The sequence below is a fragment of the Peteryoungia ipomoeae genome, assembly GCF_004912165.1.
In the GTDB taxonomy this organism is placed as follows: Bacteria; Pseudomonadota; Alphaproteobacteria; order Rhizobiales; family Rhizobiaceae; genus Allorhizobium; species Allorhizobium ipomoeae.
The window spans coordinates 1134272-1247316 of record NZ_STGV01000001.1 but is presented as its reverse complement, the minus strand read 5'-3'; the positions used below and the strand labels follow the sequence as shown (position 1 = coordinate 1247316).

Below are 113045 nucleotides of genomic sequence, written 5' to 3'. Positions count from 1 at the left end.
CCGACGAGACGCTGTCGCCTGACGATCTCAAGGAAGATCTGATCCATTCGCTGCAGAAGCATGTGGAAGTGGATGAGCCTGAGCAGGAGCCGAGCTCGATGCTCTCCAATACCGGCACTGCCGGCAAGGGCGACGAAGAGAACGAACTGCCGGAAACGCTCACCTTCGACCAGATGTCGGAAGAAGAGCTGCTTGCCGGTATCGAAGGACTTGTTCCGCCGGAAAAGAGCGACGATTACTAATCGTCAACTGTCGCGCTATAAGTCTACGACCCTAGTTGGATTGTGTGCGCCAGCCGTGACGGCTGGCGCGCTTTTTTCGTTTCGGGAGATGCCTGGATGATGCGGCAATACGAGCTCGTGGAGCGGGTGCAGAAATACAAGCCCGACGCCAACGAAGCTCTGCTCAACAAGGCCTATGTCTATGCCATGCAGAAGCACGGCAAGCAGACGCGCGCCAGCGGAGACCCCTATATCTCCCACCCGCTTGAGGTTGCCGCCATCCTCACCGACATGCATCTCGATGAGCCGACGATTGCGGTCGCCCTTCTGCATGACACGATCGAGGACACGTCGGCGACACGCGCCGAAATCGATGAGCTCTTCGGCGAAGACATTGGTCGGCTGGTCGAGGGTCTGACCAAGATCAAGAAGCTCGACCTCGTCACCAAGAAGGCCAAGCAGGCGGAAAACCTGCGCAAGCTGCTGCTCGCCATCTCAGACGATGTGCGCGTGCTTCTCGTCAAGCTCGCCGACCGCCTGCACAACATGCGCACGCTCGAACATATGCGCGATGACAAGCGCGCCCGCATTTCCGAAGAGACGATGGAAATCTATGCGCCGCTTGCCGGCCGCATGGGTATGCAGGACATGCGCGACGAGTTGGAGGATCTCTCCTTCCGCTACATGAACCCGGAAGCCTACGAGACGGTCACCAATCGCCTTGCAGAGCTTTCGACCCGCAATGAAGGCCTCATCACTAAGATCGAGGATGAGTTGCGCGAGCTTCTGGTGGCGAACGGCCTTCTCAACGCCTCGGTCAAGGGTCGGCAGAAGAAGCCGTACTCCGTTTTCCGCAAGATGCAGTCGAAGTCGCTCTCCTTCGAGCAGCTTTCCGATGTCTATGGTTTCCGCATCCTGGTCGATGACATCCCGGGCTGCTACCGCGCGCTCGGCATCGTCCACACCCGCTGGCGCGTGGTGCCGGGCCGCTTCAAGGATTATATCTCGACGCCCAAGCAGAACGATTACCGCTCGATCCACACCACCATTGTCGGTCCGTCACGCCAGCGTATCGAGCTGCAGATCCGCACCCGGCGCATGCATGACATCGCCGAATACGGGATCGCGGCCCACAGCCTCTACAAGGATGGCGAGGGTGGCGAACAGGGCGAATTGCTTTCGCGCGAGAGCAATGCCTATTCCTGGCTGCGCCACACCATCGAGGCGCTGGCAGAAGGGGACAATCCGGAAGAGTTCCTCGAGCACACCAAGCTCGAACTGTTCCAGGACCAGGTGTTCTGCTTCACCCCGAAGGGCAAGCTGATCGCACTGCCGCGTGGTGCAACGCCTATCGATTTTGCCTATGCCGTGCACACCAATGTCGGCGACACCTGCGTTGGCGCCAAGATCAACGGCTCCATCATGCCGCTTGTCACCCGCCTGTCGAATGGTGACGAAGTCGAGATCATCCGCTCCGGCGTCCAGGTGCCGCCGGCGGCCTGGGAAGAAATCGTGGTGACGGGCAAGGCCCGCGCTGCCATTCGCCGCGCCACCCGCATGGCGATCCGCAAGCAATATGCGGGCCTTGGTCAGCGCATTCTCGAGCGCACCTTCGAGCGCGCCGGGAAGATCTTCTCCAAGGATGTGCTGAAACCGGTGCTGCATCGCCTCGGCCAGCGCGAAGTGGAAGACGCCATCGCCTCCGTCGGTCGCGGCGAAACCTCCTCGCTCGACGTCCTGCGCGCCGTCTATCCAGACTATCAGGACGAGCGCGTGACGGTGAAGCCGGCCTCGGACGAGGGCTGGTTTGCCGTCAACAGCGCCAGCGGCATGGTCTTCAAGATTCCGGGTGCTGCAAACCCCAAGGATGGCACGGCAGCACAGGCCGGGGACGGTACTCTTCCAATTCGCGGGCTGTCCGGTATTGCGCAGGTGCAGTTCTCGCCGGCCGGTGCCGTGCCGGGAGACCGGATTGTCGGTATCATGCAGGATGGCAATGCGATTACCATCTACCCGATCCAGGCATCCGCCTTGCAGAAGTTTGAAAGCGAGCCGGAGCGCTGGATCGATGTCCGTTGGGATCTCGATGAAGCCAACAAGACGCGCTTTGTTGCCCGTATCCTGATCAACGCCCTGAACGAGCCGGGCACGCTGGCCACGGTTGCGCAGTGCGTCGCACGTCTGGACATCAATATCCGCGTCTTGAACATGATCAGGATCGCCACCGATTTCACCGAGATGGGGCTCGACCTGGAAGTCTGGGACCTTCGCCAGCTCAATCAGCTGATCGGTGAGCTCAAGGCGCTGGACTGCATTTCAACCGTCAAACGGCTCTATGACTGAAGGCCCATCAAACCGGAATGCTGCGCTGCAGGATTCCGGTTGGGCTGATGAGATTCTCCTCAAGATGCCCGGAAATAGGGCAGAGGATTGCCCAAATCGTAAACGTTGATTGTCCCGACATGCGCAGGGCGCATGGCTGCTGCGGAGTATTGGCGCTGGTTGTCTGTGCGCTGCAGCATTATGGTCTTCTCATCAAAGCAAGGAACGAAGAGAAAAGGACTGATCCATGTTTACGCCGATCCGCAAGTTTGCCCGTGCCCTCCGCGTGCCGAGCGTTGCAGAGCGCGAAATGACCTACCTCAACGGCGCCCGCGATCTCGTTGACCTTGAATACCGCCAGCGCGAAATCGATCGCGGCCTCTTCCGTCGCGGATGATTAAAGGTCTCTTGACCCAAACGTGATTGACTCGACGCCGGCAAAACGCCGGCGTTTTGCATTTTCCTGCAATGCTGGTTTCCAGGCCTTGCAGGACAATGAACCGATCAATTACATGGACGTCATGCTGTTTCGTCGCCGCAATCCGCTCCCATTCTCCGTCAAGCTGCGAGAGTTTCTTTGGCCGCGTAAGGGCTTTGCCCGTCCGTTTCGCTACGTGGGTAAGCGCATTCTGAGGCTGACGGCCACCCCGCATGCCATCGCCGCTGGTGTGGTTGCCGGTGTTATCGCTTCCTGGACACCCTTTATCGGACTGCATTTCCTTCTTGCCTTTGCGATCGCCTATCTTCTCGCTGGCAATATGGTGGCCGCGGCCCTCGGCACCGCCTTCGGAAATCCTTTGACCTTCCCCTTCATCTGGGCTGTGACCTGGGAAGTCGGACATCGCATTCTGGGGCATGGTGACCCGGGCAACCGCCAGATCAACCTTGAGCATTTGTTCTCCACGAGCGGGCTTGCCAATCTCTGGCAGCCGTTTCTGAAGCCCATGCTTGTCGGCGCAGTCCCGCTTGCCGCGATCTCAGGTATCGTCCTCTATATCGTGATCTACAAGGCGGTCGCAGCATTCCAGGGGCGTCGCCGTCACCGGTTGGCGGAGCGTGCGCGCGCGCGTCTCTCGGACGCCTTCGAAGGGGCGAGTGTCTGAAATGATCATCGGTATCGGCAGTGATTTGATTGACATCAGAAGGGTGGAGAAATCCATCGAACGGTTTGGCGAGCGCTTTACGGCGCGCTGCTTCACCGCCCATGAGCAGGAGCGGGCAGAGGGACGCAAGGACAAGGCAGCCTCTTATGCCAAGCGTTTTGCCGCGAAAGAGGCCATGGCCAAGGCGCTCGGCACCGGGATTGCCCGCGGCGTCTTCTGGAACGAGATGGGCGTGGTCAACGAACCCTCGGGTCGCCCGACCATGGAGGTAACGGGCCGCGCCGCGGAGCTTCTTGCCACGCTCTTGCCGCAAGATCATGTGCCTGTCGTCCACCTGACGATAACCGACGAGTTTCCCTACGCTCAGGCCTTCGTCATCATAGAAGCACGTCCTGCAACACTCGTCTGACAACGCTTTTCGGATTTCCAGGCTTCGCGGTTGCCGCGACCTTCCGAACGGACTAGAGAGAGCAGGATTTTCGCAAGAAGGAAGAGATCCGCGTGAGCGAAGAAAAGCACCAGAGCGCCCTTTGGGAAAACATCAAGGTCATCATCCAGGCCCTTCTGCTGGCCGTGGTTATACGGACGGTGTTTTTCCAGCCTTTCACCATCCCTTCCGGATCGATGATGCCGACATTGCTCGTCGGCGACTATATCTTCGTCAATAAGTTTTCCTATGGCTATTCAAAGTATTCGCTGCCGTTCTCGCCTGACCTTTTCGAGGGCCGGATTTTCGCCAGCGAACCGGAGCGCGGTGATATCGCCGTCTTCCGTTTCCCGCCGAATCCAAGCATCGACTACATCAAGCGCGTCGTCGGTCTGCCCGGTGACCGGATCCAGGTCATCGATGGCGTGCTGAACGTCAACGGTAAGCCGGTTCCGAAGGTCCAGGACGGCCAGTTCACCTCCGACTATCGCATGGATCCGGGCACTGACGTGCCGGTCTTCCGCGAAACCCTGGAAAACGGCGTGAGCTATGATACGCTTGATCAGGCCCAGAACACCCGTGGAGACAACACACGTGAGTTCGTGGTGCCGGCAGGTCACTATTTCATGATGGGCGACAATCGCGACAACTCGCTCGACAGCCGTTTCGACGTCGGTTTCGTTCCGGCGGAAAACCTCGTCGGCAAGGCATCGCTGATCTTCTTCTCGCTCGGCAATGACACCTCCTTCCGGGAAGTCTGGAAGTGGCCGTCCAACATGCGTTGGGATCGTCTGTTCAAGGTTGTCGAATGAACCGGAAAAAGGGCCTCAGCGAAGAGCAGTGGCGTCAGATGGAGGACGCGGTCGGCCACAAGTTTGCCGATCGCGATCGTCTGGCCCGAGCGCTGACCCATTCAAGTGCCCAGCCCTCCAAGAGTGGAGGAGACTACGAACGGCTGGAATTTCTCGGTGACCGCATCCTCGGACTGTGTGTCGCCGAACTTCTGTTCACCACCTTTCGTACAGCAACGGAAGGTGAGCTGTCCGTTCGCTTCAACCAGTTGGTTAGCGCGGAGACTTGCGCCTCCGTCGCTGACGAAATGCAGTTGCATCGCTTCATCCGCACGGGTGCCGACGTGAAGGCGATTACCGCCAAAAACATGCTCAATGTCCGTGCTGATGTCGTCGAAAGTTTGATTGCCGCGATCTACCTTGATGCCGGCCTCGAAGCGGCGCGCAGCTTTATTCTTCGATACTGGACAGAGCGGGCCAAGCGTGCCGAAGGGGCTCGGCGCGATGCAAAGACGGAACTGCAGGAGTGGACGCATGCCAAGTTTGGCCGTCCGCCCACATATAAGGTTGCCGATCGCTCCGGACCGGATCATGATCCCCGCTTCACGGTGATCGTGGAAATTCCTGGCATTCCATCGGAAGTCGGGATCGATCGCTCCAAGCGTGCTGCCGAACAGGTTGCCGCCACAAAGATTCTTGAACGCGAAGGCGTCTGGGCAAAGGCCTCTGACGCGGACTGATTGGACACCATGACCGACACTGAACTTGAAGCCGGCGGCGAAATGTCTGCCGACACCCCGACCCGATCCGGCTTTGTTGCTCTGATCGGCCCCACCAATGCCGGCAAATCGACGCTGGTCAACCGCTTCGTCGGTGCCAAGGTCTCAATCGTCAGCCACAAGGTGCAGACGACGCGCGCCGTGATGCGAGGCATTGCCATCCACAAGAACGCCCAGATCGTCTTCATGGATACGCCCGGCATCTTCAAGCCACGCCGGAAGCTGGACCGTGCCATGGTCACATCCGCCTGGGGCGGCGCGAAGGACGCCGATCTGATCCTGCTTCTCATCGACAGCGAGCGCGGCCTGCGCGGCGATGCCGAGGCAATTCTCGAAGCCCTCAAGGACGTGCCGCAGCCGAAGATCCTGGTTCTGAACAAGATCGATCGGGTCGAGCGGGAAACGCTGCTGAAGCTTGCGACCACCGCAAACGAGACGGTAAAATTCGACCGCACCTTCATGATCTCCGCCACGACCGGTTCCGGCTGCGAGGACGTCATGGATTACCTGGCAGACTCCTTCCCGGAAGGCCCCTGGTACTATCCGGAGGACCAGATCTCCGACCTTCCGATGCGCCAGCTGGCGGCGGAAATCACCCGCGAAAAGCTTTTCCTGCGTCTGCATCAGGAACTGCCCTATGCCTCGCATGTCGAGACGGAGAAGTGGGAAGAGCGCAAGGATGGCTCGGTGCGCATCGAGCAGGTGATCTATGTCGAGCGTGACAGCCAGAAGAAGATCGTGCTTGGCAAGAATGGCGATGCGATCAAGGCGATCTCCACGGCCTCCCGCAAGGAGCTGTCCGAGATCCTCGAGCAGCCGGTCCACCTCTTCCTCTTCGTCAAGGTGCGTGAAAACTGGGGCAATGACCCCGAGCGCTTCCGCGAGATGGGACTGGAATTCCCGCGCGACTGATGATCGTCAGCCGCGCTGGTCCTTGGGCTTGACGCGGCTGGCCATGAAGTTTGCGATCTGCGGCCCGATCAGGATGACGACGATCAGCCGCATGGTTTGCAGGGCCATGATGAACGACATGTCGACATCGGTATTGGCCGCGATAATGGCGATCGAATCAAGGCCGCCCGGGCTTGTCGCGAGATAGGCGGTGAGTGGGTCGATGCCCATGAAGGCCCAGAGCAGGGCCGCAAGGCAGCCACACAACGACATCAGTGCCAGCACAGAGCCGACGATCTGGGGCAGGGCGCTTGTCGCATGGCGCAGGATGCGGCGGGTGAAGGTGAGCCCGATGCGCCAGCCGATGACGCCATAGGCGAGCGCCAGAAGCCACGGCGGAAGATTGAGGCTGATATAGCCCATCATATGCAAGGCTGTGGTTGCAGCCAGCGGCAGGAGCATCGTGCCTGCCGGGATCTTCAGACGCGCGCCAATGCTTGCTGCCGTCACCGCGACGATCAGGGTCAGGCCAAGATCGCGCCAGTCTAGCGTTGGAAACCAGACGGTTGCAGGCCGCGCACCGCTTTCGACATCGAACAGGAAGGCAGCCATCATCGCCGCACCCGTCGCGACGAAGACAACCCGCAGATATTGCATGAAGGCGACGAGCCGCGCGTCGGCGCCATGGGACTCTGCCATCACCACCATAGCGGAGGCAGCCCCTGCGGATGTACCCCAGATGGCCGTCGTGCCGGGCAGAATGCCGGCCCTTGCGATCAGATACCCCATGAAGCTGCTCATGGAGATGACGGCAACCACAATCGCCAGAAAGATCGGCCAGTCGAGCGCGACTGCCTTCAGCGTTTCGACATCGAGAGACCGTGCAATGATGCAGCCAAGCAGCGAATGGGCGAAAATATAAGGGTAGCGATGAACCGACAGCCGGACACCATTGGTCGCCAGCAAGATCGCGGACGCCATAGGGCCGATGAGCAAGGCGCCGGGAAGCATGGCAAAATGCAGCGCCGCCGAAACCGCAAGCGATACGCTAAGAAGGATCGTCCAACGGAGCGGCGTGGGCAGGGGAGTGAGCAAGCCGGGCGGTGGACCCGCATCAGTCGGGCTGGCAGGAGTGGCGACGATCTGCGGCTCTTGGGCCATGCGATTGGTCTTTCGTCTGACGTCGCCGCGCGGAAAAAGACTGGACGGCGACCGGATATGGTCGAATAAATGAAGTGACCCTCACAAAACGAGTTTTATGAGAATGACCTCGCATAAGTCAAGTGTGCAGACAGCGGCTGAAGGCCCCGTATCGGCAAAGGAGCCCAAGCGTAAACGCGGCATCGCGCGCGTGGCCAAGCTTCTGGATGCGGCCGCGACAGTTTTTGCCGAGCAGGGCTACAAGGCCGCGACCATGACCGAGATCGCTGCGAAAGCGGGTGCTCCGATCGGTTCGCTGTATCAGTTCTTTCCCAACAAGGATGTGTTGGCCGATGCGCTGGTCGCGCAATACGGCGAGCATGTCCAGCAGGCGCTGATGAGGATCCGTGAGCAGGCCGCAGAACTGGAGGCTGCCGCCTTGGCGGATCGGCTGCTCGATGTGTTTGCGACCCATGCCGCGGAGCGCAGTCTGGTGCTGAGCCTGCTCGATGCCCGTTGGGAGCAGCCGGGCGTGCGACCCGGCGTCTTGCGGTCGCGGCTGCGCCAGGAGATTGTCCTTGTTCTGCAATCCTGGTGCCCGAGCCTTGCCGAAGAGAAGGCGCAGGTCGCCGCCGTCGTTCTGCTGCAGGCCATGAAGTCGCTTGCGCAACTCATTGAAGAGAAAAGATATCCCGGAAAACCGGAGGCGCTGGAAGAGTGGCGGATCTGGGTCCGGGCCTATCTGTCCGATCTCGCAAGAAACCATTGAAACCGCTGTCGCCGACGCGGTTCTTCGGTTAAGGTCAAGCCATGCAATGGACCGATGAGGCAATTCTGCTTGGAGTGCGTCGGCATGGCGAATCCAGCGTCATCGCGGAAGTCATGACGCGAACGCGCGGTCGCTATCTCGGCATGGTGAGAGGTGGTCGTTCACGCAGTATGCAGCCTGTCCTCCAACCCGGCAATCGACTGGAAATTACCTGGCGCGCCCGGCTGGACGAGCATCTGGGCGAATACCGTGTTGAACCGCTACTCCTTCGGGCAGGTCGACTGATGGAAAGTGCTACCGCCGTTTATGGCGTGCAGGCCTTGGCTGCCTTGCTGCGCCTCTTGCCGGAGCGCGACCCGCATCCGCACCTGTTCGAAGCGCTCGATGTCATTCTGGATCATCTCGATGAGCCGGCCATGGCCGGCGAATTGTTCGTGCGCTTTGAACTCGCTTTGCTCAATGATCTCGGTTTCGGCCTGGATCTCGATCAATGCGCGGCAACGGGTCTGCGGGATCAACTCGCCTATGTGTCGCCCAAGTCGGGGCGGGCGGTCAGTCGCGATGCCGGCGCGCCCTGGGCCGACAAGATGCTGGCACTGCCGGACTTCCTCGCACCGGGGTCTCGGCGGATGCCCGATGCCGACAGTCTGGTGCAGGCCTTCAGTCTGACGGCATATTTTCTGGAGCGACATGTCTACGCGCCGCGCGGCATCGAGGCCGGCGCAGCGCGAGAGGGCTTTTGTCAGGCTGCGCTGAAAACGTTGCGGCTCGCCGGTGAGGCTTCGCCATTGGCCGCATCCAGAAACGCTGGCTGACCATCGCCCGCCTGGGCAGCCATATGCGCGTGAATGGCTGAGTGCAGATCGCGTAACGTGTCGTAACTGGCGCCATCGAGATCGATGACGGGATACTTCACGGCGATGAACTTGATCCGGTTTCCGTCCGGTATGCTGATCCCGACCGGGACGCCAGCATATTCGATAACTTGCTTCTTCATGACATTATCCCCGCCCGGTGCTCGCTGGCACGGCGCTTTTGAATTGTAAAATGTAGATGTCAGAGCGTCTCTGGCGTCACATTCGACAGGAGTGGGGGGGGCGGCAGTCAAGCATCACCACGCGCGGGGCAGACCTCGAAGTTCGGGTGGTTTTCTGAAACACAGCCTGCATTTCTCTGACCTCCTTCATTGGTCTTGGTCTCTTCTTGGAGCGTTGCGCATCCCAGGGTTTAGTGCCGTATTGCGAACCGGCAGCCATAAGGTAGGGAAGTCATGCGAATCCGTCAACGGGAACGGAGCTCGGAAATAAAATAATTTTCTGTGACGCCCTTTTTGCGCTGCATCATGCGGAAAAAATGATCAGCCATTCCAGGTGTCCCGGAAAAAATCACGCGTGTGACTTAATTATGCCGGACTTGGCACAGGGCGTGTGACCGCCTGTTCGCGAATAGGCCAATGCACCACTGCCGCGAAAATGCCAAGAGCGACGCCAAGCCACCACACTTCGTCATAGGTACCGAATCGATCATAGAGATAACCACCCATCCAGACGCCGAGGAAAGAACCGATCTGATGGGAGAGAAACACCAGGCCGCCGAGCAGGCCGAGGTGGCGTGTCCCGAACATGATTGCCACTAGCCCGTTCGTTGGCGGCACTGTCGACAGCCACAAAAGACCCATGACCGAGGCAAAGACGACAACAGAAAGCGGCGTCTGCGGCAGGAGCAGGAAGAGTGTCACGGTGATTGAGCGCCCGATATAGATCCAGGCAAGGAAATAGGGCTTGGAATAGCGCTGCCCGATATAACCTGCCGCAAGCGACCCAATGATGTTGAAGAAGCCGATCAGCGCCATGGCAATCACGGCATAGCGTGCATCGATCCCGATATCGCCGAGATAGGCCGGGAAATGTGCTGTGATGAACGCCACCTGGAAGCCACAGACAAAAAAGCCCGTGGTCAGAAGCAGGTAGGAGCGATGCGAAAGCGCCTCTCGCAGGGCTTCGGCAACTGTCTGCTGATACTGACTGCCTGCCTGCGAACCGGATTGCGCATTGCCGCGCAAGGGGAATGCGAGGAGTGGTATGACCAGCATCATCACGGCAATGATGACGAGACTGTCGGACCAGCCAAAGGCAGAGATGAAGCCCTGGCTCAGGGGTGCAAAGAGGAACATGCCTGCCGATCCCGCAGCGGTTCCGATGCCAAACGCCATCGAGCGCTGTTGCGGTGTCACGTGTCGGGCAAAGGCCGAGAGGATGACGCTGAAAGAGCCGGCACCAATTGCCGTGCCGACGAGCACCCCGCCGCCGATATGCAGCCAGATCGGCGCTGTCGCATTGGCCATCAGCACAAGGCCGGCGGCATAGAGCACGCCCGCGCTGACCAGAACGCGGCCCGTGCCGTATTTGTCGGCGAGCGCACCGAAAAAGGGTTGGCTCAGGCCCCAGAACAGATTCTGAAACGCCATGGCAAGCCCGAAGGTCGACCTGTCCCAACCGCGATCGGCCAGCATCGGCAACTGGAAGAAACCCATGGCCGAGCGAGGTCCAAAGGTCATCACCGCGATCAGCGAGCCGGCAAGTATGATCAGCCAGGGCATACGGTTTGACTGCGCGTTGTCGCTCATGTGATCTCTCCTCGGATTGTCGTGATCATAGGCAATCCCACCGATGACGGAAAACGCCTTTTGATGAAGAGGCCATCAACGAATTTGATACTGATCAGATTTGCGATCAGAAGCTTCAGCGTTGCTTGATGGCCCAGGCCTCTCGCTCTCCGAGAATAGTCACTGTGTCACCCACGGAAATCAGGCCATCACCGCGCGGCACGGCATTCCAGCCGAACAGCGGGCCCGGAACCCGCCTGTCGGCGGACATGCGGATGCGCCCCATGGCCGGCATCGGATTGGGACCTTCACGAGACCCGGTGATCTGGTCCTGGGTGGTCATGATGCAGCGCGGGCAGGGCTTGACGAAATCTAGTTGAATGTCGCCGATCTTCAGTCCCGTCCAACGATCCTCTGCAAAGGGTTCGTCGCATTCGAGCACGATATTCGGGCGGAAGCGATCCATCCCCACGGAGCCTTCGCCATGGCGCTCCATATCCGCATTGAGAGCGGCAAGCGATCCTGTCGTCGTGATGAGGATCTGATAGCCATCGGCAAAGCCCATCGGCGTGCCGTCGCCGGCCCATTCGGCACTAGCTTCCCGCCGGCTTTCGCCATCGATGAAGGCAAGTTTGACCGGTCGCCCGAGCCAGTCGGACAGCTTTGCATTAACGCTGTCGTCGGCAATGGCGGCATTGACGATAGAGCGCCAGATCGCGACGTCCTGGCGATTGTCGGGTTGCGCTGGCGCCACCATCATCTCGCGCCCGTCATCGAAGACCAGCGTCAGGTAGGCAGCGCCGGGGATGGCCGTCAAACGCGCGATGTCCGGCAATTCACGCTGGGTGATGAAATGGCCATCGGGATCGATCAGCATGATGCGCCGATCGCCGGCAAGTCCCATGCCCTCGACGCGTGCCTTTGGTAAGCCGATGCCGCGGGCACTTTTTAGCGGATAGACAAAAAGCTGGGTGATCTGCATCGGTGTCCTCAAATCTCGTCGTTCATTTCGGCCAGGAAGCGCAGGAGCCTTTCGTGCCGCTCGCTTGCCAACATGCGCCCCGTCTCTGTCTGAAACCCCTGCGACAGCTTGAGAAGCTTTGCCGGAAAATGGTCGATTGCGTATTGCCGGTCGTCAAGTGCCCGGTGCTCCGCCTTCGGATCGGTCGGATCGTAGAGCTTCGATCCCATCCGCCCTGCCACGTAAAAACAGCGCGCAACGCCGATCATGCCGATGGCGTCCAGCCTGTCGGCGTCCTGCAGAATCTTTGCTTCGAGCGTCTTCGGCGCAAGATTGGCGGAAAAGCTGTGGGTGAGGATGGCGTGGGCAATCGCATGGATGTCATCGGTCGACCAGCCAAGCCCTGAAAGAATGCCGGAGGCCTTATCCGCCGCAAGCCGAGAGGCTTCCGCCCTTTGCGGCGAGTTTTTCTCCACGGCCACGCAGTCATGCAGCAGGACGGCTGCGGCAAGCACATTCGCATTGCCGCCCTCCTGCGACTGGATCCGCATCGCATTGCGGAACACGCGATGGATGTGCACGAGATCATGCGATCCATCATTGGTGTCCGCTGCATGCGGCAAAAGCAGTCGGGCAAGATCTTCATGTGGCGCAAAGGCGGTTGGCGTCAGCCCAGTATCCATGGTCGGCTCCCTGGCCGGATCGCGAGTCGCCCAGCCTTCAGGGCCTGAAGGTTTAAGACACAAATTGCGCCCGTCCACCGCAAACTTGCGTCCGATCCCTGACGTGTTTTGTTGAGGGCCGTCGTCAGTTTGCAGCTTGCGGCGGTTCGTCGATTGGCTCTGGCTTCCTGGGCTGGACCGTAGAGGTCAGAATTTTCTGATAGAACAACCCGATGCCGATCAGCACGAAGCCGAGGCCAATGAAGGACAGCGCGCGCAACACGCCCTCGAGATTGCTCATGTCGATCAGGAAGGCCTTGCCCACGGAGATCATCACCACAACGGCGGAGGCGATGCGCAGACTGCGGGCACCGAACCTCGATCCGAGGATCAGCAGCATGACGCCGATCGCAAGCCAGGCGACGGAGTAGCTATAGGTCTCGGCCTGGCCGAACCCCTTCCATTCGGCAATGTAGGATCCATGCCAGAAGCGGCGAACGCTCAAAGTCACCCAGGCAAAGCCGAGGATGGCGCCCGAGAGAGCCAGAAGCGTGACATACGGCGCCGGTCGTCTGCTGCGGGCATAATAGGCCAGTCCCGCATAACCGAGGCCCGGGATCAGATAGCCGATGAGAAGCAGATTGATAAGGGGCCAGTTGCCGGTGCTCTCGCCGGAGAAATAGGGGTTGAGCGCGCCGAGATGCAGGCTCAGCACCTGCAGTATCGAAAGCCCCCCGGCGATCATCGATCCATAGCGGAAGGCGAGGCTCGGCGCGCGCAGGTCAAGCGTCATCAGGATGCCCGACAGGCCGATGACGAGCAGCGTATAGATCGACTGTTCACCCAGTGTCGGCGTGCTGGAATCGAGAACGCCACCATTCATCGCATGGCGCACGAGGATGGCCACAGCCAGCAGGCCAAAGAGAGCCGCAAGCGCCTGCAGCGCATTGCGCAACCTGACCGAGGGCCAGTCGCGCATCTGCCATGCGCCGGCAATCGCCAGCAGGGCAGGGAGGCCGTAGCCGATGAGGAGCTGGTTGAAGACGGGCGTGCGGCTGAGCGCCTCCGCTCCGACCAGGGTCGGCTCCCATGCGATGCGCGCAAGCACACCGGCAAGCGCCAGAACCATCATCCAGGGGAGCGAGCGCCAGGTGCGCAGACGGGTTGCCAGGAGATAGGCGAAACCGGAGACAGCAAGCGCCAGCGTCGTGACAAGCCCATCCGTCAGGGCGTGCAGGCTCAAGACCAGCGCGGCAAAGCTGCCGATGACCAAGATGTCGCGGGCGACCTCGGCACTAGAGTCAGTTGCATCGCCCTGGGTAAACTCGGCCGTGCCAAGAAGTGCAGCGGAAAGCGCCAGCGCGAAGAGGCCGTGGGTCAGATCGAATCCATAGGTCCCATAGAAGGCAAAGCTGATCGCCGCGAGGATGAGCGGCACCGTTGCCGCAATCGTCGCCCAGACCGCGCAGAGGAGAGGTGCCCTGTCGCCGCGATTGCGGTTGAGAAATGCGATGGCAAGAGCCAGAAATACACTGCCCATCACCAGTTGCGTGCCGATCAGCGGGTTCGTCAGGCCGTTGAGCTCGATGGCAACGCCACCGCCATCCAGCGCCATGTCGATGAGTTGCAGGAGGACGCCTGCGTCCAGGACCGCGCCGAGCAGGGCGCCAAGTGCTGCAATGCAGCTTGGCCAGATCGCGCCGCGTCCGAAGCTTCCTGCGGCGCTGAGTGTAGCGATCAAGGCGGCGAATACGTAAGGCGCGAAGAGATCGGCCTTTAGCACGAGATTGATGATGGCGAGTGCGGGCAGGAGTACGCCAAGCGCCATCGACAGATCGAGCCAGAGCGGACCGCTGCCGAGCTGTCGACAGAGGCCGTCCAGATTGACGGTTGCGATGGCGGGACGATCCGCCCGACGACCGGGCCAGAGCAACATCCAGGTGGCGATCATGGCAATCAGCGCCAGACTGACCGGCGTCAGCTCGGCATAGTCCGATGCCGCAACGTAAAGCACGGCCCAGAGACCCAGACCCAACTGGGCAAGCCCCGGCACTACATGCCAGTTGCGCAGACGTGCAGCGGCAGAAGTCGCCACCTGCGACACCGCGAGAAAGCCGAAAAGCGCCCAGGGTTTCGGTGAAGTGCTGGCGATCAGCACCGGCGTCAGCATCGAGCCTGCCAGCCCGAGCCCTGCCAGCGCCTGCCCATGCAGAAGCGAAAGCCCGAGCACGGAAAAGGCGGTAAGGGCCAGAAGCATGAAGGCAAGCGTTGGGCCGAAAAAGCCATAGATGCCATGGGCGGCATAGATGGCGCCGAACATCGATACCGAACCTGCGGCCGTCAGGATGCCGGGGATCATCGCGTTTTCGTGCAGGGCCGCCATCTGCGGCAGCGCCTTGCGCCGCAGGAGTTCACCGGCTCCGATCAGAAAGAGGCCGAAGAGACCGGCAAGCGACAGGCGAACGCCAGGGCCGAGCAGCCCGCTTTCGATGGAGTATCGAATAAGGAACAGTCCGCCGAGCGCCAGCGCAAGGCCACCAGCCCAGACCGCCCAGCGTGCACCGAGCAGGTTCTCTAAGCTTTCCGGCTGCCGCGCCGGTTCCGACGGCGCATTCGGCGCAGCCTTTGTTGCGGGGACTGTCATGATCTCGTGACCGGCATCATCGGTCGACGTCGTGATGATTTCGTCCGGCTCATGCGGCTCGGCCGTCTCCTGCAACACCGTTTCGGCGCTTGCCACCGACGGCGGAGCGTCAGGCGCACCCCCTTCTTCTGCCGCAACGTCCTCTGGAGCGCCGGCCATTGCGGGTGCCGGGCGCTTCTGCCCCTGATCGAGTTCGACCAACCGTTCGCGCAAGGCGCCGACTTCCTGCTCCAGCTGCGTGATCCGTTTTCCGGTGCCGCGCAAGACGGTCATCAGAATGATGAACTGGACGATCAACAGCGTTAGAGACATCGCGACCCACTTTTGCCTATTTTCTTTTAGTCTTATACGCTTTGAAGAGGGATGAAAGCGCGCAACGTCACGAAACAGCACGGCAATTCGCGCTTTAGATTGATCTTGCAAACCGTCACAAAACTTTCTAAATCATGTCCACCGGCAGACGCCGGTTTTCTTTGGATCTTGTTATGCTCAAAATGAGCATAAATTGGAGGGCAAGCCATGGAGGCGCAAAACGCAACCCGCGCACACTCTGAGCGCAACAGCGCGGCCATAAGGCATGGCGTCTGGGAGCGGCCGGATCTGCGCTATACCCCCGCTGTCGCCAAGGAGACCGAGCACCTCTACGACAAGGTTCGGGATTTCATTCCGGCCATCGAGTGGCCCGTCTTTGCGCCCTACATCCACGCGATCAATCGCATCAAGAAGGAACGCGGCGCGGTCATCCTGGCGCATAATTACCAGACGCCGGAGATCTTTCACTGCGTTGCCGACATCAAGGGCGATTCGTTGCAGTTGGCCCGCGATGCGGTCAGCGTCGATGCCGATATCATCGTCCAGTGCGGCGTGCATTTCATGGCCGAGACCTCCAAGCTGCTCAATCCGCAGAAAACCGTTCTCATTCCGGATGGTCTTGCCGGATGCTCCCTGTCGGAATCAATCACCGGTGCCGATGTACGGCTCCTTCGCCAGCGTTATCCGGGCGTGCCGGTCGTCACCTACGTTAACACCTCCGCCGAGGTGAAGGCCGAAACGGACATCTGCTGCACCTCGGCCAATGCCGTCGACGTGGTCAACAGCTTCGACAGCGACACTGTCCTTTGCATACCTGACGAGTATCTGGCGATGAACGTCGCCAATCAGACACACAAGAAGATCCTCACCTGGAAGGGCCATTGCGAGGTGCATGAGCGCTTCACCGCAGAGGAACTGCTCGAATACAAGAAGGCAGATCCGCGGATCGAGATTGTTGCCCACCCGGAATGCCATCCAAGCGTGCTGGAAGTCTCCGACTTTGCCGGCTCGACCAAGGGCATGATCGACTACGTCAGAAACCGCCGCCCGCAGCGGGTACTGCTCGTCACCGAATGCTCGATGGCGTCGAATATCCAGGCTGAACTGCGCGACGTCGATTTCGTCAAACCCTGCAATCTCTGTCCGCATATGAAGCGGATCACGTTGCCGAAGATCCTCGACAGTCTTCTGACGATGACCGAGGAGGTGACCGTTGATACCGAAATCGCAGACCGTGCGCGGCTTGCCGTCGAACGTATGATCAATCTGAAAAGCTGAACCACAGGACGGCGGACGAAGGGGGGAGACGGGGATGGCAATGAAGCTGGAGGCGATGCGGCCGCAATCCTGGCAGGGCATCGATGACATCGTCATCGTTGGCGGCGGGCTGGCGGGGCTGTTTTGTGCCCTGAAGCTCGCGCCAAGGCCGGTGACCATCCTGGCGGCAGCACCCATCGGGCAGGGGGCATCCTCCGCCTGGGCGCAAGGCGGTATCGCCGCGGCGATGAGCCCGGGTGACAGCTTCGACAAGCATCTCGCCGACACCGTGGTGGCCGGTGCCGGACTGGTCGAGGAAAAGGTCGCCCGCCTGATGATCTCGGAAGGGCCGGATCGGATCCATGATCTGCTGGCCTATGGGGTGCCCTTCGACCGGGACCTCGAAGGAAAGCTGATCCTGTCGCGAGAGGCTGCCCATTCCGAACGCCGCATTGTGCGGGTAGCCGGCGACAAGGCGGGCGGCGCGATCATGGAGGCGCTGGTGGCCGCGGTTCGCAAGACGCCGTCGATAAGGGTGATGGAAGGCTATGTCGTCGAGGAACTGATCGCGGAAGGGCGTTTCGTCTCAGGCGTCATCGCCCGCCCGGATGCCGGACAGTCGACAACCCGCGTTGCCTTTCCCGCCAGAGCCGTGGTGCTTTGCTCCGGTGGCATCGGGCATCTCTATCAGGTGACGACCAATCCGGCGGAAGCCCGGGGGACAGGTCTCGGCATGGCGGCCAAGGCCGGTGCCGTGATTGCAGATGCGGAATTCGTGCAGTTTCATCCAACCGCCATCGATGTTGGTCTCGATCCGGCACCGCTGGCAACCGAGGCCCTGCGCGGCGATGGCGCTATTCTCATCAACAAGGCCGGGCATCGCTTCATGACGGATCTGCATCCGGATGCAGAGCTTGCGCCGCGCGATATCGTGGCGCGTGGCGTCTTTGCAGAGGTGGCTGCCGGACGCGGAGCCTTTCTCGATGCCACAAAGGCTGTCGGATCGCACTTCCCCAGCCAGTTTCCGACGGTCTACGCGTCCTGCATGGCGGCTGGCATAGATCCCGTCACCCAACCCGTTCCCGTTATCCCGGCGGTGCATTATCACATGGGCGGTGTCGCCGTGGATGTCGATGGCAGAACGTCGCTCGACGGCCTCTGGGCCGCCGGAGAGGTCACGTCCAGTGGCGTGCATGGCGCAAACCGCCTTGCCTCGAATTCGCTTCTGGAGGCCGTCGTCTTTGCCAGCCGGATTGCCGACAGCATCAAGGGCATCCTGCCCGAATCGCGGCTTTTTGAGTGGCCGCAGTCTGCCGGCGAAAACGATGATCTCGTCACCCTCGAGGACAGCGCCGATCTCAGGCGTCTGCGCCAGTTGATGAGCCTTCATGCCGGCGTCCTGCGCGATGCCGACGGTTTGAAAACCCTGATCAGCGAACTCGCCGCCCTGGAGCGTGGACGGCCTCGGGTGCGATTTGGCAATATCTGCGCGGCGGCAAAGCTGATTGCGGTCGGGGCGTACCTGCGCACAGAAAGCCGTGGCGCCCAGATGCGCTCAGACTATCCCGAGCAGGACGCCGCCCAACAGCATCGCACCTACCTCACCCTCAAAGCCGCCGAGGCGGTCGTCGCCGAGATTGCCGGATGAAAGAGGCTCCCATGTCAAGCACACACTTGCCGCAGCTCTCGCCGATCCTGGTGGAGGATCTCGTCCGCATGGCACTCGCCGAGGATCTCGGAAGAGCCGGCGACATCACCACCTATGCAACGATCGGGCCTGAGATGACGGCGACAGCTGCCATGAACAGCCGCGAGCACGGCGTTGTCGCCGGCTTGCCCTTGGCGGTCGCCGCCTTTCGCGCGATCGATCCCAGGGTAAAAGTCGAGCTTCTGGCGGAAGACGGTGACCGCGTTGCGCCGGGCCAGGCGCTTGCGCGCATCAGCGGCCCCGCGCGGTCCGTCTTGTCGGCAGAGCGTGTCGCCTTGAACTTCCTCATGCATCTCTCCGGTGTTGCAAGTTATACCGCGCGGTTTGCCGACGAGATTGCCGATACGCCTGCGCGTGTCACCTGCACGCGCAAGACGCTGCCGGGCCTGAGGGCCGTTGAGAAATATGCCGTGCGCCTCGGTGGCGGCTCGAACCACCGCTATGGTCTCGACGATGCGGTTCTGATCAAGGACAACCACATCGCGGTTGCAGGCGGTGTGAGCAAGGCCATTGATGCGGCGCGCGCATATGCCGGCCATCTGGTGAAGGTCGAAGTCGAGGTGGATAGCCTCGACCAGATGCGCGAAGCGCTCACCGCCGCACCCGATGTGATCCTCCTCGACAACATGGACCCGGCTACGCTCACCGAAGCGGTCGAGTTCAACCGGCGCTTCCATCAGCTCTCTGGTGCAGACTACGCGAAGGCCCGCGCTCGCGTGCTGCTGGAAGCCTCCGGCAATGTCCGGCTCGACACAATCAGAGCGATCGCCGAGACCGCCGTCGATTTTATCTCGACCTCGAAGATCACCATGGCTGCCCCGACCCTCGATATCGGACTGGATATCGAGATTGGGTAACGCCTCAGGCCTTGCGCGGCGCCTCCGGAGCCGGCTCTCCGGTCGGCGCTGCGCCGTGGTACGTCACCTGTGGGAAGGGAATTGAAATGCCGTTCTCGTCGAAGGAGAGTTTGACCTTCTTGATCATCTCGCGCGAGGTCGGCCAGAAGTCGGTAGCCTTTGTCCAGTACCACATCGTAATGATGACAGCGCTGTCGCCCAACTGATCCACATGGGTCGAGAGAGCAGGTTCTTTGAGGACGCGCGGATCGGCTTCAGCGTGCTCGCGCATGATCTTTTCGGCAAGATCGATATCGTCCTCGTAGCCGATTCCGACCTTGAGTTCGAAACGCCGCGTCGGCAGGCGGCTGAAATTGGTGATCGGCACGTTCCACAGCGTGGAATTGGGCGCCAGCCGATAAAGTCCATCCGGCGTTTTTAGCTCCGTGGCAAAAAGTCCGATCTCGACAATCGTCCCCGATATCGAGCCGGTATCGATATATTCGCCAACCCTGAAGGGCCGCAGCACAAGAAGCATGATGCCGGCTGCGATGTTCTGCAACGTGCCTTGCAGCGCCAGGCCGATGGCCAGGCCCGCGGCGCCCAGGGCGGCGATGATTGAAGCCGTCTGAACCCCGAATTGGCCAAGGACCGTCACGAAGACCAGAATGAGTGCGCCGTAGCGCACGACATTGGCAAAGAAGCGGGCAAGCGTTTCATCGATGCCGCGGACCTGCAAAAGTCCGGCATGCGTCCATCGGCTCAAGAGTGAGGAAAGCCACCAGCCGATGAACAGCAGCAGCAAGGCGCCGACAATTGAGAACGAGTATTCCACCGCAAGGCGGCTCGCCTGAGCGAGAGCGCTTTGTGTCGCCACCAGCGCCTCGTTGGCATTGAGTTCCATATGGGATGCTCCTTTTTCTGCGCCTCAGAAACGGGGATGAGGCATAGCGATCAAGAGCCTAGATGGAACAGCAGGCCGGGAGGTCAACCGGGCGACGGGGCGGTTACCCGTCCGCCGAGGCGCAAACCGGGCGCTGGGCGCTCCTCGAGAATCTGGCGACGGAAACGAAAAAGGGCAGCAGGCCTGCCGCCTGTGGCAGCCTGCGTGTCGCCGGTCGGTTCCACCAGTTCGGCTCCTTCCACAAGACGCCGAAAATTTTGCTTGTGCAGGTGCCGCCCGGCAATTGCCTCGACAGTCGCCTGCAATTCCGTCAGCGTGAATGCTGGCGGCATCAGCTCGAAAATCACCGGTCGATACTTGATCTTGCCGCGAAGCCGCGCCAGCGCCGTTGCTGCAATCCGCCGATGGTCGTGCGGCATCGGGCGCCCGAGCGCCACATTGCACCGGACCTGCGCAACACGGCCGTCGCGCACCGCTTCCTCGATCAGTCCGGCCTCGTAGAGAAGTTCATAGCGCTCCAGAACGCGCTCGTCGTCGAAGGGGAACTCATCCTGTCCGAAGGCGAGTTTCAGGCGGGCGAGGCGGGACGATGCGGAGCTGGCAGAGCCCGGCTCGGCCGCCTCCTGCGCCCAGTCGTTCAAGGCTGGGAGAATCTCACTGTCGATCATCGGAGGGCGCCCGCTTCGCCAGTCCTCCCAGGGCAAAAAGCCGTACCAGTCGCGCCAGACAGCGCCGGCCGCCTTGAAGCGGGCCGTATCCTCGGCATCGGTTCGGGTCAGTGCCAGATAGCCCACGGAGACCACGTGCCTGCCTTCGGTCACCGCCTTTTCGTAACGGCCGCGGTCACCGAAGGTGTAAAGCTGTTCGATATAGCCAAGCTCCAGCGCCGTCTGCGCCTCCACCGTGGCGCGCAGCGACATTTCCATCGTGCGATGTCGGTTGGGATCAAAGGGACCAAAGGGCAGGGCATGCGGGCTGGACCGTTCTTCCTCGACCACCAGCAGTTTGGGCGCGCGATCGATCATTGCGACAATCGCCGCATTGAGGCCGATCTCGATTTGCCCGCCGTCCTGCATGGCTAGACCCCGTTTGTGCCGGGAAGCGGTAGAACGAACGGCTGATTGCCATCGGTATCGGCGCCGCGCCCGATGCCTTTGACCGCCGCAATCAGGCGACCTTCCCGTCCAAGCAGGCGGTCACCGATCTCGATCAACCGGCTGTTGGGCGTCGCGTAGGGGGAGGATTCCCGCAACCGTTGCGCCAGCGCCTCGTCCTCGTCGTCAGACGCGATGGCGAGGCTTGCGATCATGGCAGCCGCCGGCGAGCGCGAAACCCCCATCCAGCAGTGCACAAGCAGCGGCTGCGACCGGTCCCAGGCCTGTGCAAAGGCGATGATCTCCGAGACATGCGCCTCCTGCGGCGCAATCAGATCGCCGGTGCCAGCGAAGGTGATGTCGTTCATGCCCAGTTTCAGGTGACGGCCCGCGTCGATGACGGCAGGTCGGTGAAAATCCTGGTTGGCGGCCAGCAGGCTGATCATCTCGCGAGCCTTGTGGCGCACCGCCATCTCGGCGATGCGGGCAAGCGGTGCAACGACGATGGCGCTCATGCCTTGGCCCTTTCGCCATGCGATCGCTGCTGTTCAATGGTCTCGAACCGATCGAGGAAAGCCTGCTGGGCTTGGGCAGCAGGCAGCGGCTCGATCATCAGCGTGTCGCGCGTAAATCCCTTGGGCTGGCCAAAGAATTTGCGGGCCTCGAGCTCGGAAAAGCCGGCAAGCACCGTGGCCTCGAAATAGGCGGAGATCATGTCGGCTTTCTTGATCGCGCTTTTCAGCGCGGCGTTCGGATGGGCCGGCAGGCCGAAGCGCAGATGCACGGCAGCTTCCAATCGCTTTTCCACCACCTTGTAACCGCCGCCGACAATTGCCTTGAACGGCGAGATCATATCACCAATCACATATTCAGGCGCATCATGCAGGAGGGCCATCAGGAGGTCATCGAGGCTTGCCTTGGGGTTCGAGCGGCGGAAGATGTCTTCAACAAGAAGGCTGTGCTGGGCAACCGAGAGGGCATGATCGCCCGAGGTCTGACCGTTCCACCGCGCGACACGAGCAAGCCCATGAGCAATGTCGTTGATTTCCACGTCGAGAGGCGAGGGATCGAGAAGGTCGAGCCTGCGACCGGACAGCATACGCTGCCAGGCACGGGCTGACGGTGGGGCTGAGGGAGGCATGGTCAGCTCTCCTCGGCACTGGTCGGAAAGGTAATGCCACTCCATTCGGGCAGGGCAAGGGTGACGATGACGTTCTCTGCCATGATCGGAAGACCTGATGCCATGGCTTCGCCAGCCTTGTCGATCCGGGCAATCGCCAGTCCCTGCTTTCCACACACGGTGCCCAGCGTTCCGATGCTCTTTCCCTCGATTGTCACTGCGGTCCCGCTTGCTGGCAGCGGTTGATCCGCCGTCACCAGCACCACGCGCCGACGCGCCGTCGAGCGGTGCTGCATACGCGACACCACTTCCTGACCAACGTAGCACCCCTTGCGGAAGGAAACGCCGCCCATGCGATCGAACAGGACATCATGCGGAAAGGCATCCTGAAGGGCGTAGTCTGTGCCCGATTCGGCAATGCCGGCTCCGGTCCGCAGCGCGTGGTAAGCGTCTACGTCACCTGCCTCGCTGCGTGTGCCCGGAAACCGGCGCACGGTCGTACCGGCAACCTGGAAGCGGTGGTCGACAAGGCCCTCGGCGGTCGCCTCGTCCCAGGAGACGGTGACGCCCGCAACCGGCAGAGCCTCAAGCGAGACTGCAGCGCGCAGCTTGTACATTGTCAGTCGCTTCGTGAGCCCGTCCAGTTGCTCGACTGTCGTCTCCAGCAGAAACCCATCACCGTCGCGCGATACGAGGAAATCGAACAGGATCTTGCCCTGTGGCGTCAGCAGCGCTCCCGGCCAGGCCTCGCCCTGCGGTACCTGTGCGAGGTCGGTCGTGATGAGGTTCTGCAGAAAATGTTCTGCATCGGCACCGGCGATCCGCAGCAAAGCGCGGTCGGGGAGAGTGGCAATGGGCATGGCGAGTCACCGAATGTTGCTTTCCGCAGGACAGTTAGGCGCTTGCACTCTAGCGGACAAGTCTCAAGCGAGACAGGCGCAGGGCTCAGTCGCCCGTCAGGAAAAACTTCCAGCGTCCATCCGCCGTGATGCCGACACGGAAGAAATTGTAGTTGCCCAGTTCCTGCATGCCGGCCACATCACCGGCGGTCACGATGCGCAGCAGTTCCACCTTTTCGACGGGTGTCAGGCTGTTGATCGCCTTGCCGACGAAATAGGGCCACACATAGGCCTCTTCCGGCGTGCCTTCGTCCTGGATGATGTAACCGGTCGACAGGAGGTCCATCAGGATGGCGAGCACTTCGACCCCGTCCTCATCACCCGACACTGCCTTCAGGGCGAGAATCGGATCATCCGTATCGTCGGCCGATGATACCAGCGTGGCATTTGCCCCGCGTTCAAAAAGCGGCCGCAGATTTTCAATGTCGCCTGTTTTCGCGGCCTCGAGGATCAGACGGTGAATCCGCTGGACGGGTTCAGGTGCCTTATCAATCTCGTAATAGACGGTTACCGGGTCGATCTGCGAAAGATCGCCGTTTGCTGGCGGTGTTTCCGTCTGGATCAAAGGGCCGGGATCGGGAATGCCGTCCTCAACGACCGGCATTTCTTCGTCTGCCTTCGGCGGGTTTAAGCCATCCTCCAGCGGTGCGTCTTCAGGTGCAAGATCCTTGATGTCGGAGAGGGCATGCACCGTGGCCACGGGCAGTGTCGCGGCGAGCAAGGCTGCGGAAAAAACAAGGACGCCCGCCAGCCGAGCAATCCGGTCTCGCGAAGGCATGGGCATCTGGGACCTCAAACGAGTTATTGCAGCTTGCGCCCTGGCGAAAACTCACCCGCCAGAAGCCGCGCCTTCAGGGCGTCGAGAATGGCCTCGGCCCCGTGCTCGCCATGGATGCGGATCGTTTCGCGCAGTGCAAGAGCAATCGCCGCATCAGCGATGATTTCCGGCTCGATCCCGTCAGCCATGCCATCCGCCCAGGCCTCGTTTTGATACTCGAGAGCCGCCTGCATCTTTTCATGCACGATCATGTCATCGATTTCGTTGCGGCGCGGGTCCATGGGCATTCCTCGAAGCACTCTTACTCAGTCCTTAATGACCCTAACAGTGTTTTATCAAAACGACACGGGGCAAGACGAGAAGAGGTGAATTATTCGTTAATTTCCGTAGCGTGCGGTAATTTCTGCCGCCAGTGTTGCCCCTTCGTTACGGTAATTCTCCTCTGCACGAACAGCCGCTGCTGTGCAAGTGGTGTAAACGGAGGCAAAAGACCTGTAGCCGCGGTTGTAGGCTGCCGTCAGCCGCGCCCGGCGTTTGGGTTCGGCACTGGTTTCGCGATCAAGAAGCTCGGAGAGCGATTTCCGCCATTCCGGTTCCCCTTGCGCATTGCACAGGTTGCGCAGGTAGTGGATTGCGCCGATCAGCTCGGACAGCCGCCCGAGCCGGTCGTCATAAGGGGCCGGTTTCTCGGTCTCTGACGCTGGCGGCGCAATGGTCTGCACCTGGGCTACAACGTGCGACGACATCGTCACGGCGCAAAACGCGATTGCCGCAGAAAGGCGCAGGCAACGGGCGTGACGGTTACTCATCGTGCAGTCTCCAGGCTATCCGGGGCAAGGCGCAAGACGCAGGCGCGCACGCTTTCCGGAACGGGCAGTCTCAGAATCTCTTGCGGCAGATACCATGCGGCATCACGCGCGTCACTCGCCGCTTCAACGGGTTCGCAACCCGTCTCCTCAACGAGAAAGACTGAAAGATGAAAGCGGCTGTCTGCAAGCCCAGGCTCCGGCAGGATCTCGAAAGTATCGAACAAGGCGGCACTGGTTCCCGTCAGGCCGGTTTCTTCCTGCAGTTCGCGCAAGGCGGTCTGCTCAGGCGTTTCGCCGGGTTCTGCCCGACCGCCCGGAAATGCGTAGAGATCCGCAGCCGGGGGATTGGCACGCCGAATCAGGAGATAGCGTCCGGCGCGTTCGACAATCGCTGAGGAGGCGAGGCGAGGTTCGGTCATTGAGAGGCGGCTCCGGTTGGCGTCGGCATTGAGCCAGCAAAGACGCAAGTATTGCGGCGAAATAGAGCCGTCGCAAGTTTTGCCCTTGCTTGACCACTGAGCGGAGCGCTGGCAAGGATGCAGCATGTGTGGACGCTTTGCCTTGACCGCGAGCCCAGAAGAGGTTCGCGAATTGCTGGGTCTCTTGGAGCTAGAGCCTTTCCCGGCCCGCTACAACATTGCGCCGACTCAGCCGATCCTCATTGCCGTTGCCGCACCACCAAGAGAACCGGGCTCCAATCGCCCCGACAAGATTGCCGTTCTGGCGCGCTGGGGCCTCATTCCCTCCTGGGTCAAGGATCCCGGTGATTTCACCCTGATCATCAATGCGCGCTCCGAAACCGCCAACGAAAAGGCGTCGTTCCGTGCGGCCATGCGCCACCGCCGAATCCTTGTTCCTGCCTCCGGCTTTTATGAATGGCACCGTCCGCCAAAAGGCAGCGACGAAAAGCTGCAAGCCTATTGGATCCGCCCGAAATCAGGCGGCATCGTCTGCTTCGGCGGATTGATGGAAACCTACATGTCGAAGGACGGTTCGGAGATCGATACCGGCTGCATCCTGACGACAGCCGCCAACCGGACGATCGGTACGATTCACGATCGCATGCCGGTGGTCATTCCATCGGAAGATTTCAGCCGCTGGCTGGATTGCCGGGCAGGGGAGCCACGCGATGTCGCTGACCTCCTGGTGCCTGCACAGGAAGACCTGTTTGAAATGATTCCCGTTTCCGACCTTGTCAACAAGGTCGCAAATGTTGGCCCCGAGCTTCAAACGAGGGTGGAACGGGCGCCCCGGCCTGTCACTCAGGCCAAGCCGGAAAGCGATGATCAGATGAGCTTGTTCTGAAGGGCTCGTTGTTGGCCGATCAGGCGACCTTCTTGACCGACTTGGACTTTACCATCATCGCTGCTGCGATCACGGCCTTGAGGCCGATCGGTCGATAATGTGCCGCCAGGCTCACAATTGCCTGATCCTGCGTCTCGACCTGGTTTTCCGTGGTCATCGTCTTGTTCCTCTATGAAACCCTGCCCGCCATTGGGTGGCGGCTCTCTCCGTGCAGATCATGACAAAACCGTGACGGAAACTTTGCTGCAGATCAAATATCGGAAGCTTCGCATAAAAAAGGTGTGGCCGTTGCCGGACACACCCTGTTTTTGGTCGCTCAAGCAGGCCTCAAACGCCGTGGTCAATCTCCGACATGCCATGCTCGCCTGATTCTTCGACGATCGTCAGGGTGCCGTAGCGTCTGTGCCAGTTTCGTGCGCCAAGCGGCAGGGAGAAAAGATAAAGCACGACGGTAACGATGAGCACCTGCCAGGTGAAGCTCATCAACAGGGCGACGTAGAGAACCACGACAAGGATCATCGGAAAAACCAGATCGCGGCGGATGCGCGACGTTTCCGACTTGCCCGACCAGACCGGCAGACGGCTGACCAGAAGGGCGCCGATGATTACCGTGTAGATGGCGCTGCCATAGGCGAAAAATGGACCCGACTCGACGCCGACAAAGCCGATATAAACTGGCAGAAGCACCAATGCCGCACCGGCCGGCGCCGGCACGCCGACAAAAAACTCCGATTGCCACGGTGCCTTGATCGCGCGCTCGTCCATCACATTGAAACGCGCGAGTCTGAGGCCCGCCGAAATCACGTATATCAGTGCTGCGATCCAGCCAAAGGCCTGCGCCTGATCGAGCACATAGACGTAGAGAACGAGGGCAGGTGCGACGCCGAAGTTGATGATGTCAGCCAGCGAATCCATCTGCGCGCCAAACTTCGATGTCGCCTTCATCATCCGCGCGACACGACCATCGATGCCGTCGAGAAAGGCAGCCGCCAGAACCATGGCAACCGCCAGCTCATGGCGCCCCTCAAAGGCAAGACGGATGCCCGTCAGGCCAGCGCAGATGGCGAGCACCGTGATAAGATTGGGAACCATCAGCCTGAGCGGAATCTCGCGCAGGCGAGGGCCACGTGCATTGGTTTCAGGCGACGTAGATACGCGGGTTTCGTTGCTCTCGCTGCTCCGTTCCATGGCTCTTCTCGTCCTTAGCTGCGGCGGCTGACGATCGGTCCCTTGGCTGAACCGAACTCGGCAATCACGGTCTCGCCGGCAATGGCGGTCTGGCCAAGCGAAACGCGCGGTTCAGCACCGGCCGGCAGGAAGACGTCGAGTCGCGAGCCGAAGCGAATGAGGCCGAAACGTTCACCGGCGTCGAGCGGTTCATTCGGATTGGTCCAGCAGATGATTCGGCGGGCAACAAGGCCTGCAATCTGCACCACGCCGACCATGCCATGGCGGCTTTCGATCACCAGGCCGTTGCGTTCGTTGTCGGTGCTCGCCTTGTCGAGTTCTGCATTCAGGAACTGACCTTCCTTGTAGGCGATCGTCGTGACGCGGCCTCGCACCGGTGCACGGTTCACATGGCAGTTGAACACGTTCATGAACACGGTGATGCGCAGCATCGGCTCCGAGCCGAGGTTCAGCTCTTCCGGCGGCACGACCATCTGAACGGACGAAACGCGTCCGTCCGCCGGGCTGATGACGAGATCGTCATCCTGTGGCGTGACCCGCTCGGGATCGCGGAAGAAATAGGCGCACCACAGTGTCAGCACCATGCCGACCCAGAACAGCGGATCCCAGATCCAGCCGAGGATCAGCGAGGCGACAAAGAAGGCCGCGACAAAGGGATAGCCCTCCTTGTGGATGGGGACGATTGTCTTGCGGATTGTTTCCAACAGGTCCATCGGTACCTCTGCTTGAAGTCGTTGTAGGGCACGTGACTACCCCGAAAGCGGCATGGGGGCAATGCCGCAGCGCACGCGCCCTGCATTGCCCCGCCATTTGGCCTCAGACGGCAGGCGGTCGCCGGACCACGACGCCGAGGTCGTCGCTCTCGCGCACCTGACGCAGCTTTTCCTCGGCCTGGGTCGCTTCCCGCTGACGATTCCACATGGACGCGTAAAGTCCATCCTGGGCGATCAGATCGGAATGGCTGCCGCGTTCGGCAATCTCGCCCCCCTTGAGCACGATAATCTCGTCGGCATTGACCACGGTCGATAGCCGGTGGGCAATGACGAGCGTCGTCCGGTTCTTCGACACGACGTCGAGCGCCGACTGGATCTCGTGCTCGGTGGTGGTGTCGAGAGCCGAGGTTGCTTCGTCGAGGATCAGGATCGGCGGCGCCTTGAGCACGGTCCGGGCAATCGCCACACGCTGCTTTTCGCCACCGGAGAGCTTCAATCCCCGTTCACCAACCTTCGTCTCAAAGCCTTCCGGCAAGTCTTTGATAAAATGACTGATCTGTGCAATTTCCGCAGCCTGCACGATATCGGCGTCAGCGGCCTGTGGGCGACCATACCGGATATTGTAGGCGATGGTATCGTTGAACAGTACGGTGTCCTGCGGAACCATGCCGATGGCGGCGCGCAGCGATTTCTGGGTGACGTTGCGCACGTCCTGTCCGTCAATGGTGATCGAGCCCTGCTGCACGTCATAGAAGCGGTAGAGCAGACGTGAGATGGTCGATTTGCCGGCACCCGACGGGCCGACAACGGCGACGGTCTTTCCGGCTGGCACTTCAAACGAGACGCCTTTGAGGATTGGCCGGTCGGCATCATAGTGGAAATGCACGTCCTTGAAGGCAATCGCACCCTGGCCGATGGCGAGCGGCTGCGCCCCGGGACAGTCGACAACCTCGGCCTGGACCTCCAGGAGATCGAACATCTGTTCGATATCGGTCAGGCCCTGACGGATTTCCCGGTAGACGAAGCCGATAAAGTTGAGCGGGATCGAAAGCTGCATCAGCATCGCATTGACGAAGACGAAGTCGCCGATGGTCTGCTCGCCGCGCTGTACCGCAAGGGCCGACATCACCATGATGATCGCCGTGCCGATGCCAAAGATGAGGCCCTGACCGAAGTTCAGCCAGCCGAGCGAAGTCCAGACCTGTGTGGCGGACTTTTCGTATTTGGCCATCGAGGCATCGAAGCGCTTTGCTTCCATCTCCTCATTGCCGAAATATTTCACGGTTTCGAAGTTCAGAAGCGAATCGATCGCCTTGGTATTGGCGTCCGTATCACTGTCATTCATCGCCCGGCGGATGCCGATGCGCCAGTCGGAGGCGCGGATGGTGAACCAGATATAGGCCCAGACCGTGAAGGCCGTGACGCCAAGGTAGGAGAAGCCGTAGGTCCACCAGAAGACCGCGGCGGTCAGCAGGAATTCGATCAGCGTCGGGATGGAGTTGAGGATCGTGAAGCGCACGATCGTCTCGATGCCCTTGGTGCCGCGCTCGATGATGCGCGACAAGCCGCCGGTCTTGCGCTCCAGGTGGAAGCGCAGCGACAACTGGTGCATGTGCACGAAGGTCTTGTAGGCAAGCTGGCGCACGGCATGCTGCCCGACACTGGCAAACAACGCGTCGCGCAGCTGGTTGAGGCCGACCTGCAGGATGCGGGTGAGATTGTAGAAGACGACAAGCGCGACGGCGCCGAGCAGGAAGCTTGGCAGGAGGCCCGCCATGTCGAGCTTTCCATCCAGTGCATCGGTTGCCCATTTGAAGAAATAGGGGACGAGGAGGAGGACGAATTTCGAGATCAGAAGGAAAACCGTGGCCCATACCACGCGCATCTTCAGATCGAAGCGATCCGCCGGCCACATGTAAGGCCAGAGATTGACGAGGGTCTGCATGGGATTGCCGTCGTCTGCGGATATCGTTTTTCTCTTGCCGCTTGCCATGTCGTCCCCGCTTCCTAAACAATAAAAGGCGGCGGTCCCCCGGACCGCCGCCTCTCCTCAATTAGGTTCTGTACTTGGCGAATACAATGACCAATGCGTGAATGCTCAGTTCACCGCTTCGCCGCGCAGACGTTTGCGATGGATCTCCTCCGCATTCGGCAGGGCGTCCTGCGGCACGGTGAAGATCTGGCCAGGCGCGATCATATCCGGATTGCGAATGGCGTTGGCATTGGCCAGATAGATCGTGGTGTAGCGCACACCCTGACCATACACGCGGCGCGAAATCTGCCAGAGCGTGTCGCCCCGACGGATGATGACACTCTCATTGCTCTGCGAAAGCGGTGCCTGCTGAATGGTACGCGGCTCCGAAGCTGCGGATTGAACGGCCTGGGCCTCCGGCTTGGCCTCGGCCATTTGCGGCGGGGCAAGCTGTGTCAGGTCTGACAGCAAGGCCAAGAGCCGCGGCAGAGCGCTGCCCATGGCGTCGACATCGCCTCTGGGGATGCCCTGGAGGAGGGCAAGCGCTTCCTTGGCCTTGGTCGATTGCGTAGCAACCTTCAGAACCAGCTGATCGGGTGCATCTGCCGGCGGCCTGAACTCGAGGATCGACTGAAGGCCGATCTCGACCGAGGAGCGGGCAGCTGCCACCTGGTCCACGGCGGGAGCCTGGTCTCCGGTGTAGAGGTTCTGCAGAATTGTCAGCGATTTGGTCAGGGCAATCCGCAGGCGCTCATACGCGATTTCGTCTTGAGTGGCGGTCGTGTTGGCATCCGGCGAAGCGGTCTGGGCGACCACGGACACCTGTTCACCTGCCGGTCGGTTGAATGGCACGGCCGCGCGCACCACGACATTGCCCTTGTCGTCCAGAAGCTCGACCTCGATGAGATGATTGCCAACCGAGAGGTCGGCATTGCCCTCGATGACGAAGTTGCCCTTGGTATCGGAAATCGTCTCGCCAATTCTGGCCTTGTCCGCGAAACCGCGCACCGTGCGGTCCGGTTGCGACTGGCCCGCGACAAAGATCTTGTTGCCTTCGATCTCGACAGCGCTGACGAGAATTTCGGCCGCAGGCTGCGTCTCGCTTGTCTTTTGGCCTGCTGTATCCGTTGTCAGTGCTGCCGTATCGCGCGTCTGCGCCTCGTTCATGGTCGGAGGCTGGGAGGCAAGAGAACCAGCGCCTGCCGGCAGATCGGGGAAGCCGTTCTGCGAGCCCGTGTTGCCGGCAACCGGCTCATCTGCTGATGTCTCGGACTTTACATCGCCCTGGCCGGGCAGGGTGATCATCCGGCTTGCCTCGCCGGGCTTGGAGACCATGGCGAGCAGCTCGCCCTTCGTATCTGCCGGGACGGAGATGGTGGCAACCTCCTGCGACGTCGTTTCCTTGCCGTCGGTTTCGGTCGAGCGAATGGTCAGAGCATGGTCTCCGGGCGGCAGCGGATTGTCCAGCACGGCGGCAAAGTCGCCGGAACCATCCACCGTCTGCGAGGACAGGACCTTGTCGCCGCTGACGATTTCCACCGTAGCGCCCGCCGGGGCATTGCCGGCAATCACGGTGGAGCCATCAGGCTCGACACGCAACACGTCGAAACGCGGTGCGATTGGTTGCTCGATTGTTGCAGCCGTTTCAACCGGCTCGCCAAGCAGGGCGCTCTTGACGCCGGCGATGGCGACAGCGGCGCGCGCCGGATCTGCCGGCAGCTGCTGAATAAGTGCCAGCGCCTTTGCCGCATCGGCGCGGACCTTGCTCATGGCCTCGGACAGATTTTTGTCGAGATCGGCCGGGATGTCGAGCGAGGCAAGCGCAGTCACGGCACCGATTGCCAGCGTTCGGGCCGCTGAATAGGCCTCCATGCCTGGCGTCCGGCCTTCGGCAAACAGCGAATTCAGCCGCTCCACCGCAGTCACGGCCTCAGCCTTCAGGCGATCCATTTTCTGGCTTGCCGTCTCGCTGGCCGGGACGTCCTGTGCAGGCTGCGCAGGCGATTCAGCCGTCAGCTGCCCCGCGTCGCCGTCGGTCAAGTTCAGGCGCGGCATGATCACGAACACCATCAGCAGACTGACGATGGCAAGTACAAACAGGACCACCCAAAGGGCACGGTTCTTCATGTCTCAAGTCTCCCGGCAGGCAATCTGCCAATTTCTCTTGGAATTGCTAGCGCCTCACCCTTTCCTCGACAAGCGTCGCATCACACATCGGCAAAGAGAGGCGGTTTTTTCTGTCAATTTTGTTGACCGGGCATCGGAGAGGCTGTTTTTTGGCTTCCCATGAGTGAGCAAAAATCCCCGATTCGATCCGTCTGTGTCTATTGTGGTTCCCAGCCTGGCCGCGATCCGGCTTTCATGGAAGCCGGTCGCCAGTTTGGCCATGCGCTGGCGCAAAACGGTCTGCGCCTCGTTTATGGCGGCGGCACAAAGGGCATCATGGGGGCCGTTGCCGCGGGTGTGCTGTCCGCCGGTGGTCATGTCACCGGCATCATACCTGAATTCCTTGTCGACATGGAAGCGACCCGCCACTCGCTCGGCCAGTTGAACGAGCTGATCGTGACGAAGGACATGCACGAGCGCAAGCATGCGATGTTCGAGCGCTCCGACGCTTTTGTGACCTTGCCCGGCGGTATTGGCACGCTGGAGGAGATCGTCGAGATCATGACCTGGGGCCAGCTTGGCCGTCATGAAAAGCCGATGGTCTTCGCCAATGTCAACGATTTCTGGAAGCCCATGCTGGAACTCGTGGACCACATGGCCGCATCCGGCTTCATTCACACGGCCCATCGGGTGCGCCCGCTCGTCATAGACCGGATCGAGGACATCGTTCCGGCAATCCAAGGCCGCTGGGCCGAAACCGTGTCACCCGACGGCGACCCGGAGACGATCGCCAAGCTTTGAGCTTGCGTGGCGCGCTCAGCGCCGCTTGAGCATCGGCAGCGTATAGATCACCAGGGCGGCCCAGATCAGCGGGAAGGCAATCGCCTTGGCCATGCTGAACGGTTCATGAAACACGAAGACCGCGGTGATGAAGATCATTGACGGCGCGATGTACTGCATGATGCCGATCGTCGAGAGACGCAGCAGTTTTGCCCCATTGGCATAAAGGATCAGCGGGACGGCCGTGACAAGGCCGGCAGACGCGAGCAGGAGCGTGTCGGCAAGGCTGCCTGCCATGAAGTGACCGCCACCGTCGAGGTTGAGATAGATCAGATAGGCTGCCGCAAAAGGCGTCAGGATCAGCACTTCAAGCAGAAAACCCTGGTTCGGACCGATTGGCAGGGTCTTGCGGAAGAAGGCGTAGAAACCCCAGGAGAAGGTCAGCGCCAGCGCCACGAAGGGAAGGCGGCCGGCTTCGACGGTGAGGATGACAACGGCCAGTACCACAAGGGCAAGGGCTGCAATCTGCGTCTTCTTCAGCTTTTCCTTGAGCAGGACGGCACCCAGCAGGATCGAGAAAAGCGGATTGATGAAATAGCCAAGGGCGGTATCCAGCGCATGACCGGCACCGATCGCCCAGACATAGATGCCCCAGTTGACGCTGATGAGCACAGCGGTCACGACGGCCATGCCCAGCATCTTCGGGTTGCGAATGGCCTTCTTCAGATCCTCGGTGCGCTTGAGAATGATCAACAGCAGCCCCGCGACCGGCACGGACCACAGGATGCGATGCGCAATCACTTCCGCCGGCGAAATATGCGCCAGCGCCTTCATGTAAAGCGGCAGGAAGCCCCAGAGCAGATAGGCAGAGAGCGCGAAGAGGAAGCCGTTCAGGCTGTCTTTGTTCTCGGCGGGTGCTGAGACATCGGCCATCGTGTTTCCTCACATTTGTTATGCTTGGAAACGGCATTACGCCTGCTAGGTTTTCGTTGCCAATTCATTTCTGTGAAGGATCGTTCAGCCATAGCGATACTTGGAGGTGCCGAGCTGGATCAGCCTTTGTCTCGCTGTATCGAATGTTCAAGTCTGTTGCCAAGTAGGTAAAGTGCCGGTGCGAGAGTAGAGGCTGAAACTTGCATATCGACTGTTGGAATAGCTATCGTCTCCGTTTTGCACAATGGCAACCTCATAAGGTCGAACCGCAATCCGATTGTACGAGCTCGAAGCGAAACGGACGTATTTTTTCTCATGATAAGTTTTGTCCCGAGAACTCCGCCGCGTCCGAACATGATTTGAGCGAATTCAACCTGATCCCACCTGACAAATTGACTGCTGATCCGCCTATCGAGGAATCCTTTCTCATCGAAGATCAGTATTGGCTGGTCTCGATTACCAAGTGCCACCAGTGTCTGAGACTCTTCAAGAATTAAATCGATGAATAAAATCAACCCGGAAATCAGCAAAAAAACAAGTACGCCGTAAAGGCTCAAAAGAGATAATGATGATATGAAAATTTGTCGCAAACATATCAGTAGTGAAAAGAAAAATATTGCTCCGATGACGAAAAAAACGGTTATTCGCCAATAAATTTTCTTGCGCAGCCCGTTCTCCGCGAAAACGGTACACGGAACTGAGATTCTTAACGGAGGGAAAATACATACGCCAAGCAGCGGCCGATCGACCCTAATCGGACCTGACGTAAGAGTTTGCGCGCTTCGTGTCAGATCAGACATTGATTTTCCGAGGACGGTGAAAGGTTACAAGGTTGCCTAGCATGGTACGGGATCTAGTTTCAGGCTGTATTTCAATCCGTTTTTTGCGGGTGCCCTGTTCGATCACTCCGCCGCGATCTTGCCTGCCAGTTTGCGGTTCTTCATCAGCTTGTAGACGACACTGTCCATCAGCGCCTGGAAGGAAGCATCGATGATGTTTTCCGAAACGCCGACCGTCCACCAGCGGGCGCCGGAGGCATCGGTCGACTCGATCAGCACGCGGGTGATCGCCTCGGTGCCGCCGTTCAGGATGCGCACCTTGTAGTCCGCAAGCTCAAGGTCGAGGATTTCCGACTGGTACTTGCCGAGATCCTTGCGCAGCGCAATGTCGAGCGCATTGACCGGACCGTCGCCTTCGGCAACCGACATCATCATCTCGCCATCGACGAGAACCTTGACCACTGCCTCCGAGACCGTCTTCAGCTTGCCATGGCTGTCGAAGCGGCGCTCGACCATGACGCGGAAGCTTTCGACCGCAAAAAAGTCGGGCACGCTTCCGAGCGTCTTCAGGGCCAGCAGTTCGAAACTGGCATCGGCGCCTTCATAGGCATAGCCCGAGGCCTCGCGCTCCTTGACCACGTAGATCAGCGTATCGAGCTTCGGATCGTCCTTGGCGACCGCGATGCCGCGGCGCTTCAGCTCGTTCAGAAAGTTCGCCTTGCCACCCTGATCCGACACCATGACCTTGCGGAAATTGCCGACCGATTCCGGTTCGACATGTTCATAGGTCTTCGGATCCTTCAAAAGCGCCGAGGCATGGATGCCGGCCTTGGTGGCGAAAGCCGAGCCGCCGACATAAGGGCTCTGGTGATTGGGCGAGCGGTTCAGCAATTCATCGAAGGCGCGCGAAAGGCGGGTGAGGCCAACCAGCTTTTCCCGGTCGATGGACGTCTCGAAACGCGACGCATACGTCTCCTTCAGACAGAGCGTCGGGATGATCGTGACGAGATCGGCATTGCCGCAGCGCTCGCCGATGCCGTTCAGAGTGCCCTGGATCTGGCGCACACCGGCCTCGACAGCGGCGAGCGAATTGGCAACCGCCTGACCGGTGTCGTTATGCGCATGAATGCCGAGCGAGGACCCGGGAATGCCGGCGGCGATCAGTGCCTGGACGATCAGGCGGATCTCCGGCGGCTGCGTGCCGCCATTCGTGTCGCAGAGCACCACCCAGCGCGCACCGGCATCATAAGCCGTTTTCGCGCAGGCGATCGCGTAAGTTGGATTGGCCTTGTAGCCGTCGAAGAAATGTTCGCAATCGACCATGGCGAGCTTGCCGTTCTCGACGACAGCCTTCACGCTATCACGGATGCTTTCGAGGTTCTCCTCGTTCGTACAGCCGAGCGCCACCTTCACGTGATAGTCCCAGCTCTTGGCAACGAGGCAGACGGCATCGGCCTTGGCCTGCAGCAGTTGCGTCAGGCCGGGATCGTTGGAGGCGGAAACGCCGGCGCGCTTGGTCATGCCGAAGGCGACGAAGCCAGCTTGTCTGGTGCGCTTGCGGGAAAAGAAGGTCGTATCCGTCGGGTTCGCACCGGGATAGCCGCCCTCGACATAATCGATGCCGAACTCGTCCAGCATGGTCGCGATCGCGATCTTGTCCTCGACGGAAAAATCGATACCCGGCGTCTGCTGGCCATCGCGCAGTGTCGTGTCGAACAGGGTGATCTTTTCGCGTGTCATGCTGGTGTCCTTACGAAAACGTTCGCTGTGGGGTTTTCACCCCCTCTGTCACTGCGTGACATCTCCCCCACAAGGGGGGAGAGTGGTGGCCGCCGCCGTCCCTCGCGGCAACAGCCGTCCTTGTAACTCCCAGCGAGTTTGAAGCGGCCAAGAGAGGGTAGGACGATGCCCAATCCGCTCTCCCCCCTTGTGGGGGAGATGCCCGGCAGGGCAGAGAGGGGTGGCAACGACCGAAAACATTGCTTCAATTCTTCCCCGCAAACCGATCCGTTGCCCGGATCAGCTGGTCGAGGATGCCAGGCTCGAGATAGGCGTGTCCCGCACCTTCGATCAGGTGGAAATCTGCCTTCGGCCAGGCCTTGTGAAGCTGCCAGGCATATTTTGCCGGGCAGGGCATGTCGTAGCGGCCGTGAATGATCACGCCGGGGATATCCTTGAGCTTGTGCGCATCGCGCAGCAGCTGTCCCTCTTCCAGCCAGCCGGCATGGACGAAGAAATGGTTCTCGATGCGGGCAAAGGCCAGCGCGAATTCCGGATCGTAGAAATGATCCGAATAGTCGGGGTTCGGCAGAAGCGTGATCGTCTCGCCTTCCCAGGTGCTCCAGGCAACCGCGCAGCGCAGCTGCTCCTCGCGGTCGGTGCCGGTCAGCCGTCGGCGATAGGCCGCCATCATCTCGTGGCGCTCGTTTTCCGAAATCGGCGCCAGAAAGCGCTCCCACTTGTCCGGGAACATTTCCGACACGCCGAACTGATAATACCAGTCGAGCTCGGCCTTGGTCAGGGTGTAGATGCCACGCAGAACGAGTTCCGACACGCGCTCGGGATGGGTTTCCGCATAGGCGAGCGCCAGCGTCGAGCCCCAGGAACCGCCGAAAACCAGCCACTGTTCAACGCCGATCATCTCGCGCAGGCGCTCGATATCGGCGACGAGGTGCCAGGTGGTATTGGCCTCGATCGAGGCGTGCGGTGTCGACTTGCCGCAGCCGCGCTGGTCGAACAGGATCACGTCATAGAGGGTCGGATCGAAGAGCCGGCGTTGCCCCGGGCTGGTCGCGCCACCGGGACCGCCATGCAGGAAGACGGCCGGCTTGCCGCCTTTGGTGCCGACACGTTCCCAATAGACGCTGTGCCCGTCGCCAACATCGAGCATGCCGGTCTCGAAGGGTTCGATTTCCGGGTAATAGCTGCGCAAGTCGTTCGTCATCATCATCTATCCTTTGAAACGGGCCAGAGCACTGTGTCATGGTCCGGGTGCTGGCGGCTGGTGGCCGCGATGCCCGCGGCTCCTTCCGGCAGGTCGGATCGGTCGGTCACATTCTCCGGCAGGGAAAACAGGGCGTTGAAATAGGGCAGGCGGCTTTCGACGCCGTCCTGGGAAACGGGAACCACCGCCTCCGGCTGATCGAGGCTGCCGATGGTCACGCTGATATAGGGGGAACCCTTGGTGCGGAAGAAGAGCGGTGTGCCGCAATCCTTGCAAAAGCCGCGCCCGCACGGATCGGACGACTGGAACCAGCTTGGCTCACCGCGCATCAGGAGGAAATCTTCCTGCCGGGAGCCGGCCAGCGCCATGAACAGGTTGCCGCTTGCCTTCTGGCACATGCGGCAGTGACAGAGATGCGGATAGCCGGGTTCACCGGCAATCTTGTAGCGGATCGCACCGCACTGGCAGCCGCCGGAATGAACCTGTTTCGTCATGCGTCGTCCTCCGGCGGCCAGACGGCCGTGTCATGGTCGGGGTGCTGGAAGCTCTCGATCGAGGCGAAGAAGGCCTCCATTTTGGGGCTGGTATGGGCAGGCTTGTCGAACAGTTGGTCGATCCAAGGCAGGCGCTGGTGGTGGTTCACCTGGACCTGCGGCTCGAAACGCTCCGGATGATCGAAGGCGCCAATCGCAAGCTCGACGCCGCCCGGGTGCTGATAGGTGAGCGGCGTGCCGCATCTGCCGCAAAATCCGCGCTTCACCTTGGCCGACGAGCGGTAGAGCATCGGCTGCCCGCGCGTCCAGGTCAGATGCGCCTGATCGGCCGTGACGAAGGCGCCGAAGAAGGAACCGAACTGCTTCTGGCACATGCGGCAATGGCAAATCGACGGCCGGCCAAGCTTTGAAGCCTGAAACCTCACCGCGCCGCACTGGCACCCGCCGCTTTCGATCTCGCTCATCTCGCGCCCCTCATCGCAATGTCATGTAGACGGTGACGCCAATGATCACCACGGCAATCAGCGCGCCCTTGGCAATCAGCCCATAGAGCAGCCATTTCGGCATTTTTGTATTGGGGTTGGGTGGAGTCATGGCTATGCCTCCACCCAGTTCTCGATTTTGAGACCCGGAACCCGTGCAAATTCCCGAACATTCGCCGTCACCAGTGTGAGATCAAGCGAACGTGCATGGGCTGCGATGAACAGGTCTGTGGTGCCGATTGGCTTCCCGCCCCGCTCGAGATCAAGGCGAATATCGGCGAAATGAGACGCCTCTTTGTCCTCATAGGGCAGGATTTCGATCCGATCGAGGATCGTTTCGACAAGGTAGGCCAGTCGCTCGGACCCACGCTTCAAAATTCCGAAGCGCAGTTCGGAGGCAACGATGGAACTGATCGAGATCCGATCATCGCCGACACGCTCCACCTTGGCGGCGGCTGCGCCATAGGGGTTGCGAATGACGTCGGAAACGATGTTGGTGTCCAGCATGTAGAGCGGTGCGATCACAGGTTCACGTCCCGCGCCGGAGCTTCCTGCAGATCGAAATCGAATTCCTCCTCGACCGGTGGCTGGCTGCGCAGCCATTCGATGAGGCTTTCCTTCCTCGTCCTGACCGGCTCCAGGGTGATCTTGTCGCCTTCCTTGCGCATGATCACTTCGTCTCCGGGGAAGTCGAATTCAACGGGAATGCGAACGGCGCGATTGCGGCCGTTCTTGAAGACCCGGACATGTCTTTCCAGTTCCATGCGCACTCCCCCTGATTGGCATAGGTCAAAGCATATGCCGACTGTTCTGTTGAGGCAACTACCGCTTGACCTCCCATGTCGTCACCCGTTCGCCGCTCTCCTTGTCCTTGCCGTCCTTGAGTTGGATGCCCTTGGCCGCCAGATCGTCGCGGATCTTGTCGGCTTCGGCGAAGTTCTTCGCCTTCAGCATTTCGAGCCGCATGTCGACAAGCGCCTGCACGGCGGCGGAAAGGTCGTCGCTGACTTCGGCCTTCTTCGGAGCCACGCCGAGAAGGGCGGCGGAGGCTGCAAACAGGGAGAGCTTCGACGGATCGGCATTGGCGGCTTGCGCAAGGGCATGCACCGCCTGAACGGCCGCAACAGTGTTGAGGTCGTCGGAGAGCGCCTCAAGCACCGAAGCATCCGGTGCCATATCGCCGGCATCGCCCGCTGGCCATTTCGCCAGCAGGCGTTCAGCCTCTTCCAGGCGCTTCACCGAAAAGTCGATCGGCTCGCGGTAATGCGTCATCAGCATCGCAAGGCGCAGCACTTCGCCCGGCCACTGCCGCCCGCCGAATTTTTCCGTCGCCAGCAACTCGTTGATCGTGACGAAATTGCCTTCCGACTTCGACATCTTGCGGCCCTCGACCTGCAGGAAGCCGTTATGCATCCAGACTGACGCCATGAGGTCGTTGTCGAAGGCGCAGCAGGACTGGGCGATCTCGTTTTCGTGGTGCGGGAAGATCAGGTCGAGGCCGCCGCCATGGATGTCGAACTGGTGCGGCTTCGCTTTCGCTGCGGGCGATAGCCTGTCCTTGATCTCTTCCCAGAGATAGCGATCGGACATGGCCGAGCACTCGATATGCCAGCCGGGACGGCCATAGATCGCGTGCGACTTGCCCTCGAAGCGGTAATTTGCCGGCCAGCCGGGTTCGGTGTCTTCCGACTGCTTCCACAGCACGAAATCGGCCGGGTTCATCTTGTGGCTTTCGACCGCTACACGGGCGCCCGCCTGCTGCTCATCGAGCTTGCGCTTCGAAAGCATGCCGTAATCGGCCATGGATGCGGTGGAGAACAGAACCTCATGCCCCTCCGAACCGGTCGCGACATAGGCGTGGCCCATGTCGAGCAGCCGCTGGATGATCGTGATCATCTGGGGAATGTTGTCGGTCGCGCGCGGCTCGACCGTCGGCTTCAGGCAGCCGAGCGATGCCACGTCCTCGTGGAACTGGCTCTCCGTCTTGCCGGTGACGGCGCGGATCGCGTCATTCAGGCTCATCGAGCCATCGGCAATCTGGCTGCCGAAGTCGCGCAGTGCGCGCGCGTTGATCTTGTCGTCGACGTCGGTGATGTTGCGGACATAGGTGACCTTGTCCGCGCCATAGACATGGCGAAGCAGCCGAAAGAGCACATCGAAGACGATGACGGGGCGGGCATTGCCGATATGGGCAAAGTCGTAGACGGTCGGACCGCAGACATACAGGCGCACATTGTCGGGGTCGATCGGCTCGAAGTCGACCTTCTCGCGTGTGAGCGTGTTGTAAAGCTTGAGGCCGACGGCCATGTGAAACTCCCAGAATGATTTACCCGGCTGGACCGGGTCGTTTGTCATCTGGGGCTATGCAGGAGACGAAAACGGCCAGGCCAGCGCAAACGCTAGCGAATAATGATCCCGCAAATGATGCAGAGGCTCGTTTTCATGGGCGCTGTTATGGCGTGGGCCGCAAACTTGGTCAAGGGGGACTTGGCGGAGACCGGCTCAGCTGGCCAGTCTTGGCAGCTTGACCAGGCCAAGCACCAGTGCGCAACCGATGATGATCACGCCGCCGCCCATGATCTGCAGGGCCGAGAGTGGTTCGTTGAGAACGAATGCCCCCACCAGGACGGCAACGACGGTGACGGCGAATTCCACGCTGATGGCAGCCGTCGCACCAATGCTTTTCACCAGGCCGAAATAGAGCACATAGGTGAGGGCGCTCATCAGGGCTGCGAGGGCGAGCAGGTAGAGGTAATCGATGCCCTGCGGTGTTCCAGGCACCGGCACAAACCAGAGAAGAGGCAAGGTTAGGATACCGCCGGCAATGAAGGAGCCGATGGTCACTTCCCATGGACCGGTGCCGGCGAGGTAACGGCTTGCATAATTGCTGCCAAAGGCTGCCGAGAAGGTCGAGCCGATCATCGCCAGACAGCCAATCAGAAAGACACTGGTCACGGGAACAGCGGGAAAGCCGACGAGCATCACGATGCCGATCGCGCCAAGAATAAGGCCGAGCACTCTCGACGGCGTGATGCGTTCAAGACCCCAGACCCGGGCAATGACCATGGAAAACAGGGGAATCGCCGCAACGAAGATTGCCGCCATCGCCGTGCCGATCAGCGGGGTGGCATAAGATAGGCCAATCAACTGTCCGGCAACGGTGGTTGCACCGACGACGGCAAAGGGCAGGGTGCCCGCGCTGAAATCGAGCCGACGCCGCATCAATCGGGCAATGGCCAACAGGAGGAGGCCTGCAATCAGCGAGCGGAATGTGACTGCACCGATCCAGCCGAATGCATCAACCACATGCAGCAGCAATAGGAAGGAGAGCCCCCATGCGAGCGAGAGATAGGCGTAGGCGGCAAAGTCTCTGGACTGCATGGGAGATCCGGTGAGTGGGAGCCGGCGGATGCCGGCCCCTGCGGGAGAAAGCCAGCCGGCCTATACCGGCATGCGATAATCGACGATCTTGCCCTCTCGCACGACAAAGAGCTTGCCGGTTTCCGTCTGGTCCGGGCCGACAAGCGGCAGAAGCTTGGCGGCGATCTCGGCGGGTTGCGGCAGGGTGGCCGGATCTTCGCCCGGCACGGCCTGCGCCCGCATGGCCGTACGGGTCGCGCCCGGATCAACCGAGAGGATGCGCAGCGGCAGGCGCTGGGTTTCCGCAGCCCAGGTGCGGGCAAGCGCTTCCACGGCAGCCTTTGACGCAGAATAGGGACCCCAGAATGGGCGGCATTTGTGCGCAGCGCCCGAGGAGAGGATCAGCGCGCGGCCCTGATCGGACTTGGTCAGCAGCGGATCGAGCGAACGGATCATGCGCCAGGTGGCCGTGACATTGATCGTCATGACCTTGTCGAAAACCTTGGCCTCGACATGACCGATCGGCGAGATGACACCGAGAATGCCGGCGTTGAGGACGGCGATATCGAGCTTGCCCCAGCGCTCGTAGATATGGCCGCCAAGCTGGTCGATCATCGCCATGTCGGTGAGGTCGAAGGGAACAAGCGTGGCCGTGCCGCCGACAGCCTTGATCGCGTCATCGAGATCTTCAAGGCCGCCCACCGTGCGGGCGCAGGCAATCACATGCGCGCCAGCCTTGGCCAGTTCGAGGGCCGTCGCATAGCCGATGCCGCGCGAGGCACCGGTGACCAGCGCAAGCCGGCCTTTGAGGTCGATGGTCATTGTCAGTCCTGTCTTCTGCACTCAGCCATTGGCGGCAAGCATGGAGTCCTTGCGGCCCGGCTTCTCGCTTTCCTTGTCGAGCAGGCGGGTCGGATAATCGCCGGTGAAATAGTGATCGGTGAATTCCGGATTGGCCGGATCGCGTGGCTTGCCACCCACGGCCTTGTAGAGGCCGTCGATCGACAGGAAGCCGAGACTGTCCACACCGATCACCTTCGCCATCGCGATTTCATCGGCATACTGGTTGGCGAGCAGCTTGTCGCGGTCCGGCGTGTCGATGCCGTAAAAGTCCGGATGGAAGATCATCGGGCTTGCGACACGCAGATGCACTTCCAGCGCGCCGGCGTCGCGGATCATCTGCACGATCTTGAGAGACGTCGTGCCGCGCACGACCGAATCGTCGACCAGAATCACCCGCTTGCCTTCGATCATGGCGCGGTTGGCAGAGTGCTTGAGCTTGACGCCGAAAGCGCGGATCTGCTGTGTCGGCTCGATGAAGGTGCGACCGACATAATGGTTACGGATAATGCCGTATTCGAACGGGATGCCGCTCTGCTGGGCATAACCAAGCGCTGCCGGCGTACCGCCATCGGGAACCGGAACCACCACATCGCCCTCGACGGGCTTCTCAATGGCAAGGTTCATGCCGGCATTCTTGCGCGTCGTGTAGACATTGCGTCCGGCGACCACCGAATCGGGCCGGGCGAAATAGACATATTCGAACATGCAGACGCGCTCGGGCTGCGGGCGGGCCGGCATGCGGGACTCGATCTTGATGGTGCCGTCCGGCTGCGTCTCGCAGATCACCACTTCACCATTCTTCACATCCCGCACGAACTTGGCGCCGATGATGTCGAGCGCGCAGGTTTCGGATGCGAAGATCGGCTTGCCGTCCAGTTCACCCATGACCAGCGGACGGATGCCGATCGGGTCGCGGGCGGCAATGAGCTTGGTGCGGGTGAGCGCGATCATCGCATAGCCGCCTTCCATCTGCCGGATGGCGTCGATGAAGCGGTCGGTCGTGGAGGCGTGGCGCGAGCGGGCGATCAGATGCAGCACCACTTCGGTGTCCGACGTCGACTGACAGATGGCGCCGGTTGCGATGATCTGGCGCCGCAGCGTCAGGCCGTTGGTGAAATTACCGTTATGGGCAATTGCGATGCCGCCTTCTTCAAGCTCGGCGAACAGCGGCTGCACGTTGCGCAGCGCCACTTCGCCCGTCGTCGAGTAGCGGGTGTGGCCAATCGCCTGGGTGCCCGGCAGCTTCGCGATGGTCACCGGATTGGTATAGTGGTCGCCAACGAGGCCCATGTGCTTTTCGGTGTAGAACTGCCGACCGTCGAAGGAAACGATACCAGCTGCTTCCTGTCCGCGATGCTGGAGCGCATGCAGGCCAAGCGCCGTCAGCGTCGAGGCGTCAGAGTGCCCAAGGATCCCGAAGACCCCACATTCCTCGTGGAATTTGTCGTCATGATCACCGTAGACGACATAGGGAGTGCTGAATTGCTTCATGGCGATTTGCCTTTGCTCCGGGGACAGATGCGGGAATTTGAGGCTTTTAACACGGAAGCCGCCGATCTGTCCTGATCCGGCGGCATCCAGTCTTTTATGGTTCACGAGCCTTGAAGCGCGTTAATTGCTTTCTGCCGGGGCCTGCTCGGCGGGCGCTGCTTCCTCGCCGTCACGGCCGAGGATTCGGGCACGGATCTGCGGTTCGATATCCTGCGGCAACACCGCCTCAAGCTTCAGAACCAGGCCGTCGAGGAACGGCTTCGTCTTGGCTTCGTTGACCCAGTCCGGGCGCTGGCGAACGTCGATCAGCCAGTTCCAGAAGGCGACGGCGACGACGAGAAGCAGGATACCGCGGGCGGCACCGAAGAGAAAGCCGAGTGTCCGGTCCAGCGCGCCAATGCGACTGTCGATGATGAAATCGGCGATGCGCGAGGTGATAAACGAGATCAGGATCAGCGACACGAAGAAGATGACACCGGCAGAGCCTGCAATCGCGATGCGATCATCCTCGGTGTAGTTTTTCGCCAGAGGCAAAAGCAGGGGATACAGATAATAGGCGGCAGCGACAGAGCCGGCCCAGCTGGCGATGGACAAGACCTCGCGCGAAAAGCCGCGCACCATGGCCAGCACCGCCGAGAAAAGAACGACGCCGATGACAATACCGTCGAAAATCGTGATGGGCATCTAATACCAACTCCAAGACTGTCGGACCGATGCCGACATGATTTTGTCACCGCGCCAGCGCATCCCGCGATGCGTTGGAAAAGATCAGAATTCCTCCTGATCTGCCGGTGCCTTCAGCCGAGAACCGGCAATGCGGGCAACCAGATCCGGAAGGCTCTCAACCTCCCGCCATTTGCCAGCCGATCCCTTCGGAAGATCCGCGGATCCAGCGGGCAGGACTGCGGACGAAAAGCCAAGCTTTTCCGCCTCTTTCAGTCGCTGGCCCGTATGGGCAACGGGCCTTACCGCGCCTGACAGACTGACTTCGCCGAAATAGACGCAATCGGCAGGAAGGGCAAGACCGGCCAGCGACGAAACCAGCGCCGAGGCGATTGCCATGTCCGCTGCCGGTTCGCTGATCCGGTAACCACCGGCAACATTGAGGTAAACATCATGTTGCCCGAGGCGCACGCCGCAATGCGCCTCCAAAACCGCCAAAATCATGGCAAGCCGCGAGGAATCCCAGCCAACCACTGCGCGGCGCGGGGTGCCCAGTGACGTCTGCGCAACAAGGGCCTGGACTTCGACGAGAACGGGTCGTGTTCCCTCGATGCCGGCAAACACCGCCGCACCCGGCGCCTTTTCATTGCGTTCGCCGAGAAACAGCTCGGACGGGTTCGAGACTTCGCGCAGTCCGCGGTCGGACATTTCGAAGACGCCGATCTCGTCCGTCGGCCCGAAACGGTTCTTCACCGTGCGCAAAATGCGGTAGTGGTGACCGCGATCCCCCTCGAAATAGAGGACGGCATCGACCATGTGCTCGACGACGCGGGGGCCAGCGATCTGTCCTTCCTTCGTGACGTGGCCGACCAGCACCATGGTGGCGCCCGTCTGCTTGGCAAACCGGATCATGGCCTGCACGCCCGTGCGCACCTGGGTGACCGTGCCGGGTGCGGAATCCGCCGTGTCGCTCCACAGCGTCTGGATGGAATCGATGATGACGAGGTCGGGACGCTTGCCCTCGGAAATCGTCGCCAGAATGTCTTCGACATTGGTTTCTGCTGCGAGCAGGACATCGGTCTCTGCTGCCCCCAGTCGCTGCGCGCGCAAACGCACCTGGGCCACCGCCTCTTCGCCCGAGACATAGATGACGCGGTGACCTTTTCGTGACAGGGCGGCAGCGGCCTGCATCAGAAGGGTCGACTTGCCGATTCCGGGATCGCCGCCGATCAACACGGCTGAGCCACGCACGAAGCCGCCGCCGGTTGCGCGGTCGAGTTCCGCCATGCCGGTCGGAATGCGCGGCGCCTCTTCGATCTCGCCGGAGAGCGAGGTCAGCGTGACCGGGCGGCCCTTTTTCGGCATCTTTCCGGGGCCGCTGCCAATGCCGCCCATCGGATCTTCCTCAACGATGGTGTTCCATTCGCCGCAGCCCTCGCATTTTCCCGCCCAGCGGGTGTGCACGGTGCCGCAGTTCTGGCAGACGAATTGGGTCTTGGCTTTGGCCATGCGAAATCCCGTCGGTCATGCTCACGATCAGTGAGAACAAATAGTGAATATCAGTTCTCACATAGGGTATTGCCACGCCCTCGCGCAAGAGCGATCGGATGTTTTCAGAGGTCTGCGTCGAGATAGATTCTCTCGTGGCGCAGCCCAAGACCCGTCAGCATCTCGTAGCCGATCGTGCCGGCTGCGCGGGCCAGTTCGTCAACGAGCATGGCCGGGCCGAAGAGCTCGAGATAGTCGCCACTGCGCACCAGAGCGGATGGAACATCGGTGATATCAAAGATCGTCAGGTCCATCGTCACGCGTCCGACCACCGGCACTCGGTGGCCTGCAATGACCGCTTCGGCGCCCGGCAGTCCCGCATCCCTGAGCGCCGTGCCTGAACCGGAAAGATTGCGCAGATAGCCGTCCGCGTAGCCGACGCTTGCAATCGCCAGTCGGCTGTCACGTGTCAGACGGTGCGAAGCGCCGTAGCTGACGCTCTCGCCGGCCTTGGCCTCGCGGATCTGGAGGATGCGCGCTTCCGCCTTCACCACCGGCTGCATGGGATTCTGCGCGCCAGAAAGGGCTTCTCCGCCATAGAGCGCGATCCCCGGACGGGTGAGATCGAATTGGTATTCGGGACCGAGAAAGATGCCGGCGGAGGCAGAAAGGCTGGATTCGATGCCTGAGAAAGCCTCGGCAACCTGCTGAAAAGCCTGAAGTTGTGCCCTGTTCATTGGTGACTTCGCGTCATCACCACAGGCGAGGTGGCTCATCATCAGAACGGGTTCGAGGCTTTGCGGCCGCGACACGTCGTCGGCCAGCGCCAGCGCGTCATCAAGCGAAAGGCCGAGCCGGTTGAAGCCGGTATCGACCTGCAGGGCGCAAGGATAGGGGCCGCGATCGGACAGGAGACTCATCCAGAAGGCGAGCTGCTCCTCGGAGGCAATCACCGGCACGAGGTCGTGATCGAAGAAGATCTCCTCCTGGCCTGGCCATATGCCGGACAGGACAAAGATGCGAGCCTCGGGTGCATAGGGGCGAAGCGTCGCCCCCTCGGCCGGCACTGCCACGAAGAAATCGCGTGCGCCAGCATGGTAGAGGGTCTGGCCGACATCCTCGATCCCAAGGCCGTACGCATCCGCCTTGACCACCGCCGCACAGCGCGCCTTGCCCGACCGGCGCGCCATTGTGCGCCAGTTGTCGGCGATGGCGCCGAGATCGATCGTTAGGCGAAGGGGAGCAGCGAGGAACTCCTCGGGCGCGTCGGAAATGGTAAATCGGTCTGTCATCATGGCCATCGGCTATCGGAAGGATGGCAAACCCTAGCAGTTTTGCCGGGAGGGGTAAGTGCGGCGCGAAAGATTTCGCCGCTGTGCACAAGGTATCGCTCGGCGGCAGCTTGTCGGAAAACAGAATGGCCGGCGCAGGGCCGGCCATTGCTTGAGAAGGGACCGAAGTCTTACGGCTCTTCGTATTGAATGAAGCTCGGCTCGGCCAAATCCGCAAAGCGCGTGAATTCCGACTGGAAGGCGAGCTTGACCGTGCCGGTCGGTCCGTGACGCTGCTTGGCGATGATGACGTCGGCCGTGCCCTTGACCTTCTCCATGTGCTGTTCCCATTCCGGATATTTCGGATCGGACAGGTCGCGGGGCTCCATGTTCTTGACGTAGTATTCCTCACGGAACACGAAGAGTACCACGTCGGCGTCCTGCTCGATCGAGCCGGATTCACGAAGGTCGGAGAGCTGCGGGCGCTTGTCTTCGCGGCTTTCGACGCCACGGGAGAGCTGCGAAAGGGCAACGATCGGAACGTTCAGCTCCTTGCCGAGCGCCTTCAGGCCCGTGGTGATCGCGGTGATTTCCTGGACGCGGTTTTCTCCCGACTTGCCCGAGCCGGTCATCAGCTGGATATAGTCGACCACGAGGAAATCGAGGCCGCGCTGACGCTTCAGACGGCGGGCGCGGGCCGAAAGCTGGGCAATCGAGATACCACCGGTCTGGTCGATGAAGAGCGGCGTCTTCTGCATCGTCTGGCTGAAGCCGACCAGCTTTTCGAATTCGTGCTCGGTAATGTCGCCGCGGCGGATTTTTGACGAGGAGACTTCCGTCTGCTCGGACATGATACGGGTGGCCAGCTGCTCGGCGGACATTTCAAGCGAGTAGAAGCCGACAACGCCGCCGTTCTTTGCCTTGAACGACCCATCCGGCATGACTTCCGGCTCATAGGCCGCCGCGATGTTCCAGGCGATGTTGGTGGCAAGCGAGGTCTTGCCCATGCCCGGACGTCCGGCGAGAACGATCAAGTCGGAGCGCTGCAGGCCACCCATCTTGGCGTCGAGCGACAGGATGCCCGTCGAGATGCCCGAAAGATTGCCGTCGCGCTCGAAGGCGGCACCCGCCATGTCGACGGCCTGGGCGACGGCATCGGAGAAGGACTGAAAACCACCGTCGTTGCGGCCGTTTTCGGCAAGCGCAAACAGGCGTCGCTCCGTATCCTCGATCTGCGCCTGCGGCGGCATGTCGAGCGGCGCGTCATAGGCGATGTTGACGACATCCTCGCCGATCTGGATCAGCGAGCGGCGCAAGGCCAGATCGTAGATAGCCCGGCCATAGTCCTCGGCATTGATGATCGTCACGGCCTCGGAGGCAAGGCGGGCGAGATATTGCGCAACCGTCAGGTCGCCGACGCGCTGGTCGGAGGGGAGGAAGGTCTTGATCGTCACCGGGTTGGCGGTCTTGCCCATGCGGATGATCTCGGAGGCGACCTCGAAGATCTTGCGATGCAGCGGCTCGTACAGGTGGTCCGGCTTCAGGAAGTCCGACACGCGGTAATAGGCGTCGTTGTTGACGAGGATCGCGCCGAGCAACGCCTGTTCCGCCTCGATATTGTTCGGGGCTTCCCGGTAGAGCGGCTCAGCCGGCTCGACGGAACTCAATTTGCGCGCAGCTTCGTTCATGCAATCATGTCCAATTCATCTGTCGGTAGAGGTCGCACCATAGCCATTACGAGGGCCAGCGATACGGCTTCGACATCAACCCACATTGATTCACAGGCTGTCATGCCGTGCCGAAATTAAAACAGTAACAAACCGACATTTTCGGTTGACTGTGATCTCTCGCGAATCGCTTCGGGCATGCCCGAACTTAGCAGAGGCTGGCGGGAATTTGGCGCCAAAAAAGCTCGGTCCGGCGCCGCACCCGCGTGGAACCATGGAACAATTCAGCCGTTCTCAAGGGCACGAGACCACCATGCTCTCCCTGCATGGCTGCCATCCCGCATCCGAACTTGATTTCCGCAAGCAACCAATTAATTAGGCATAATATAGATAGCAACCTAATTATATGGCTGATCACTATGAGTCGCGGATCCAAGAACGAGCAACTGTTTGACGAGATGTCGGCCTTTAACCGGAAGCTGCGGGCCTTTTTCGACGCAGCCGTCCGCGAGGAGGGGCTGACGCTCGCTCGTGCGAGAGCACTCTTTGCCATCGCCCGCCGCGGTCCGCTCACCCAGAAGGAGTTGGCGGAAGAGCTGGAGATCGAGACGCCAACCCTCGTCCGGGTGCTTGACGGCCTGGAGAAGCAGAACCTCATCCTGCGCACCGAGGATGCGACCGACCGGCGTGCCAAGCGTATTGCGATGACCGCGGCAGGCGAGGCGGCCTTCGACAGGATGCGCGTCATGGCGACCGGCCTCCGTGCCGCCATCACCGAAACGATCACCGAGGACGAGATCGATGTCGCGCTTGCGGTCGTCAGGCGACTGGCGGGCAATCTGCAGAGCTTGAACCCCAAGGAGGCACGGAAATGAGCACCGTCGAAGCTTCGCCCGCTCAGCCGGCGGCGCCTGAAGCGCCGCCGCCGAAGCCACTTTGGCTTGCCGTCATCTATGTTGCGTCCGGTCTGCTGCTCTTCATCACGCAGGGGCTCGGCATGAACATCGTCAACGCCAATCTCTATCAGTTGCAGGGCGAGTTCTCGGCAACGGTGGTCGAGGCGGCCTGGCTGTCGGCAGCCTATATGGCGCCCTATGCCACGCTGTCGATCGCGCTCTTCAAGGTGCGGACGCAATATGGCCTGCGGCCCTTTGCCGAGTGGAGCATTTTGATCTTCGTGCTCGCCTCCTCACTCAACCTCTTCGTCGACGATCTGCACTCCGCTCTGGTCGTTCGCTTCATCAGCGGCTGTGCGGCTGCGCCGATTTCGTCCCTCGGCTTTCTCTACGTGCTTGAAGCCTTTCCGCTGCATCGCAAGCTCAATCAGGGCCTGAATGTGGCGCTTCTCGGCACCCTCCTGTCCGCCCCGATCGCGCGGATGATCTCGCCGACGCTTCTCGACATTGACGGCTGGCACGCTCTCTACACATTGGAGGTCGGTCTGGCGCTGATCTCCATGGCCGTGATTTTCGCCTTGCCCGTCACGCCTCCGCCGCGCGCGAAAGTCATCGAGCGGATGGACATCCTCTCCTATCTGCTGATGGCCACGGGCATCGGCTGTCTCGCGGTGTTCCTGACGCTTGGACGTCTCTACTGGTGGTTCGAGACCTGGTGGCTCGGGGTGCTGCTGGCCGCATCGATCCTTTTCCTCGCACTGACGGCGATCATTGAATCGCGGCGTGAAAATCCAATGCTCGACTTTGGCTGGATTTTCTCTCGTCCCAACCTGCACATGGCCGCAGTCCTTCTTGTCTTCCGCGCGGTGTCGTCGGAGCAGTCCTCGACGGCCGTCAGTTTCTTTCAGCAGCTTGGCCTGCTCAACGACCAGCAATTCACGCTCTGGTTCCTCGTCATATTGGCGTCCGTCGGCGGCGCCATGTTCTGCATGGTGCTGATGTCCTCGCGATACGTCGAAACCGCCCATGTCATCGCGCTTGGCCTGATTGCCATCGGGGCCTATCTCGATAGCCAGGCAACCAACCTGACGCGGCCCGAGCAGATGTATCTGAGCCAGGGCATGATCGCCTTCGGCGCGGCGATGTTCCTGCCGCCGGTCATGGCGAAGGGCTTCATGGGCGCGCTCCAGAAGGGGCCGACCTATATCGTCAACTTCATCGTGATCTTCCTGTTCACCCAGATCACCGGTGCCCTGTTGACGACGGCAGCCCTCGGCAGCTTCGTCACGATCAGGGAGAAGTTCCACTCCAACGTGCTGGTGGAGAACATCCTCCTGACGCGGCCCGAGGTCGCGCAGCGTGTCGGCCAGCTGTCGGCCGCCTACCGCAAGGTGATCACCGACCCCGCCATTCTCAATGCCGAGGGCCTGACGCTCCTGGCGCAACAGGTGACGCGCGAAGCCTATGTGCTCGCCTACGCCGACACCTTCCTCCTGATATCCGTCGTCACGACCATGGCGCTTGTCGTTCTGCTCGTGCATCTCGCCTGGAACCGGATCCGCGCTGTGCGTGCCGTTCCAGCCGAGCCCATGACCCAATCCTGACGTCTCGAAAGAACCACGACCATGCTGAAGAAGATATTCACACCCGTTACCCTGCTCGTCATCCTCGGAGCCTTGATCGGCACCTCGCTGGTGCTCTACGCTTGGCGGCTGCCGCCTTTCACCAGTTCCGTCGAAATGACCGACAACGCCTATGTCCGCGGCTATGTCACGACACTGAGCCCGCAGGTCAGCGGCTATGTCGTCGAGATCCCCGTTCAGGATTACCAGAAGGTCGAGAAGGGCCAGTTGCTCGCCCGCATCGATGACCGCATCTATCGCCAGAAGCTGGCTCAGGCGGAGGCGGCCCTTGCCACACAGAAGGCAGCGCTCAACAATTCCCATCAACAGGAAGTGGCTGCACAGGCGGGCATCGCCTCGAGCGAGGCTTCCGTTGATGCCGCCGCTGCCGATCTGCAGCAGGCGCAGAGCCAGTCGGATCGACAAAACAGCCTGACGCGCAGCGGCGTTGTGGCAACCAGCGCGCAGGAGCAGGCCCAAGCCTCCCTTGATCGGGCCCGTGCAGGCATGGCCCAGGCTAAAGCAGGTGTCGAAGTCGCCCGTCAGGATCTGCAGACTATCATCGTCAACAGGGGGTCGCTGGAGGCCGCCGTTGCCAATGCCGAGGCGCAGGTGGAACTCGCCAGGATCGACCTTTCCAACACCGAAATCCGCGCCCCGCGGGATGGCAAGCTTGGTGAAGTCGGCGCCCGCGTCGGTCAGTTCGTCTCCGCCGGAACCCAGCTGATGGCAGTGGTACCCTCGGATGTCTGGGTCATCGCCAATTTCAAGGAAACCCAGCTTGCCGGTATGCAGGTCGGTCAACCGGTCGATATCCGTGTCGATGCGCTCGATCGTCGTATTCTGAAAGGCAAGGTGGAGCGCTTCTCACCCGCGGCCGGTTCGGAATTTTCGGTGATCAAACCCGACAATGCCAGCGGCAACTTCGTCAAGATCGCCCAGCGGATGGGCGTCCGCATCTCGATCGATCCCGAGCAGGATGTAAGTGACCTTCTGTCACCCGGCATGTCCGTCGTCGTCGAGATCGACAAGGCCGTCGACCCGGCCTGACGGAGCAATAATCCACGAAAAAGCCCGGCCTTGCTATTGCAGGGCCGGGCTTTTTTCTTGGCGCGTCAGGTGACGAGCCGGAAACGATTACTCGTCTTCGCCGTCCATGTCGGCTTCCGGATCGAAGAAATCTTCCGGACGCAGGGCATCTTCGTCAACGCCGTAGATGGCGTCGGCCGAGGTCAGGCTTTCGCCCTTGGCCTGGCGCTCTGCTTCTTCAGCCGAACGGGCAACGTTGAGTTCAACGGTGAGCTCGACTTCCGAATGCAGGTGCAGCGTTACCTGATGCAGGCCGATGGCCTTGATCGGGGTGTTCAGCTCGACCTGGTTGCGGCCGACGTTGAAGCCTTCTGCGGCCAGGATCTCGACGACGTCGCGGGCGGCAACCGAACCGTAGAGCTGGCCGGTTTCGCCAGCCGAACGGACGACGATGAAGGACTTGCCGGCAAGCGCGTCAGCAACCTGCTGGGCTTCCGACTTGCGCTCGAGGTTGCGGGCTTCGAGCGTTGCGCGCTCGGCTTCAAAGCGCTTCTTGTTGGCTTCGTTGGCGCGCAGCGCCTTGCCCTGCGGCAGCAGGTAGTTACGGGCGAAGCCGTCGCGAACCTTAACGGTCTCGCCCATCTGGCCGAGCTTGGCGATGCGTTCCAGGAGAATGACTTGCATGATTCTCTTCCTTTCTGTGGTCAATCGTTTGTGTCTGTTGAAGGGGTATCGGCCTTGCGGGCCGGCGTCAGGGCAACGGTTCGCCTGGTGTCGGCAAGACCGATGATCAGTGGGATCACGAGCGGCAGCAGCATGATCGATGAGAGATAGGCAAGCACAAGGGCCGGCACGCGCCAGTCCTTGCCGCGCGTCCTTTCGTGCAGCGAGGCAAAGCCCGCCACGAGGAAGCCGGCCCCGAAGGCGCCGCAAACGGTGGCGCCGATCATCGCCGGAACGCCGCCGGCAAAGGCCGCCAGCATGCCGCCAAGGAAAACGAAAGGTGCAACCCGCCCCATACGAAGCGTCGAGGGGAAATCGTCGCGCGGACGACGACCACGACCCGAAGCGGTGACGACGCGCATGGCGATGTAATACATGGCCAGGAGCAGCATGACCCAGCTGCCGGACTGGATGATTGGCAGGAGCAGCACCATGGTACGCTTCAACTGCTCAACTGCGCCGGCATCCGGCATCATGGCAGGGTCGCTGTCGTTCATCGCCTGCATCATGGCGTCGATCAGCTGGCCGGTGAATTCCGGACCGAAGCCGATGATGATGCCGAGCAGGATAACGGCGGCGGTGACAAAGCCGCAGAGCTGCAGGAGAATGTCGGAGAGCGGAAACCAGGCAATCAGGTTTTCGGGGCCGCCGATTTCCGATGCCGGCCGCGCAAGGCTTGCCAGATGCGCAATCCATGCGGCCGGAGCCAGCGTGAAAAGCGCCATGCCGAAGGCGAACATCGGCGAAACGCTGATCGTGCCGAGCAGGGCAGCCGTCAGAACGGCGGTGATCGAGGCAGTATTACCCCAGCCGAGGCCGACGATGAGAACGGGAAGCGCGGACGCCGCGTAAAGGATCGATGCAAAGGCAGGCTGTGCCGCAGCACCCAGCACGAGCAGGGCGGCGGTAATGCCGGCGAGAAAGCCGGTCCTCAGCAATTTTGCATCCAGTTTTTTCAACGTCGCTGTCCTGCTGGTTCTAGCAGTTAGGGGAGGGCCAAATGCGCTGTCGCAAAAGCATCCCCAACATGGGTTTTCACCTTAAGCCGCTGATATCGCGCCTTGAGGCATTCGGTTCCGATCCGCGCCCAACGCGGAAGGGATAACGACCCGCTGACTCTTAATCAGCGGGTCGTCAGCTCAATTATGCTACAACGTAAGGCAGCAGGCCGAGGAAACGGGCGCGCTTGATGGCCTGGGCCAGTTCGCGCTGCTTCTTCTGGGAAACTGCAGTGATACGCGAAGGAACGATCTTGCCGCGCTCGGAAATGTAGCGCTGCAGGAGGCGAACGTCCTTGTAGTCGATCTTCGGTGCATTCGCGCCCGAGAAGGGGCAGGTCTTGCGACGACGATGGAACGGGCGGCGGGCCTGAGAAGAGGATGCATCAGCCATTGTAATTTCTCCTGTTCTACAGATTACGCGCGGTCTTCGCGCGGACGACGCTCAAAGCCGCCTTCACGCGGACCACGGTCCGGGCGCGGGCCACGGTCGCCGAAATCGCGGCGCGGGCCACGATCGTCGCCATCACGACGCGGACGGTCGTCGCGGTCGCGCTTCTGCATCATGGCAGACGGGCCTTCTTCGTGGGCTTCGACCGCGATGGTCATGTAACGAAGAACGTCTTCGTTGATGCGCATCTGGCGCTCCATTTCATGGACGGCGGCTGCCGGAGCATCGATGTCCATGAGGGCGTAGTGAGCCTTGCGGTTCTTCTTGATGCGGTAGGTCAGGGACTTGAGGCCCCAGTTTTCTACGCGCCCGACCTTGCCGCCGTTAGCTTCGAGGACACCCTTGTACTGTTCGACGAGGGCATCAACCTGCTGAGCGGACATATCCTGCCGGGCAAGGAATACGTGTTCGTAAAGAGCCATGTAAGCTTTGCCTTTTCTTGCGGTTGTCGTCACCCGGATCCGGCGCTAAGCCTCACAGACTGCTCCTGAGCGGCAAGCCGCGGCAAGAAAAGTAGTGTGTTCGAGACGGTCGAGAGCGGAGACACGGGAGGCCGGAAACCCTTAATAGTTCCTGCTGCAAGCCAAGCGACCTGCCAGCCCTCCGTTCAGCCACCAGCCGGGAGACCGGGTGTTGTGAACGGCGCGCTTATACGCGCTTTGGCTGGGAATGCAAGTGCGGTTGCCGTTTTCACGCGCACTGGGCCTCACGTTCCCGTTAACGCTTTCCTTACTGAAGGGTCAGGTAACGCTTCGGTGACGGGCAAGCAGCATGTAAGATCTTCCTGAAGAAAGCCGCGATATCGTGGCGATCTTACACCTGATCCGGGTATCTGCCGATGACGACGATCAACAGCTTCTATCGCAATCCCAATGCGGCGAGTTACATGATGCAGTTGTTCACTGCGTCGCCGTCGCAAGCTCCGGTGCGTGAAGCAATCCGATCTGTGCAATCTCAAAGCGTGCCATCGGAAACGGCAGGGCAGCGGGCGCTCTCCCGGATCATCGAAATTCTTGCACTGCGCGATGCCCCGCTTGCCCAGGAGCCTGCGGTTGACGGGTCGCTTGGCCACATTACGGCGGCCAGCGGCAGTGACGGCGATGACAAGATGACCTTCAGCAGCCGTAGCGTCTTTGGCGTCGAGACCGGTGCTGGTGCAGATCTTGTCACCGCCAAGGCTGCCTATCTCGCTTCGGTGTCGCTGGGCGAGGGCGCAGACACGCTTCGTGCCTCCGGTTCTTTCATCGACGCGATCGAGCTCGACGTGGGGGATGACGTTGCCGAGCTTTCGGCCCGCCTGATCATGAATGTCAGCGGTGGCGACGGGGATGATCAGATCACTGCGGCCGGCTATGCGCTGATTGGCATTGATGGGGGAGACGGCGCCGACAAGCTGACGCTGGAAGGAACACGAATCTTTGCCTCCGGTGGCCGCGGCGACGATACAGTCGTCTTCAAGCGGACCGATACCTCCGCTGACAATGCGATCGCCGAATATGCCTTCGCCCGTGGTGATGGTCGCGACAAGATTGCATCGAACGGCGCGCTGACAATCCGCTTCGATGGATATTCCGAGCGCGATGTCCAGATTGTGGTTCAAGGCGAGACGCTGACGGCAAGCTTTGCCGGCAGTCAGGATGCGCTGAGCGTTACGCTCGACAAGGGCGCACTGAAGGGTGGCGCGCTGCCATATTCCTTCGGTCTGCAAGATGGTCAAACGATCCTGAGGATCGGTTGACCAATCTCTTCAGGTGCTGTGTTCAGATCTGCACGAGTGCGAAGGTGTAAACGCCGTAGGCTGCGAGCATGGCGCCTGCGACAAGTCTGCGGACGCCCACATGGGTGAGCAGCAGGGCCGCAAAGCCGATCGTGACGGCGAGCATCACCGGGACATCGAAGCTGCCGAAGCGCGGAGCAACCGCAATCGGCTGAATGAGCGATGTCACGCCGAGGATGAACAGGATGTTGAAGATGTTCGATCCGACGATGTTACCGATCATGATATCGGAGTGCTTGCGCAAGGCCGACATGACGCCGGTTGCAAGTTCCGGCAGCGACGTGCCCACCGCAACAACGGTCAGCCCGATCACGGCTTCGGAAATGCCGAAGTCGCGTGCAATGCTGGTCGCCCCGCGGACAAGCAGTTCTGCTCCGACAAACAGCGTCGCAAGGCCGCCGATGATCAGAAGCGCCATGAAGCCGCCGCCAAGCGTTTCGTGCTTGACCTCTTCACTGTCCAGCGCGTCCACTGCGCCTTTGCCCTTGACATAGGCGTAGCCGACATAGGCCAGCAAGGCCAAAGTCATCAGCAGTCCGGCCAGACGTCCGATGGCGTCAAACTGCACGAGGCCGAGCAGCAGAACCGCACCGCCGATCATCACATAGCTGTCCCGTTTGACGCCCTTGTCCCAGTGCGTAATGGGAAAGATGAGTGCGCAAATGCCTATGATCAGCAGAATGTTGGCCGCGTTTGAGCCGACAACATTGCCGAGCGCAATATCCGAGGAGCCCGCCAGCGCCGCGCGAACGGAGACCAGCAATTCCGGCATGGATGTACCAAAGCCGACGATGACGAGTGAGACGATCAGTGTCGGTATGCCCAGTTTCTGGGCCAGGGCTATGGCGCCTCTCAGCAGCCATTCTGCACCGTAGTAAAGTCCGACAAGGCCACCAATAACGAGAAGATAGTCCAAAGTTTCCCCCATGATTTGAGCGGATCGCGCTCGGTTGATCCCGCGGCAGGTGGCGATGGCTCAGCTATATGTACAGGTCAACTGACTTCACATTTTTGTCAGCAGCCGTTTGACGTCGTCGTCCGGCTGTTGAGATCACACAGAGCAGCTCGGCGATCAGGGATCGCCGCAATTGCTCTGTGTGTTTGTCTTTGTCATGTTTTCCGGCGCCGAAGCGACCGCGTTTCGGGTGGCATGCTCTCTAGATCGGCATGGGGAAATCCCGATGGATGGCGGCAATGTCGTCGATCAACTCCGCTGAAAGCTTCAGCTCGCCTGCGGACATGTTGATCTTGAGCTGTTCCATCGTCGTGGCGCCGATGATGACCGAGGCCATGAAGGGTCGTGTCAGGCAGAAGGCGATGGCCATGGCTGACGGGTCCATGCCATGTTTGCGGGCAAGCTCTACATAAAGCCGCGTCGGGGCTTGCTGCTGCGGCACCAGTCGCCCGCCGATATTGCCATTGATTGCGCCGCGCGATCCCGCCGGCTTGCTGCCATCAAGATATTTGCCGGACAGAATGCCGCCAGCGAGCGGCGAGTAGGCGAGAAGGCCGACATCCTCGTGATGGGAGAGTTCGGCGAGATCCAGATCGTGATGCCGATAGAGGAGATTGTATTCGTTCTGGATTGTCGCGACTCGCGGCAGGCCCTTCTCTTCGGCAGTCGTCAGGAATTTCTGTGTGCCCCAGGTGGTCTCGTTGGAAAGGCCGATCGCCCGGATCTTGCCGGCGTGGACGCAGAGATTGAGGGCTTCAAGCTTTTCCAGGATTTCGTCGGCAGTGCGTGCCTTGTCCTGTCCCGAAGGATCGTAAGTCCAGGAGCCACGGAAATGGAAATGACCCCGGTTCGGCCAGTGGATCTGGTAGAGGTCGATATAATCTGTCTTCAGACGTTCGAGGCTTGCATCCACGGCGTCCAGAATGGATTGCGCCGTGATCGGCGCGCCGCCGCGGATATAGTCACGACCGGCACCCGCCACCTTGGTTGCGAGGACAACCTTGTCGCGCTTGCCCGAAGTCGCAAACCAGTTGCCGATCAGGCGCTCGGTGAGCGCGTAGGTCTCTGGCGATAGCGGCGTCGTCGGATAGAGTTCGGCGGTATCGAAGAAGTTGACGCCCTGGTCGAGCGCATAATCCATCTGTTCGAAGGCCTCTGCCTCGCTGTTCTGCGAGCCCCATGTCATGGTGCCCAGGCAGATTTCGGAGACTTGGATATCGGTGCGACCGAGCCGGTTCATTTTCATTGGGTAGCCTCTATTGGGGAAGTCGGCCAGTTGAAAGGCCGCAAAGTCGTGGCAAAGATAATCAGGAATTGCCATCTCGCAACCGCGCAATGATGGACTCCAGTTTTCTGCGGATTGAAAGCCGCGCAAAGCGGGTGGTCGCGCTTGGAGTGCACCTTGGCGCTGTAATGGAGCATTCATCCTTGCTCGATAACTAGGCATAAAGAGTGCAAAATGCCGGAGGGACAGAGTGAAATACGAGAAGCGGGCAAAGCTGGCGTCGCACGCTTTTGCGCTAGTCTTATCCACGATTTTGATAGGTCTCGTATTGCCCGTACATATCCAAAACAAACGTATCGCGGAGCAGCAGCTCGAGCATTGGACTGCAGCTATCGCCGAGGTGCAAAACGTTGAAATCAAACATCGTAGAGGCAGGCGCTCCTGCACCTATCAAATCCTGTACACTTTTGTGGCCGAGGATGGTCAAGTGATGCGCCAACGATCGCATTTTCCTTGCCAGAAGACAGGGTGGTTCGAGCGTGAGGCCGTGCCCATGGCCAAGAGGATAGATGTCCTCTACGACACAGCAGATCCGACCCGCTCGCGACCGCTTGTCTTGATCAAAAAAGACCAGGCATTTCAGTTTCACTACCTCGCGCTCGTGGGTATCGTACTGTGGACCGCCCTCTATGTGATTGGTAGGAAGATCATCAGGTTTGCCATCAAGCTTCCCTGACTGCTACGGGAACAAAGCTCTGGCGCGCATTGCGGATCAGGGGATGCAGCTTCCGACACTTGACTCCCACGGCAAAGATGTGAATGGAGGGCAAAAACCCAGGGAGAAAGACCCATGACAGTCGCATTCACCTTTCCGGGCCAGGGCAGCCAGGCCGTCGGGATGGGCAAGGATCTTGCCGACAATTTTGCCGAAGCCCGTGCCGTTTTTGAAGAAGTGGACGAAGCGCTCGGCCAGAAGCTTTCCGACATCATGTGGAATGGCCCCGAGGAAACCTTGACGCTGACTGCCAATGCGCAGCCGGCCCTGATGGCCGTTTCGATGGCCGTGATCCGCGTGCTGGAAGCCAAGGGCCTCGACCTCACGTCGAAGGTCGCCTTTGTCGCCGGCCATTCGCTCGGTGAATATTCAGCGCTCTGTGCAGCCGGCACCTTCTCGATCGCCGATACTGCCCGTCTCCTGCGCATCCGCGGCAATGCCATGCAGGCAGCAGTGCCAGTGGGTGAGGGCGCAATGGCCGCCATTATCGGCCTCGAGCACGGCGATGTGCAGGTGATCTGCGAAGAGGCCGCGGCCGAGGGCCCGTGCCAGATCGCCAATGACAATGGCGGCGGTCAGCTGGTCATTTCGGGTGGCAAGGTCGCCGTTGAGAAGGCAGCGGCACTGGCGAGCGAAAAGGGCGCCAAGCGCGCCATCATGCTGCCGGTCTCCGCACCCTTCCATTCCGCGCTTATGGGCCCGGCTGCCGACGCCATGCGCGAGGCGCTGGCAAAGGTCGATAAGAAGGATCCGGTCGTGCCGCTGATCGCCAATGTGCGCGCGGCCCCGGTTACCTCTGCCGCCGAAATTTCTGACCTGCTCGTCGAACAGGTCACCGGTCAGGTGCGCTGGCGCGAGACCGTCGAATGGTTTGGCGCGAATGGCGTAACAACTCTCTACGAGATCGGCTCCGGCAAGGTGCTGACCGGTCTTGCCCGCCGCATTGACAAGAACATCTCCGGCGTCGCCGTCAATGGCCCTGCCGATATCGAGGCGGCGATTGCCGCATTGAACGGCTGACGCCGAAACGATCAACAAGGAAGACCATCATGTTTGACCTGACCGGCCGCAAGGCCCTCGTGACCGGTGCGACCGGTGGCCTCGGCGAAGAAATCGCCCGCATGCTGCACGCACAGGGTGCCATCGTCGGCCTGCACGGCACCCGCGTCGAGAAGCTGGAAGCGCTGGCCGCCGAACTCGGCGATCGCGTCCACATCTTCCCGGCCAACCTTTCCGATCGCGCCGAAGTCAAGGCGCTCGGCGAAAAGGCCGAGGAAGTGCTCGGCGGTGTCGACATCCTCGTCAACAATGCCGGCATCACCAAGGACGGCCTCTTCGTGCGCATGTCTGACGAGGACTGGGATGCGGTTCTGGAAGTGAACCTCACCTCCGTTTTCCGCCTGACCCGCGAACTGACCCATCCGATGATGCGTCGCCGTCATGGCCGCATCATCAACATCACCTCGATCGTCGGTGTCACCGGCAATCCGGGTCAGGCCAACTACTGCGCCTCCAAGGCCGGCATGATCGGCTTTTCCAAGTCGCTGGCCCAGGAAATCGCGACCCGCAACGTCACCGTCAATTGCGTCGCGCCGGGCTTCATTGAAAGCGCCATGACCGGCAAGCTCAATGAGAAGCAGAAAGATGCGATCATGGGCGCGATCCCGATGAAGCGCATGGGGGCAGGCTCTGACATTGCAGCTGCCGTGCTCTACCTCGCTTCCAACGAAGCGGGCTATGTCACCGGCCAGACATTGCACGTCAATGGCGGCATGGCGATGATCTGAGAAGATTGCTGGAAAGACACCCGTCACATTAGGATGTTGACCAATGGGATGGGGTGAATTTCTGGCTTTGCGGCGCGCTGAAACCGTGTTAAGCGGGCCATGACTGTGAGCAGTCGCTCCATCGTTTGAGCCGAAGTTTATGCTTTTGTTTGCATAAACCGCTCTGGATTGAGCCGAACAGGTTTGCTGGTGGAAACTTTCAGGATCCATCGGCGGGATGCAGGGTAGGGCAGCCATTAGGGCTCCCTCTGAGATTAGAAGGTCGAGGTACCGACATGAGCGATATCGCAGAACGCGTGAAGAAAATTGTAGTTGATCATCTCGGCGTTGACGCTGAAAAGGTTGTCGAAGGCGCGAGCTTCATCGACGATCTGGGCGCAGACTCGCTCGACACCGTCGAACTGGTCATGGCCTTCGAAGAAGAATTCGGCGTTGAAATCCCGGATGACGCTGCTGACTCGATCCTGACCGTCGGCGACGCCGTGAAGTTCATCGAGAAGGCTCAGGCCTAATCGATCAACAGATTGCGGAAGGCGGGCCTTCGCCCGTCCTGTCTGCTAGGGCCCGCATTTTGCGGGCCTTCTTGTATAGTGAGCAAACACCGGCCGTTCCTGGCCGATAACTGCAGGGTGGGCCACGAACGATGAGACGTGTCGTTATCACCGGTACCGGCATGGTATCTCCTCTGGGATGTGGGACGGAACTGACCTGGCAGCGCTTGATCGCTGGTCAGAGCGGTGCGCGTCTCGTTACAGAGTTCGAAGTCGAAGATCTGCCTGCAAAGATCGCCTGCCGTATCCCGACAGAGGGTGAGGGTGCCTACAATCCAGACGACTGGATGGAGCCCAAGGAGCAGCGCAAGGTCGACCCTTTCATCATCTACGCCATCGCCGCTGCCGATATGGCGCTGAAGGATGCCGGCTGGGAGCCGAAAACCGACGACGAGCAGTGCGCCACGGGCGTTCTGATCGGGTCTGGTATCGGCGGCCTCGAAGGCATCGTTGAAGCCGGCCACATCCTTCGCGACAAAGGTCCGCGCCGCCTGTCGCCTTTCTTCATTCCGGGGCGTCTGATCAATCTCGCTTCCGGCCAGGTCTCGATCCGCCACAAGCTGCGCGGTCCGAACCACTCGGTCGTTACCGCTTGCTCGACCGGTGCGCACGCGATTGGCGATGCGGCCCGCCTGGTGGCACTCGGTGATGCCGATGTCATGGTTGCAGGCGGCACGGAATCGCCAATCAGCCGCATCTCGCTTGCCGGCTTTGCCGCCTGCCGTGCGCTGTCGACCGCCCGCAACGACGATCCGACGGCAGCCTCGCGTCCTTACGACAAGGATCGCGACGGTTTCGTCATGGGCGAGGGCGCCGGTATCGTCATTCTCGAAGAACTTGAGCACGCCAAAGCGCGTCGCGCGAAGATCTATGCGGAAGTCGTCGGCTACGGCCTCTCGGGCGATGCGTTCCACATCACCGCGCCTTCCGAAGATGGTGACGGCGCATTCCGCTGCATGACCATGGCGCTGAAGCGCGCCGGCTTGCAGCCGTCCGACATCGACTACATCAATGCGCATGGCACCTCGACCATGGCCGACACGATCGAGCTTGGCGCCGTCGAGCGTCTGCTCGGTGATCACGCTGCCAATGTCTCGATGTCGTCGACCAAGTCGGCGATCGGCCACCTTCTCGGCGCCGCAGGCGCTGTCGAAGCGATCTTCTCGACGCTCGCCATCCGCGACGGCGTGGCGCCGCCGACACTCAACCTCGACAATCCCGATGTCGAGACCAAGATCGATCTCGTGCCGCATACGGCGCGTAAGCGTGATATTCGCGTCGCCCTGTCGAACTCCTTCGGCTTTGGCGGCACCAATGCCTCTCTGGTCTTGAAGCGCTACGAAGATTGATCATGCCGGGCCGGAAGCATCCTTCCGGCCTTCTCTTGGGAAAGGTGACAAGGAGACTTGTCGCCGCCCCGTCGACGCGGCTAAAAACGAATGCCCGATCAGCGTCTTTTGGGTGGCATTGGCCCGGATTTTCGCCGCATTGCTGACCGAAACAGCCGCGACAGACCCATCAAGCAGGATTGCCGGTGACCGACACTATTTCGAATGGCAGCAGCCAGAACAACGGTGCCCCCTTTGGCCGCGACGCCGAGGCCGCCAAAGGTCCATTGATTCCGAAGTCGCCGGCGGAAGCCCTGCGGCCCGAGCGCCTGCCAGAGCCGCCGCGGCGCTCCCGCAAGGCGCATAGTCAGCTGGTGATCTTCCTGAACTTCCTGATGACTGTGGTTGTTTTCGTCTGCGTGGCGGCCGTCGGCATCTTCTTTTATGCGATGGACAGCTATCATTCGCCGGGGCCGCTTGTCGCCAATAGCAGCTTTGTCGTGCGCAATGGCGCAGGCTTGGCGGAGATTGCCAACAACCTGGAACGCAATGGCATCATTTCAGACGCCCGTGTCTATCGCTATGTGACCTCCACCTATCTCAAGGATGGCCAGACGCTGAAGGCCGGCGAATATGAAATCAAGGCCGGCGTCTCGATGAAGGAAATCACCGAGTTGCTGGAATCCGGCAAGTCGATCCTTTACTCCGTTTCCCTGCCGGAAGGTTTGACGGTCAAGCAGATTTTCCAGCGTCTGGCGTCTGATCCGATCCTGGAAGGGGACCTTCCTGCCACACTGCCTGTCGAAGGCAGCCTGCGTCCCGATACGTACAAGTTCAGCCGCGGCACCAAGCGCGCCGAGATCGTCGCGCAGATGCAGGCGGCCCAGACCCGCCTGATCGACCAGATCTGGGAAAAGCGCGATCCAGATCTTCCGGTCCAGACAAAGGAAGAGTTTGTCACGCTGGCCTCGATCGTCGAGAAAGAAACCGGCAAGGACGATGAGCGCGCCCATGTCGCCTCGGTCTTCATCAATCGCCTGAACAAGAAGATGCGTCTGCAGTCCGATCCAACCATCATCTACGGTCTCTTCGGTGGCGATGGAAAGCCAGCGGATCGTCCGATCTTTCAGTCTGATATCCGCAAGGAAACGCCTTACAACACCTATGTGATCCGCGGCCTGCCGCCAGGCCCGATCGCCAATCCGGGACGGGCAGCGCTCGAAGCGGTTGCGCATCCGTGGAAGACCGACGACCTCTATTTTGTCGCGGATGGTACTGGCGGGCACGCTTTTGCATCGACACTGGACGAGCACAATGCCAATGTCCGTCGCTGGCGCAAGCTGGAAGCAGAACGGGCACAGACGCCACCGGCGACGCTTGATGTCGAACCTGAGGCCGATCCCGGCACAAGCAACTGAAGGTCCAAGGGCAACGGAAGTCCGCGGGGAAGGGACGGGGGATGACACTGCAATCCATGACGGGCTTTGCCCGTGTCGAAGGCACGTGCGGTCGTTACCGTTGGGCCTGGGAGCTTCGCTCGGTCAATGGCAAGGGGTTGGATATCCGATCCCGCCTGCCGCAAGGCTATGAGGCCATGGAGGCCGATGTCCGCCGTCTGGTTGGAACTTCTGTGGCCAGGGGCAATCTCCAGGTCGCGCTCAACGTCATGGTTGCCGAGAACAAGGTCGAGGCAGTGTTGAACCGAGAGGCGCTCGATGCCGTGCTGGCACTGCGCGACACCCTTGGCCCCACGCTGGTTGATCCAGCGCCGATGCGCCTTGATGCTCTTCTTTCCATTCGTGGCCTTGTCGATTTCAGGGAAGCCGCCGACGACGCAGAAGCGATTGCAGCCCGCGACAGCAATATTCTTGATGGGCTTGGCAAAGCAGTGAAGGCCATGGTCGTCATGCGCGGCAGCGAAGGCGATGCGCTTGGCCGTATCCTTTCAGATCATATCAATCGTATCGAACATTTGGCGCGGCAGATCGAAGCCGATCCCGCCCGGCAGCCCGAGGAAATCGGAAAGCGCCTAGAAGGTCAGCTGGCGGCCCTGATGGACGGCGCCTCGAGCCTCGACCGCGACCGGCTGCATCAGGAAATGGCGCTTCTCGCCACCAAGGCGGATCTGCGCGAGGAAATTGACCGGCTGAACGCCCATGTGGTTGCCGCCCGCGACCTACTTTCCAGCGGTGGGCCTATCGGGCGCAAGCTTGATTTCTTGGCACAGGAATTTAACCGCGAAGCAAATACCATCTGTTCCAAATCCAGCTCCGTCGCGGTAACTGCCGCCGGCATCGAGCTGAAGGTCGTCATAGACCAGTTCCGCGAACAGGTTCAGAATTTGGAGTAATCATGGTCTCTTCGACGCCCCCCTCAGTCTCCATCGCCAGGCGCGGCCTGATGCTCGTCATTTCCTCTCCATCCGGCGCCGGGAAATCGACCATCGCGCGCACCCTGATGGACCGCGATCCCCAGATCAGCCTGTCGGTGAGCGTGACCACGCGTCAGCGTCGCCAGAGCGAGATCGAGGGCGTGCACTACCACTTCGTCTCGCAGCGTGAGTTCGAGCGCCTGCGTGACAGCGACAGCCTGCTGGAATGGGCTGAGGTGCACGGCAATTTTTACGGCACGCCGCGCGAAGCCGTTGAAACAGCGATGGGCGAGGGGCGCGACATGCTGTTCGACATCGACTGGCAGGGCGCCCAGCAGCTGCAAGAGAAGATGGCCGCCGATGTGGTGTCGATCTTCATCCTGCCGCCGACCATGGCAGAGCTCCAATCGCGGCTGCATCGCCGTGCGGAAGATACCGAAGAGGTCATCCAGACACGCCTCAACAATTCCCGTGCCGAGATCGAGCATTGGCGCGAATACGACTATGTTATCGTGAATGACGATCTGAACTCCGCCTTCGATGCGGTACAGTCGATCGTCAAGGCGGAACGTCTGCGTCGGGATCGGCGTCACGGGCTCTTTGATTTCGTCGGCGAGCTTGTCAAATAAACAAAGTTGTTGCGCGCATCTGCCGCAGCCTGAGGCTGACTTAGGTTTAGCTAAAATTAAAAGATCGCTTGTAGCCTCGCCTTCGTAAAATCACAGATTGCGATTGCGGGGCTTACCATGCGCTTTACCGACATTTCCGTGAAATGGCGTCTTATCGGGGCTCTGCTCGCCCCGCTGATCGCCGTTTCAGTGTTCGCCACGATGCAGATGCAGGCTGTCTGGGAGCGCTACGAGGTGTCCACTCGGCTCGTGTCCGTGTCCGAGGAAATGACCATAATCGGTGCGGCAATTCACACCCTGCAAGTTGAGCGCGGTCTGACAGCCGGTTTCCTGGGGGCCAAGGGGTCAACAGGTGGGGATGCGCTGAAGGCAGCGCGAGGCAAGGCCGATGAGGCCGTCTCGCAACTGGCCACGGTGCTCTCAGTCGTCCGTGGCGAAGGCAATAGCCTCGATGGCACATTGTCACAGAAGATCGAGGAGACGCTGGGCAAGCAGCAGGCTTTGCGCGGTGGCATTGACGCGTTGCAAGTGCAGCCAGCGGAATCCTTCGGTTACTTCACAGCCCTGATTGCAGATCTGATTGATCTCTCCCGCCAGCGGTCTCTGGCCAGCGCCACCTCCGACAATGCCGGCAATCTGGTCGCCTACAATCTTGTCCTCAACGCCAAGGAATTGGCTGGCCAGGAGCGCGGCACGGGCAACGGCTTTATCAGCGCCGGGGTCAGCGATCCCAAACGCTTCCTTGCATTTTCCGGGATGCACGGCGCGCAGGCCGCGTTGATCACCCAGACGTTAAAGCTGCTGCCGCCGGATCGTCAGTCCGAAATGCAGGCCAAGCTGACGATCGACGAGCAGGCAATCGTCGATGCTCAGCGCGGTCGATTGATCTCTGCGGGCGCAGGTGCAGACCTGACCGACATGAAGGCGCCTGAGTGGTTTGCAGCGACCACCAAACGGATTGATGCCTTGAAGGGTGTTGAAGACTGGCTGCTTGCCGCGCTTGTCGACGCAGCCACCGTCTCTGCGGATCAGTCAAAGCAAGAGTTGTTCTACGTATCGGCCGCGATCGCGACGGTACTGCTAGCGGTCGCGTTGATTGCGATCTCGATGTCGGTCACGATCGCAGTTCCTCTCGGTCGCTTGACCGGGCTTGTGGAGAGACTGGCTGCCAGGGATATGACCGTGCAGCTGGATCAGAAGGGCGGCAAGGACGAAATTGGGCGGATGGGACGTGCCATCCACACCTGCATCGTCAATATCAAGGAGCAGGCCGAACTGGAACGCCAGCAGGAGCTGAAGAAGCAGGCCGAGCTCCGCGCGCTGGAAGAGGACACGGAACGCAATCGGCAAGCGCGGGCCCAAGAGATTGCAGTGGCCGTGCAGGCGTTGGGAGAAGGGCTGTCGGCCCTCTCGCACGGCGACACAAATTACCGGATTACCGCTGCGTTTGCGGGTGACCTGGACAGGCTGCGCATCGATTTCAACGAGTCCATGACGAAGCTGCATCAGGTCATGCTGACGATCAGCACAAGTTCGGAGGCGATCAATGGCGGCTCATCGGAGCTTGCGCATGCGACGGACGAACTTGCCCAGCGCACGGAGCGGCAGGCAGCTGCATTGGAACAGGCCTCGGCCGCATTGAGCGGTGTCGCCGATACGCTGTCGGATGCCGTGCGACGCGCGGAGAATGTCAACGGTCTGGTGGACACCGCGATGTCGGATGCCAAGCGCTCCGAAGTCGTTGTTACGGATACGGTTGCGGCCATCACGCAGATTGAGCAATCCTCTGATCAGGTCGGACAGATCATCGGCGTGATCGACGATATTGCCTTCCAGACCAATCTGCTCGCGCTCAATGCCGGGGTTGAAGCGGCCCGTGCGGGCGAGGCGGGCAAGGGCTTTGCCGTGGTTGCTCAGGAAGTGCGCGAACTCGCACAGCGCTCTGCCACGGCCGCACGCGAGATCAAGGCGCTGATCGAACGGTCTGCGCGGGAGGTTCGCGTGGGCGTCGGTCTCGTTGGCGAGACGGGAAAGGTTATTCAGTCGATCGGCGCGAATGTCGAAGCGATCAAGCAGCAGGTCGGCGCGATTGTCCTTTCATCTCGCGAGCAGTCCATCTCGATCGGTGAAATCAACTCGGCCATCAATCAGATGGATCAGATGACGCAGCAGAATGCCGCCATGGTCGAGGAAGCAAACGCCGCAACCCATTCGCTCAGTGTCGAAGTAGGTCGCTTGAACAGCCAGGTTGACATGTTCAGGAGCTCGACATCGAGCCAGCGTCGGGCTGCATAGCCGGGGCCTCTTTGCGAAACGAAGTCGCCCGCGGGTGCCAGCCCGCGGGCGATGCGTTTGGAGAAGCGATTTACTCCCCGCGGGGGAACCGCTGATTTTCCTCAAGGACGTTGAGATCCATGTGGTTGCGCATATAGCGCTCGGATGCTCTTTGCAGCGGCTGATAATCCCAGGGGAAATAGGCGCCGTTTCGCAGGGCGGCATAGACCACATGCCGGCGCGCCTGGCTTTCACGCACAGCAGCGTCGAACTGCGCCAGATCCCAGCGCTCTTCAGCCAGAGCTGTCAGTCGTGCAAAAACCCCGGCATGCTCGGGGTCATCCGCGAGATTGTCGAGCTCGTAAGGGTCTGCCTCAAGATCGACAAGCATTGGCGGGTCGGCCTTGCAGAGCGTCAGCTTGTAACGCGGATCCCTGAGGCCGACCATCGGGCTAACAGTGCCTTCGGCGGCATATTCCATCGGCACGATGCCGCGTTTTCCCGTGCCTTTCACAAGCGGCATCAAATCTTCGCCGTCCGTCCAAGGGGCAAGCGTGGTCATGTCGATGCCGGCCAGTCCAGCGATTGTGGGCGTCACGTCGAGCGTCGAGACCGGCGTCGTGATCAACTGGCCGTCCACACCCGGCACGGCAATCGTCAGCGGCACGCGGGCCGACCCCTCAAAGAAGTTCATCTTGAACCACAGGCCACGCTCGCCGAGCATATCGCCATGGTCTGAGACGAAGAGGATGACGGTGTTGTCGTCCATCCGCGTGCGCTTGAGCACGTCAAGGATCTCGCCGATCTTGTCGTCGACATAGGAGATATTGGCAAAATATCCCTGCCGCGCCCGACGGATGTTCTCATCCGTTACATCGAAGGCCCGATGATCGCAGGCGTCCATTAGACGCTGCGAATGCGGATCCTGGGCTTCATAGGCCACGGCCGGCACAGCCGGGTCGAGTGCGGGGCAATCCTCATAGAGGTCCCAGTATTTCCGCCTTGCGACATAGGGATCATGCGGGTGGGTGAAACTCACCGTCATCAACCAGGGGCGGTCGTCATGGCCTCGTGACAAGTCGTAGAGCCGCCTTGTGGCATTGTAGGCGACTTCGTCGTCATACTCCATCTGGTTGGTGATTTCGGCAATGCCGGCGCCGGTGACCGAGCCGAGATTGTGATACCACCAGTCAATCCGCTCGCCGGGCTTGCGATAATCCGGTGTCCAGCCAAAGTCGGCCGGGTAGATGTCGGTCGTCAGCCGCTCCTCGAAGCCGTGCAACTGGTCGGGGCCGACGAAGTGCATCTTGCCGGAAAGGCTGGTCTGGTAGCCTGCTGCTCGCAGATGATGGGCAAAGGTTGGAATGTCGGAGGCAAACTCCGCGGCGTTGTCATAGACGCGCGTCCGGCTCGGCAACTGGCCGGACATGAAGGAGGCGCGCGCCGGTGCACAGAGCGGGCTTGCAGTATAGGTATTGGCAAAGCGCGCGGAGCGCTTTGCCAGGGCCTTCAGGTGTGGCGCATGCAGGAAGTCTGCAGGACCGTCCGGAAAGAAGGTACCATTGAACTGATCCACCATCAGGATCAGGATATTCGGACGTTTCGTCATACGCTCTGTCTCACAGGCCGAGCGAAGACTTGACGGCAGCATCACCCGGTTCGCCACTCATCGTCTGAACACCGGCGAGCCAGGCGTCCAGCACCTGAGGGTTGGTCTTCAGCCAAGCCTTGGCCGCGTCCTTGCTGTCGGTGCCGCCAAGGATCTCGCCCATCAGCACGTTCTCCATGCTGACATCGAACGTCAGTTGCTTGAAGAGCTTGGCCGCGTTCGGGCAGTCGGCGGTCCAGCCAGTGCGGGCCAGGGTATAGACTTCAGCCCCGCCATAATTGGCACCGAAATAGGCGTCACCGCCAGAGAGATAGGTGAGGTCGAAGCGCTCGTTCATCGGGTGGGGCGCCCATGCCAGGAAGACAACGCCCTTGCCGTCCTTCGTGGCGCGCTCGACCTGCGCCAGCATCGCCTGCTCGCCGGATTCGACCAGTTCCCAGCCCTTGAGACCGAATTCGCCCGCGTCGATCATTTTCTGGATATTCGCATTGGCCGGTGCGCCGGGTTCGATGCCGTAGATCTTACTCTCGAATTCGTCTGCATGCTTGCCGAGATCGGCAAAATCCTTGATGCCCTTCTCGGCGGTTGCGGTCGGAACCGCGAGCGTGAATTTTGCGCCGACAAGGTTCTTGTTGACGACCTCGATGGCCTTGGCCGCATTCAGATCATCGATGAATGCCTGCTGTGCCGGCATCCAATTGCCGAGGAACACATCAATCTCGCCATTCTTCATCGACTGATAGCCGATCGGAACCGAGAGGGTCTTCACGTCTGCTTCGTAACCCAAGGCATCAAGCACGACAGATGCCACGGCATTGGTTGCGGTGATGTCGGTCCAGCCGGGGTCAGACAGCCGGATCGTCTTGCAGCTATCGCCGTCCTGCGCCATCGCGGTGCCGCTGAACGCCATGAGTGTGATCGTCGCAATGCCGGCGAGCCAGGATGCGGATGCCTTCTTAAGAGTGCTCATGCTGTTTCCCTCTTTGCTGCTATTGGTTATCGTTATTGAAAATCGGCAAGTCTCTGCTGTGAAGCAGGAGAGTTTTGATGTTTGACATAAGGCAGTTTTATGTCTGATCCAATGCAGGATCTCGGTTGGATGCGACTTCTCGTGGAAATCGAGCGCCGCGGCTCGCTGTCTGCGGCCGCGATAGCGCTTCGGCTCAGCCAACCCGCCGTCAGCTATCAGGTCCGCAATCTCGAGCAGCGTTTCGGCGTGGCACTCTTGCAGCGTCTGCACCGTGGGGTACGGTTTACCGAGGAAGGCCGACGCCTTCTGCAGATCGCGATCCGCGCTGTCGAGGATATCGATGCGCTCGAGCGCAGCCTAGCGGCTGCGCGGCGGCGGCCGACGGTCCGCCTGACCACGGACTATGCCTTCTCGGGTTTGTGGCTTCTTCCGCGAATGCAGGCGTTCAGGGCCGATAATCCGACCCTCGATCTCCAGATCGTCGCGTCGCAGAGGCTGGGTCCGCACTGGCGCGACTCAGCGGATGTCGCGGTTGCCTTTGGCGCACGACCCGATTTTGACGGCGATGCCATTCTGTTGATGTCGGAACGGGTCGTTCCTGTCTGCTCGCCCGCCTTCGCCGAACGGCTGGGGACCCGAGAAAGCGCATTGTCGGGCCTTGCCACCCGCATCCACCTCGATGCCGAGGCAACCTCTCCCTGGCTCGACTGGCAGTCTTATCTTCGGGAATGCGGCGTAACGCTGCCCAATGAGCATGGTCCCGGCGATCTGCGTTTCAACACCTATTCCATGGTCATTCAGGCTGCACTGGGCGGCGCAGGCCTGGCGCTTGGGTGGCGCGGAATAGTCGACCAGCTCCTGGATGCGGGGCTTCTGACTGCGGCTGGCCCCGAAGTGGAGATCGCCGACCGAGGCTACTGGCTTGTCACAGGGCATAAGAGCGAACCTGCGCTTCATCTTGCATCATGGCTGGAAAGCCAGGTGAAGGACCGCGCTGGTTGAGGAGAGGCAGCAGAGCCTACAGCAGGTTGGCTAGGCGTACGAACTCTTCGACTTCGAGCGTCTCGGCACGGCGCTGAGGATCGATTCCTGCCCTTTCGAGCAAGGCTTCACCGCCAAGCGGCTTCAGGCTCTGGCGCAGCATCTTGCGACGCTGGCCGAAGGCAGCATGCGTCACGCGCTCGAGTTTCTGGATATCGCAATCAAGCGGCGCCGGGCGTGGTTCGAGATGCACCACGGTCGAGGTGACCTTCGGCGGCGGCGTGAAAGCCTGTGGCGGAATATCAAAGGCCATATGCGCGGTAGTCCGCCAACCGCAAAGAACCCCCAGGCGTCCGTAGTGATTGTCATCCGCTTCGGCGACAATGCGCTGGCCCACCTCTTTCTGGAACATCAGTGTAAGCGATTGCCAGAAGGGAGGCCATTGGCGGGGCGTCAACCAGTTGACCAGCAATTGCGTGCCGACATTGTAGGGCAGATTGGCGATGATCTTCACCGGGCGGCCGTTCGCCATCGCCTCGAAATCGGTCTTTAGCGCGTCGCCCTCGATGACCTCGAGCCGGCCGGGGTAGTGGGCTCCGATCTCAGCCAGTGCCGGCAGACAGCGCGGATCACGTTCAACCGCGATTACCTTTTCGGCACCAAGCGCCAGAATTGCACGCGTCAGACCGCCAGGTCCGGGCCCAACCTCGAACACCGTGCATCCATCCAGCGGACCCGCTGTCCGCGCCACCTTCTGGGTCAGGTTGAGGTCGAGCAGAAAGTTCTGTCCGAGCGACTTTTTTGCATCCAGGCCATGCCGCGCGATGACATCGCGAAGCGGCGGCAAGCCATCAAGTGCTGCCATCAGCTGTCGTGCCTCCGTGTCATTTCATCGGCCATACGCAGCGCCGCCACTAGGCTGTCCTCCTTGGCGAGCCCTGATCCGGCAATGCCAAAGGCGGTGCCATGATCCGGCGAGGTGCGCACGAAGGGCAGGCCAAGTGTTACGTTGACGCTGTCGTCGAACCCGAGCGCCTTGGCCGGAATGAGCGCCTGATCGTGATACATGCAGATCGCAACGTCGTAGCGGCTGCGCGCCTCGTCGTGAAACATCGTATCGGCAGGCAGGGGACCGAATGCATCGATGCCTTCCTCGCGCAGTCTGCGCACGGCCGGGTGGATGATTGCATCATCCTCACGCCCAATCGCACCGCCTTCGCCGGCATGCGGATTGAGGCCGGCAACGGCGAGCCGCGCATTCTGCAGGCCATAGCGCGTTTCCAAGTCACGCGCCACAATGCGGCAGGTATCCACAATGAGATCGGTGGTCAGTGCCCTTGGCACCTCGCTGATCGGTATGTGAATGGTCACTGGCACAGCCTTCAGCTTGGGGCCTGCCAGCATCATTACCGGCCGCACGATTTCGCCCGTGCGCCGTGCTGCGAGATCTGCCAGAAACTCGGTATGCCCGGGAAAGCCGAACCCTGCCTCGTAGAGAACGGATTTGGCTATCGGATTGGTGACGACTGCCCGAACCGAGCCGACGAAACAGGCCGCCACTGCTGACTCGATCGCCGAAATCGTTGAGCGCGCATAGGCAATATGCGGCTTGCCGGCGAGAACGGTCACGCCGGTTGCAATCGGAACCACGGGCAGGGCATGCGCAAAGATGTCTGCTGCCGTGTCCAGCGTGGCTTCCTTGACCGGCACCACCAGATCCAGCATGCGGGCACGCACACGATAGACTTCAGGATCGCCCATGACGACAAAGGGCGACAATGCCAGGTCATGACGACGCTGCCATGCGCGCAGGGTGATGTCCGGACCAATGCCGGCAGGGTCGCCTTGGGTGAGGGCGAGCGGAGCGATCAGATCCATCCGGACGTCACATCCGGCTCACTGCATGACGATCTGGGCTTTCGAGCGCAGTTCCTCAAGATACTTGGCCGCATTGGGGTTTTCGCCCTGGTCCGCCTTGTCGAGATCTTCAGCCCGGAAGACGATCTCAGCAGCGACGTCGTCAGACACCTGACGAGAGTTGCAGATCGCCAGATACTCCACGCCACGGTCGGTGACGCGCGTTCCTGTTGTGCCGCCCTTGGCCTTTTCGATCAACGGCTTCCAATCCGGTGGCAGTTCGGGCGCCATGACACGGCCGAGATTGCGAATGGAAACGTCGCGGTAGTTCTTGGCGAATTCCATCGCCTGGTCGCATCCGGGGAAGGATGCACGCGACTTTTCAGCCTCGGCCTTGCGCTTGGCTGTAATTCCCTTCTTGGAGGCGGGAACGACGAACACCACCTGTTTGAGGAAATACTCGGTGGTGACGGGCTTTTCCTTGTTTTCCAGAAGGCGAGTGACGAGATCCTGGTTCGACAGGCGACCCCGCGACCCCGCGCCATACCGTGCATTCACGAGTCGTGGCCAGCTCATTGAAATGGCGATATACGCCTTGAAATGCGCAGCGCCAACGCCCGCCTGATCCAGGACGCCATTCAGTTGCTTGGCAGACAGCTTGTTGGATTGTGCAAACCGCTCAAAGGCCTGATCGACCTCGGCGGTCGATACCGACATGCCGATGCGCGCGATTTCCTCGCGCTTCAGCGCTTCCTCGACAAGTTGCTCCTTGGCGAGCTTCTGCAGGTTGCCCTGACGGCGCTGCAGTTTGAGGAATGCAACGCGGCGCGACACGTCACCGGTGGTGATGGCTGCCTTGTTCACCACAGCGACCACGGAGGTTGCAGCGATTGCGGGAGCCGGCAGTGCGACCGGCGTGGAAAGCATTGCCAGTGCGACCATTCCGGCCAGTGCCGAACGTGTGCCTTTCGATGCCGCCACCATGTGTCATCCTTTCTTCATCCGGCTGAGCCGGTGAATGTCTTCGTGTGGACATATTAAAACTGCCGCACGGATTGCACAATCCGTGCGGCAAAACAATGGCCCGTCCTGGCGATCCAGCGTTCTCAGAACGTAGTATCGCTCAGGTTGATTTCTCCCAGCGTCCGGAAGACCAGCTTTCCGCCAATCGTCCAGTCATTTGCCGTTTCGGAGTTGGGGTCGTACTTGTCGGAATAGGCAAGCGAGAAGGTGGTGCACTCATCCCCGTAGGAAATGCCGACGCTGCGACGATTGAAGCTGTTCGCATCGATGTCGTAGTTCACCGAGCCGAAAACAGACCAGGATTCGTTCAGCTTGACCGTCGAGCTGCTGCTGATCGTCTGATTGTCCTCATCAAAGCCGTATTCCGGACGTGCCGCCACCTGCGTGAAAGTCACGCTTGTGGTGAAGCGATCGCGCGAATAGGACGCGCCGAGATCGGTGCGCTGAACTTCAAGTGTCTTCTCGTCCAGACGAACGCTGGCATTAGCCGATATGCCGATGGGCAGATCGATGCCGGCCATCGCGACGAAGTCCGAGACGTCGGTCTCAAGTCCCGAATAGGCTCCGACCGAAACGAGATCTTCACTGGCATAGGAGTTGAGCCCGGCCAGGTGGTAGGACTGACCGAAGAGGCCACGCAGGCCAATGCCGTTATCGAACGTACCGGTATAGCGTACGCCGACATTGGCGCGCGTACCACCCTCGACGCGGTCAAAACCGGAGAACTTGTCGCGGTCGAACAGGTTCGTCGCGTCAAACACCAGGCTCTGCGCATCTTCGTTTGGCAGTCCGCCGGCAAAACTTTCGTCATTGCGAGCGTAGATCTGCGCAATCGGCTCGATGATATGCGAGCTGTTGCCGGTTGTGATCAGCCAGGGATAGCGTGCTTCGATGCCCGCCGTCAGCATGTGCCGGGTCGGCGCATCGCTGGAGGTGAAGTCACCGCCATAGGCTGCACCCGGATCGTCCATGGCGAGGCCATAGGCGTCTCCGCGAGCAGCGAGGATTGGCGTGATCTGCAGGCCGCCCGGCGCATCATAGGTCCGCTGCCATTCCAACTCACCTGTCAGGCGGTTCATGTTGCCCTTCAGGCCCGTCAAGCCATCCGAGGAGAAGCGCGACAGGGAGGTGAAGTTCATCGTGCCGGACAACTGCCCACCGGCCACAAGCTCCGGTGCGTAGTAGCTATAGTCAATCACAGGCAGGACGGTAGCCTGCTTCTTCTCCGCGGTGCTATCGAGATCGGCGTCCTGGACATCGAAATAATAGCCGCGCATGTCGAAGAAATTGCGGTCGCCCAAACCGGTCAGGTACGCAACGTTCGTGTTGGTCGAATTGTTGTACCCGTCAATGCCGTAGGTGCGGGCGAAGTTGTTGTCCGACTGGAACATCGCATCCCAGCCAAACGCCCAGCGTGAATTGATCTTGAAGTCACCCTTCGTCGCGACCATCCCGCGAAAATCGCGGCGCGCATCGCTGGTGCCCGCATCAAACCCTTCCGTATCCATCTGATTGATGGCGGCAACCCGCAATGTGGCGTTGCCCTTTTCGAAGCGTTGGCGGTACTCACCTTCGATCAGCGCGCCCTGGCTTGTATAACCGGTGGTCGTGATCGTCGCGTCGCGATCAGGCGCAATGGCAATGTAGTAGGGAACGGCAATGCCGAAGCCGAGCTTTTCAGCCGTTCGAAATTCCGGGAACAGGAAGCCGGATTTGCGCTTTACCGTGTTGTCCGGAACCTCGATGAACGGAAGCGTCGCAATCGAATGCCCGAACAGCTCGAATCGCGCCTTTTCCAGTCGCACGGTCTTCTTCTTGCCGTCCTGAACGACGCGCTCTGCCTTGACCTGCCAGATCGGCGGGCGAGACGGATTTTCCGCGCAGGGTAGGCAGGCCGTGTAGACGCCCTTGTGCAGGATCATCTGGGTGCCACCAACGCGCTCGGCGCTCTCTGCGACAAGCCGCGTATTGTCGGTGGTTTCGACGCGCAGTGCGCGCAGGAAACCGTCCGAGAAGTTGTCCGTTACATCGAGCGAATCCGCATAGACGCGGTTGCCCGTCGGCTCGACCAACTCGATATTGCCGGCAGCGGTAACCCTGCCGGTTTTCTGATCATAAACCACCTGGCGCGCCACCATCTGGTAGCCGCCATAATTGATCTGAACGGCGCCATTGGCGACCACGCGCTCAGCATCGCGGTCGTAGACGAGTTCGTTCGCTGCCAGAAGCAGCTTTGCATCTTCGGATACATCAGCACTTACAGGGGACTGTTGCGCGCTCTGGGCAAACGCAGCCGGAGCCGATGGCGACAAGGCGCACACCGCAACGCTGGTCAGCAGGACTACCGAGAGCCGCCTGATATTTCCGCGGTCACTTACCGCCACTAACCGTCCTCCTTGTGAAGCAGAATCGTTGCCCCCAATGCCATGGCTACGACAACCGGTACCCATGCTGCAATAGAGGGTGGCATGATACCGCTGCTTCCGAATGCCCTGACCAGCACCGTGACCACATAAAGCACGAAGCCTGACAAGATTCCACCGAGAATCACCGACCGGGATTGGTTGATCCGGCTGAATTTCAGTGAGACGGTTGCAGCGATAAGCGTCATTGCCACCATGAGAAATGGCAGTGACAGAAGCGAGTGGAACTGGGTCTCCAGCGCGTGAGTTGCCACGCCATAAGACTGCGCGACTTCGATCTTGTTAAAAAGATCATAAAAAGCAACGCTTTCGGCTTTAACGAGCCTTTGCTGGACATATTCCGCATTGAGATTGGTCGGGACCCTCACAGCGGCGTGCCGCTGCTGGATTTCGCCGGGCCTTGTCTCCAGGACGCCGGTAAGGTTCCAGTAACCATCTTCCAATTTCGCCGAGCGCGCGTCCTGCCTGAGAGCAATGCGTCCGTCCCCGTCAAAGTGCAGAAGGACCACATCGATAAGCTCGGTGCCGCCGCCAAGCACGGTCCGCGCACCCATGGCAAGATCGGTGCCCTGGCTGGTCTGGCGAAGCCAAGGCGTCGAGGGCTGGCCCGCTGTTGGGGATGTGCCGCGCCATTCGGCTTCGATTTCGCTGCCAACTCTCTCGCCCCAGGCCGCGAGCGGATTGACGATCAGTGTCGTGGCGATGCCAATCAGGGCCGCGCCAATCAGGAAGGGCGCCATGAACTGCCAGACGGAAATCCCTGCCGCGCGCGCGACAACCAGCTCCGACTTCCGATTGAAGCTGATCAGCGTGGCCATGCCGACGAAAAGGCCGATGAACGGCACTGTTTGCTGCAAGATCATCGGAAGCCTCAGCCCCGTCAGAAACAGGACGGCGCCAATCGAATAGCCGGGAAGCTCAGCATAGCGGGACGAGGTTTCGGTAAAGTCGATCAGGTAGACAATGCTCACCACGCCAATAAAGAACCAAGCCATGGTCAGCATGTAGCGGCGGAAAAAGTAGAGCCCAAGTGTGCGGATCATGCCGGTCTCCCCGCGAAGCGCGACAGGAGGCGTCGTACGGTGACTGAAAGGCGATCCAGTCCATCCCGGACGAAGCGCGGCAGCTGCGGTCGCTTGTTGAGCTTCAGGGAGACGAGTGCCATCATGCCTGCTAAGAGCGGTATCGCATAAAGCAGCGGGATCAGCGCGCCGTTATCTTCCGCCATCGACGTCGCATAATTGGTCAGCCAGAAGATCGTCAGCGACAGCACAAGGGCAGAGGCCATTGGATGCAGCCGTGCTTCGCGATGCGAGCGCGCATCGCCGCAGATCATCAAAGACACGGCGACAAAAACAAGAGGAAAGAGGCTGACGGAGAAGCGCCGATGCAACTCGGCGTGATAGTCGCCCGGTTTTTTCCGATATTCCTCATCCAGCGGGTCGGGGTCGAGCAAGAAGAAGAGGTCGCGATCCTTGGCGCGGAAACGCGCCTGGCCGCGCTCTTCCGAAAGCTCCGACAGATCGAAAGCGTAGGAATCGAAACGGATTACGGTGACCTCGCCGTCCGGCGCCTTGCGCTGCACTTCGCCGTCCTGCATCACAAGCGCCTTGCCGTCTTCCTCCACCGCACCTTCGCGCGCGTAATAGATGAGTTCGGTCTGGGGATCGCGGGAATCGGCGATCAGGAGTCCTTTCAATCCACGGCTGGCTTGACGCTCCGTAATCTGCACGTAGAGGCCGGGCTCGATCTGGCGGAAGGTCCTTTCCTCAATCACCGACGACAGAAGGTCTGCATAGGCCGTTGCAATCATCTGGCGAACATTGACCCGCATCGAGGGCTCCACGAAGCCAACCATGACGAAGGTAAAGATGCTCAGGCCGACTCCCAGCGAGAGCAGCGGCTTGTTGACGATGCTGCGCGGCGCGCCCGACGCATCGATGACCGCAAGCTCGGAATCATTGTTCATCGTGGTCAGTGTCTGCGTCACGCCGATAACCAGCGCGAACGGCAACACCGTTGACACAAGGGTCGGCAGAATCATCGTCGCCAACAGCATGAACGAGCCAGCTGACTGGCCGCTATCCGTGACGAGGTTGATCCTCTGCAGAACCTGCGTCGTCCAGATGATGGCCAGCACCGGCAGAAGCGCGGTGAGGAACATCAAGAGGACACGCTTCACGATGTATTTTTCGAGTATCTTCATAAAGTTTCCCGGGTGGCCCGCCGCAAATCGACAGGTCGCGAGGTCGGTCCTTCTCTACGATGGTTGCGGCGATTTGGCGACCAAGGAGACGAAATTTACCCTATCGGCAGCCTTAAGTTTTTCGTCGTGCGCGGTAAATCGGACACGCCCTTATTCGATGTCGTGAAAGTGTCAACTTTGCGTGCCCTGTGCCGACAGGTGGCCAAACCTTCGGTGGAAAAGCACGCGCCAACTTGCTATCGCAGTCGAAACGCCGATGATCGCGCGACATCGACGCGCCCGTCCCATTCAGAACTGGAGATTTCATGTCCGCCAAGCTTGCCCTGACCTTCGCCAAATCCCACACTGTGACCGGCGGTTTCGCGATCCTGCTCAAGGCATCAGGCAATCATCAGCCGGCGGGCCTTGCCGAGGCGGATCCAGCAGGGATTTATCCGCGGGCGGCGGAGATCGGCAAGTTCAAGGGCAAATCCCTTGCGACACTCGATATTCTTGCACCGCACGGCTCGCAGGCTGACAGGTTGCTGGTTATCGGTCTCGGCAAGGCAGAGGACATGTCCGGTCACGACTGGCTGAAAGCCGGTGGTGTGGCAGCCGGTCAGCTGAAGAGGGCCGAGACTGTCACGGTGTTCATGGATGCGCCGGGTGTTGAGATCACACCGAACGCGGTCGCAGACTTTGCCCTTGGCATGCAGCTTCGGTCCTACAAGTTCGACCGTTACAAGACCGACAAGAAGCCCGATGAGGACGATGCGAAAGAAGCAAAATCGATCAAGGTGACGATTGTGACTGCTGATGCGTCAGCCGCCAAGAAGGCCTTTGCCGATGCCCAGGCCGTTGCCGAAGGCGTCATTTTGGCGCGCGACCTCGTCAACGAGCCGGCCAATGTTCTGGGGCCCTTAGAATTTGCCGAAAAGGCCGCAGAGCTGGAAAAGCTCGGCGTCGATATCGAGATCCTCGGCGAAAAGGAAATGGCAAAACTGGGCATGCGTGCCTTGCTCGGCGTGTCGCAGGGTTCGGTGCGTCCCCCCAGACTGGTTATCATGAGCTGGAAGGGCGGCAAACAGAAGGACAAGCCGGTGGCCTTTATCGGCAAGGGCGTTGTCTTCGACACTGGCGGCATTTCGATCAAGCCGGCTGGCGGCATGGAAGAGATGAAGGGTGATATGGGTGGCGCGGCTGCCGTGACCGGCCTCATGCACACTTTGGCGGCGCGCAAGGCCAAAGTGAACGCCATCGGCATCATCGGCCTCGTTGAGAACATGCCCGATGGCAATGCCCAGCGTCCGGGCGATATCGTGACCTCGATGTCGGGGCAGACCATCGAGGTCATCAACACCGATGCGGAAGGCCGCCTCGTGCTCTGCGATGCCCTCTGGTACTGCAACGAGCGCTTCCAGCCGGCGCTGATGATCGACCTTGCAACGCTGACTGGCGCAATCCTCGTCGCGCTCGGCAATCTGCATGCCGGTCTCTTCTCGAATGACGACACGCTGGCTGACCAGCTGCTGGCCGCCGGCCTTGCCACGAACGAGCGCCTGTGGCGCATGCCGCTCGGCAAGGATTACGACAAGATGATCGACAGCAAGTTCGCCGATATGAAGAACACCGGTGGACGCCACGCGGGGTCGATCACCGCGGCGCAATTCCTCAAGCGCTTCGTCAAGGATACGCCCTGGGCGCATCTCGATGTCGCCGGCACGGCCATGGGGTCGCCGAACGACGAGATCAACCAGTCCTGGGGGTCGGGCTACGGCGTACGCCTTCTCGACCAGTTCGTTCGGGCAAATTACGAAGCCTGATCGAGGCGGAGAAGCGGCATGGCGGAAGTCCTGTTCTACCACCTGACGGAATCGAAGCTGGAAGACGCGCTCCCGCCGCTGCTTGAGAAAAGTGTCGAGCGCGGCTGGCGCGTCGCGGTCCAAACGCGCCAGCCGGAGCGACGCGACGCCCTCGACGCTCATCTCTGGACCTATCGGGATGAAAGCTTTCTGCCGCATGGCACGGAGGAGGGCGCCGCGCCGGAACGCCAGCCTGTGTTGCTGACGACAGGCCAGGACAATATCAACGACGCGACCGTACGCTTCCTTGTCGATGGCGCCGAGCCGCCGGCAGATCTCACCTACGATCGAATCGTCTTTGTGTTCGATGGCTACGACACCGAGCAGCTCGAAGGCGCGCGAAGCCAGTGGAAGAAGCTGAAGGGCGAAGGCCACACGCTGACCTATTGGCAGCAAACGCCGGAAGGCCGCTGGGAAAAGAAGGCCTGACCGGGCAGGGCGGGGGCTCCGGTCCTGTCGTCAGGCGAGATCCGTTTGCCGAAAATCCTCGCCGACATAGAGCAGATCTGCTCCGGATGCCTTGGCACCCGCATAGGAGAAGCAGTCGCCGAAATTGAGCCGGGCCGGATGTCTGCCCTTGCCATAGCGCGAAAAGGCATCGAGCGCAGCAAGCGCCGTCTCGCGCGTCGCAGGCAGGATTTCGGCGTTCAATTCGGCAAGGAACTCCTCGACGAAATCGAATGTGGCCTCGACCGTCTTGTTCGTTCTGGAAAAGATGACAACCGTCGTTTCATAGATCACTGTCGGCGACGTTGAAAACGGAGTGGGCGAAACGGCTATCCGGTCGAGAAGCTCTTGCCGCAACGGCGCATCTGTCAGAATTTCCACCAGCGCCGAACTATCGATGAACACCGTCGTCGCCCCACATTTCATCAAGGAAAGCCTTCTGATCGAACGGGTCGAGCGCCTCATAGGCAGGCATAGCGTAACGCGCACGCAACGCCTCCAACCGCTCGGCAAGCGGCGGGCGCTGTTCTTCCTCTTTCAGCACGCGTTCAAGAGCCTGGCGGATGGCATCCGTCTTGGTCAGAGCCTTCAAGACTTTCTGCGCCTTCTCGGCGAGCAGGTTCACGCGTTCATCGCGCACATAAAGCGGCATGATCTCACCTCGTGAATATACGCCATAAACCTAGCGCATATTCCAGTGCTCAACAAGGATCGGCCGCCTAACCTGCCATGCCCTCTTCGTACTCGGCCGAGAGTTCCAGCCACTGCTCTTCGGCCGCTGAAAGCTTGGCTGCCGCTTCGCCGCGCTGCTTTGCCTTTTCAGCCGCCTTGGCGGGTGCCTTCTCGTAGAGGGCGGGATCGGCAAGCTCCTTGTCGAGGCCTTGAATCAATGTCTCCAGTTTCTTGGTCAAGGCTTCGACTTCGTTGATCTTTTTCTTCAATGGCGCGAGGCTTGCGCGCTTGTCGGCAGCGGCCTTGCGCTGGTCGGCCTTGTTCACCGTCTCCGCGCTGCCATCTGCCTTGTCCTTCTCCGCCGGCTTCTTGCCCGAAGCGACGATCAGGGCGCGATACTCCTCCATGTCGCCGTCGAAGCTGGTGACCGTGCCGTTGTTGACAAGCCACAAGCGATCGACGGTCGCCTCGATCAGATGGCGATCGTGCGAGATCAGGATGACCGCGCCCTCGTAATCGTTCAGCGCCTCGATCAGCGCCTTGCGGCTGTCGATGTCGAGGTGGTTGGTCGGTTCGTCGAGAATGAGAAGGTTCGGTGCATGGAAGGCGGCAAGCCCCATCAGCAGACGGGCCTTCTCGCCGCCGGAAAGATCCTTGGCGGCGGTGTCCATCTTCTCCGTTGCAAGCCCCATCTGGGCGACCCGCGCGCGGACTTTCGCTTCCGGCTCCTGTGGCATGAGACGGCGGACGTGGTCGACGGGGCTCTCGTTTGGAATGAGGTCGTCGAGCTGGTGCTGCGCGAAGAAGCCGACATTCAGGCTCGGTGCTGTCTTCAGCTGTCCCGCCTGCGGGTCAAGCCGCCCGGAGATGAACTTGGCAAAGGTCGACTTGCCGTTGCCGTTCGAGCCGAGAAGCGCGATGCGGTCATCGTTGTCGATGCGCAGATTGAGGTTCTTCAGTATCGCCTTGCCCGGCTCGTAGCCGACGACGCCGCCTGCAATGGCAACGATCGGCGAGGCAGGCTGTTTCTCCGGTTTCGGGAAATGGATCGGATGGACGTGATCCTCGATGACGGCGGCAACCGTGCCCATGCGCTCCAGCGCCTTGATGCGGCTCTGGGCCTGCTTGGCCTTGGTTGCCTTGGCGCGGAAGCGGTCGATGAAGCTCTGCAGATGCTTGCGGGCGGCGTCGTTCTTCGCCTTGGCCTTCATATGCAATTCGTCGTTTTCAGCCTTCTGCCGCTCGAAGCTGTCATAGCCGCCGCGATAGAAGGTAAGCTTCTTCTGGTCGAGATGGACAATCGAGTTGACCGCGGTGTTGAGAAGGTCGCGGTCGTGGCTGATGATGATGACGGTGTGCGGATAGCGCCGGATATAGTCCTCGAGCCATAGCGTGCCTTCGAGATCGAGATAGTTGGTCGGCTCGTCGAGCAGCAGCAGGTCCGGCTCGGCAAACAGGACGGAGGCAAGCGCCACGCGCATGCGCCAGCCACCGGAAAAGGAGGAGGCCGGGCGAAGCTGTGCCTCGTGATCGAAGCCAAGCCCGGACAGAATGGTGGCCGCGCGCGCTTCCGCCGAATGCGCGCCGATATCGGCAAGCCGTGTCTGGATCTCAGCGATCCGATGCGGATCCGTCGCCGTTTCGGCCTCGGCAAGCAGCGCGGCGCGCTCCTTGTCGGCGGCTAGCACGATCGAGATCAGGCTCTCCTCGGTGCCGGGCGCTTCCTGCGCGACCTGGCCGATGCGGGCATTGCGCGGGATCGACACGCTGCCGCTCTCGGATGCGAGATCACCGGTGATGATGCGAAACAGGGTCGACTTGCCGGCACCGTTCTTGCCGACGAGACCGGCTTTGGTCCCCGATGGCAGCGAAACGCTGGCGTGGTCGATGAGCAGGCGCCCGGCAATGCGGGCGGAGATGTCGGTGATCGTAATCATGCTCTGGCTTTTGGCCGAAAGCTGCGCCCCTTTCAAGAGGCGCTCGCGGTCCTCTCATGCCAGGCCGTGTTTGACGATCACGCGGCGGGGCGGGCCGCGGCCTGCGCCTTGTCCTGCTGCTCGGCCTTGTAGCCGGCAATCGGCTGGCGGCTGTTGCCATGCGCAACTGCAAGGGCTGCCTCCGCGCAGGCGATCATCTGCATGGCGTAGTCGGCATCGTCGCTCATCGCAAAACCGATTGAAAGTTCAAGCGATCCCTGAATGCCCTTGTGTTCCGCGGCGAAGACGAGGTTGTCCTCGACGGCTGCGTGCAGGCGTTCCGCGATGGCATAGGTGTCCTTGGCCGTCACGTCGCTGAACAGGAAGGCGAACTCGTCACCGCCGGAGCGCGCGACGAAATCGTGTTTCTTGATCGTCTTGCGGAAGATCGCTGCGAGCCGCTTCAGAATGCGGTTCCCCGCATCCTCGCCATATTGCTGGTTGATCTGGCGGAAATCGTTGATGTCGACCAGGACCAGCGCGGTCGAAACGCCGGCGACGCCGGAGTCGAACAGTTGCTCCAGCCGGTTGACCAGCGACAGACGGTTCGGAAGGCCGGTCAGCCGGTCGCGCATGGTCATGCTGCGCGCGGCTTCCACCGTGCGGTTGTTGGTGTTCAGCTCTTCGATGGCGCTGCGCAGAACCTGCTCGATTTCGGTTTCCGTCGTCAGCAGATCGCGTGTGGCGACTTCCAGGAATTCCAGTTCGTCCATCAGTTCGGTCACGCCGCGGGCGCTGTCATCCCGGACGGATTGCTGGATCGTTTCCAGGCCGCGGGAGTAGGCCATCTTCTGCATGATGCCCAGCGAAACCTTTTCCTCGATCCGGCGGAGCGTGGCAATCGCCTGCGAATGCAGTTTCTTCTCGGCCAGCCCGCAATGGCTGACGAGATGGTGTTTCAAGCCGATCTGATCGAGGGCCACCTGGGTAAGATTGCCGCCCAGCGCCGCCAGTTCACGCGCCAGCGGCGGATTGCGACCGTAAAGTGCTTCATAGATCAGTTCGAAATTGCGAGGCAGTCCCTCGATCTGGTGTTTGGCCATGAAGCCTGCAACGCGATGGAGTTTGTCGGTTGCACCCGATCGGGACCCGGAGACCGGAGATGAGGCAGCGTCCTGCGCCATTTTGGAATATCCCTTTGCTAATATACTGGCGAGCATGGGATATTTTGATTTTTCGATGGTTAAGACTGGGGCCTGGCAGGCCGAAATCATCAACCAGGGTTAATGGAAGTGTAGCAAGCCAGGGCCGGCCTGCGGATCCGACAACTTAATCATAAATTAGGAGAAGGTAACTTAAAGTCGCGTTGGAAGACACGAGGAGCGCGACGGCATGGCGAGTGGTGAAATGGAGCAGTCCCAGGTGGACCTGCGTCTCATCCTCGGCTTCTTGCTCCTATTCTTCGGCTTGGTTGCTGCGGTTTACGCGCGCCCGAGCGGTGCTTTCGTCTTGGTTGTCACGCAGCCGGGGGGCGGGGCCATGCTCAACATGGAAACCATCGGCCGGGCCGAGGGGCGCTTTGTCTGGGCGGGGCGCTTTCCCTGGATGTCGGTAGCGTATTCGCCGGATTCATCATTTCCTAAGCGTCTTCGGGCTCACGGAGCAATATTGGTCTTCAATCACAGGCTCGCGTTTGGATGCGCGAAGGAGATTTAAAATGCAGGCACTGTCAAGGCTGCGCACGCTAGCCGGTACGGGTATCGTGGCGCTGCTATGGGTGAACTTGGTCTTGATTGCTGCGCGCCTTTGGCTGCGGGACGAAGGTGCGGATATGGTCGCACTTCTGGCCGCCGCTCTCGTCGCTGGTTTGGCGACCCTCTTGTGGGTGAAGGACAAGACCGGGCCGACAACCCGCATCGTCACCTCGATTGCCCAGGCCGCGATGGTGGCAATACTGGTGTTTTCGTTTGAGGGATCGTCGCTTCAGATCGATGCGCATATGTATTTCTTCGCAACCCTAGCAATCTGCGCTGCCTGGATCGACTGGCGTGCGATCGTGGGGTATGCCGCCTTTGTCGCCATCCATCACACTGCGTTCTACTTTGCCATGCCACTGGCGGTGTTTCCGGGCGAATCGCATTTCGATCGTGTTGTTCTTCATGCGGTTGTGCTGGTGCTCCAAAGTGCGGCGCTGATTGCGCTTGCGCATTCCGTCGTCACCGCCTTCATCGCCTCAGAGCAGGCCGTCAATCAGGCCGTTGCCGCGGAACGTGAGACCCGGGACATGGCCGAGCAGGTGCACGCAGCCGATATTGCCGCGGCCCAGGAACGGGACAAGCGTGCAGAGGAAAAAGCGCGCGCTGCCGAAGCGAGCCAGATGGTGATCGAACAGCTGGACGCCGCCCTCTCGCGCCTTGCAGCCGGCGATCTATCCTGCCGCATTGAGGCTGTCTTTCCGGGCGTCATGGATGCGCTGCGCGTGTCGTTTAATGCGTCCATCGAAAATCTGGAGCGTGTCTTCGGCCAGGTTCGCGGTGCTGTCCATGTCGTCAGTAACGGATCATCCCAGATCACGGCTGCAAACCAGGATCTGTCCACCCGCACAGAGCGGCAGGCCGCTTCCGTTGAGGAAACCGCAAGCGCGCTTTCCACCATCATGCAGACTGTCCGGGATACGGCGTCGATTGCCGAGAAGGTCGGCAAGCTGGTGGATCACGCGCGCCAGGGTGCAGAACGCTCCGGTGGCATTGTCACCGATGCGGTCGAAGCGATGAGCCGGATCGAGGCATCGTCTCAGGAGATCAACCAGATCATTTCGGTGATCGACGAGATTGCCTTCCAGACCAACCTGCTGGCGCTCAATGCCGGTGTCGAGGCTGCCCGCGCAGGCGAGGCCGGCAAGGGATTTGCCGTCGTCGCCCAGGAAGTGCGCGAACTTGCCCAGCGCTCCGCGCAGGCGGCCAAAGAGATAAAGCATCTGATCAACTCGTCCGCTGCTCAGGTGCAGCATGGCGTTGCTCTCGTTGACCAGGCGGGCGATGCGCTTCGCACAATTGCCGATGAGGTGAATTCCATCAGCAGCGAAGTCAGCAAGATCGTCGCCGGCGCACGTGAACAGTCGACCGGCCTGTCTGAGATCGACGCGGCCCTCGGCACGATCGATCGCTCCACCCAGCAGAATGCGGCCATGGTCGAGGAATCAAGTGCCGCAGCAACCCAGCTCTCCGGCGAGGCTCAGAGGCTCGATGACCTGATGGCCAAGTTCAATTTCTCTGCAAGCCGGCAGGTCCTTGCCAGGGTCGCCTGATAGGGGAACTCGGTAACATTTTCACACGCACAGCCGAACGGCCGGGTTTAGCGCTCGGCCGTTTCTGTTTTTGTGGAAAGCCGAGGAACGAGGGGCTGTACGGCCAGATAAGCCCAAGTGGACATTCCTGAATTGATCCTCTCGCGCAAGTCGGCCATCATCGCATTTCCCTCGTGTTCGGAGAGTCTCATGGCCATCACACTCTATTCGCTTTGCGGCGCCAATGAAGCGCGCCCGTTTTCCCCGCATTGCTGGAAAGTGGTCATGGCGCTTCGCCACAAGGGCTTGGATTTCGAGGAGCGACCGCTTGCCTTTACGGCGATCCCGTCCGTCGAAAACGGCTTCTCGAAAACCGTTCCGATTTTGCGGGATGGCGTTCATCTCGTCGCAGACAGCTTCGATATCGCAACCTATCTGGATGAGGCCTACCCGGATCATCCGACGCTGCTTGGCGGTGAGGCTGGCAGGGCGCTCACGCGTTTCGTCGAAAGCTTTTCGCAGGCAGTCATTCATCCGGCCGTTACGCGCATTGCCATTTGTGACATCCACGACATGTTAGCCCCCATCGACCAGGCCTATTTCCGGCAAAGCCGTCGTGAGCGACTGGGGCGTGAGATCGAGGAGGTGGCTGCCGGTCGCGACGCCGAGATCGCGGCCTTCCCGGCAAAGCTCTTGGCCCTTCGCCACATGTTGGGTCATCAGCCTTTCATCGGCGGCGAAAGGCCGCTGTTTGCCGACTACATCGTTTTCGGCGCCTTGCAGTGGTTGAGAATTTCCACAGGCTCAGTTCATCTGCCGGCAGACGACAAGGTGTCCGTGTGGTTCGAGCGTTTGCTTGATCTTTACGAGGGACATGCCCGCAAGGTGGCGTAGGCATTTTTGTCCGATCTCGCATTCGCAGCGAACCATGACGCTCGTGTGAAATTGCGCGTGCCCTCTTGTGTTCGTGATTCGGTGCGGCTAGATACCGCCCACTTTCCCCATGACACAAACAAGGATGAGACAGATGGCGATTGAACGCACCTTCTCGATGATCAAGCCGGACGCAACCAAGCGCAACCTGACGGGCGCCATCACCAAGATGCTCGAAGATGCCGGCCTGCGCGTCGTCGCTTCCAAGCGCGTCTGGATGTCGACCCGCGAAGCCGAAGGCTTTTACGCCGTTCACAAGGATCGCCCCTTCTTCGGCGAACTGGTTGAAGGCATGACCTCGGGCCCGACCGTCGTTCAGGTTCTCGAAGGCGAAAACGCCATCCTGAATAACCGCGAAATCATGGGCGCCACCAACCCGGCCAACGCCGACGAAGGCACGATCCGCAAGACCCACGCTCTCTCCATCGGCGAGAACTCGGTTCACGGTTCGGACGCTCCGGAAACCGCTGCCCAGGAAATCAAGTACTGGTTCTCCGACACCGAAATCGTCGGCTGAATGATGGCTTGAGGCTTGAGCCTCACGCGACTGTTCCAACAAGAAACCGGGCTCGCAAGGGCCCGGTTTTTTATGGGAAAATGAGGTGGCGGATGTCGGCAGCCGAACATCCGCTGGCGGTCTAGAGCATTTCCGTTGAACACGGGTTCACCGGAAATGCTCTATCTTTTTGTTCTTGCCGCATTATCCGACGCCGAAGCGATCTCGCTTCGGCTGGAAATGCTCTAGGAACCGTTCCACCGATCCCGCGCGCTGTCATCGGCATCCTTGGCCTCGACCCAGCCGCCGCTGGTGCCGTCGCGACCATGCTCCTTCTTCCAGAACGGAGCTGAGGTTTTCAGGAAATCCATGACGAAATTGGCGCCGTCGAAGGCGGCTTGCCGATGGGATGCTGCTGCGATGACCAGCACAATCTGTTCACCCGCCTCAATCCGGCCATGGCGGTGAATGGCGGTAAGCCCAATCAACGAAAAGCGGGACATGGCAAGGTCCGCGATCCGCATCATCTCCGCCTCGGCCATGCCGGGATAATGCTCGAGTTCAAGAGCGGAGAGGGCACCGGCCTCATCACGGCAGAGGCCGACGAAGGAAACGACAGCACCGATATCGTGCCGCCCAGCCGTCAGAAGTCGGCTTTCGTGGCCGGGATCGAAATCCTCGCGCTGAACGCGGATCACGGGTCTTTGCATCTCACACCTTCTTAGGGACTGCAGTGCAGGCTGTGCCCTCAGCCGCCGGTCATCGGCGGAAACAGCCCGATCTCCCGCGCACCCAAAATCACCTCATCGTGCTCGATATGCTCCTGATTGACCGCCACGCGAATGGCGCGCGGCACCCGAAGGGCGTCGGCATATTCGTCACCCAGCGTCGAAAGATAGGCAATCAGTTCGCCCGCCGTCGTGACATGATCCGGCAGTTCCAACTCTTCCTCACCCTTGCCGATGCGTTCGCGAACCCAGGCGAAATAGACGAGCTTGACCATCTCAATCGACCATGTGCTTCAGGCCGGCGCGGAAATAGTCGTAGCCGGTGTAGATGGTCAGGATGGCAGCGACCCAGAGGAGGCCCATTCCGATTTCGGTCGTATACGGCAGCACCTTGTCACCGGCAGGGCCGGCAAGCAGGAAGGCAAGAGCAAACATCTGGGCTGCCGTCTTCCACTTGGCGATACGGGTGACCGGCACGCTGACCTTCAGCGCGGCCAGATACTCACGCAGGCCCGAGACCAGGATCTCGCGGCAGAGAATGGTGATGGCTGCCCAGAGCGACCAACCGGCAATCGTGCCATCCGCCGCCATCAACAGAAGAATGGAGGCAATCAGCAGCTTGTCCGCGATAGGGTCGAGCATCTTGCCGATATTGGAGGTCTGGTTCCAGATCCGCGCCAGATAGCCGTCGAGATAGTCGGTGATCGAAGCGAGGACAAAAATCACCAGACCGGCCCAGCGGGCAAAATCGGAGGACTGCAGTCGGCCTTCGACAAAAAAGCACAGGACAATCAGCGGCACGGCGACGATGCGGGCGTAGGTCAGCAGATTGGGAATATTGTATGCGCGCGATGCCATGGGAACCTGTCTTTGTAAATTGCGTGCCTTTTAGATGAGAGCCTTAGCTCCCTTCGTCAACACAAGTCTTGCCGATAACGTCTTTTCACGGTGATTGCGTGTCTTCTGCGCATTTATGTCGAGCCGTTCTCGTGGAAGTGGTTGTAGACCAGTTTCGCCACCGCCTCCGAGATGCCTTCGACAGCCATGAGGTCACCGATCGCGGCACGCGAAACGGCTTTTGCCGTGCCGAAATGCTGGAGCAGGGCGCGCTTGCGCGTCGGGCCGATTCCGGTAATTTCATCAAGCGGGTTCTTCACCATCTCCTTCTTGCGCCGGGCCCGGTGCGAGCCGATCGCAAAGCGGTGTGCCTCGTCGCGCATCCTCTGGATGAAGTAGAGAACAGGATCGCGTGGCGGAAGCGTGAAATCTGGTTTGCCGGCGACAAAAAAACGTTCGCGTCCTGCGTCGCGGTCAACGCCCTTGGCAACGCCGATGGCGATCACGCTGTCGGTAATGTCAAGCTCGTCGAGGATCTTGCGAACCGCCGACATCTGCCCCTGGCCGCCATCGATCAGGATCACGTCCGGCCAGGCGGGGAAGGGAGCGTCGGCGCTGTCCTCGGGGGTAGCCTGTCGGTTTGGCTTGCCCTCTTCCTTCAGCAATCGCGAGAAACGTCGCGTCATGACTTCCCGCATCATGCCGAAGTCGTCGCCCGGGGTGATGTCGGTCGATTTGATGTTGAACTTGCGATACTGGCCTTTCACAAATCCTTCCGGTCCGGCAACGACCATGCCGCCGACGGCATTGGTGCCCATGATGTGCGAGTTATCGTAGATCTCGATGCGCCGCGGTACGTAAGGCAGTTGGAAAGTCTCCGCGAGGCCGGCCAGAAGGCGCGCCTGCGAGGAGGTCTCGGCCAGCTTGCGACCATGCGCTTCGCGCGCATTGGCACTGACATGGTCCAGAAGGTCTTTTTTCTCGCCCCTTTGCGGAATCGATAGGGCGACCTTGTGCCCGGCCTTTTCGGTGAGCGCCGTTGCCAAGAGATCCTGCTCCTCGATTTCCTCCGACAGAAGAATGAGGCGTGGCACAGGCTTGTCGTCATAGAACTGCGCGAGGAAAGAATTCAGCACTTCCGCGGCACTTAACTGCGGATCGGCCTTGGGGAAGTAGGCCTGGTTGCCCCAGTTCTGACCGGCGCGGAAGAAGAAGACCTGGATGCAGGACAGGCCGCCCTCATGATGGATGGCAAAGACATCCGCCTCCTCGACCCCGGCCGGATTGATGCCCTGGTGGCTCTGCACATGGGACAAGCCCGCGAGGCGATCGCGGAATACGGCGGCACGCTCAAAATCCAGCTCTTCCGCCGCTTCGTTCATGGTGCGGGCCATGGCTTCCTTGACGTTCTGGCTCTTGCCGGACAGGAAGTCCTTCGCTTCGCGCACGAGGCCTGCATAGTCCTGATCGCTGATCTCGTGCGTGCAGGGCCCCGAACACCGTTTGATTTGATAGAGCAGGCAGGGCCGCGTGCGGCTTTCGAAGACGCTGTCGGTGCAGGTCCGTAGTAGGAAGGCGCGCTGCAGCGAGTTGATCGTCCGTCCGACGGCGCTCGCCGAGGCAAAAGGGCCGAAATAGTCGCCCTTGCGGGCGCGGGCGCCGCGATGCTTGTAGATTGCCGGTGCCCGGCTGTCGCCGGTGATCAGGATATAGGGAAAGCTCTTGTCATCGCGCAAAAGCACGTTGAAGCGCGGGCGCAGGCGCTTGATCAGATTGGCTTCGAGCAGCAGTGCCTCGACCTCGGTGCGGGTCGTGACGAACTCCATATGCACGGTATCGCGCACCATGCGCGACAGCCGGTTGGAATGGACCCGGCCCTGGGCATAGTTGCTGACGCGCTTTTTAAGGCTGCGCGCCTTGCCCACATACATGACCTCACTGTCCTTGTTCAGCATCCGGTAGACGCCGGGCGCATTCGGCAGGCGCTTGACGAATTCGGCAATCAGCTCGGCACCCGTCAGGCCGGTCTCGTGAAGACCGTCCTCGTGCCAGTTGATTTCGATCCCGGCCCGCGCAGGTTCGACTTCGACGACGATGTCCTCGTCGTCGTCTTCCGTCCCGTCATAGAGAATACCGCCGTCCGGCAGCTTTCCTCCATTCATTCCTTGATCTCCTGACCATGCCAAATCAGATGTTGCCCGCCATCCAAGGCGATCATTTGGCCGGTGATCGATGGGGTGTCAAAAAGAAAGCGGATCGCGCGACCGAATTCGTCGAGCGAAGGCCCCCTCTTCAAGGGCAGGCTCTCCACCTGGGCCTGAAAATCTTCCGGCCGCTGCCGCTCGGAAATCAGCGTGGGACCGGGGGCCAAGGCGTTGACCCGAACGCGTGGGGCATAGGCCTGTGCCAGCGTCTGGGTCGCGGTCCAGAGTGTCGCCTTCGACAGCGTGTAGGAAAAGAAGGTCGGCTTCAGCGCCAGCACGCGTTGATCGATGATGTTGACAATCAGCCCCGAACCATCCTTCCCCGTCTGACGCATGAAGGCTGCGGAAAGTGCTGCCGGTGCCCGCACATGCAAGGCAAAATGCCGATCGAACCGTTCCGCATCGAATGTGAAGGCGTCGTCCTCCTCGAAGACGGAGGCATTGTTCACAAGGATGCCGAGCGGCCCCAATTGCGTCACGGCGGACGCGACCAGGTCTTCGATCGCGGAAATGTGAGTGATGTCTGCCTGAAGCGCGATGGCGCGATGGCCGTCGTTGCGAAGTGCAGCCGCAACCTCTTCGGCATGGCGGAAGGACCCGTTTGCGTGCAATGCAACAGAAAAACCGGCCTTCGCCAAGTCTTCGGCGATGGCGCGCCCAAGACGTTTTGCCGCCCCGGTGACCAGAGCCGTCTTTGGTGGTGGTGTCTGCATGTCGCTAACCTTCAGATCTGCTGCGTTCCGCTTTGCATATATGGGCAGATCGGGGAGGGGAGCAAGCATTCGCATGCGTAAGACATGCCGAGGATTTGCGGGATGGGTGGCGAGAATTAAGTATTTCGATGCGGGTGGCAAAGTATATAAAGTAATATTCTGTTAAGGTTAACAAATCCTTTTCATATATCTGACAACATCTTCAATTTAAACTCAATTTGCCACAATGTTTTCACAATTGTCCTGTTTTTAGACCCCAGTTCGAGTTCAGATCTACAGTCCCTACGGACCGGATTATACATCAACGTTCAGGCCGCGCTTGGTTCGCATTAAGCGGCTGGGAACTGGTAAGGAGAGTAAAATGCGCACCTTCAAGATCATGCTTCTGGCATCGGTAACCACTTTTGCTGGCTTCCAGGCAGCTCAGGCCGCTGACGCCATCTACCAGGCACCGGAAGCCCCGCCGGCTGCTGAATACTCCGCTCCGGCCGGCGACTGGTCGGGTGCCTATGTCGGTGGCGCTGCAACTTACGAATTCGGCAAGTTCACCGGCTCGACCGATGGTCGCGATGCCAAGGGCCTCGGCGGCTCCATCTACGGCGGTTACAACATGCAGAGCGGCTCCATCGTTTACGGTGGTGAAGCTGACATCAGCTACGCTGGCGAAGACGGTTCGGCTGGTTCGGCTGTTGGCGTCGGCGACATGAAGGGCACCCAGGGCGTTAACGGCTCGGTCCGCGCTCGCGTCGGTTACGATCTGAACCCGGTTCTCGTTTACGGTACGGCGGGCGTGGCTGTTGCCAACCACGAGCTGGAAGGCGGCGGCACCAATGATGAGCGCCTTGCTGCCGGTTACACGGTCGGCGCCGGTGTCGAAACCTTCGTCACCGACAACATCACCGCTCGCGTCGAATACCGCTACAGCGACTACCAGAAGCGCGACTTCAACCTCGGCGGCACCACTGTCTCCAAGGGTTTCGACGATCACTCCGTCAAGGTCGGTATGGGCGTCAAGTTCTGATCCATTTTGCCCTCCAGGCAAAAAAGAAGCCGGGCGAAAGTCCGGCTTCTTTGATTCTAGATCCCTGCTTTGCGGTTCAGGCCTTGGGACGCAGCGCAGGATAGGCTTCAAAGCGCTTGGCGAAGTCTGCCGGCCAGGCGGCAAGGGCAGCGCGGCCGTTTTCCCATTCGCCCGGAAAGCGGAGCATGAGATATCCAAGCATGGCCGCTACCGCAAAATGGCCGCCATGCAGCTTTTTGCCGAGCTTCGGCAGATGGCGATCGAGGTGATCGAGGCCACGATTGATCTTTGCCCATTGCCGATCAATTGCATCCTGGCTGACGAGTTCCGGCGGGCGGAAACGCTTCTCGTAGACGATGGCAAGCAGGCTGTCGCAGATGCCGTCGGCCAAGGCTTCAAGGACATCGGCTTCCGTCTGCTTCTCGTCCTTCTTCGGATAGAGCCGGGTCTTTCCCATGCGATGAAGGTAGCGCATGATGGCGCGGCTATCGAAAATCGCGATGCCGTCGTCCGTGAGAAGGGTAGGAATTTTTCCAAGCGGGTTGTTATCAACGAGTTCGGCAGGGTTTTCGGCAGTGTTCACCCGGATTTCCTCAAGCTCGATGCCCACATGGCGCGCTGCCATGCGGACCTTGGAGGAATAGGGTGAGGCAGGCGCGAACAATAGTTTCATTGGGTTTCCTCGGGCTCAATACGGGTTAACGCGCAGGCGGAATGGCGATTTCAGTTCGGCGGCAGGATCGGCTATCCACCTCGGGACAGGCGCGAAATCCCAGTCCGGTGTCGAGACAGATGCGGATTTCATCGATTTTCTCGCGTTCGCAGGTCACGGCAATGCCGGACCGCGCCAGCCCCGGATTGGCGCGGATGAAGGATTGCTCAATGGCTGCCGGAGAAACTCGTAAGAGCGTGTCAGGCTCCAGGTATTCTGGGGGAATCTGTATCTTATCAGAGGCTTGCCTGACGAGATTGAAGTAATCTCTCTTGCCAAGCCCCGAGCATGAACCATGCTTGCGCCACTGGTGCCCGATCAGCCCCATGCTCGGCATGATGTCCAGTAGGTCGCGGCCAATTGCGTGAGGAACCCGGCCACCCTCCGGTGTCGCGCAGTTCTCGGGCCAGCCTTTTTCATTCTGAGGCCACAAGCCATGCACGATCCAGCCGAAGCTTTTGCCATCGCCGCACTGGTCCTGATTGCGAGCGGCAGCTTCGCTTTCGCAGAAGGTCGGCGACCAGGAGAGCGCCAGGACATAGAAGTCGAACCCCTTTCCCCTGGGCGGGTCCGCTGGCTTAGCCGTCGGGGAAGGGGCTCTGGCCATCGGGCCCGGTGTCGCTTGGCTGGTGTCCGTCGGACTTGGCCGGTCCATGGGTGCATCCGCCGGCAGCAAGCCGTAGACCGCAGCCGCCGCGAGAAAAAGGCCGAAGGCGAAGAGGCCGGTATAGCGTCCCATGCGCCCTCCGCTCAGTCTTCGCCGCGCAGCCAGAAACAGCGATGCGAGGCATAGCGATCCTGCGCCATCAACCGCTTGAGCTCCGGTAGCACCAGATGCATCTCGTCCTTCAGGGTGAAGGGCGGATTGACGATGATGAGACCGGTGCCGGACAGGCCGGTCTGATCGCGGTCGCTTTTTACATGCAGTTCCGCGCAGAGCATTTTCGGGATTTCCAGGGCCTGCAGCGCCTCGTGGAATTCCTTGATCGGTGCGCCCTTCTTGATCGGATACCACAGGCAATAGACGCCATTGCCGAAGCGGCGATGCGCCTTGGCAAGGCCATCCACCAGCCGCTCGTATTCGCCTTCCTTTTCGAAGGGCGGATCGACCAGCACGATGCCGCGCTTTTCCTTCGGCGGCAGATGCGCATTCAGCGTCAGCCAGCCATCGAGTTCCGTCACGCGGACCTGGAAATCGCCCTCGAAGAGCCGCGCCAGAGCCCGCGAGTCGTCCGGATGCAGCTCCATCGCGGAGAGGCGGTCCTGCGGCCGGAAGAGATCGCGGGCAAGCTTGGGGGATCCGGGGTAGAGCGTGATGGGGCCGCCGGCTTCGCGACCCGGATTGAGCGCCTCCACCGCATCGAGATAGGGCGTCATGATTTGAGCCACCTTCTCCGGCAGTTCGGCATCGATGACCTTGCCGATGCCTTCAAGCCATTCGCCGGTCTTCTGCGCCTCCTCGGAGGAGAGGTCGTAAAGCCCGATGCCGGCATGGGTATCGAGCACGCGAAACGCCTTGTCCTTCTGCTGCAGGTAGACAACCAGCCGCGAGAGAACGAGATGCTTCAGGACATCGGCAAAATTGCCCGCGTGATAGATGTGGCGATAATTCATGGACGGTTCCGATGGCATGGATGATTTGTTCGAATGGGGCTTTTGAGCGTTCAGGCCTTGGCCTATAACCGGCACATGAACATTCAGAGCCCCATCCGAAACCGGTCGCTTGGTCATACGGCCTGTCCGCATGACTGTCCATCCACCTGCGCGCTTGACGTCGATCTGACGGAGGATGGCCGCATCGGCCGCGTGCGCGGGGCCGCCGAAAACAGCTACACCGCCGGCGTCATCTGCGCCAAGGTCGCGCGGTATGCGGAGCGGCTTTACCATCCGGATCGCCTGATGAAGCCGGTGCGACGCGCCGGGGCCAAGGGCGGCGGCCAATGGCAGGACGTGACCTGGGAAGCCGCGCTCGACGAGATCGCTGACGCCTTCGTCAAGGCGGAGCAGCGGCATGGCTCGGAAGCGGTCTGGCCGTATTTCTACGCTGGTACCATGGGCCTCGTGCAGCGCGACTCGATCGAGCGCCTGCGTCATGCGAAGAAATATTCCGGCTTCTTTGGCTCGATCTGCACCAATCTTGCCTGGACCGGCTATGTCATGGGCACCGGCACGCTGCGTGGTCCCGATCCGCGCGAAATGGCCGTCTCCGATTGCGTCGTCATCTGGGGCACCAATGCGGTCGCCACCCAGGTCAATGTGATGACCCATGCGATCAAGGCCCGCAAGGATCGCGCGGCCAAGATCGTGGTCATCGACATCTATGACAATCCGACGATGAAACAGGCCGACATGGCCTTGATCCTGAAGCCCGGCACGGATGCGGCGCTTGCCTGTGCCGTCATGCATGTAGCATTCCGCGACGGCTATGCCGACCGGGCCTATATGGCGAAATTCGCCGATGATCCGGAAGGTCTCGAAGCGCATCTGCAGGCGAAGACCCCGCAATGGGCCTCCGAGATCACCGGCCTCTCGGTCGAGGAGATCGAGGCTTTCGCCCGTCTCGTCGGGCAGACGAAGAAGAGCTATTTCCGCCTCGGTTATGGCTTCACCCGCAGCCGCAATGGCGCGGTCTCGATGCATGCAGCCCTGTCGCTCGCAACCGTCCTTGGCTCCTGGCAATACGAGGGCGGCGGCGCCTTTCATTCGAACAGCGATATCTTCCAGCTGAACAAGGCCGAGCTCATGGGCACGGCCATGGTCGATCCCGAGATCCGCATGCTGGACCAGTCGCAAATCGGCCGCGTGCTGACCGGCGACGCCGAGGCGCTACGCCATCGCGGGCCGGTGACCGCCATGATCATCCAGAACACCAATCCGGTGAATGTCGCGCCGGAACAGCGGCTGGTGAGGGAGGGCTTCCTGCGCGACGACCTCTTCGTCGCCGTGCATGAGCAGTTCATGACCGAGACGGCTGAATTGGCGGACATCGTTCTGCCGGCCACCATGTTCGTCGAGCATGACGACATCTATCGCGGCGGCGGCCAGAGCCATATCCTGCTCGGACCGAAGCTCGTGGATGCGCCGCCGCTGGTGCGCACCAATCTCTTCGTCATCGAAGAGCTGGCCAAACGCCTTGGCGTTGCGGATCGCCCCGGCTTCGGCAAGACCGAGCGCGAGCATATCGAGCACATGCTGGCCGTCAGCGGAAAGCCGGATTTCGATACGCTCGCCGAAGACAAGTGGCTCGACTGCCAGCCGGCCTTCGAGGATGCGCATTACCTCAAGGGCTTTGCCCATCCCGACGGCAAGTTCCGCTTTGGGCCGGACTGGGAGGGCACGCCCGCTCCGAACAAGCCACCGGCAAAGCTCGGCTCGTTCGGTCCGGTCAAGCAACTGCCGGCATACCCCGACCAGGTGGACCTGATCGAGGTGGCCGATGCCGAGCATCCCTTCCGGCTGGCGACCTCGCCGGCGCGCAATTTCCTCAACTCCACCTTTGCCGAGACCAAGACCTCGCGCGACAAGGAAGGCCGGCCGGAGGTCATGATCAACCCGGCCGATGCGGCAAGTCTGGGTCTCGCCGATGGCGACATCGTCCAGCTTGGCAACCGGAGAGGCGCACTCCGCATCCATGCAAAGATCACCGACGCGGTGAAGCCGGGCGTGCTGGTGGCCGAAGGGCTCTGGCCCAACAAGGCCCATCTCGACGGTTGGGGCATCAATGTCCTGACCGGCGCCGATGCGCCGGCGCCGCATGGCGGGGCCGCCTTCCACGACAACAAGGTCTGGCTGAGAAAAGACTGAGCATGAGCATTTTCGACAAGGCCCGGATTGCGATCCTGGAAGACAAGACGCTGTTCAAGGGCTGGAGCCACCTGCGCGGCATTACCTTCGATTTGTTCCGCGAGGGCAGGGCGCCGCACCGCTTGTCTTGGGAGGTCTTTGACCGCCGCGAGGCCGCCGCCATCCTCCTGCACAATGTCGAGCGCGATACCGTCACGCTCGTGCGCCAGCTGCGCATTCCCGCCTATCTGATGGGCGATCATCCCTATCTGCTGGAAACACCCGCCGGCTTCATCGATGAGGGTGAGACGGCCATGCAGGCCGTCATCCGCGAGGCGATGGAGGAGACCGGCTACAAGATTGCCAAGGCGACCCCAGCATTTGCCGCCTATATGTCGCCAGGCTCCGTCACCGAAAAGCTCCACGGCTTCTACGCCAAGATCACCGATGCTGACCGCGTGGAGGCAGGCGGCGGACTGGAAGAGGAAAAGGAAGACCTCGAAGTTGTCGAGATCGCCTTCTCAGAAGCGCTGGAAATGGTCGAGACGGGCAAGATCGTCGACGCGAAAACCATCATGCTCCTGCAATGGGCGGCCCTGCGCCGCGCACGCGACGACACCCGTCAGCCATCCGTCGAGGCGATGTAGCCGCCGGTCTGCAGTGCCCACAGGCGGCTGTAGAGCCCGTCGGACTGCAAGAGGTCGTCCGGTCGTCCCTGCTCGACGATTCGTCCTTTGTCCAGCACAACGATCCGGTCCATTCTTGCGATGGTGGACAGACGGTGGGCAATGGCGATCACGGTCTTGCCCTCCATCAGCATGTCGAGTTTCTCCTGGATCGTCGCCTCCGCATCGCTGTCGAGCGCCGAAGTCGCTTCATCGAGTACCAGGATCGGCGCATCTTTCAACAGGACACGGGCGATGGCCACGCGCTGGCGCTGACCGCCGGAGAGCCGCACGCCGCGGTCGCCGACAAATGCCTCAAGTCCCGTCCGCCCCTCGCCATCCTTGAGGTCGGCGATGAAATCGGCGGCGCTGGCACCCTGGATGGCGGCGGTGACCTCGGCCTGTCTGGCGTCGGGTCGGCCATAGAGAATGTTGTCCCCGATCGACCGATGCAGGAGCGAGACGTCTTGCGTGATATAGCCGACCTTCTGCCGCAGGCTGGCCTGCGTGACTTTGGCGATATCCTGCCCGTCGATCAGGATCCGCCCGCTCTTGAGGTCGAACAACCTCAGCAAGAGGCTGACCAGCGTGGTCTTGCCCGCGCCCGAAAGGCCGACAAGCCCGACCTTTTCGCCCGGGCGGACATGCAGCGAAAGGCGCTGGTAGATCGGCGTTTCCTCGCGATAGCCGAAGGCCACTTCCTCGAAGCGAATGTCTCCCTGGGTGACGGCGAGGGGAGCCGCGTGGTCGACGTCGACCACCTTCGGTGCGTTGGTCATGACCGGCATTGCGTCGCGGATCGTGCCCACCGCTTCGAAGATCTGCTGGCCCATACTCAGAAAGCCGCGTGAATTGGCGGACAGCCGCTGGGTGAGCGTGATGGCCGCCACGAACTCGCCGATCGAGACGAAGCCTGCGACCATGCCCCAGACACTGATGGCGAAGATCGACAGGAAGAGCAGGACGTTGAGGATGATGACAGCCATGTCCGACAGGATGCCGACACGACGCTCGATGAATTGCGCCTGCATCGATCTGTCGATCGCTTTGCGCAGAGTGCCGGCTTCGCTGTCCTCGGCGGCGAAGAGTTTGACGGTCTGGATGTTGCTGTAAAGGTCGGTCATCGCCCCGACTAGACGGCTGCGCGCCTTGGCGGACTTGCGCGCCGTGTCCGAGAAATGCGGAATTGCGCGATAGGCGACGACCGCATTGCCGGCAATCCAAACCACGACTGGAATGGCAAGCGGCCAAGATAGCGCCACCATCAAGGCCAGCGACCCGACCATCTGCACGATGAAGTTCGGCAGGATCCAGATCCCGACTGCGAGTTGCTGCTTCACTGAAGAGGCCACCTGCGCGATGCGGGTCGACACCTGACCCGCGAATAGATCATGGAAGAAGGCCAGGTCCTGCCGCTCCACCGCCTTGTGCCCATGCCACTGGATCAGCGAGGGCAGGGCGACGCTCAGCACATGCGAGCCGAGTGCGTTGCACAGGAAGCTCATGAGTGGCGTTAGGGGAAAGAATAACAGCAGGAAGAAGACGAGCGCGATCTGATGCTCGCGCAGATACGAAGCCGCGCCATCCGCCGACACCCCATCGACCAGATGCGAGACCCCCCAGATGACGGCGAGATTGGCGAGTTCGATCGCCGCACTCAGCACGAGAATGGTGACAAGCGGCCATGGCGCGTAGCGAGCGAAATGATAAAGCAGTCGGAACGGGCCGCCGTCGGGCAAGGGCTGGAAGGGGATCTCCAGAGGCCGCAACAAGCCTTCGAACGGTCGAAACAGGCGATTGGAAAATGACATCTGAAACACTGCGCTGCGAGGACAAAGAGCCAGAAGCAAAGGCAACCCGCAACCAATAGACCATGAGTCTGTGGCATCAGAAAGTTGTCGCGTCGCAGGCATCGCAATCGGCGGCGGGTTGTCCGCCGCCGCAGGGGCAGGGAGCGGAACTAGAAACTGCCCTTCACGCCGACGGACAAGGCGATCGATTGGAAGTCGCCCTTGCCGGCATCATCGAATTCGGCGGTCGCGCCTGTATTGGTGTCGCGTACAGTCGAATCGCCGCGAGCCGTGAAAACCTTCTGGAAGTCGCCGGAAACATAAAGCGATGTATTGGCCAGCAATTGGTAGTCGGCCGTCACCGTCGCGCCGACCATCGGGGCAAACAGAATATCGTCGGTGAAGCGCAAATCGCGCATCCAGTGGTCGTCTATGCCCTTGAAACCGACACTGGCGCCCCCGCGCGCCGTGCCCGACAGGGTGAAGCGACCCAGGCTCTGCTCGGCATTGGCCGAAAGGAAGAGGGTCGGGATGCGCTGTTCGTAGGAGATGCCTTTTTCGCCATCGGCAAAATTGCCGACCGTGTCGTGAAGGCTGAAGGTGGAGTAGATATAGCTGCCGCCACGCGCGGTCCATTTCACATCGGTGAAACCAATGCCGCCACCCAGCGCCACACGCGAGCTGCCTGTATTGATGAGGGAACGGTCCGCCTCGATCAGGAGGTTGATGTAGCGATCGAGACCGGTATCCGGATGGATCGATTGATGTGTCCAGTCGTCGATGCTCGGGAGAAGCCAGTCGCGGTCGACCATATGGCCATTGCCGCCAAGGCCAACGTCAAGCCGGCCCTTCAGGCGCCACTTGTAGCCAAGCTCGAGTTCAGCGCCGATCGTGCCCGTCTTGACGCCTTTGCTCTCCCAGTCGAGCTGGCTGACCTTGTAGTCGCCTTGATAGACATATTCACCGGCCTTGATATTGGCCAATCCGACACCGGCAAAGAAACGGACAGGCGATGCCTCCGCCTGATTTTGCCCGTAGAATGCGTCCTGAGCCGATGTCGGTGGGGCAATAAGCAAAGCAACCCAAAGGCTGCCGGGAAGAGAATTTCTGATGAAAGACATGAGCGTAACCGTTTGTGGCAATGAGCCTTACGGTTGCATGCTTATGGTTAAGAGATTGCTAGCGCAGTGGGGATTGAGGTGACCGTCGTGGAGCGTGTCAGCCGCTGATGAGAGTCGCTGCGGCATCCGTTTCGGAAGCGCGGCGCACGATTGCGCCATCTGCACCCATGTATACCAGGCCTGAGGCCGCCAGTTTCAGCGCCAGGATATAGGTCTTGTGCTCGACCGTGAGGACGCGTGCCGCGAGGGTCTCTGCGGTGTCATCGATCAGGATCGGCACCACGGATTGCGCGATGACGGGGCCTTCATCCATGCCTTCGGTCACGAAATGCACGGTGCAGCCGGCAACCTTCATCCCGGCCTCGATCGCGCGCTGATGGGTGTGAAGACCCGGAAACAGCGGCAGGAGTGACGGGTGGATGTTGAGGATGCGACCTTCATAGGGACGGATGAAATCTGCCGAGAGCAGGCGCATATAGCCGGCGAGACAGATCAGGTCGGGGCCGATCTCGGCAAGCGCCGCGAGAATTGCCGCTTCGTGCTCGGCTTTTGATCCATAGGCCTTGCGCTCGAAGACATGCGTCGGAATGCCGAGCGCCTCCGCCTTGGCCAGCCCGCCGGCTTCCGGCTTGTCGGAGAAGACGGCGACGATTTCTGCCGGGTAGTCGGCCGCTTCACAGGCCTTGGCGAGCGCCAGCATATTGGAGCCGCCGCCGGAGATGAAGGCGACGACGCGTTTGCGGCTCACGCTCATAGGGCGAGCGTGCCCTTGTAGGTCACGCCTTGGGCGCCGTCTTCACGGGCAATCATGCGGCCGAGACGCGCAACGGTTTCACCCTCGGCTTCCAGCGCCTTGGTGACTTCGTCAACCTTGTCGGCGGAAACAACGACGATCATGCCGATGCCGCAATTGAACGTGCGCAACATTTCGTTCTGGGCCACGCCGCCGGTCTTGGCCAGCCACGAAAACACGGCCGGAACCTTGAAGGAGGAGAGATCGATTTCGGCGGCGAGATGCTTCGGCAGCACGCGCGGAATGTTTTCCGGGAAGCCACCGCCGGTGATGTGGGCGAGCGCCTTGAGCGACTTGGTTTCCTTGATCGCCTTCAAAAGCGGCTTCACATAGATACGGGTAGGCGTCAGCAGGGCGGCACCCAGCGACTGGCCTTCGGCGAAGGGGGCGGGCGCATCCCAGGCGAGGCCGGAGATCTCGACAATCTTGCGCACCAGCGAGAAACCGTTGGAATGTACGCCCGACGAGGAAAGCCCGAGGATCACGTCGCCTTCAGCGATGTCACCGGCCGGAAGCAGTTCGCCGCGTTCGGCAGCCCCCACGGCAAAGCCGGCGAGGTCGTAGTCACCCTTGGAATACATGCCCGGCATTTCGGCGGTCTCGCCGCCGATCAGCGCGCAGCCCGCCTCGCGGCAGCCGGCGGCAATGCCCTGCACGATCGCCGCGCCCTGATCCGGATCCAGCTTTCCAGTGGCAAAGTAGTCGAGGAAGAGCAGGGGTTCGGCACCCTGAACGACCAGATCGTTGACGCACATGGCGACGAGATCGATGCCGACGGTGTCATGGATATTGGCGTCGATGGCGATCTTCAGCTTTGTGCCGACGCCGTCATTGGCGGCAACCAGGATCGGGTCCTTGAAGCCGGCGGCCTTCAAGTCGAAGAGCCCGCCGAAGCCGCCGATTTCGCCGTCAGCACCCGGACGGCGCGTCGACTTCACGGCCGGCTTGATCTTCTCGACCATCAGGTTGCCGGCATCGATGTCCACGCCCGCATCGCTATAGGTCAACCCGTTCTTGCCAGCCTGGCTCATGCCTGCCTCCGATCTTATGAGAGTTTGGGCTGGCCATTGCATGAAGAGGCCGGATATGCAAGCGGCGAGCCATGTTCCCCACGCTATTTCGCGGCCTCGCAGCAAAGGGATCTGTCGAATATGCGCTTCCTTGAACCGAATTCTTGACCTTTGCTTCGCGCCTATCCTATCTCCTAGGAGAAAAGTGCTGCGCTGCAACGCAAGTGACGGGATCGCAGCTGTAAACAACGGAGACGGACATGGCCCGCTACATCAGTGCAATCGGTCTTCGGCGGCAGGCGCTGTTCTGGGTCGGCTTTCTCGCGCTGTTCGTTCTGTTCCTGATGGTGTTCAGTTCTGTTCTCTTACCCTTCATCGCCGGCATGGCGCTCGCCTATTTCCTCGATCCTGTTGCAGATCGGCTGGAGCGGTTGGGTTTGAGCCGGCTGATGGCAACGATCGTCATCCTCGTGTCCTTTGTCATCGTCTTTGTCTTGTCGCTGATGATCATCATTCCGCTGCTCGCCAGCCAGCTGAATGATTTCATCGCCAAGGTGCCGGAATATGTGACGCAGTTGCAGACCTTCATCTCCACCTCGAATGCCTCCTGGCTGCCGGATTGGGTCGATGGCCAGATGGAGACGATCCGGCAGAATTTTTCGCGTTATCTGAGCGAGGGTGTTGGCTTCATCGGCACCCTGCTCGGACAGATCTGGAATTCGGGCAAGGCGCTTCTGGATATCGTCTCGCTCTTGGTGGTGACGCCTGTCGTTGCCTTCTACCTGCTTCTCGACTGGGACCGCATGATCGCCAAGGTCGACAGCTGGGTGCCGCGCGGCCAGCTCGGCACGGTCCGGCGTCTTGCCGGAGAACTCGACAGCACGATCGCGGGCTTCGTGCGCGGCCAGGGATCGCTGTGCCTCATCCTCGGTATCTTCTACGCCGTCGGCCTTTCCCTTGCGGGCCTGAACTTCGGCCTGCTGATCGGCTTCTTCACCGGCATGATCAGCTTCATCCCCTATGTCGGCTCGACGGTTGGTCTGCTTCTTTCGCTTGGCGTGGCACTGGTGCAATTCTGGCCGGATTTCGTCTGGATCGGCGTCATTGCCGGCATCTTCTTCCTCGGCCAGTTCATCGAAGGCAACATCCTGCAGCCGAAGCTGGTCGGAAAGAGCGTCGGCCTGCATCCCGTCTGGCTGATGTTCGCCCTCTTTGCCTTCGGCGCGCTCTTCGGGTTTGTCGGCGTTCTGGTGGCGGTGCCGGCTGCGGCGGCAATCGGCGTGCTTGTGCGCTTCGCCCTGTCACGGTATCTTGAAAGCGATCTCTATTACGGCGCAGCACTGGATGTCGCCTTGACGGAAACCCCGCTTGCGGGGGAGATCGCATCTCAACCCAACGAGAGATAGATGTCAGAGATCAAGAGCTTTGCCGGGCGGCACAAAGCCGCCGAACAAATTCCGCTCGAATTTGACCATGGCGCGGCGCGTGGACGAGATGACCTTCTGGAATCCGAGCGCCTTGCCTCCGCCGTCTCGCTTGTGGATGCATGGCCATGCTGGCCCTCGCCAGTTGTCATCCTCACGGGGCCGCCCGGGTCAGGAAAATCGCATCTGGCGCAGATCTACCGCGACCATGCGGGCGCGCAGGATATTGTCCCCCAGCCTGGCAAGGGGGCTTCCGAACGTGCTGCTTTAGGTCCGGTGCTGATTGAAGATGCGGATCGGGCAGGCTTTGATGAGGTCGAACTCTTTCACGTCATCAATGCCGTTCGCCAGCACGGAACGACGCTGCTGATCACGTCCCGAACATTTCCACCATCGTGGAAGGTGACGCTTCCTGATCTCGCCTCGCGCTTGAAGGCTGCGACAGTCGTCGAGATCGGTGCGCCTGACGAAGTGCTCCTGGGTCAGTTGATCACGAAACTCTTTGCCGACCGACAGCTTTACATCGATGACAAAATCGTCAGCTATATCGTTCAGCGCATGGAGCGCTCCTTTGCTGCAGCACAGGCAGTCGTTGATCGCTTGGACAAGCTTGCACTGTCGCGCCGTATGAAAATCAGCCGCAGTCTGGCTGCGGAAGTGCTGGAAGCGATGGAAGCCGCTCCAGTCGGGGACTGAGTGTCACAGATCTGTCGTGGATCTGTTATATTCGGCGCAGACAGTGAAGGGCGGGGAGAAACATGGACGGTATATCGACGACGGCGGACAATGCGGTGGCGGCACAGGCAACGCCCGCTGAAGACATGCTTGCGAGCCCCAGCCGGTTCATCAACCGCGAATTCTCCTGGCTGCAATTCAATCGCCGAGTCCTCGAGGAAACGCTGAACACGGCACATCCGCTCCTCGAGCGTGTTCGTTTCCTGTCGATCTCCGCTGCCAATCTCGACGAATTCTTCATGGTCCGTGTGGCCGGCCTCGAAGGTCAGGTGCGGCAGGGAATCGTGATCAAGAGCCCGGATGGCAAGACACCGGCCGAACAGCTGGATGACATCCTGAAGGAAATCGACAACCTGCAGATGGAGCAGCAGGCATCCCTCGCCGTCCTGCAGCAGTACCTGGCCCAGGAAGAGATCCTCATCGTTCGCCCGGCGGCTTTGTCCGGTGAAGATCGCGACTGGCTGGAAACGACCTTCGAGGAATCGATCTTTCCGGTCCTCACTCCGCTTTCGATCGATCCGGCGCATCCCTTTCCCTTTATCCCCAACCTTGGCTTCTCGATGGGCCTGCAGCTCTCCTCGAGCCGGACCGGCGAGCCGATGACGGCGCTGCTGCGCCTGCCAACGACGCTCGATCGCTTCATCCGCCTTCCCGACGATGCGCAGACGATCCGCTACATTACGCTTGAAGATATGGTCGGCCTGTTCATCAACCGGCTCTATCCCGGCTATCAGGTCAAGGGTTTCGGCACGTTCCGCATCATTCGCGACAGCGATATCGAGGTCGAGGAAGAGGCTGAAGATCTGGTACGCTTCTTCGAAACGGCGCTGAAACGCCGCAGACGAGGTTCGGTGATCCGCATCGAGGTCGACAGCGAAATGCCGCTGCCGCTGCGCCAGTTCGTCGTGCATGAACTGGGCGTGCCCGACAATCGCGTCGCGGTGCTGCCGGGCCTTCTGGCGCTCAACACGATCTCCGAGATCTGCAAGGCGCCGCGCGACGATCTCCGTTTCGAGCAGTATAATGCCCGCTTTCCCGAGCGGGTGCGCGAGCATGCCGGCGATTGCCTGGCGGCCATCCGCGAAAAGGACATGGTGGTCCATCACCCCTACGAGAGCTTTGACGTCGTCGTGCAGTTCCTGTTGCAAGCAGCGCGCGATCCCGACGTTCTCGCCATCAAGCAGACGCTGTATCGCACATCGAACGATAGCCCTATCGTGCGCGCCCTGATCGATGCGGCTGAGGCCGGCAAGTCGGTGACGGCACTCGTCGAGCTGAAAGCCCGCTTCGACGAGGAAGCCAATATTCGCTGGGCGCGCGACCTCGAACGCGCCGGTGTGCAGGTCGTCTTCGGCTTCATCGAACTCAAGACGCACGCCAAGATGTCCATGGTGGTGCGCCGCGAAGACGGCAAGCTTCGGACCTATTGCCACCTCGGGACCGGCAACTATCACCCGGTGACGGCGAAGATCTACACGGACCTTTCCTTCTTCACCTGCAATCCGAAGATCGCCCATGACATGGCCAATGTCTTCAACTTCATCACCGGCTATGGCGAGCCGGAGGAGAGCATGAAGCTGGCTGTTTCGCCGTATACGCTGCGCCCGCGTATCCTCAAGCATATCCGCGAAGAGATCGAACACGCAAAGGCAGGCCGCCCGGCCAACATCTGGATGAAGATGAATTCGCTCGTCGATCCCGAGATCATCGACGCGCTTTATGAAGCGAGCGGCGCAGGCGTCGAAATCGACCTCGTCGTCCGCGGCATCTGCTGCCTGCGGCCGCGCGTACCGGGTCTCTCGGACAATATCCGGGTGAAATCCATCATCGGTCGCTTTCTCGAGCACAGCCGCATTTTCTGCTTTGGCAACGGCCATCGGCTGCCCTCGGAAAAGGCACTCGTCTATATCGGATCTGCCGACATGATGCCGCGCAATCTCGACCGCCGTGTCGAGACCCTTGTGCCCTTGATCAACCCGACGGTGCACGAACAGGTTCTCTCACAGATCATGCTGGGCAACTTGATTGACAATCAGCAGAGCTACGAGATATTGGCCGACGGCACCTCTCGCCGCATGGAAGTGCGGCCTGGAGAGGAACCTTTCAACGCGCAGCACTATTTCATGACCAACCCAAGTCTGTCCGGTCGTGGGGAAGCTTTGAAGTCCAGTGCACCGAAGCTTATTGCCGGCCTGATATCCGGAAGAAACAGATAACTGGTACCTGATGACAAGATCCGAAGCCCAGGGGCGCCTGCCAGGCCTGGCCCCTGTTGCCGTTGTCGATATCGGCTCGAACTCCATCCGCCTCGTGATCTACGAGGGGTTGTCCCGCGCCCCCGCCGTTCTCTTCAATGAAAAGGTTCTCTGCGGCCTTGGAAAGGGCGTGGCAACGACGGGTCGCATGAATGAGGAGGGGGTGGAGCGCGCCCTTGCTTCTCTCCGGCGCTTCCGGGCCCTGTCTGATCAGGCTCAAGCCAACCGCATGTATGTGCTGGCGACAGCCGCCGCCCGCGAGGCCTCAAACGGACCCGATTTCGTCGCTCGTGCCGAGCAGATCCTCGGTCACGAGATCCTCGTGCTCACCGGCGAGGAAGAGGCACGCTACTCGGCCCTCGGCATCATCAGCGGTTTTCATAACCCCGACGGCATCGCCGGCGATCTGGGTGGCGGCTCGCTCGAGCTCATCGACATCAAGGGCAAGGACTACGGCAAAGGCATCACCATGCCATTGGGCGGAATCCGTCTTTCAGAAAGCGCCGAGGGCGCCTTGCCGAAGGCCATGGCGCTGGCAAAGAGGCTGGTCGGTAGCGCCGAGCTTCTGGCTGACGGCCGGGGCCGGACCTTCTACGCCGTGGGCGGTACCTGGCGAAACATCGCCAAGCTGCACATGGAAATGCGCAAGTACCCGCTGCACATGATGCAGGGTTACGAACTCCCCTATGACGAGATCGCCTTCTTCCTCGACGAGATCATCTCAGGGGCCAATGCCCGTGATCCGGCCTGGTCGTCCATTTCGAAGAACCGCCGCGCGCTCATCCCCTACGGCGCAATCGCGCTGCGCGAGGTGATCGAGGCCATGCAGCCGAAAAGCGTCTGCTTCTCGGCCCAGGGCGTACGCGAAGGCTATCTCTATTCTCTCCTGCTCGAAGAAGAGCAAGCCTTGGATCCGCTTCTGGAAACCGCCGATGAGCTGGCCATCCTGCGTGCCCGCTCGCCGGAACATGCCCGCGAATTGGCCTCCTGGACCGGCCGGATGATACCCTTCTTCGACATTGTCGAGACGGAGGAAGAGAGCAGATACCGACAGGCTGCCTGCCTTCTGGCCGATATCAGCTGGCGCGCTCACCCCGATTATCGCGGTCTGCAGGCCTTGAACCTGATCGCCCATTCCTCGCTGGTCGGTATCACCCATCCCGGCCGCGCATTCATCGCGCTGACCAACTACTACCGCTTTGAGGGCTTGCACGACGATGGCCAGACCGGGCCGCTGGCGACCATCGCCACCGAGCGCCTGCTCGACCGCGCCAAGCTCGTCGGTGGTCTCTTGCGGGTGGTCTATCTCTTTTCGGCGTCTATGCCGGGCATCGTCAACAACCTGACATTCCGGCGTTCCGACGCTCCAGACCTCGACCTCGAATTCGTCGTCCCGCACGACTACGCCGATTTCGCCGGCGAGCGGCTGGATGGTCGCCTGACACAGTTGGCAAAACTCACCGGCAAGCGGCTGGCATTTGTGTTTGAATAAGTCGGCACGGTCCAAAGAGGAAAGAGAGCGGGTCTAGCCCGCTCTCGCCTTGTTCGAGGAAGATCACTTCGCAGCGAGGAAATCGCCCACTTCGAGCAGCACGAACTCGTTGTCATCTGCCTTGTCCAGCGCGCGGCCGGCTGAGAAGGGCAGGTTGTTGTCGTTGCCGACAACGATGTGCGTGGCGTCGACCACATCGACATTCTCGATGGTGACGAAAGGCATGTCGTAGAATCCTTCGTCGCCGCCCTGGCGCTTCTTGTTGTCGGGATCTTCGATCTTCATGAGGTCGATATAGCCGATCTTGCGGACGGCCTTGCCGGCCATTTCATCCGTCATCTCGATCTTGTAGATGCGCTTGTGCTTGGCCGGAACGGCAAAGCAGTCGGCTGCCGGGGCCTTCGGGTCGGCGCAGGCCTTGTCCGCCACACCCGCACCATTGTCACGCTCGATGACCAGCGCAGTCGTCTCGTCGATCATGTTGAAATCGCCGATCGCCTCGCCACCTTCCGAGAGCGGATAGAGCCAGGTCTTTCCCGTCCAGGACTTGGAGGCTGTGTCGAGCTCGATGATGCGAAGCGCAGTCAGCGTCTCCGCCTTCTCAACGGAACCGTCTTCGAGATAGAGCGGGCCTTCCAGCAGGGCGTAAAGCTTGGAGCCATCCTTCGACATGGCCAGACCCTCATAGCCGCCGGAGCGCTTGAGGTTGAAGGCCGGCATCTTGGCGGTGGGATTGGCCGGCACCACGAGCGTCGGATTGTCGGGCGACTTGACGTCGACTTCGCCGGACTTGGTGGCGATCACGTCGGTGAGCTTGCCCTCCTTTGTGAACTTCAACAGGTAGGGGCCAAACTCTTCGCCAACCCAGAAGCCATCGGCAACCGGCTGGATCGACTCAACGTCGAAGTCCGCGCCCGTCAGATAGCGCTGCTCGGACCCTTCCATGACAATCGGGAAGGGCGCCTTCTTGTCCGGATCGGAGAGGAATACGGTCTCGATTGGCTCAACCTTGCCGCCGTCCCAATCAAACTTGATGTGGTGCAGCATCAGCATCGAGTCCGAAGAGTTGCTCTTCGAGCCGAAGCCATTGTCCGACAGGCTCCAATATGTGCCGTCGCCCATGGCCTTGATGCCGGAAAAGCCCTGCATTGCCTGGCCGTCGAACGGCATCGAAAGACCGGTCTCGCGCAGACCGTCCTTGCCGGGAACCACCTTAAGACCTTCGGCGCGCTTGCGATCGGCTGTGGTGAACTTGCCTGAGGTTTTCAGATGCTGAGGCGCATCCGCAGGGGCGGCAATGATGGTGTTGGCCGGCAGGATGGCGTGCGAGACGAGCTTTGCGGCAAACTGCTTGTCGTCGGCGAGCGCAGCACCGGTGGAAAGGAGAGAAAGAATGAGGGAGGAGGAAATCAAACGCATCATCGGGTTTACCCTGTCTATGGGAGGAACCCGCTGGCGTTTAAGCACGCTTCATGTCGGAGCGATTGCCGTTTGGTGAAGTTTCGGTAACAGCAACAGGTTTAGACCTGTGCGCTCAGTCGGTCGTCAATCGGTCGCCCCAGTCGGCACGCCGCAGCGCTTTGAAGGCAGCGCCATCCCGTTTGCTGAGCACGATCTCGGTAGCTGATCCATCCTCCCGGCAAAGCTTGACGCGTCCGACACCGCCATTCACGCGGGGCGGTGCCAGAACGCGCTCTCCGGTGACATCAACGGGGAAGCGTGACGCGGCGATGAAGATGTATTTCTCATCCTCCCACGGCACCTCTGCCCCTTTCGCCATGCGGTGCACCCTCGACCGCGCAACGCGTCTTGAGAAATGACACCAGTCCGGTGCCGCGATGGGACAGTCCCTTGAATGCATGCAGGGTGCCACGAGATGCGCGCCAAGCGTACGCAGCGTTTCCCGCACAGCAAGAATACGCTGCCAGCCGGCCGGCGTTCCCGGCTCGATGATGACAAGCACGCCTTTGGTCAGGCTCCATAGTTTTTCCGTGACAGCGCCAATCGTTGCCGGCGGCAACTCGTCCAGCACATAGGCAAGCGTGACGAGATCGGCAGGGGCAAGGGAAGGTATCTTGGCCGTGACATCGCCGGCCTGCCAATGGCTCTTCACCTGACCGGCGGCGGCGAGCTTTTCGCCGACACTGCGGATCGCACCACTCGCTTCCACCATCTCGGCAGATGTCAGGCTGCCCCAGGT

Annotated in this window: 109 protein-coding genes and 1 pseudogene (2 of these 110 running past the window's edge); 42 read left to right on the top strand and 68 right to left on the bottom strand. The window is 60.6% G+C overall.

From position 1 onward, the window contains the following. The 8 genes from rpoZ to era form a co-directional block, all read left to right on the top strand. Positions 1-242 carry the 3' portion of a DNA-directed RNA polymerase subunit omega gene (gene rpoZ / locus FAA97_RS06055; protein WP_136597577.1) on the top strand. It extends 160 nt beyond the left edge of the window, so only the last 242 of its 402 coding nucleotides appear in the window; the start codon falls outside the window, past its left edge; the stop codon is at positions 240-242. A 96-nt stretch (positions 243-338) separates the two neighbouring features. Then, entirely contained in the window at positions 339-2564 is a 2226-nt protein-coding gene (locus FAA97_RS06050; protein ID WP_136597576.1) for a RelA/SpoT family protein, read from the top strand. Between the two features lie 226 nt (positions 2565-2790). Continuing rightward, on the top strand, positions 2791-2940 hold the full coding sequence (locus FAA97_RS06045; protein ID WP_136597575.1) for a DUF3563 family protein: 150 nt from the start codon (positions 2791-2793) through the stop codon (positions 2938-2940). A 124-nt stretch (positions 2941-3064) separates the two neighbouring features. After that, positions 3065-3646, top strand: a complete 582-nt coding sequence (locus FAA97_RS06040; RefSeq protein WP_136597729.1) for a DUF2062 domain-containing protein — start codon at positions 3065-3067, stop codon at positions 3644-3646. A 1-nt stretch (position 3647) separates the two neighbouring features. Beyond that, positions 3648-4055, top strand: a complete 408-nt coding sequence (gene acpS, locus FAA97_RS06035) for a holo-ACP synthase (RefSeq protein ID WP_136597728.1) — start codon at positions 3648-3650, stop codon at positions 4053-4055. Between the two features lie 92 nt (positions 4056-4147). Continuing rightward, complete coding sequence (lepB, locus tag FAA97_RS06030; RefSeq protein ID WP_136597574.1) at positions 4148-4885, top strand: signal peptidase I; 738 nt, start codon at positions 4148-4150, stop codon at positions 4883-4885. Further along, positions 4882-5604 carry a ribonuclease III gene (rnc, locus tag FAA97_RS06025; protein ID WP_136597573.1) on the top strand — a complete coding sequence of 241 codons (723 nt, stop codon included), beginning with the start codon at positions 4882-4884 and terminating at the stop codon, positions 5602-5604. The genes lepB and rnc overlap by 4 nt, the downstream gene beginning before the upstream one ends. A gap of 9 nt (positions 5605-5613) precedes the next feature. Further along, positions 5614-6555, top strand: coding sequence for a GTPase Era (gene era / locus FAA97_RS06020; RefSeq protein WP_136597572.1), 942 nt, complete (start codon positions 5614-5616; stop codon positions 6553-6555). Positions 6556-6561: 6 nt separating this feature from the next. On the opposite strand, the gene FAA97_RS06015 is transcribed toward era, so the two are convergent. Next, the gene (locus FAA97_RS06015; protein ID WP_136597571.1) at positions 6562-7695 is read right to left on the bottom strand and encodes an AbrB family transcriptional regulator; all 1134 of its coding nucleotides are present in this window, start codon (positions 7693-7695) and stop codon (positions 6562-6564) included. Positions 7696-7798: 103 nt separating this feature from the next. On the opposite strand from FAA97_RS06015, the gene FAA97_RS06010 reads away from it, so the two are divergent. Both FAA97_RS06010 and recO read left to right on the top strand, forming a co-directional pair. Continuing rightward, positions 7799-8443 (top strand): TetR/AcrR family transcriptional regulator, encoded by a 645-nt coding sequence (locus FAA97_RS06010; RefSeq protein ID WP_425467398.1) that lies wholly within the window; start codon positions 7799-7801, stop codon positions 8441-8443. Positions 8444-8484: 41 nt separating this feature from the next. Further along, positions 8485-9258, top strand: a complete 774-nt coding sequence (recO, locus tag FAA97_RS06005) for a DNA repair protein RecO (protein WP_136597569.1) — start codon at positions 8485-8487, stop codon at positions 9256-9258. On the opposite strand, the gene FAA97_RS06000 is transcribed toward recO, so the two are convergent. From FAA97_RS06000 to FAA97_RS05980, 5 genes are all read right to left on the bottom strand, one after another. Beyond that, positions 9186-9440, bottom strand: a complete 255-nt coding sequence (locus FAA97_RS06000; protein ID WP_136597568.1) for a hypothetical protein — start codon at positions 9438-9440, stop codon at positions 9186-9188. The genes recO and FAA97_RS06000 overlap by 73 nt on opposite strands. 405 nt (positions 9441-9845) lie before the next feature. Further along, complete coding sequence (locus tag FAA97_RS05995) at positions 9846-11069, bottom strand: MFS transporter (RefSeq protein WP_136597567.1); 1224 nt, start codon at positions 11067-11069, stop codon at positions 9846-9848. A 115-nt stretch (positions 11070-11184) separates the two neighbouring features. Further along, positions 11185-12030, bottom strand: a complete 846-nt coding sequence (locus FAA97_RS05990) for an MOSC domain-containing protein (RefSeq protein ID WP_136597566.1) — start codon at positions 12028-12030, stop codon at positions 11185-11187. Positions 12031-12038: 8 nt separating this feature from the next. Continuing rightward, a complete protein-coding gene (locus tag FAA97_RS05985; protein ID WP_136597565.1) occupies positions 12039-12692 on the bottom strand; it encodes an HD domain-containing protein in 654 nt (217 codons plus the stop codon). 124 nt (positions 12693-12816) lie between these two features. Continuing rightward, entirely contained in the window at positions 12817-15627 is a 2811-nt protein-coding gene (locus FAA97_RS05980) for a DUF2339 domain-containing protein (RefSeq protein WP_136597564.1), read from the bottom strand. A 207-nt stretch (positions 15628-15834) separates the two neighbouring features. On the opposite strand from FAA97_RS05980, the gene nadA reads away from it, so the two are divergent. The 3 genes from nadA to nadC are packed head-to-tail and all read left to right on the top strand — an operon-like array spanning position 15835 to position 19449. Then, positions 15835-16905, top strand: coding sequence for a quinolinate synthase NadA (gene nadA / locus FAA97_RS05975; protein WP_136597563.1), 1071 nt, complete (start codon positions 15835-15837; stop codon positions 16903-16905). A gap of 40 nt (positions 16906-16945) precedes the next feature. Further along, the gene (locus tag FAA97_RS05970) at positions 16946-18532 is read left to right on the top strand and encodes an L-aspartate oxidase (RefSeq protein WP_136597727.1); all 1587 of its coding nucleotides are present in this window, start codon (positions 16946-16948) and stop codon (positions 18530-18532) included. Positions 18533-18543: 11 nt separating this feature from the next. Further along, on the top strand, positions 18544-19449 hold the full coding sequence (gene nadC, locus FAA97_RS05965; RefSeq protein ID WP_136597562.1) for a carboxylating nicotinate-nucleotide diphosphorylase: 906 nt from the start codon (positions 18544-18546) through the stop codon (positions 19447-19449). A 4-nt stretch (positions 19450-19453) separates the two neighbouring features. Here nadC and FAA97_RS05960 read toward each other — a convergent pair whose 3' ends face one another. The 9 genes from FAA97_RS05960 to FAA97_RS05920 form a co-directional block, all read right to left on the bottom strand. Continuing rightward, positions 19454-20332: a mechanosensitive ion channel family protein gene (locus FAA97_RS05960; RefSeq protein WP_136597561.1), complete on the bottom strand. Its 879-nt coding sequence runs from the start codon at positions 20330-20332 to the stop codon at positions 19454-19456. Between the two features lie 83 nt (positions 20333-20415). Continuing rightward, positions 20416-21408, bottom strand: coding sequence for an NUDIX hydrolase (locus FAA97_RS05955; protein WP_136597560.1), 993 nt, complete (start codon positions 21406-21408; stop codon positions 20416-20418). 2 nt (positions 21409-21410) lie between these two features. Then, positions 21411-21941, bottom strand: coding sequence for a tyrosine phosphatase family protein (locus tag FAA97_RS05950; RefSeq protein ID WP_136597559.1), 531 nt, complete (start codon positions 21939-21941; stop codon positions 21411-21413). Continuing rightward, positions 21938-22567, bottom strand: coding sequence for an HD domain-containing protein (locus FAA97_RS05945; protein WP_136597558.1), 630 nt, complete (start codon positions 22565-22567; stop codon positions 21938-21940). The genes FAA97_RS05950 and FAA97_RS05945 overlap by 4 nt, the downstream gene beginning before the upstream one ends. 2 nt (positions 22568-22569) lie before the next feature. Next, positions 22570-23406: a CAF17-like 4Fe-4S cluster assembly/insertion protein YgfZ gene (gene ygfZ / locus FAA97_RS05940; RefSeq protein WP_136597557.1), complete on the bottom strand. Its 837-nt coding sequence runs from the start codon at positions 23404-23406 to the stop codon at positions 22570-22572. Between the two features lie 85 nt (positions 23407-23491). Continuing rightward, positions 23492-24229 (bottom strand): hypothetical protein, encoded by a 738-nt coding sequence (locus FAA97_RS05935; RefSeq protein ID WP_246041345.1) that lies wholly within the window; start codon positions 24227-24229, stop codon positions 23492-23494. Between the two features lie 17 nt (positions 24230-24246). Beyond that, on the bottom strand, positions 24247-24504 hold the full coding sequence (locus FAA97_RS05930) for a hypothetical protein (RefSeq protein WP_136597556.1): 258 nt from the start codon (positions 24502-24504) through the stop codon (positions 24247-24249). Positions 24505-24600: 96 nt separating this feature from the next. Beyond that, entirely contained in the window at positions 24601-24969 is a 369-nt protein-coding gene (locus FAA97_RS05925) for a TIGR02301 family protein (RefSeq protein WP_136597725.1), read from the bottom strand. Positions 24970-25028: 59 nt separating this feature from the next. After that, positions 25029-25451, bottom strand: a complete 423-nt coding sequence (locus FAA97_RS05920) for an NUDIX hydrolase (protein ID WP_136597555.1) — start codon at positions 25449-25451, stop codon at positions 25029-25031. Between the two features lie 124 nt (positions 25452-25575). Here FAA97_RS05920 and FAA97_RS05915 point away from each other — a divergent pair, with 124 nt between their 5' ends. After that, the gene (locus tag FAA97_RS05915) at positions 25576-26337 is read left to right on the top strand and encodes an SOS response-associated peptidase (protein WP_136597554.1); all 762 of its coding nucleotides are present in this window, start codon (positions 25576-25578) and stop codon (positions 26335-26337) included. A gap of 19 nt (positions 26338-26356) precedes the next feature. Here the strand turns inward: FAA97_RS05915 and FAA97_RS21030 are convergent, their stop codons facing one another. The 5 genes and pseudogenes from FAA97_RS21030 to FAA97_RS05895 form a co-directional block, all read right to left on the bottom strand. Continuing rightward, the gene (locus FAA97_RS21030) at positions 26357-26494 is read right to left on the bottom strand and encodes a hypothetical protein (RefSeq protein WP_168800923.1); all 138 of its coding nucleotides are present in this window, start codon (positions 26492-26494) and stop codon (positions 26357-26359) included. Positions 26495-26664: 170 nt separating this feature from the next. Further along, positions 26665-27525, bottom strand: coding sequence for a CDP-alcohol phosphatidyltransferase family protein (locus FAA97_RS05910; RefSeq protein WP_136597553.1), 861 nt, complete (start codon positions 27523-27525; stop codon positions 26665-26667). 14 nt (positions 27526-27539) lie between these two features. Continuing rightward, a pseudogene (locus tag FAA97_RS05905) lies at positions 27540-28241 on the bottom strand (phosphatidylserine decarboxylase); the annotation flags it as partial. A 100-nt stretch (positions 28242-28341) separates the two neighbouring features. Beyond that, the gene (locus FAA97_RS05900) at positions 28342-30231 is read right to left on the bottom strand and encodes an ABCB family ABC transporter ATP-binding protein/permease (protein WP_136597551.1); all 1890 of its coding nucleotides are present in this window, start codon (positions 30229-30231) and stop codon (positions 28342-28344) included. A 105-nt stretch (positions 30232-30336) separates the two neighbouring features. Next, positions 30337-32337 (bottom strand): LysM peptidoglycan-binding domain-containing protein, encoded by a 2001-nt coding sequence (locus FAA97_RS05895; RefSeq protein ID WP_136597550.1) that lies wholly within the window; start codon positions 32335-32337, stop codon positions 30337-30339. Positions 32338-32496: 159 nt separating this feature from the next. On the opposite strand from FAA97_RS05895, the gene FAA97_RS05890 reads away from it, so the two are divergent. Next, positions 32497-33117 carry an LOG family protein gene (locus FAA97_RS05890; protein ID WP_136597549.1) on the top strand — a complete coding sequence of 207 codons (621 nt, stop codon included), beginning with the start codon at positions 32497-32499 and terminating at the stop codon, positions 33115-33117. Between the two features lie 15 nt (positions 33118-33132). Here FAA97_RS05890 and rarD read toward each other — a convergent pair whose 3' ends face one another. From rarD to FAA97_RS05810, 16 genes are all read right to left on the bottom strand, one after another. Then, positions 33133-34029: an EamA family transporter RarD gene (rarD, locus tag FAA97_RS05885; RefSeq protein WP_136597548.1), complete on the bottom strand. Its 897-nt coding sequence runs from the start codon at positions 34027-34029 to the stop codon at positions 33133-33135. A 119-nt stretch (positions 34030-34148) separates the two neighbouring features. Then, positions 34149-34829, bottom strand: coding sequence for a hypothetical protein (locus tag FAA97_RS05880; protein ID WP_136597547.1), 681 nt, complete (start codon positions 34827-34829; stop codon positions 34149-34151). Positions 34830-34931: 102 nt separating this feature from the next. Further along, a complete protein-coding gene (cimA, locus tag FAA97_RS05875) occupies positions 34932-36548 on the bottom strand; it encodes a citramalate synthase (RefSeq protein ID WP_136597546.1) in 1617 nt (538 codons plus the stop codon). A 244-nt stretch (positions 36549-36792) separates the two neighbouring features. After that, on the bottom strand, positions 36793-37752 hold the full coding sequence (pip, locus tag FAA97_RS05870) for a prolyl aminopeptidase (protein WP_136597545.1): 960 nt from the start codon (positions 37750-37752) through the stop codon (positions 36793-36795). Positions 37753-37754: 2 nt separating this feature from the next. Beyond that, positions 37755-38246 carry a GFA family protein gene (locus tag FAA97_RS05865; RefSeq protein WP_136597544.1) on the bottom strand — a complete coding sequence of 164 codons (492 nt, stop codon included), beginning with the start codon at positions 38244-38246 and terminating at the stop codon, positions 37755-37757. Further along, on the bottom strand, positions 38243-38710 hold the full coding sequence (locus tag FAA97_RS05860; protein ID WP_136597543.1) for a GFA family protein: 468 nt from the start codon (positions 38708-38710) through the stop codon (positions 38243-38245). Before FAA97_RS05860 ends, FAA97_RS05865 begins: the two co-directional genes overlap by 4 nt. 132 nt (positions 38711-38842) lie before the next feature. Continuing rightward, entirely contained in the window at positions 38843-39235 is a 393-nt protein-coding gene (locus FAA97_RS05855; RefSeq protein ID WP_246041356.1) for a type II toxin-antitoxin system VapC family toxin, read from the bottom strand. Between the two features lie 14 nt (positions 39236-39249). Beyond that, complete coding sequence (locus tag FAA97_RS05850) at positions 39250-39492, bottom strand: antitoxin (protein ID WP_136597541.1); 243 nt, start codon at positions 39490-39492, stop codon at positions 39250-39252. A 58-nt stretch (positions 39493-39550) separates the two neighbouring features. After that, positions 39551-41035, bottom strand: coding sequence for a cysteine--tRNA ligase (gene cysS, locus FAA97_RS05845; RefSeq protein ID WP_136597540.1), 1485 nt, complete (start codon positions 41033-41035; stop codon positions 39551-39553). 195 nt (positions 41036-41230) lie between these two features. After that, positions 41231-42109, bottom strand: coding sequence for a DMT family transporter (locus FAA97_RS05840; RefSeq protein ID WP_136597539.1), 879 nt, complete (start codon positions 42107-42109; stop codon positions 41231-41233). Positions 42110-42169: 60 nt separating this feature from the next. After that, on the bottom strand, positions 42170-42910 hold the full coding sequence (locus tag FAA97_RS05835; protein WP_136597538.1) for an SDR family NAD(P)-dependent oxidoreductase: 741 nt from the start codon (positions 42908-42910) through the stop codon (positions 42170-42172). Between the two features lie 21 nt (positions 42911-42931). Next, complete coding sequence (purF, locus tag FAA97_RS05830; protein WP_136597537.1) at positions 42932-44422, bottom strand: amidophosphoribosyltransferase; 1491 nt, start codon at positions 44420-44422, stop codon at positions 42932-42934. A gap of 120 nt (positions 44423-44542) precedes the next feature. Next, positions 44543-45106, bottom strand: coding sequence for a CvpA family protein (locus FAA97_RS05825; protein ID WP_136597536.1), 564 nt, complete (start codon positions 45104-45106; stop codon positions 44543-44545). A gap of 84 nt (positions 45107-45190) precedes the next feature. Further along, entirely contained in the window at positions 45191-46594 is a 1404-nt protein-coding gene (gene radA / locus FAA97_RS05820; RefSeq protein ID WP_136597535.1) for a DNA repair protein RadA, read from the bottom strand. A gap of 104 nt (positions 46595-46698) precedes the next feature. Beyond that, the gene (alr, locus tag FAA97_RS05815) at positions 46699-47865 is read right to left on the bottom strand and encodes an alanine racemase (RefSeq protein WP_136597724.1); all 1167 of its coding nucleotides are present in this window, start codon (positions 47863-47865) and stop codon (positions 46699-46701) included. Between the two features lie 170 nt (positions 47866-48035). Continuing rightward, a complete protein-coding gene (locus FAA97_RS05810) occupies positions 48036-49532 on the bottom strand; it encodes a replicative DNA helicase (protein WP_136597534.1) in 1497 nt (498 codons plus the stop codon). A 398-nt stretch (positions 49533-49930) separates the two neighbouring features. Here FAA97_RS05810 and FAA97_RS05805 point away from each other — a divergent pair, with 398 nt between their 5' ends. The 3 genes from FAA97_RS05805 to FAA97_RS05795 are packed head-to-tail and all read left to right on the top strand — an operon-like array spanning position 49931 to position 53079. After that, the gene (locus tag FAA97_RS05805) at positions 49931-50386 is read left to right on the top strand and encodes a MarR family winged helix-turn-helix transcriptional regulator (protein WP_136597533.1); all 456 of its coding nucleotides are present in this window, start codon (positions 49931-49933) and stop codon (positions 50384-50386) included. Next, positions 50383-52011 carry an MFS transporter gene (locus tag FAA97_RS05800; protein ID WP_136597532.1) on the top strand — a complete coding sequence of 543 codons (1629 nt, stop codon included), beginning with the start codon at positions 50383-50385 and terminating at the stop codon, positions 52009-52011. The genes FAA97_RS05805 and FAA97_RS05800 overlap by 4 nt, the downstream gene beginning before the upstream one ends. A 21-nt stretch (positions 52012-52032) precedes the next feature. Then, positions 52033-53079: an HlyD family secretion protein gene (locus FAA97_RS05795; protein ID WP_136597531.1), complete on the top strand. Its 1047-nt coding sequence runs from the start codon at positions 52033-52035 to the stop codon at positions 53077-53079. An 87-nt stretch (positions 53080-53166) separates the two neighbouring features. Here FAA97_RS05795 and rplI read toward each other — a convergent pair whose 3' ends face one another. The 4 genes from rplI to rpsF all read right to left on the bottom strand — a co-directional run bounded on the left by rplI (position 53167) and on the right by rpsF (position 55652). Continuing rightward, positions 53167-53742, bottom strand: coding sequence for a 50S ribosomal protein L9 (rplI, locus tag FAA97_RS05790; RefSeq protein WP_136597530.1), 576 nt, complete (start codon positions 53740-53742; stop codon positions 53167-53169). Between the two features lie 20 nt (positions 53743-53762). After that, positions 53763-54740, bottom strand: a complete 978-nt coding sequence (locus tag FAA97_RS05785) for a DUF2232 domain-containing protein (RefSeq protein ID WP_136597529.1) — start codon at positions 54738-54740, stop codon at positions 53763-53765. Positions 54741-54924: 184 nt separating this feature from the next. Beyond that, positions 54925-55173 (bottom strand): 30S ribosomal protein S18, encoded by a 249-nt coding sequence (rpsR, locus tag FAA97_RS05780; protein WP_003502063.1) that lies wholly within the window; start codon positions 55171-55173, stop codon positions 54925-54927. Positions 55174-55196: 23 nt separating this feature from the next. Beyond that, positions 55197-55652, bottom strand: coding sequence for a 30S ribosomal protein S6 (gene rpsF / locus FAA97_RS05775; RefSeq protein ID WP_136597528.1), 456 nt, complete (start codon positions 55650-55652; stop codon positions 55197-55199). 416 nt (positions 55653-56068) lie between these two features. Between rpsF and FAA97_RS05770 the strand changes: the two genes are divergently transcribed. Further along, on the top strand, positions 56069-56968 hold the full coding sequence (locus FAA97_RS05770; RefSeq protein WP_136597527.1) for an RTX toxin: 900 nt from the start codon (positions 56069-56071) through the stop codon (positions 56966-56968). Between the two features lie 22 nt (positions 56969-56990). On the opposite strand, the gene FAA97_RS05765 is transcribed toward FAA97_RS05770, so the two are convergent. Both FAA97_RS05765 and FAA97_RS05760 read right to left on the bottom strand, forming a co-directional pair. After that, on the bottom strand, positions 56991-57923 hold the full coding sequence (locus FAA97_RS05765; protein ID WP_136597526.1) for a calcium/sodium antiporter: 933 nt from the start codon (positions 57921-57923) through the stop codon (positions 56991-56993). A 241-nt stretch (positions 57924-58164) separates the two neighbouring features. Continuing rightward, a complete protein-coding gene (locus tag FAA97_RS05760) occupies positions 58165-59208 on the bottom strand; it encodes an aldo/keto reductase (RefSeq protein WP_136597525.1) in 1044 nt (347 codons plus the stop codon). Positions 59209-59437: 229 nt separating this feature from the next. Between FAA97_RS05760 and FAA97_RS05755 the strand changes: the two genes are divergently transcribed. The 9 genes from FAA97_RS05755 (at position 59438) to FAA97_RS05715 (ending at position 68923) form a co-directional block, all read left to right on the top strand. Further along, on the top strand, positions 59438-59923 hold the full coding sequence (locus FAA97_RS05755; protein ID WP_136597524.1) for a DUF3592 domain-containing protein: 486 nt from the start codon (positions 59438-59440) through the stop codon (positions 59921-59923). 114 nt (positions 59924-60037) lie between these two features. Beyond that, positions 60038-60982, top strand: coding sequence for an ACP S-malonyltransferase (gene fabD / locus FAA97_RS05750; protein WP_136597523.1), 945 nt, complete (start codon positions 60038-60040; stop codon positions 60980-60982). A 29-nt stretch (positions 60983-61011) separates the two neighbouring features. Then, entirely contained in the window at positions 61012-61749 is a 738-nt protein-coding gene (gene fabG, locus FAA97_RS05745) for a 3-oxoacyl-[acyl-carrier-protein] reductase (RefSeq protein ID WP_136597522.1), read from the top strand. Between the two features lie 275 nt (positions 61750-62024). Next, a complete protein-coding gene (locus tag FAA97_RS05740) occupies positions 62025-62261 on the top strand; it encodes an acyl carrier protein (protein WP_006727438.1) in 237 nt (78 codons plus the stop codon). Between the two features lie 131 nt (positions 62262-62392). Beyond that, positions 62393-63649, top strand: coding sequence for a beta-ketoacyl-ACP synthase II (gene fabF / locus FAA97_RS05735; RefSeq protein WP_136597521.1), 1257 nt, complete (start codon positions 62393-62395; stop codon positions 63647-63649). Positions 63650-63846: 197 nt separating this feature from the next. Continuing rightward, positions 63847-65046, top strand: coding sequence for an endolytic transglycosylase MltG (gene mltG, locus FAA97_RS05730; protein ID WP_168800946.1), 1200 nt, complete (start codon positions 63847-63849; stop codon positions 65044-65046). A 41-nt stretch (positions 65047-65087) separates the two neighbouring features. Next, on the top strand, positions 65088-65978 hold the full coding sequence (locus FAA97_RS05725) for a YicC/YloC family endoribonuclease (protein WP_136597519.1): 891 nt from the start codon (positions 65088-65090) through the stop codon (positions 65976-65978). A gap of 2 nt (positions 65979-65980) precedes the next feature. After that, positions 65981-66628 (top strand): guanylate kinase, encoded by a 648-nt coding sequence (gene gmk / locus FAA97_RS05720; protein WP_136597518.1) that lies wholly within the window; start codon positions 65981-65983, stop codon positions 66626-66628. A 117-nt stretch (positions 66629-66745) separates the two neighbouring features. Then, on the top strand, positions 66746-68923 hold the full coding sequence (locus tag FAA97_RS05715; RefSeq protein ID WP_136597517.1) for a methyl-accepting chemotaxis protein: 2178 nt from the start codon (positions 66746-66748) through the stop codon (positions 68921-68923). 70 nt (positions 68924-68993) lie between these two features. On the opposite strand, the gene betC is transcribed toward FAA97_RS05715, so the two are convergent. Together betC and choX are read right to left on the bottom strand one after the other, a co-directional pair. After that, positions 68994-70511 carry a choline-sulfatase gene (gene betC, locus FAA97_RS05710; protein ID WP_136597516.1) on the bottom strand — a complete coding sequence of 506 codons (1518 nt, stop codon included), beginning with the start codon at positions 70509-70511 and terminating at the stop codon, positions 68994-68996. Positions 70512-70521: 10 nt separating this feature from the next. After that, positions 70522-71421 (bottom strand): choline ABC transporter substrate-binding protein, encoded by a 900-nt coding sequence (gene choX, locus FAA97_RS05705; RefSeq protein WP_136597723.1) that lies wholly within the window; start codon positions 71419-71421, stop codon positions 70522-70524. A gap of 159 nt (positions 71422-71580) precedes the next feature. On the opposite strand from choX, the gene FAA97_RS05700 reads away from it, so the two are divergent. Further along, positions 71581-72483 carry a LysR substrate-binding domain-containing protein gene (locus tag FAA97_RS05700; protein ID WP_136597515.1) on the top strand — a complete coding sequence of 301 codons (903 nt, stop codon included), beginning with the start codon at positions 71581-71583 and terminating at the stop codon, positions 72481-72483. Positions 72484-72499: 16 nt separating this feature from the next. Here the strand turns inward: FAA97_RS05700 and rsmA are convergent, their stop codons facing one another. The 6 genes from rsmA to FAA97_RS05670 all read right to left on the bottom strand — a co-directional run bounded on the left by rsmA (position 72500) and on the right by FAA97_RS05670 (position 79971). After that, positions 72500-73327 carry a 16S rRNA (adenine(1518)-N(6)/adenine(1519)-N(6))-dimethyltransferase RsmA gene (gene rsmA / locus FAA97_RS05695; RefSeq protein ID WP_136597514.1) on the bottom strand — a complete coding sequence of 276 codons (828 nt, stop codon included), beginning with the start codon at positions 73325-73327 and terminating at the stop codon, positions 72500-72502. Then, the gene (pdxA, locus tag FAA97_RS05690; RefSeq protein ID WP_136597513.1) at positions 73327-74340 is read right to left on the bottom strand and encodes a 4-hydroxythreonine-4-phosphate dehydrogenase PdxA; all 1014 of its coding nucleotides are present in this window, start codon (positions 74338-74340) and stop codon (positions 73327-73329) included. The genes rsmA and pdxA overlap by 1 nt, the downstream gene beginning before the upstream one ends. Before the next feature lie 18 nt (positions 74341-74358). Then, the gene (locus tag FAA97_RS05685) at positions 74359-75303 is read right to left on the bottom strand and encodes a SurA N-terminal domain-containing protein (protein WP_136597512.1); all 945 of its coding nucleotides are present in this window, start codon (positions 75301-75303) and stop codon (positions 74359-74361) included. A 122-nt stretch (positions 75304-75425) separates the two neighbouring features. Continuing rightward, a complete protein-coding gene (locus FAA97_RS05680) occupies positions 75426-77726 on the bottom strand; it encodes an LPS-assembly protein LptD (RefSeq protein WP_246041343.1) in 2301 nt (766 codons plus the stop codon). Further along, a complete protein-coding gene (gene lptG / locus FAA97_RS05675) occupies positions 77726-78808 on the bottom strand; it encodes an LPS export ABC transporter permease LptG (RefSeq protein WP_136597510.1) in 1083 nt (360 codons plus the stop codon). The genes FAA97_RS05680 and lptG overlap by 1 nt, the downstream gene beginning before the upstream one ends. Then, complete coding sequence (locus FAA97_RS05670; RefSeq protein WP_136597509.1) at positions 78805-79971, bottom strand: LptF/LptG family permease; 1167 nt, start codon at positions 79969-79971, stop codon at positions 78805-78807. The genes lptG and FAA97_RS05670 overlap by 4 nt, the downstream gene beginning before the upstream one ends. A 305-nt stretch (positions 79972-80276) precedes the next feature. Between FAA97_RS05670 and FAA97_RS05665 the strand changes: the two genes are divergently transcribed. After that, positions 80277-81773 carry a leucyl aminopeptidase gene (locus FAA97_RS05665; RefSeq protein WP_136597508.1) on the top strand — a complete coding sequence of 499 codons (1497 nt, stop codon included), beginning with the start codon at positions 80277-80279 and terminating at the stop codon, positions 81771-81773. A gap of 18 nt (positions 81774-81791) precedes the next feature. Continuing rightward, entirely contained in the window at positions 81792-82241 is a 450-nt protein-coding gene (locus tag FAA97_RS05660; RefSeq protein WP_136597507.1) for a DNA polymerase III subunit chi, read from the top strand. Between the two features lie 30 nt (positions 82242-82271). On the opposite strand, the gene FAA97_RS05655 is transcribed toward FAA97_RS05660, so the two are convergent. The 4 genes from FAA97_RS05655 to FAA97_RS05640 all read right to left on the bottom strand — a co-directional run bounded on the left by FAA97_RS05655 (position 82272) and on the right by FAA97_RS05640 (position 86031). Further along, a complete protein-coding gene (locus FAA97_RS05655; RefSeq protein ID WP_246041342.1) occupies positions 82272-82664 on the bottom strand; it encodes a type II toxin-antitoxin system VapC family toxin in 393 nt (130 codons plus the stop codon). Beyond that, positions 82651-82911, bottom strand: coding sequence for a type II toxin-antitoxin system VapB family antitoxin (locus FAA97_RS05650; RefSeq protein ID WP_136597505.1), 261 nt, complete (start codon positions 82909-82911; stop codon positions 82651-82653). Before FAA97_RS05650 ends, FAA97_RS05655 begins: the two co-directional genes overlap by 14 nt. A gap of 67 nt (positions 82912-82978) precedes the next feature. Further along, positions 82979-84868, bottom strand: coding sequence for a ribosomal protection-like ABC-F family protein (abc-f, locus tag FAA97_RS05645; RefSeq protein WP_136597504.1), 1890 nt, complete (start codon positions 84866-84868; stop codon positions 82979-82981). A 77-nt stretch (positions 84869-84945) separates the two neighbouring features. Then, entirely contained in the window at positions 84946-86031 is a 1086-nt protein-coding gene (locus FAA97_RS05640) for a diguanylate cyclase domain-containing protein (protein WP_168800922.1), read from the bottom strand. Between the two features lie 208 nt (positions 86032-86239). On the opposite strand from FAA97_RS05640, the gene FAA97_RS05635 reads away from it, so the two are divergent. The 4 genes from FAA97_RS05635 (at position 86240) to ndk (ending at position 89583) form a co-directional block, all read left to right on the top strand. Beyond that, positions 86240-86563 (top strand): hypothetical protein, encoded by a 324-nt coding sequence (locus tag FAA97_RS05635; RefSeq protein ID WP_136597502.1) that lies wholly within the window; start codon positions 86240-86242, stop codon positions 86561-86563. Between the two features lies 1 nt (position 86564). After that, on the top strand, positions 86565-88154 hold the full coding sequence (locus FAA97_RS05630) for a methyl-accepting chemotaxis protein (RefSeq protein WP_136597501.1): 1590 nt from the start codon (positions 86565-86567) through the stop codon (positions 88152-88154). A 189-nt stretch (positions 88155-88343) separates the two neighbouring features. Next, on the top strand, positions 88344-89027 hold the full coding sequence (locus tag FAA97_RS05625; RefSeq protein ID WP_136597500.1) for a glutathione S-transferase family protein: 684 nt from the start codon (positions 88344-88346) through the stop codon (positions 89025-89027). A 133-nt stretch (positions 89028-89160) separates the two neighbouring features. Next, entirely contained in the window at positions 89161-89583 is a 423-nt protein-coding gene (gene ndk / locus FAA97_RS05620; protein ID WP_136597499.1) for a nucleoside-diphosphate kinase, read from the top strand. A 224-nt stretch (positions 89584-89807) separates the two neighbouring features. Here the strand turns inward: ndk and FAA97_RS05615 are convergent, their stop codons facing one another. The 5 genes from FAA97_RS05615 to FAA97_RS05595 form a co-directional block, all read right to left on the bottom strand. Continuing rightward, positions 89808-90272: a molybdenum cofactor biosynthesis protein MoaE gene (locus FAA97_RS05615; RefSeq protein ID WP_136597498.1), complete on the bottom strand. Its 465-nt coding sequence runs from the start codon at positions 90270-90272 to the stop codon at positions 89808-89810. 38 nt (positions 90273-90310) lie between these two features. Beyond that, positions 90311-90565: a molybdopterin converting factor subunit 1 gene (gene moaD / locus FAA97_RS05610; RefSeq protein WP_136597497.1), complete on the bottom strand. Its 255-nt coding sequence runs from the start codon at positions 90563-90565 to the stop codon at positions 90311-90313. A gap of 1 nt (position 90566) precedes the next feature. Next, entirely contained in the window at positions 90567-91148 is a 582-nt protein-coding gene (gene pgsA / locus FAA97_RS05605; RefSeq protein ID WP_136597496.1) for a CDP-diacylglycerol--glycerol-3-phosphate 3-phosphatidyltransferase, read from the bottom strand. Positions 91149-91261: 113 nt separating this feature from the next. Continuing rightward, the gene (gene uvrC, locus FAA97_RS05600; RefSeq protein ID WP_136597495.1) at positions 91262-93289 is read right to left on the bottom strand and encodes an excinuclease ABC subunit UvrC; all 2028 of its coding nucleotides are present in this window, start codon (positions 93287-93289) and stop codon (positions 91262-91264) included. Then, the gene (locus FAA97_RS05595; protein ID WP_136597494.1) at positions 93286-94044 is read right to left on the bottom strand and encodes an SDR family oxidoreductase; all 759 of its coding nucleotides are present in this window, start codon (positions 94042-94044) and stop codon (positions 93286-93288) included. The genes uvrC and FAA97_RS05595 overlap by 4 nt, the downstream gene beginning before the upstream one ends. Before the next feature lie 361 nt (positions 94045-94405). Between FAA97_RS05595 and FAA97_RS05590 the strand changes: the two genes are divergently transcribed. Next, complete coding sequence (locus tag FAA97_RS05590; RefSeq protein WP_136597493.1) at positions 94406-95065, top strand: outer membrane protein; 660 nt, start codon at positions 94406-94408, stop codon at positions 95063-95065. Between the two features lie 76 nt (positions 95066-95141). On the opposite strand, the gene FAA97_RS05585 is transcribed toward FAA97_RS05590, so the two are convergent. From FAA97_RS05585 to FAA97_RS05575, 3 genes are read right to left on the bottom strand one after another with little or no spacing between them, the layout of a single operon-like run. Further along, positions 95142-95738 carry a glutathione S-transferase gene (locus tag FAA97_RS05585; RefSeq protein WP_136597492.1) on the bottom strand — a complete coding sequence of 199 codons (597 nt, stop codon included), beginning with the start codon at positions 95736-95738 and terminating at the stop codon, positions 95142-95144. 25 nt (positions 95739-95763) lie between these two features. Then, positions 95764-96516: a ribonuclease T2 family protein gene (locus FAA97_RS05580; protein WP_136597491.1), complete on the bottom strand. Its 753-nt coding sequence runs from the start codon at positions 96514-96516 to the stop codon at positions 95764-95766. Positions 96517-96527: 11 nt separating this feature from the next. Continuing rightward, entirely contained in the window at positions 96528-97391 is an 864-nt protein-coding gene (locus FAA97_RS05575; protein WP_136597490.1) for a 23S rRNA (adenine(2030)-N(6))-methyltransferase RlmJ, read from the bottom strand. A 33-nt stretch (positions 97392-97424) separates the two neighbouring features. On the opposite strand from FAA97_RS05575, the gene FAA97_RS05570 reads away from it, so the two are divergent. Then, positions 97425-99581: a molybdopterin-containing oxidoreductase family protein gene (locus FAA97_RS05570; protein ID WP_136597489.1), complete on the top strand. Its 2157-nt coding sequence runs from the start codon at positions 97425-97427 to the stop codon at positions 99579-99581. Between the two features lie 2 nt (positions 99582-99583). Next, on the top strand, positions 99584-100207 hold the full coding sequence (locus FAA97_RS05565; protein WP_136597488.1) for an NUDIX domain-containing protein: 624 nt from the start codon (positions 99584-99586) through the stop codon (positions 100205-100207). On the opposite strand, the gene FAA97_RS05560 is transcribed toward FAA97_RS05565, so the two are convergent. The 4 genes from FAA97_RS05560 to purM form a co-directional block, all read right to left on the bottom strand. Then, positions 100183-102036, bottom strand: coding sequence for an ABC transporter ATP-binding protein (locus tag FAA97_RS05560; protein WP_136597487.1), 1854 nt, complete (start codon positions 102034-102036; stop codon positions 100183-100185). The genes FAA97_RS05565 and FAA97_RS05560 overlap by 25 nt on opposite strands. 149 nt (positions 102037-102185) lie before the next feature. Continuing rightward, a complete protein-coding gene (locus FAA97_RS05555) occupies positions 102186-103136 on the bottom strand; it encodes an omptin family outer membrane protease (RefSeq protein ID WP_136597486.1) in 951 nt (316 codons plus the stop codon). A 97-nt stretch (positions 103137-103233) separates the two neighbouring features. Beyond that, a complete protein-coding gene (gene purN, locus FAA97_RS05550) occupies positions 103234-103890 on the bottom strand; it encodes a phosphoribosylglycinamide formyltransferase (RefSeq protein ID WP_136597485.1) in 657 nt (218 codons plus the stop codon). Next, positions 103887-104960, bottom strand: a complete 1074-nt coding sequence (gene purM / locus FAA97_RS05545; RefSeq protein WP_136597484.1) for a phosphoribosylformylglycinamidine cyclo-ligase — start codon at positions 104958-104960, stop codon at positions 103887-103889. The genes purN and purM overlap by 4 nt, the downstream gene beginning before the upstream one ends. A gap of 239 nt (positions 104961-105199) precedes the next feature. Between purM and FAA97_RS05540 the strand changes: the two genes are divergently transcribed. From FAA97_RS05540 to ppx, 4 genes are all read left to right on the top strand, one after another. Continuing rightward, positions 105200-106345 (top strand): AI-2E family transporter, encoded by a 1146-nt coding sequence (locus FAA97_RS05540; RefSeq protein ID WP_136597483.1) that lies wholly within the window; start codon positions 105200-105202, stop codon positions 106343-106345. Next, positions 106346-107059, top strand: a complete 714-nt coding sequence (hdaA, locus tag FAA97_RS05535; protein ID WP_136597482.1) for a DnaA regulatory inactivator HdaA — start codon at positions 106346-106348, stop codon at positions 107057-107059. Positions 107060-107121: 62 nt separating this feature from the next. Next, the gene (locus tag FAA97_RS05530) at positions 107122-109314 is read left to right on the top strand and encodes an RNA degradosome polyphosphate kinase (protein ID WP_136597481.1); all 2193 of its coding nucleotides are present in this window, start codon (positions 107122-107124) and stop codon (positions 109312-109314) included. Between the two features lie 10 nt (positions 109315-109324). Then, positions 109325-110845 (top strand): exopolyphosphatase, encoded by a 1521-nt coding sequence (gene ppx / locus FAA97_RS05525; protein ID WP_136597480.1) that lies wholly within the window; start codon positions 109325-109327, stop codon positions 110843-110845. Between the two features lie 63 nt (positions 110846-110908). Here the strand turns inward: ppx and FAA97_RS05520 are convergent, their stop codons facing one another. Then, positions 110909-112267: an esterase-like activity of phytase family protein gene (locus FAA97_RS05520; RefSeq protein ID WP_206109954.1), complete on the bottom strand. Its 1359-nt coding sequence runs from the start codon at positions 112265-112267 to the stop codon at positions 110909-110911. Positions 112268-112379: 112 nt separating this feature from the next. Beyond that, on the bottom strand, positions 112380-113045 hold the 3' portion of the coding sequence (locus tag FAA97_RS05515) for a small ribosomal subunit Rsm22 family protein (protein ID WP_136597479.1). The gene runs 303 nt beyond the window's last position; only the last 666 of its 969 coding nucleotides appear in the window; the start codon falls outside the window, past its right edge; it ends in the stop codon at positions 112380-112382.

Coding starts and splice junctions, on each gene's coding strand:
- FAA97_RS06050 (WP_136597576.1), top strand. CDS start 339: ATGATGCGGCAATACGAGCTCGTGGAGCGGGTGCAGAAATACAAGCCC.
- FAA97_RS06045 (WP_136597575.1), top strand. CDS start 2,791: ATGTTTACGCCGATCCGCAAGTTTGCCCGTGCCCTCCGCGTGCCGAGC.
- FAA97_RS06040 (WP_136597729.1), top strand. CDS start 3,065: ATGCTGTTTCGTCGCCGCAATCCGCTCCCATTCTCCGTCAAGCTGCGA.
- acpS (WP_136597728.1), top strand. CDS start 3,648: ATGATCATCGGTATCGGCAGTGATTTGATTGACATCAGAAGGGTGGAG.
- rnc (WP_136597573.1), top strand. CDS start 4,882: ATGAACCGGAAAAAGGGCCTCAGCGAAGAGCAGTGGCGTCAGATGGAG.
- era (WP_136597572.1), top strand. CDS start 5,614: ATGACCGACACTGAACTTGAAGCCGGCGGCGAAATGTCTGCCGACACC.
- FAA97_RS06015 (WP_136597571.1), bottom strand. CDS start 7,695: ATGGCCCAAGAGCCGCAGATCGTCGCCACTCCTGCCAGCCCGACTGAT.
- FAA97_RS06010 (WP_425467398.1), top strand. CDS start 7,799: ATGACCTCGCATAAGTCAAGTGTGCAGACAGCGGCTGAAGGCCCCGTA.
- recO (WP_136597569.1), top strand. CDS start 8,485: ATGCAATGGACCGATGAGGCAATTCTGCTTGGAGTGCGTCGGCATGGC.
- FAA97_RS06000 (WP_136597568.1), bottom strand. CDS start 9,440: ATGAAGAAGCAAGTTATCGAATATGCTGGCGTCCCGGTCGGGATCAGC.
- FAA97_RS05995 (WP_136597567.1), bottom strand. CDS start 11,069: ATGAGCGACAACGCGCAGTCAAACCGTATGCCCTGGCTGATCATACTT.
- FAA97_RS05990 (WP_136597566.1), bottom strand. CDS start 12,030: ATGCAGATCACCCAGCTTTTTGTCTATCCGCTAAAAAGTGCCCGCGGC.
- FAA97_RS05985 (WP_136597565.1), bottom strand. CDS start 12,692: ATGGATACTGGGCTGACGCCAACCGCCTTTGCGCCACATGAAGATCTT.
- FAA97_RS05980 (WP_136597564.1), bottom strand. CDS start 15,627: ATGTCTCTAACGCTGTTGATCGTCCAGTTCATCATTCTGATGACCGTC.
- nadA (WP_136597563.1), top strand. CDS start 15,835: ATGGAGGCGCAAAACGCAACCCGCGCACACTCTGAGCGCAACAGCGCG.
- FAA97_RS05970 (WP_136597727.1), top strand. CDS start 16,946: ATGAAGCTGGAGGCGATGCGGCCGCAATCCTGGCAGGGCATCGATGAC.
- nadC (WP_136597562.1), top strand. CDS start 18,544: ATGTCAAGCACACACTTGCCGCAGCTCTCGCCGATCCTGGTGGAGGAT.
- FAA97_RS05960 (WP_136597561.1), bottom strand. CDS start 20,332: ATGGAACTCAATGCCAACGAGGCGCTGGTGGCGACACAAAGCGCTCTC.
- FAA97_RS05955 (WP_136597560.1), bottom strand. CDS start 21,408: ATGCAGGACGGCGGGCAAATCGAGATCGGCCTCAATGCGGCGATTGTC.
- FAA97_RS05950 (WP_136597559.1), bottom strand. CDS start 21,941: ATGAGCGCCATCGTCGTTGCACCGCTTGCCCGCATCGCCGAGATGGCG.
- FAA97_RS05945 (WP_136597558.1), bottom strand. CDS start 22,567: ATGCCTCCCTCAGCCCCACCGTCAGCCCGTGCCTGGCAGCGTATGCTG.
- ygfZ (WP_136597557.1), bottom strand. CDS start 23,406: ATGCCCATTGCCACTCTCCCCGACCGCGCTTTGCTGCGGATCGCCGGT.
- FAA97_RS05935 (WP_246041345.1), bottom strand. CDS start 24,229: ATGCCCATGCCTTCGCGAGACCGGATTGCTCGGCTGGCGGGCGTCCTT.
- FAA97_RS05930 (WP_136597556.1), bottom strand. CDS start 24,504: ATGGACCCGCGCCGCAACGAAATCGATGACATGATCGTGCATGAAAAG.
- FAA97_RS05925 (WP_136597725.1), bottom strand. CDS start 24,969: ATGTCGTCGCACGTTGTAGCCCAGGTGCAGACCATTGCGCCGCCAGCG.
- FAA97_RS05920 (WP_136597555.1), bottom strand. CDS start 25,451: ATGACCGAACCTCGCCTCGCCTCCTCAGCGATTGTCGAACGCGCCGGA.
- FAA97_RS05915 (WP_136597554.1), top strand. CDS start 25,576: ATGTGTGGACGCTTTGCCTTGACCGCGAGCCCAGAAGAGGTTCGCGAA.
- FAA97_RS21030 (WP_168800923.1), bottom strand. CDS start 26,494: ATGACCACGGAAAACCAGGTCGAGACGCAGGATCAGGCAATTGTGAGC.
- FAA97_RS05910 (WP_136597553.1), bottom strand. CDS start 27,525: ATGGAACGGAGCAGCGAGAGCAACGAAACCCGCGTATCTACGTCGCCT.
- FAA97_RS05900 (WP_136597551.1), bottom strand. CDS start 30,231: ATGGCAAGCGGCAAGAGAAAAACGATATCCGCAGACGACGGCAATCCC.
- FAA97_RS05895 (WP_136597550.1), bottom strand. CDS start 32,337: ATGAAGAACCGTGCCCTTTGGGTGGTCCTGTTTGTACTTGCCATCGTC.
- FAA97_RS05890 (WP_136597549.1), top strand. CDS start 32,497: ATGAGTGAGCAAAAATCCCCGATTCGATCCGTCTGTGTCTATTGTGGT.
- rarD (WP_136597548.1), bottom strand. CDS start 34,029: ATGGCCGATGTCTCAGCACCCGCCGAGAACAAAGACAGCCTGAACGGC.
- FAA97_RS05880 (WP_136597547.1), bottom strand. CDS start 34,829: ATGTCTGATCTGACACGAAGCGCGCAAACTCTTACGTCAGGTCCGATT.
- cimA (WP_136597546.1), bottom strand. CDS start 36,548: ATGACACGCGAAAAGATCACCCTGTTCGACACGACACTGCGCGATGGC.
- pip (WP_136597545.1), bottom strand. CDS start 37,752: ATGACGAACGACTTGCGCAGCTATTACCCGGAAATCGAACCCTTCGAG.
- FAA97_RS05865 (WP_136597544.1), bottom strand. CDS start 38,246: ATGACGAAACAGGTTCATTCCGGCGGCTGCCAGTGCGGTGCGATCCGC.
- FAA97_RS05860 (WP_136597543.1), bottom strand. CDS start 38,710: ATGAGCGAGATCGAAAGCGGCGGGTGCCAGTGCGGCGCGGTGAGGTTT.
- FAA97_RS05855 (WP_246041356.1), bottom strand. CDS start 39,235: ATGCTGGACACCAACATCGTTTCCGACGTCATTCGCAACCCCTATGGC.
- FAA97_RS05850 (WP_136597541.1), bottom strand. CDS start 39,492: ATGGAACTGGAAAGACATGTCCGGGTCTTCAAGAACGGCCGCAATCGC.
- cysS (WP_136597540.1), bottom strand. CDS start 41,035: ATGGCCGTCGGCCTCAAGCTTTACAACACGCTCACACGCGAGAAGGTC.
- FAA97_RS05840 (WP_136597539.1), bottom strand. CDS start 42,109: ATGCAGTCCAGAGACTTTGCCGCCTACGCCTATCTCTCGCTCGCATGG.
- FAA97_RS05835 (WP_136597538.1), bottom strand. CDS start 42,910: ATGACCATCGACCTCAAAGGCCGGCTTGCGCTGGTCACCGGTGCCTCG.
- purF (WP_136597537.1), bottom strand. CDS start 44,422: ATGAAGCAATTCAGCACTCCCTATGTCGTCTACGGTGATCATGACGAC.
- FAA97_RS05825 (WP_136597536.1), bottom strand. CDS start 45,106: ATGCCCATCACGATTTTCGACGGTATTGTCATCGGCGTCGTTCTTTTC.
- radA (WP_136597535.1), bottom strand. CDS start 46,594: ATGGCCAAAGCCAAGACCCAATTCGTCTGCCAGAACTGCGGCACCGTG.
- alr (WP_136597724.1), bottom strand. CDS start 47,865: ATGACAGACCGATTTACCATTTCCGACGCGCCCGAGGAGTTCCTCGCT.
- FAA97_RS05810 (WP_136597534.1), bottom strand. CDS start 49,532: ATGAACGAAGCTGCGCGCAAATTGAGTTCCGTCGAGCCGGCTGAGCCG.
- FAA97_RS05805 (WP_136597533.1), top strand. CDS start 49,931: ATGAGTCGCGGATCCAAGAACGAGCAACTGTTTGACGAGATGTCGGCC.
- FAA97_RS05800 (WP_136597532.1), top strand. CDS start 50,383: ATGAGCACCGTCGAAGCTTCGCCCGCTCAGCCGGCGGCGCCTGAAGCG.
- FAA97_RS05795 (WP_136597531.1), top strand. CDS start 52,033: ATGCTGAAGAAGATATTCACACCCGTTACCCTGCTCGTCATCCTCGGA.
- rplI (WP_136597530.1), bottom strand. CDS start 53,742: ATGCAAGTCATTCTCCTGGAACGCATCGCCAAGCTCGGCCAGATGGGC.
- rpsR (WP_003502063.1), bottom strand. CDS start 55,173: ATGGCTGATGCATCCTCTTCTCAGGCCCGCCGCCCGTTCCATCGTCGT.
- rpsF (WP_136597528.1), bottom strand. CDS start 55,652: ATGGCTCTTTACGAACACGTATTCCTTGCCCGGCAGGATATGTCCGCT.
- FAA97_RS05770 (WP_136597527.1), top strand. CDS start 56,069: ATGACGACGATCAACAGCTTCTATCGCAATCCCAATGCGGCGAGTTAC.
- FAA97_RS05760 (WP_136597525.1), bottom strand. CDS start 59,208: ATGAAAATGAACCGGCTCGGTCGCACCGATATCCAAGTCTCCGAAATC.
- fabD (WP_136597523.1), top strand. CDS start 60,038: ATGACAGTCGCATTCACCTTTCCGGGCCAGGGCAGCCAGGCCGTCGGG.
- fabG (WP_136597522.1), top strand. CDS start 61,012: ATGTTTGACCTGACCGGCCGCAAGGCCCTCGTGACCGGTGCGACCGGT.
- FAA97_RS05740 (WP_006727438.1), top strand. CDS start 62,025: ATGAGCGATATCGCAGAACGCGTGAAGAAAATTGTAGTTGATCATCTC.
- fabF (WP_136597521.1), top strand. CDS start 62,393: ATGAGACGTGTCGTTATCACCGGTACCGGCATGGTATCTCCTCTGGGA.
- FAA97_RS05725 (WP_136597519.1), top strand. CDS start 65,088: ATGACACTGCAATCCATGACGGGCTTTGCCCGTGTCGAAGGCACGTGC.
- gmk (WP_136597518.1), top strand. CDS start 65,981: ATGGTCTCTTCGACGCCCCCCTCAGTCTCCATCGCCAGGCGCGGCCTG.
- FAA97_RS05715 (WP_136597517.1), top strand. CDS start 66,746: ATGCGCTTTACCGACATTTCCGTGAAATGGCGTCTTATCGGGGCTCTG.
- betC (WP_136597516.1), bottom strand. CDS start 70,511: ATGACGAAACGTCCGAATATCCTGATCCTGATGGTGGATCAGTTCAAT.
- choX (WP_136597723.1), bottom strand. CDS start 71,421: ATGGCGTTCAGCGGCACCGCGATGGCGCAGGACGGCGATAGCTGCAAG.
- FAA97_RS05700 (WP_136597515.1), top strand. CDS start 71,581: ATGTCTGATCCAATGCAGGATCTCGGTTGGATGCGACTTCTCGTGGAA.
- rsmA (WP_136597514.1), bottom strand. CDS start 73,327: ATGGCAGCACTTGATGGCTTGCCGCCGCTTCGCGATGTCATCGCGCGG.
- pdxA (WP_136597513.1), bottom strand. CDS start 74,340: ATGGATCTGATCGCTCCGCTCGCCCTCACCCAAGGCGACCCTGCCGGC.
- FAA97_RS05685 (WP_136597512.1), bottom strand. CDS start 75,303: ATGGTGGCGGCATCGAAAGGCACACGTTCGGCACTGGCCGGAATGGTC.
- lptG (WP_136597510.1), bottom strand. CDS start 78,808: ATGATCCGCACACTTGGGCTCTACTTTTTCCGCCGCTACATGCTGACC.
- FAA97_RS05670 (WP_136597509.1), bottom strand. CDS start 79,971: ATGAAGATACTCGAAAAATACATCGTGAAGCGTGTCCTCTTGATGTTC.
- FAA97_RS05665 (WP_136597508.1), top strand. CDS start 80,277: ATGTCCGCCAAGCTTGCCCTGACCTTCGCCAAATCCCACACTGTGACC.
- FAA97_RS05660 (WP_136597507.1), top strand. CDS start 81,792: ATGGCGGAAGTCCTGTTCTACCACCTGACGGAATCGAAGCTGGAAGAC.
- FAA97_RS05650 (WP_136597505.1), bottom strand. CDS start 82,911: ATGCCGCTTTATGTGCGCGATGAACGCGTGAACCTGCTCGCCGAGAAG.
- abc-f (WP_136597504.1), bottom strand. CDS start 84,868: ATGATTACGATCACCGACATCTCCGCCCGCATTGCCGGGCGCCTGCTC.
- FAA97_RS05640 (WP_168800922.1), bottom strand. CDS start 86,031: ATGGCGCAGGACGCTGCCTCATCTCCGGTCTCCGGGTCCCGATCGGGT.
- FAA97_RS05635 (WP_136597502.1), top strand. CDS start 86,240: ATGGCGAGTGGTGAAATGGAGCAGTCCCAGGTGGACCTGCGTCTCATC.
- FAA97_RS05630 (WP_136597501.1), top strand. CDS start 86,565: ATGCAGGCACTGTCAAGGCTGCGCACGCTAGCCGGTACGGGTATCGTG.
- FAA97_RS05625 (WP_136597500.1), top strand. CDS start 88,344: ATGGCCATCACACTCTATTCGCTTTGCGGCGCCAATGAAGCGCGCCCG.
- ndk (WP_136597499.1), top strand. CDS start 89,161: ATGGCGATTGAACGCACCTTCTCGATGATCAAGCCGGACGCAACCAAG.
- FAA97_RS05615 (WP_136597498.1), bottom strand. CDS start 90,272: ATGCAAAGACCCGTGATCCGCGTTCAGCGCGAGGATTTCGATCCCGGC.
- moaD (WP_136597497.1), bottom strand. CDS start 90,565: ATGGTCAAGCTCGTCTATTTCGCCTGGGTTCGCGAACGCATCGGCAAG.
- pgsA (WP_136597496.1), bottom strand. CDS start 91,148: ATGGCATCGCGCGCATACAATATTCCCAATCTGCTGACCTACGCCCGC.
- uvrC (WP_136597495.1), bottom strand. CDS start 93,289: ATGAATGGAGGAAAGCTGCCGGACGGCGGTATTCTCTATGACGGGACG.
- FAA97_RS05595 (WP_136597494.1), bottom strand. CDS start 94,044: ATGCAGACACCACCACCAAAGACGGCTCTGGTCACCGGGGCGGCAAAA.
- FAA97_RS05590 (WP_136597493.1), top strand. CDS start 94,406: ATGCGCACCTTCAAGATCATGCTTCTGGCATCGGTAACCACTTTTGCT.
- FAA97_RS05585 (WP_136597492.1), bottom strand. CDS start 95,738: ATGAAACTATTGTTCGCGCCTGCCTCACCCTATTCCTCCAAGGTCCGC.
- FAA97_RS05580 (WP_136597491.1), bottom strand. CDS start 96,516: ATGGGACGCTATACCGGCCTCTTCGCCTTCGGCCTTTTTCTCGCGGCG.
- FAA97_RS05575 (WP_136597490.1), bottom strand. CDS start 97,391: ATGAATTATCGCCACATCTATCACGCGGGCAATTTTGCCGATGTCCTG.
- FAA97_RS05570 (WP_136597489.1), top strand. CDS start 97,425: ATGGGGCTTTTGAGCGTTCAGGCCTTGGCCTATAACCGGCACATGAAC.
- FAA97_RS05565 (WP_136597488.1), top strand. CDS start 99,584: ATGAGCATTTTCGACAAGGCCCGGATTGCGATCCTGGAAGACAAGACG.
- FAA97_RS05560 (WP_136597487.1), bottom strand. CDS start 102,036: ATGTCATTTTCCAATCGCCTGTTTCGACCGTTCGAAGGCTTGTTGCGG.
- FAA97_RS05555 (WP_136597486.1), bottom strand. CDS start 103,136: ATGTCTTTCATCAGAAATTCTCTTCCCGGCAGCCTTTGGGTTGCTTTG.
- purN (WP_136597485.1), bottom strand. CDS start 103,890: ATGAGCGTGAGCCGCAAACGCGTCGTCGCCTTCATCTCCGGCGGCGGC.
- purM (WP_136597484.1), bottom strand. CDS start 104,960: ATGAGCCAGGCTGGCAAGAACGGGTTGACCTATAGCGATGCGGGCGTG.
- FAA97_RS05540 (WP_136597483.1), top strand. CDS start 105,200: ATGGCCCGCTACATCAGTGCAATCGGTCTTCGGCGGCAGGCGCTGTTC.
- hdaA (WP_136597482.1), top strand. CDS start 106,346: ATGTCAGAGATCAAGAGCTTTGCCGGGCGGCACAAAGCCGCCGAACAA.
- FAA97_RS05530 (WP_136597481.1), top strand. CDS start 107,122: ATGGACGGTATATCGACGACGGCGGACAATGCGGTGGCGGCACAGGCA.
- ppx (WP_136597480.1), top strand. CDS start 109,325: ATGACAAGATCCGAAGCCCAGGGGCGCCTGCCAGGCCTGGCCCCTGTT.
- FAA97_RS05520 (WP_206109954.1), bottom strand. CDS start 112,267: ATGATGCGTTTGATTTCCTCCTCCCTCATTCTTTCTCTCCTTTCCACC.